Origin of the sequence: Acidithiobacillus sp. 'AMD consortium', from assembly GCF_008926505.1 — a bacterium.
GTDB classification, from domain to species: domain Bacteria; phylum Pseudomonadota; class Gammaproteobacteria; order Acidithiobacillales; family Acidithiobacillaceae; genus Acidithiobacillus; species Acidithiobacillus ferridurans.
Genome location: NZ_CP044411.1, coordinates 2011533 through 2121663 on the forward strand (window position 1 = coordinate 2011533; position 110131 = coordinate 2121663).

Annotated in this window: 118 protein-coding genes and 15 pseudogenes (2 of these 133 only partly in view); 65 read left to right on the forward strand and 68 right to left on the reverse strand. The window is 56.3% G+C overall.

Translation table 11 applies throughout. The annotated features are described in order from the left end of the window. The 3 genes and pseudogenes from F6A13_RS10280 to ltrA form a co-directional block, all read left to right on the forward strand. Window positions 1-904, forward strand: a pseudogene (locus F6A13_RS10280) (transposase); its annotated part reaches 43 nt to the left of the window's first position; the annotation flags it as partial. A 662-nt stretch (window positions 905-1566) separates the two neighbouring features. Then, window positions 1567-1848, forward strand: a complete 282-nt coding sequence (locus tag F6A13_RS15635; protein WP_009565786.1) for an RNA-directed DNA polymerase — start codon at window positions 1567-1569, stop codon at window positions 1846-1848. 155 nt (window positions 1849-2003) lie between these two features. After that, a pseudogene (gene ltrA / locus F6A13_RS10290) lies at window positions 2004-3026 on the forward strand (group II intron reverse transcriptase/maturase); the annotation flags it as partial. A 104-nt stretch (window positions 3027-3130) separates the two neighbouring features. On the opposite strand, the pseudogene F6A13_RS10295 reads toward ltrA, so the two are convergent. Further along, window positions 3131-3301: pseudogene (locus F6A13_RS10295) on the reverse strand (IS481 family transposase); the annotation flags it as partial. 165 nt (window positions 3302-3466) lie between these two features. Between F6A13_RS10295 and F6A13_RS10300 the strand changes: the two are divergent. The 3 genes from F6A13_RS10300 to F6A13_RS10310 are packed head-to-tail and all read left to right on the forward strand — an operon-like array spanning window position 3467 to window position 6640. Next, entirely contained in the window at window positions 3467-4711 is a 1245-nt protein-coding gene (locus tag F6A13_RS10300) for a tyrosine-type recombinase/integrase (RefSeq protein ID WP_012535982.1), read from the forward strand. Then, complete coding sequence (locus F6A13_RS10305; protein WP_012535983.1) at window positions 4708-5649, forward strand: tyrosine-type recombinase/integrase; 942 nt, start codon at window positions 4708-4710, stop codon at window positions 5647-5649. The genes F6A13_RS10300 and F6A13_RS10305 overlap by 4 nt, the downstream gene beginning before the upstream one ends. Further along, entirely contained in the window at window positions 5642-6640 is a 999-nt protein-coding gene (locus tag F6A13_RS10310) for a tyrosine-type recombinase/integrase (RefSeq protein ID WP_009561339.1), read from the forward strand. The genes F6A13_RS10305 and F6A13_RS10310 overlap by 8 nt, the downstream gene beginning before the upstream one ends. A gap of 92 nt (window positions 6641-6732) precedes the next feature. Here F6A13_RS10310 and F6A13_RS10315 read toward each other — a convergent pair. From F6A13_RS10315 to F6A13_RS10330, 3 genes and pseudogenes are all read right to left on the reverse strand, one after another. Then, window positions 6733-7575, reverse strand: a pseudogene (locus tag F6A13_RS10315) (DDE-type integrase/transposase/recombinase); the annotation flags it as partial. A gap of 133 nt (window positions 7576-7708) precedes the next feature. Then, entirely contained in the window at window positions 7709-8095 is a 387-nt protein-coding gene (locus F6A13_RS10325; protein WP_225487178.1) for a hypothetical protein, read from the reverse strand. Window positions 8096-8379: 284 nt separating this feature from the next. Continuing rightward, the gene (locus F6A13_RS10330; protein WP_041646443.1) at window positions 8380-9354 is read right to left on the reverse strand and encodes a hypothetical protein; all 975 of its coding nucleotides are present in this window, start codon (window positions 9352-9354) and stop codon (window positions 8380-8382) included. Between the two features lie 871 nt (window positions 9355-10225). Between F6A13_RS10330 and F6A13_RS15640 the strand changes: the two genes are divergently transcribed. Together F6A13_RS15640 and F6A13_RS15645 are read left to right on the forward strand one after the other, a co-directional pair. Next, complete coding sequence (locus F6A13_RS15640) at window positions 10226-10609, forward strand: hypothetical protein (RefSeq protein WP_225981800.1); 384 nt, start codon at window positions 10226-10228, stop codon at window positions 10607-10609. Then, on the forward strand, window positions 10540-11022 hold the full coding sequence (locus F6A13_RS15645; protein ID WP_225487687.1) for a hypothetical protein: 483 nt from the start codon (window positions 10540-10542) through the stop codon (window positions 11020-11022). The genes F6A13_RS15640 and F6A13_RS15645 overlap by 70 nt, the downstream gene beginning before the upstream one ends. Window positions 11023-11048: 26 nt before the next feature. On the opposite strand, the pseudogene F6A13_RS16010 reads toward F6A13_RS15645, so the two are convergent. Beyond that, window positions 11049-11276: pseudogene (locus F6A13_RS16010) on the reverse strand (helix-turn-helix domain-containing protein); the annotation flags it as partial. Between the two features lie 216 nt (window positions 11277-11492). Here F6A13_RS16010 and F6A13_RS10345 point away from each other — a divergent pair. The 3 genes from F6A13_RS10345 (at window position 11493) to F6A13_RS10355 (ending at window position 16012) form a co-directional block, all read left to right on the forward strand. Beyond that, window positions 11493-11684, forward strand: a complete 192-nt coding sequence (locus F6A13_RS10345) for a hypothetical protein (protein ID WP_012537173.1) — start codon at window positions 11493-11495, stop codon at window positions 11682-11684. Window positions 11685-12190: 506 nt separating this feature from the next. Further along, window positions 12191-13573, forward strand: coding sequence for a DUF6880 family protein (locus F6A13_RS10350; RefSeq protein ID WP_041647442.1), 1383 nt, complete (start codon window positions 12191-12193; stop codon window positions 13571-13573). 9 nt (window positions 13574-13582) lie between these two features. After that, window positions 13583-16012, forward strand: coding sequence for a TOTE conflict system archaeo-eukaryotic primase domain-containing protein (locus F6A13_RS10355; RefSeq protein WP_012537175.1), 2430 nt, complete (start codon window positions 13583-13585; stop codon window positions 16010-16012). Window positions 16013-16548: 536 nt separating this feature from the next. Here F6A13_RS10355 and F6A13_RS10365 read toward each other — a convergent pair. From F6A13_RS10365 to istB, 4 genes are all read right to left on the reverse strand, one after another. Further along, a complete protein-coding gene (locus tag F6A13_RS10365; protein ID WP_196491152.1) occupies window positions 16549-17010 on the reverse strand; it encodes a GNAT family N-acetyltransferase in 462 nt (153 codons plus the stop codon). A gap of 257 nt (window positions 17011-17267) precedes the next feature. Beyond that, entirely contained in the window at window positions 17268-17744 is a 477-nt protein-coding gene (locus tag F6A13_RS10370) for a NuoB/complex I 20 kDa subunit family protein (RefSeq protein WP_009561179.1), read from the reverse strand. 76 nt (window positions 17745-17820) lie between these two features. After that, window positions 17821-19998 carry a PEP/pyruvate-binding domain-containing protein gene (locus tag F6A13_RS10375; protein ID WP_012537178.1) on the reverse strand — a complete coding sequence of 726 codons (2178 nt, stop codon included), beginning with the start codon at window positions 19996-19998 and terminating at the stop codon, window positions 17821-17823. 88 nt (window positions 19999-20086) lie between these two features. Continuing rightward, window positions 20087-20836 (reverse strand): IS21-like element helper ATPase IstB, encoded by a 750-nt coding sequence (gene istB, locus F6A13_RS10380; RefSeq protein ID WP_049756721.1) that lies wholly within the window; start codon window positions 20834-20836, stop codon window positions 20087-20089. A gap of 191 nt (window positions 20837-21027) precedes the next feature. Here istB and F6A13_RS10390 point away from each other — a divergent pair, with 191 nt between their 5' ends. The 4 genes from F6A13_RS10390 (at window position 21028) to F6A13_RS10405 (ending at window position 23402) form a co-directional block, all read left to right on the forward strand. Next, a complete protein-coding gene (locus tag F6A13_RS10390; RefSeq protein ID WP_012537180.1) occupies window positions 21028-21309 on the forward strand; it encodes a BrnT family toxin in 282 nt (93 codons plus the stop codon). Continuing rightward, the gene (locus F6A13_RS10395; RefSeq protein WP_009567395.1) at window positions 21306-21548 is read left to right on the forward strand and encodes a BrnA antitoxin family protein; all 243 of its coding nucleotides are present in this window, start codon (window positions 21306-21308) and stop codon (window positions 21546-21548) included. The genes F6A13_RS10390 and F6A13_RS10395 overlap by 4 nt, the downstream gene beginning before the upstream one ends. 207 nt (window positions 21549-21755) lie before the next feature. Beyond that, window positions 21756-22514 (forward strand): helix-turn-helix domain-containing protein, encoded by a 759-nt coding sequence (locus F6A13_RS10400; protein ID WP_012537181.1) that lies wholly within the window; start codon window positions 21756-21758, stop codon window positions 22512-22514. 90 nt (window positions 22515-22604) lie between these two features. Beyond that, window positions 22605-23402 carry a DUF6615 family protein gene (locus tag F6A13_RS10405; RefSeq protein ID WP_009567396.1) on the forward strand — a complete coding sequence of 266 codons (798 nt, stop codon included), beginning with the start codon at window positions 22605-22607 and terminating at the stop codon, window positions 23400-23402. Window positions 23403-24073: 671 nt separating this feature from the next. Here the strand turns inward: F6A13_RS10405 and F6A13_RS10410 are convergent. Beyond that, window positions 24074-25549, reverse strand: coding sequence for a plasmid recombination protein (locus F6A13_RS10410; protein WP_012607413.1), 1476 nt, complete (start codon window positions 25547-25549; stop codon window positions 24074-24076). A 682-nt stretch (window positions 25550-26231) separates the two neighbouring features. Beyond that, window positions 26232-27110 carry an RNA polymerase sigma factor RpoD/SigA gene (locus F6A13_RS10415; protein ID WP_225487181.1) on the reverse strand — a complete coding sequence of 293 codons (879 nt, stop codon included), beginning with the start codon at window positions 27108-27110 and terminating at the stop codon, window positions 26232-26234. A 606-nt stretch (window positions 27111-27716) separates the two neighbouring features. On the opposite strand from F6A13_RS10415, the gene F6A13_RS10420 reads away from it, so the two are divergent. Continuing rightward, window positions 27717-28190 carry a MarR family winged helix-turn-helix transcriptional regulator gene (locus F6A13_RS10420; RefSeq protein ID WP_070807700.1) on the forward strand — a complete coding sequence of 158 codons (474 nt, stop codon included), beginning with the start codon at window positions 27717-27719 and terminating at the stop codon, window positions 28188-28190. Further along, window positions 28190-28636: a hypothetical protein gene (locus tag F6A13_RS10425; protein ID WP_054608622.1), complete on the forward strand. Its 447-nt coding sequence runs from the start codon at window positions 28190-28192 to the stop codon at window positions 28634-28636. The genes F6A13_RS10420 and F6A13_RS10425 overlap by 1 nt, the downstream gene beginning before the upstream one ends. Before the next feature lie 127 nt (window positions 28637-28763). Here the strand turns inward: F6A13_RS10425 and F6A13_RS10430 are convergent, their stop codons facing one another. Then, a complete protein-coding gene (locus tag F6A13_RS10430; RefSeq protein ID WP_074874199.1) occupies window positions 28764-29306 on the reverse strand; it encodes an RBBP9/YdeN family alpha/beta hydrolase in 543 nt (180 codons plus the stop codon). A gap of 300 nt (window positions 29307-29606) precedes the next feature. On the opposite strand from F6A13_RS10430, the gene F6A13_RS10435 reads away from it, so the two are divergent. Next, window positions 29607-30221, forward strand: a complete 615-nt coding sequence (locus tag F6A13_RS10435; RefSeq protein ID WP_151528199.1) for a TetR/AcrR family transcriptional regulator — start codon at window positions 29607-29609, stop codon at window positions 30219-30221. 14 nt (window positions 30222-30235) lie between these two features. Beyond that, window positions 30236-31357, forward strand: a complete 1122-nt coding sequence (locus F6A13_RS10440) for a methyltransferase (protein ID WP_151528200.1) — start codon at window positions 30236-30238, stop codon at window positions 31355-31357. Window positions 31358-31511: 154 nt separating this feature from the next. On the opposite strand, the pseudogene F6A13_RS10445 reads toward F6A13_RS10440, so the two are convergent. Together F6A13_RS10445 and F6A13_RS10450 are read right to left on the reverse strand one after the other, a co-directional pair. Then, window positions 31512-32273: pseudogene (locus F6A13_RS10445) on the reverse strand (beta-ketoacyl-ACP synthase II); the annotation flags it as partial. Between the two features lie 35 nt (window positions 32274-32308). Beyond that, window positions 32309-32602: pseudogene (locus F6A13_RS10450) on the reverse strand (isochorismate lyase); the annotation flags it as partial. Between the two features lie 144 nt (window positions 32603-32746). On the opposite strand from F6A13_RS10450, the pseudogene F6A13_RS10455 reads away from it, so the two are divergent. Next, window positions 32747-32932, forward strand: a pseudogene (locus F6A13_RS10455) (ATP-binding protein); the annotation flags it as partial. Between the two features lie 315 nt (window positions 32933-33247). On the opposite strand, the gene F6A13_RS10460 reads toward F6A13_RS10455, so the two are convergent. From F6A13_RS10460 to F6A13_RS10480, 5 genes are all read right to left on the reverse strand, one after another. Next, window positions 33248-35449, reverse strand: a complete 2202-nt coding sequence (locus F6A13_RS10460) for an EAL domain-containing protein (RefSeq protein ID WP_151528203.1) — start codon at window positions 35447-35449, stop codon at window positions 33248-33250. Window positions 35450-35466: 17 nt separating this feature from the next. After that, entirely contained in the window at window positions 35467-38046 is a 2580-nt protein-coding gene (locus F6A13_RS15655) for a putative bifunctional diguanylate cyclase/phosphodiesterase (protein ID WP_225487183.1), read from the reverse strand. 58 nt (window positions 38047-38104) lie between these two features. After that, complete coding sequence (locus tag F6A13_RS10470; protein ID WP_151528204.1) at window positions 38105-38308, reverse strand: hypothetical protein; 204 nt, start codon at window positions 38306-38308, stop codon at window positions 38105-38107. 124 nt (window positions 38309-38432) lie between these two features. Continuing rightward, window positions 38433-38873: a PaaI family thioesterase gene (locus F6A13_RS16015; protein WP_368360318.1), complete on the reverse strand. Its 441-nt coding sequence runs from the start codon at window positions 38871-38873 to the stop codon at window positions 38433-38435. Window positions 38874-39041: 168 nt separating this feature from the next. Further along, the gene (locus F6A13_RS10480) at window positions 39042-39449 is read right to left on the reverse strand and encodes a GNAT family N-acetyltransferase (protein WP_203602227.1); all 408 of its coding nucleotides are present in this window, start codon (window positions 39447-39449) and stop codon (window positions 39042-39044) included. 371 nt (window positions 39450-39820) lie between these two features. On the opposite strand from F6A13_RS10480, the gene F6A13_RS10485 reads away from it, so the two are divergent. The 5 genes from F6A13_RS10485 (at window position 39821) to F6A13_RS10505 (ending at window position 42766) form a co-directional block, all read left to right on the forward strand. After that, complete coding sequence (locus F6A13_RS10485) at window positions 39821-40312, forward strand: MarR family winged helix-turn-helix transcriptional regulator (RefSeq protein ID WP_151528206.1); 492 nt, start codon at window positions 39821-39823, stop codon at window positions 40310-40312. Between the two features lie 127 nt (window positions 40313-40439). Then, entirely contained in the window at window positions 40440-40646 is a 207-nt protein-coding gene (locus F6A13_RS10490) for a CDGSH iron-sulfur domain-containing protein (RefSeq protein ID WP_225487665.1), read from the forward strand. Window positions 40647-40679: 33 nt separating this feature from the next. After that, window positions 40680-41324, forward strand: a complete 645-nt coding sequence (locus F6A13_RS10495) for a YceI family protein (protein WP_151528207.1) — start codon at window positions 40680-40682, stop codon at window positions 41322-41324. A 62-nt stretch (window positions 41325-41386) separates the two neighbouring features. Further along, window positions 41387-42265, forward strand: a complete 879-nt coding sequence (locus F6A13_RS10500; protein ID WP_151528208.1) for a hypothetical protein — start codon at window positions 41387-41389, stop codon at window positions 42263-42265. Between the two features lie 30 nt (window positions 42266-42295). Further along, on the forward strand, window positions 42296-42766 hold the full coding sequence (locus F6A13_RS10505; protein WP_151528209.1) for a VOC family protein: 471 nt from the start codon (window positions 42296-42298) through the stop codon (window positions 42764-42766). A gap of 80 nt (window positions 42767-42846) precedes the next feature. Here the strand turns inward: F6A13_RS10505 and F6A13_RS10510 are convergent, their stop codons facing one another. Continuing rightward, window positions 42847-43527 carry an ArsR/SmtB family transcription factor gene (locus F6A13_RS10510; protein WP_151528210.1) on the reverse strand — a complete coding sequence of 227 codons (681 nt, stop codon included), beginning with the start codon at window positions 43525-43527 and terminating at the stop codon, window positions 42847-42849. A gap of 108 nt (window positions 43528-43635) precedes the next feature. On the opposite strand from F6A13_RS10510, the gene F6A13_RS10515 reads away from it, so the two are divergent. The 17 genes from F6A13_RS10515 to F6A13_RS10595 all read left to right on the forward strand — a co-directional run bounded on the left by F6A13_RS10515 (window position 43636) and on the right by F6A13_RS10595 (window position 56085). Continuing rightward, window positions 43636-44094 carry a cupin domain-containing protein gene (locus tag F6A13_RS10515; protein ID WP_151528211.1) on the forward strand — a complete coding sequence of 153 codons (459 nt, stop codon included), beginning with the start codon at window positions 43636-43638 and terminating at the stop codon, window positions 44092-44094. Window positions 44095-44349: 255 nt separating this feature from the next. Continuing rightward, complete coding sequence (locus F6A13_RS10520) at window positions 44350-45024, forward strand: hypothetical protein (RefSeq protein ID WP_151528212.1); 675 nt, start codon at window positions 44350-44352, stop codon at window positions 45022-45024. Beyond that, window positions 45021-45344, forward strand: coding sequence for an integration host factor subunit alpha (locus F6A13_RS10525; protein WP_151528213.1), 324 nt, complete (start codon window positions 45021-45023; stop codon window positions 45342-45344). Before F6A13_RS10520 ends, F6A13_RS10525 begins: the two co-directional genes overlap by 4 nt. Window positions 45345-45410: 66 nt before the next feature. Then, on the forward strand, window positions 45411-45686 hold the full coding sequence (locus F6A13_RS10530; protein WP_012536624.1) for an HU family DNA-binding protein: 276 nt from the start codon (window positions 45411-45413) through the stop codon (window positions 45684-45686). 11 nt (window positions 45687-45697) lie between these two features. Beyond that, entirely contained in the window at window positions 45698-46051 is a 354-nt protein-coding gene (locus F6A13_RS10535) for a hypothetical protein (protein ID WP_151528214.1), read from the forward strand. A gap of 8 nt (window positions 46052-46059) precedes the next feature. Next, window positions 46060-46362 carry an integration host factor subunit alpha gene (locus F6A13_RS10540; RefSeq protein WP_151528215.1) on the forward strand — a complete coding sequence of 101 codons (303 nt, stop codon included), beginning with the start codon at window positions 46060-46062 and terminating at the stop codon, window positions 46360-46362. 75 nt (window positions 46363-46437) lie between these two features. Then, window positions 46438-46533 carry a YbjQ family protein gene (locus F6A13_RS10545; protein WP_257245769.1) on the forward strand — a complete coding sequence of 32 codons (96 nt, stop codon included), beginning with the start codon at window positions 46438-46440 and terminating at the stop codon, window positions 46531-46533. Window positions 46534-46961: 428 nt separating this feature from the next. Continuing rightward, window positions 46962-48419, forward strand: coding sequence for an MFS transporter (locus F6A13_RS10550; RefSeq protein WP_151528216.1), 1458 nt, complete (start codon window positions 46962-46964; stop codon window positions 48417-48419). A gap of 26 nt (window positions 48420-48445) precedes the next feature. Further along, window positions 48446-49294 carry a response regulator transcription factor gene (locus tag F6A13_RS10555; protein WP_151528217.1) on the forward strand — a complete coding sequence of 283 codons (849 nt, stop codon included), beginning with the start codon at window positions 48446-48448 and terminating at the stop codon, window positions 49292-49294. Window positions 49295-49402: 108 nt separating this feature from the next. Beyond that, a complete protein-coding gene (locus tag F6A13_RS10560) occupies window positions 49403-50197 on the forward strand; it encodes a response regulator transcription factor (protein WP_151528218.1) in 795 nt (264 codons plus the stop codon). Between the two features lie 20 nt (window positions 50198-50217). Beyond that, the gene (locus tag F6A13_RS10565; RefSeq protein WP_151528219.1) at window positions 50218-50907 is read left to right on the forward strand and encodes a MotA/TolQ/ExbB proton channel family protein; all 690 of its coding nucleotides are present in this window, start codon (window positions 50218-50220) and stop codon (window positions 50905-50907) included. After that, window positions 50907-51305, forward strand: coding sequence for an ExbD/TolR family protein (locus F6A13_RS10570; RefSeq protein ID WP_151528220.1), 399 nt, complete (start codon window positions 50907-50909; stop codon window positions 51303-51305). Before F6A13_RS10565 ends, F6A13_RS10570 begins: the two co-directional genes overlap by 1 nt. An 18-nt stretch (window positions 51306-51323) precedes the next feature. Continuing rightward, window positions 51324-53723, forward strand: coding sequence for a TonB-dependent receptor (locus F6A13_RS10575; protein ID WP_151528221.1), 2400 nt, complete (start codon window positions 51324-51326; stop codon window positions 53721-53723). 58 nt (window positions 53724-53781) lie between these two features. Then, window positions 53782-53982 (forward strand): hypothetical protein, encoded by a 201-nt coding sequence (locus F6A13_RS10580; RefSeq protein ID WP_151528222.1) that lies wholly within the window; start codon window positions 53782-53784, stop codon window positions 53980-53982. 70 nt (window positions 53983-54052) lie between these two features. Further along, window positions 54053-54775: an energy transducer TonB gene (locus F6A13_RS10585; RefSeq protein ID WP_151528223.1), complete on the forward strand. Its 723-nt coding sequence runs from the start codon at window positions 54053-54055 to the stop codon at window positions 54773-54775. Window positions 54776-54911: 136 nt separating this feature from the next. Continuing rightward, the gene (locus tag F6A13_RS10590; RefSeq protein ID WP_151528224.1) at window positions 54912-55490 is read left to right on the forward strand and encodes a cytochrome b/b6 domain-containing protein; all 579 of its coding nucleotides are present in this window, start codon (window positions 54912-54914) and stop codon (window positions 55488-55490) included. A 58-nt stretch (window positions 55491-55548) separates the two neighbouring features. Beyond that, entirely contained in the window at window positions 55549-56085 is a 537-nt protein-coding gene (locus tag F6A13_RS10595; protein WP_151528225.1) for an OmpA family protein, read from the forward strand. 336 nt (window positions 56086-56421) lie between these two features. On the opposite strand, the gene F6A13_RS15660 is transcribed toward F6A13_RS10595, so the two are convergent. Further along, entirely contained in the window at window positions 56422-56637 is a 216-nt protein-coding gene (locus F6A13_RS15660; protein WP_225487688.1) for a hypothetical protein, read from the reverse strand. Between F6A13_RS15660 and F6A13_RS16020 the strand changes: the two genes are divergently transcribed. After that, on the forward strand, window positions 56611-56811 hold the full coding sequence (locus F6A13_RS16020) for a hypothetical protein (protein WP_413227729.1): 201 nt from the start codon (window positions 56611-56613) through the stop codon (window positions 56809-56811). The genes F6A13_RS15660 and F6A13_RS16020 overlap by 27 nt on opposite strands. Window positions 56812-56988: 177 nt before the next feature. On the opposite strand, the gene F6A13_RS10610 is transcribed toward F6A13_RS16020, so the two are convergent. The 18 genes and pseudogenes from F6A13_RS10610 to F6A13_RS10690 form a co-directional block, all read right to left on the reverse strand. Then, window positions 56989-57378, reverse strand: coding sequence for a hypothetical protein (locus tag F6A13_RS10610; protein ID WP_225487185.1), 390 nt, complete (start codon window positions 57376-57378; stop codon window positions 56989-56991). Window positions 57379-57429: 51 nt separating this feature from the next. After that, window positions 57430-57807 carry a DsrE family protein gene (locus F6A13_RS10615; RefSeq protein ID WP_151528228.1) on the reverse strand — a complete coding sequence of 126 codons (378 nt, stop codon included), beginning with the start codon at window positions 57805-57807 and terminating at the stop codon, window positions 57430-57432. 280 nt (window positions 57808-58087) lie between these two features. Then, entirely contained in the window at window positions 58088-59854 is a 1767-nt protein-coding gene (gene arsA, locus F6A13_RS10620) for an arsenical pump-driving ATPase (protein WP_151528431.1), read from the reverse strand. Between the two features lie 40 nt (window positions 59855-59894). Next, window positions 59895-60257, reverse strand: a complete 363-nt coding sequence (gene arsD / locus F6A13_RS10625; RefSeq protein ID WP_113527509.1) for an arsenite efflux transporter metallochaperone ArsD — start codon at window positions 60255-60257, stop codon at window positions 59895-59897. 38 nt (window positions 60258-60295) lie between these two features. Then, entirely contained in the window at window positions 60296-60781 is a 486-nt protein-coding gene (locus F6A13_RS10630; RefSeq protein WP_151528229.1) for an arsenate reductase ArsC, read from the reverse strand. After that, on the reverse strand, window positions 60778-60942 hold the full coding sequence (locus F6A13_RS10635) for a hypothetical protein (protein ID WP_192796460.1): 165 nt from the start codon (window positions 60940-60942) through the stop codon (window positions 60778-60780). Before F6A13_RS10635 ends, F6A13_RS10630 begins: the two co-directional genes overlap by 4 nt. A 5-nt stretch (window positions 60943-60947) precedes the next feature. Continuing rightward, window positions 60948-62642 carry an FAD-dependent oxidoreductase gene (locus F6A13_RS10640; protein WP_151528230.1) on the reverse strand — a complete coding sequence of 565 codons (1695 nt, stop codon included), beginning with the start codon at window positions 62640-62642 and terminating at the stop codon, window positions 60948-60950. A 10-nt stretch (window positions 62643-62652) separates the two neighbouring features. Next, a complete protein-coding gene (locus tag F6A13_RS10645; protein WP_203602324.1) occupies window positions 62653-63636 on the reverse strand; it encodes a thiamine pyrophosphate-dependent enzyme in 984 nt (327 codons plus the stop codon). Window positions 63637-63656: 20 nt separating this feature from the next. Then, the gene (locus F6A13_RS10650) at window positions 63657-64820 is read right to left on the reverse strand and encodes a pyruvate ferredoxin oxidoreductase (RefSeq protein WP_151528231.1); all 1164 of its coding nucleotides are present in this window, start codon (window positions 64818-64820) and stop codon (window positions 63657-63659) included. Further along, on the reverse strand, window positions 64804-65406 hold the full coding sequence (locus F6A13_RS10655) for a 2-oxoacid:acceptor oxidoreductase family protein (RefSeq protein ID WP_225487186.1): 603 nt from the start codon (window positions 65404-65406) through the stop codon (window positions 64804-64806). Before F6A13_RS10655 ends, F6A13_RS10650 begins: the two co-directional genes overlap by 17 nt. Window positions 65407-65485: 79 nt before the next feature. Then, window positions 65486-65792, reverse strand: a pseudogene (locus tag F6A13_RS10660) (transposase); the annotation flags it as partial. Window positions 65793-65847: 55 nt separating this feature from the next. Further along, complete coding sequence (locus F6A13_RS10665; protein ID WP_151528232.1) at window positions 65848-68292, reverse strand: phosphoketolase; 2445 nt, start codon at window positions 68290-68292, stop codon at window positions 65848-65850. Between the two features lie 65 nt (window positions 68293-68357). Beyond that, window positions 68358-68498: a hypothetical protein gene (locus F6A13_RS15425; protein WP_163059220.1), complete on the reverse strand. Its 141-nt coding sequence runs from the start codon at window positions 68496-68498 to the stop codon at window positions 68358-68360. Window positions 68499-68553: 55 nt separating this feature from the next. Next, window positions 68554-68802 (reverse strand): hypothetical protein, encoded by a 249-nt coding sequence (locus tag F6A13_RS10670; protein WP_151528233.1) that lies wholly within the window; start codon window positions 68800-68802, stop codon window positions 68554-68556. 298 nt (window positions 68803-69100) lie between these two features. Beyond that, a complete protein-coding gene (locus tag F6A13_RS10675) occupies window positions 69101-69478 on the reverse strand; it encodes a hypothetical protein (protein ID WP_151528234.1) in 378 nt (125 codons plus the stop codon). 153 nt (window positions 69479-69631) lie between these two features. Continuing rightward, window positions 69632-70189 carry a plasmid pRiA4b ORF-3 family protein gene (locus F6A13_RS10680; protein ID WP_163059222.1) on the reverse strand — a complete coding sequence of 186 codons (558 nt, stop codon included), beginning with the start codon at window positions 70187-70189 and terminating at the stop codon, window positions 69632-69634. A 146-nt stretch (window positions 70190-70335) separates the two neighbouring features. Further along, entirely contained in the window at window positions 70336-70716 is a 381-nt protein-coding gene (locus F6A13_RS10685) for a hypothetical protein (protein ID WP_225487187.1), read from the reverse strand. Between the two features lie 174 nt (window positions 70717-70890). Next, window positions 70891-71091, reverse strand: a complete 201-nt coding sequence (locus tag F6A13_RS10690) for a superinfection immunity protein (RefSeq protein ID WP_225487188.1) — start codon at window positions 71089-71091, stop codon at window positions 70891-70893. A 121-nt stretch (window positions 71092-71212) separates the two neighbouring features. On the opposite strand from F6A13_RS10690, the gene F6A13_RS10695 reads away from it, so the two are divergent. Next, a complete protein-coding gene (locus tag F6A13_RS10695; RefSeq protein WP_151528236.1) occupies window positions 71213-71884 on the forward strand; it encodes a Bax inhibitor-1 family protein in 672 nt (223 codons plus the stop codon). Between the two features lie 118 nt (window positions 71885-72002). Here the strand turns inward: F6A13_RS10695 and F6A13_RS10700 are convergent, their stop codons facing one another. Beyond that, window positions 72003-72377 (reverse strand): winged helix-turn-helix transcriptional regulator, encoded by a 375-nt coding sequence (locus F6A13_RS10700; RefSeq protein ID WP_151528237.1) that lies wholly within the window; start codon window positions 72375-72377, stop codon window positions 72003-72005. Window positions 72378-72605: 228 nt separating this feature from the next. Here F6A13_RS10700 and gstA point away from each other — a divergent pair, with 228 nt between their 5' ends. The 4 genes and pseudogenes from gstA (at window position 72606) to F6A13_RS10725 (ending at window position 75475) form a co-directional block, all read left to right on the forward strand. After that, window positions 72606-73220, forward strand: a complete 615-nt coding sequence (gstA, locus tag F6A13_RS10705; protein WP_151528238.1) for a glutathione transferase GstA — start codon at window positions 72606-72608, stop codon at window positions 73218-73220. Window positions 73221-73610: 390 nt separating this feature from the next. Beyond that, window positions 73611-74150, forward strand: a complete 540-nt coding sequence (locus tag F6A13_RS10715) for a carboxymuconolactone decarboxylase family protein (protein ID WP_151528240.1) — start codon at window positions 73611-73613, stop codon at window positions 74148-74150. Between the two features lie 82 nt (window positions 74151-74232). Next, window positions 74233-74550, forward strand: a pseudogene (locus F6A13_RS10720) (glutathione-disulfide reductase); the annotation flags it as partial. Between the two features lie 55 nt (window positions 74551-74605). Next, window positions 74606-75475: a DMT family transporter gene (locus F6A13_RS10725; protein WP_151528242.1), complete on the forward strand. Its 870-nt coding sequence runs from the start codon at window positions 74606-74608 to the stop codon at window positions 75473-75475. 7 nt (window positions 75476-75482) lie between these two features. On the opposite strand, the gene F6A13_RS10730 is transcribed toward F6A13_RS10725, so the two are convergent. Then, window positions 75483-76001 (reverse strand): IS630 family transposase, encoded by a 519-nt coding sequence (locus F6A13_RS10730; protein WP_151528243.1) that lies wholly within the window; start codon window positions 75999-76001, stop codon window positions 75483-75485. After that, on the reverse strand, window positions 76001-76447 hold the full coding sequence (locus F6A13_RS10735) for a winged helix-turn-helix domain-containing protein (protein WP_225981801.1): 447 nt from the start codon (window positions 76445-76447) through the stop codon (window positions 76001-76003). The genes F6A13_RS10730 and F6A13_RS10735 overlap by 1 nt, the downstream gene beginning before the upstream one ends. Window positions 76448-76546: 99 nt before the next feature. On the opposite strand from F6A13_RS10735, the gene F6A13_RS10740 reads away from it, so the two are divergent. Next, a complete protein-coding gene (locus F6A13_RS10740; RefSeq protein ID WP_151528245.1) occupies window positions 76547-76810 on the forward strand; it encodes a hypothetical protein in 264 nt (87 codons plus the stop codon). Here the strand turns inward: F6A13_RS10740 and F6A13_RS10745 are convergent. Continuing rightward, on the reverse strand, window positions 76791-77030 hold the full coding sequence (locus F6A13_RS10745; RefSeq protein ID WP_371744308.1) for an ATP-binding protein: 240 nt from the start codon (window positions 77028-77030) through the stop codon (window positions 76791-76793). The two genes, F6A13_RS10740 and F6A13_RS10745, sit on opposite strands and share 20 nt — an antisense overlap. A gap of 27 nt (window positions 77031-77057) precedes the next feature. Between F6A13_RS10745 and F6A13_RS10750 the strand changes: the two genes are divergently transcribed. Continuing rightward, window positions 77058-77423 carry an ATP-binding protein gene (locus F6A13_RS10750; protein WP_275402910.1) on the forward strand — a complete coding sequence of 122 codons (366 nt, stop codon included), beginning with the start codon at window positions 77058-77060 and terminating at the stop codon, window positions 77421-77423. 263 nt (window positions 77424-77686) lie between these two features. On the opposite strand, the gene F6A13_RS15840 is transcribed toward F6A13_RS10750, so the two are convergent. Then, a complete protein-coding gene (locus F6A13_RS15840) occupies window positions 77687-77809 on the reverse strand; it encodes a hypothetical protein (RefSeq protein ID WP_257246328.1) in 123 nt (40 codons plus the stop codon). A 330-nt stretch (window positions 77810-78139) separates the two neighbouring features. Between F6A13_RS15840 and F6A13_RS10755 the strand changes: the two genes are divergently transcribed. From F6A13_RS10755 to F6A13_RS16025, 3 genes and pseudogenes are all read left to right on the forward strand, one after another. Beyond that, window positions 78140-78328: a hypothetical protein gene (locus F6A13_RS10755; protein WP_012537223.1), complete on the forward strand. Its 189-nt coding sequence runs from the start codon at window positions 78140-78142 to the stop codon at window positions 78326-78328. Further along, window positions 78328-78654 (forward strand): hypothetical protein, encoded by a 327-nt coding sequence (locus F6A13_RS10760; protein ID WP_012537222.1) that lies wholly within the window; start codon window positions 78328-78330, stop codon window positions 78652-78654. The genes F6A13_RS10755 and F6A13_RS10760 overlap by 1 nt, the downstream gene beginning before the upstream one ends. Window positions 78655-78996: 342 nt before the next feature. Beyond that, window positions 78997-79116, forward strand: a pseudogene (locus tag F6A13_RS16025) (IS200/IS605 family transposase); the annotation flags it as partial. Between the two features lie 656 nt (window positions 79117-79772). On the opposite strand, the gene F6A13_RS10775 reads toward F6A13_RS16025, so the two are convergent. Continuing rightward, a complete protein-coding gene (locus tag F6A13_RS10775) occupies window positions 79773-81248 on the reverse strand; it encodes a plasmid recombination protein (protein WP_012537182.1) in 1476 nt (491 codons plus the stop codon). A 231-nt stretch (window positions 81249-81479) separates the two neighbouring features. Next, on the reverse strand, window positions 81480-82481 hold the full coding sequence (locus F6A13_RS10780; RefSeq protein WP_012537183.1) for a cation diffusion facilitator family transporter: 1002 nt from the start codon (window positions 82479-82481) through the stop codon (window positions 81480-81482). A gap of 99 nt (window positions 82482-82580) precedes the next feature. Here F6A13_RS10780 and cadR point away from each other — a divergent pair, with 99 nt between their 5' ends. Next, the gene (gene cadR, locus F6A13_RS10785; RefSeq protein ID WP_012537184.1) at window positions 82581-83057 is read left to right on the forward strand and encodes a Cd(II)/Pb(II)-responsive transcriptional regulator; all 477 of its coding nucleotides are present in this window, start codon (window positions 82581-82583) and stop codon (window positions 83055-83057) included. 12 nt (window positions 83058-83069) lie between these two features. On the opposite strand, the gene F6A13_RS10790 is transcribed toward cadR, so the two are convergent. The 3 genes from F6A13_RS10790 to F6A13_RS10800 form a co-directional block, all read right to left on the reverse strand. Further along, complete coding sequence (locus F6A13_RS10790) at window positions 83070-83720, reverse strand: class I SAM-dependent methyltransferase (protein ID WP_012537185.1); 651 nt, start codon at window positions 83718-83720, stop codon at window positions 83070-83072. 16 nt (window positions 83721-83736) lie between these two features. Continuing rightward, complete coding sequence (atpC, locus tag F6A13_RS10795; protein ID WP_012537186.1) at window positions 83737-84228, reverse strand: ATP synthase F1 subunit epsilon; 492 nt, start codon at window positions 84226-84228, stop codon at window positions 83737-83739. A gap of 124 nt (window positions 84229-84352) precedes the next feature. Continuing rightward, a complete protein-coding gene (locus F6A13_RS10800) occupies window positions 84353-84937 on the reverse strand; it encodes a cation transporter (protein WP_225981802.1) in 585 nt (194 codons plus the stop codon). Between the two features lie 217 nt (window positions 84938-85154). On the opposite strand from F6A13_RS10800, the gene F6A13_RS10805 reads away from it, so the two are divergent. Next, a complete protein-coding gene (locus F6A13_RS10805; RefSeq protein ID WP_012537188.1) occupies window positions 85155-85367 on the forward strand; it encodes a hypothetical protein in 213 nt (70 codons plus the stop codon). A 148-nt stretch (window positions 85368-85515) separates the two neighbouring features. On the opposite strand, the gene F6A13_RS10810 is transcribed toward F6A13_RS10805, so the two are convergent. From F6A13_RS10810 to F6A13_RS10845, 8 genes are all read right to left on the reverse strand, one after another. Continuing rightward, a complete protein-coding gene (locus F6A13_RS10810) occupies window positions 85516-85824 on the reverse strand; it encodes a hypothetical protein (RefSeq protein ID WP_012537189.1) in 309 nt (102 codons plus the stop codon). A 115-nt stretch (window positions 85825-85939) separates the two neighbouring features. Then, window positions 85940-86302 (reverse strand): copper-binding protein, encoded by a 363-nt coding sequence (locus F6A13_RS10815; RefSeq protein WP_012537190.1) that lies wholly within the window; start codon window positions 86300-86302, stop codon window positions 85940-85942. A gap of 128 nt (window positions 86303-86430) precedes the next feature. Beyond that, window positions 86431-87186, reverse strand: a complete 756-nt coding sequence (locus F6A13_RS10820; protein ID WP_012607418.1) for a cytochrome b/b6 domain-containing protein — start codon at window positions 87184-87186, stop codon at window positions 86431-86433. Window positions 87187-87244: 58 nt separating this feature from the next. After that, window positions 87245-87934 carry an AIM24 family protein gene (locus F6A13_RS10825; protein ID WP_012537192.1) on the reverse strand — a complete coding sequence of 230 codons (690 nt, stop codon included), beginning with the start codon at window positions 87932-87934 and terminating at the stop codon, window positions 87245-87247. A gap of 67 nt (window positions 87935-88001) precedes the next feature. Beyond that, a complete protein-coding gene (locus F6A13_RS10830) occupies window positions 88002-91112 on the reverse strand; it encodes an efflux RND transporter permease subunit (RefSeq protein ID WP_012537193.1) in 3111 nt (1036 codons plus the stop codon). Further along, window positions 91105-92553, reverse strand: a complete 1449-nt coding sequence (locus F6A13_RS10835) for an efflux RND transporter periplasmic adaptor subunit (RefSeq protein ID WP_012537194.1) — start codon at window positions 92551-92553, stop codon at window positions 91105-91107. The genes F6A13_RS10830 and F6A13_RS10835 overlap by 8 nt, the downstream gene beginning before the upstream one ends. Then, window positions 92550-93860, reverse strand: coding sequence for a TolC family protein (locus F6A13_RS10840; RefSeq protein WP_012537195.1), 1311 nt, complete (start codon window positions 93858-93860; stop codon window positions 92550-92552). Before F6A13_RS10840 ends, F6A13_RS10835 begins: the two co-directional genes overlap by 4 nt. A 92-nt stretch (window positions 93861-93952) precedes the next feature. Beyond that, window positions 93953-94303 carry a hypothetical protein gene (locus tag F6A13_RS10845; RefSeq protein WP_012607422.1) on the reverse strand — a complete coding sequence of 117 codons (351 nt, stop codon included), beginning with the start codon at window positions 94301-94303 and terminating at the stop codon, window positions 93953-93955. A gap of 212 nt (window positions 94304-94515) precedes the next feature. Between F6A13_RS10845 and F6A13_RS10850 the strand changes: the two are divergent. The 3 genes and pseudogenes from F6A13_RS10850 to F6A13_RS10860 all read left to right on the forward strand — a co-directional run. Next, window positions 94516-94806, forward strand: a pseudogene (locus F6A13_RS10850) (class I SAM-dependent methyltransferase); the annotation flags it as partial. Window positions 94807-95005: 199 nt separating this feature from the next. Further along, complete coding sequence (locus F6A13_RS10855; protein ID WP_126605158.1) at window positions 95006-95269, forward strand: SHOCT domain-containing protein; 264 nt, start codon at window positions 95006-95008, stop codon at window positions 95267-95269. Between the two features lie 168 nt (window positions 95270-95437). Next, complete coding sequence (locus tag F6A13_RS10860; RefSeq protein WP_225981803.1) at window positions 95438-97432, forward strand: copper-translocating P-type ATPase; 1995 nt, start codon at window positions 95438-95440, stop codon at window positions 97430-97432. 123 nt (window positions 97433-97555) lie between these two features. Here F6A13_RS10860 and F6A13_RS10865 read toward each other — a convergent pair. From F6A13_RS10865 to F6A13_RS15430, 3 genes and pseudogenes are all read right to left on the reverse strand, one after another. Further along, window positions 97556-97734: pseudogene (locus tag F6A13_RS10865) on the reverse strand (mercuric reductase); the annotation flags it as partial. A gap of 304 nt (window positions 97735-98038) precedes the next feature. Then, window positions 98039-98350 (reverse strand): snapin/pallidin family protein, encoded by a 312-nt coding sequence (locus F6A13_RS10870; protein WP_009569249.1) that lies wholly within the window; start codon window positions 98348-98350, stop codon window positions 98039-98041. Between the two features lie 311 nt (window positions 98351-98661). After that, window positions 98662-98835 carry a hypothetical protein gene (locus tag F6A13_RS15430; protein WP_158303828.1) on the reverse strand — a complete coding sequence of 58 codons (174 nt, stop codon included), beginning with the start codon at window positions 98833-98835 and terminating at the stop codon, window positions 98662-98664. A gap of 84 nt (window positions 98836-98919) precedes the next feature. Here F6A13_RS15430 and F6A13_RS10875 point away from each other — a divergent pair. From F6A13_RS10875 to F6A13_RS10905, 7 genes and pseudogenes are all read left to right on the forward strand, one after another. Continuing rightward, a pseudogene (locus F6A13_RS10875) lies at window positions 98920-99284 on the forward strand (IS1634 family transposase); the annotation flags it as partial. Between the two features lie 428 nt (window positions 99285-99712). Further along, entirely contained in the window at window positions 99713-99979 is a 267-nt protein-coding gene (locus F6A13_RS10880; protein WP_009569252.1) for a hypothetical protein, read from the forward strand. A gap of 62 nt (window positions 99980-100041) precedes the next feature. After that, window positions 100042-101133, forward strand: a complete 1092-nt coding sequence (locus F6A13_RS10885; RefSeq protein WP_225487670.1) for a heavy metal translocating P-type ATPase — start codon at window positions 100042-100044, stop codon at window positions 101131-101133. Window positions 101134-101160: 27 nt separating this feature from the next. Next, window positions 101161-101556, forward strand: a complete 396-nt coding sequence (locus F6A13_RS10890) for a DUF302 domain-containing protein (RefSeq protein WP_012537200.1) — start codon at window positions 101161-101163, stop codon at window positions 101554-101556. Between the two features lie 61 nt (window positions 101557-101617). Continuing rightward, on the forward strand, window positions 101618-101824 hold the full coding sequence (locus F6A13_RS10895; RefSeq protein ID WP_009560961.1) for a CopZ family metallochaperone: 207 nt from the start codon (window positions 101618-101620) through the stop codon (window positions 101822-101824). A 4-nt stretch (window positions 101825-101828) separates the two neighbouring features. Then, entirely contained in the window at window positions 101829-102068 is a 240-nt protein-coding gene (locus F6A13_RS10900; RefSeq protein WP_009560960.1) for a glutaredoxin family protein, read from the forward strand. A gap of 24 nt (window positions 102069-102092) precedes the next feature. Then, a complete protein-coding gene (locus F6A13_RS10905) occupies window positions 102093-102515 on the forward strand; it encodes a c-type cytochrome (protein ID WP_012537201.1) in 423 nt (140 codons plus the stop codon). Window positions 102516-102913: 398 nt separating this feature from the next. Here the strand turns inward: F6A13_RS10905 and F6A13_RS10910 are convergent. The 8 genes and pseudogenes from F6A13_RS10910 to F6A13_RS10950 form a co-directional block, all read right to left on the reverse strand. Further along, window positions 102914-103778 (reverse strand): annotated as a pseudogene (locus tag F6A13_RS10910) (IS1595 family transposase). Between the two features lie 58 nt (window positions 103779-103836). Beyond that, entirely contained in the window at window positions 103837-105441 is a 1605-nt protein-coding gene (locus F6A13_RS10915) for a cation:proton antiporter (RefSeq protein WP_225981804.1), read from the reverse strand. A gap of 1142 nt (window positions 105442-106583) precedes the next feature. Then, the gene (locus tag F6A13_RS10925) at window positions 106584-108203 is read right to left on the reverse strand and encodes an APC family permease (protein ID WP_012537204.1); all 1620 of its coding nucleotides are present in this window, start codon (window positions 108201-108203) and stop codon (window positions 106584-106586) included. 24 nt (window positions 108204-108227) lie between these two features. Further along, window positions 108228-108710 (reverse strand): hypothetical protein, encoded by a 483-nt coding sequence (locus F6A13_RS10930; protein WP_012537205.1) that lies wholly within the window; start codon window positions 108708-108710, stop codon window positions 108228-108230. A gap of 2 nt (window positions 108711-108712) precedes the next feature. Next, window positions 108713-109060, reverse strand: a complete 348-nt coding sequence (locus F6A13_RS10935) for a hypothetical protein (RefSeq protein WP_223306780.1) — start codon at window positions 109058-109060, stop codon at window positions 108713-108715. A gap of 70 nt (window positions 109061-109130) precedes the next feature. Next, complete coding sequence (locus F6A13_RS10940; RefSeq protein WP_012537207.1) at window positions 109131-109430, reverse strand: hypothetical protein; 300 nt, start codon at window positions 109428-109430, stop codon at window positions 109131-109133. Next, window positions 109427-109798 carry a P-II family nitrogen regulator gene (locus F6A13_RS10945; RefSeq protein ID WP_009561063.1) on the reverse strand — a complete coding sequence of 124 codons (372 nt, stop codon included), beginning with the start codon at window positions 109796-109798 and terminating at the stop codon, window positions 109427-109429. Before F6A13_RS10945 ends, F6A13_RS10940 begins: the two co-directional genes overlap by 4 nt. A gap of 57 nt (window positions 109799-109855) precedes the next feature. Further along, window positions 109856-110131: the final stretch of a porin gene (locus F6A13_RS10950; protein WP_012537208.1), read on the reverse strand. The gene runs 915 nt beyond the window's last position; 276 of the gene's 1191 nt are visible here — the last part of the coding sequence; the start codon falls outside the window, past its right edge; its stop codon occupies window positions 109856-109858.

Below are 110131 nucleotides of genomic sequence, written 5' to 3' on the forward strand. Positions count from 1 at the left end.
AGATGTTGCCGCCCACCAGTTTGTCCGTGGCGGAACTGGCCAAACAGGAAGGGATTTCTGATGTTACGCTGTACCATTGGCGCAAGCAGGCCATAGCGAGTGGGGCGATGAGTGCAGTGACCAAGAAGACAGCAGAGGGTTGGTCTGCCGAGTCCAAGTTGGCAGCGGTGGTGGAAACGGCCCTGCTGTCCGAGGTGGAGTTGAGCCAGTATTGCCGGGAGAAAGGGCTGTATCCAGACCAGGTAAAAGCGTGGAAACAGGCATGTATCGTTGGACAGCAGACCGCCACCCAACAGAAACAGACAGCGGGTGCGCAAGCCCGTGCAGACCAGAAACGGATTCGTGAGCTGGAGCGGGAACTGCGTCGCAAAGACAAGGCCTTAGCCGAGGCGGCTGCGCTGTTGATCTTGCGAAAAAAATTGAACGCCCTCTGGGGGGACGACGCCGGGGAAGATTAACCCCGGTCCCGGAGCGGCAACAATTGGTCGCCTGGATACAGGAAGCTGCTGACGGCGGCGCCCGCCGGTCGCGGGCCTGCGCAGAAGCGGGCTTATCATTACGTACCGTCCAGCGATGGACAGAGGAGCAGGGAATGGTGAAGGCGGATGCCCGCACGACGGTCGAACGACCGGCACCCAGCAACAAGCTGAGTGAAGCCGAGGTGCAGGAGGTGCTGGACGCCTGTCATCGTCCGGATACCGCACACCTGCCACCGACCCAGATTGTGCCACGGCTGGCGGATGAGGGGGTTTATCTGGCATCGGAGTCCACCTTCTACCGGATCCTCAAGGCCGAAGGTATGGACGCACGACGGGGTCGTGCACACCCGCCCCGCAAGGAGAAGTTACCCACCACCCATACGGCCACCGCAGTCAACACCGTCTGGTCTTGGGACATCACGTACTGTACGCCCAGCCAGCGTAGCCCGCCCTTTTGGGGGTAAAGCTGCTTGAGCATGTTTGGAATGCAGAACTCAGTATGTTTTCTTTTGTAACTGGGCCTGCCCTTTCTCTGCTGCGAGAGGAAGTGAGCCGAAGCGGCGGTGACTTGCCGACACTGGCAAGGTGACGAAGTCCGTGGGAAACGGGGCTTGCGGCGAAGCGGTTACGCCAAGATGAGCTTCTAGGCTGAGCATGGGACGGTTGAGGAACACGAACCTGTTTACACGCATCTGAGGGTTGAAATGTCACCACTGCCTACACCGCTTATGAGGCAGGGCGTGGGCTGTCGCTGGGCACAAGTATGGCTCAGCGATGCGAATGCTGGCTGGACATGTAAGCCGGACAGCACGGAACCACGGGGAGCGCGCAGCTAGACCGTGGTGCCCGCGACGACTTGCGGCAAGCAAGGATAAAGACTGCGACAGGCAACCTCGCCCATGCGTTGAGTCCGGCATGTGAACTGGGGAAGGTCTGTACAGATGCCAAGGGAGTAGGTCCCCGATGCTGTGCAGATTGGCGGAGCCCCTGTAGTAGTCCGAGATCGGGAAAGCCGGTCACATGGCGAAGGGGGGCAGTTGAAGTGGTTTGCTGGGTGGATTAACTGATCATAGTGAGGTGAAGACCTTTGATAATCAGTGAAATGCAAAGCAAACTGGCGACATGGTCGACGGAGAACAAAGAGCGCAAGTTCAATCGACTCCTGAGACTGATTGCTGGCCAGGATTGGCTGAGTGAAGCGGCTCGCATTACGCTGGCCTCCAGCGGAGCCCGCACGCCGGGTGTGGATGGGGTCGATAAGCGCATGATGGAGCGGAATCTGTTAACGAACAATAGAGTTTCATCCCGGATAAAGTATCATCCTGGAGTGCGGCAAAAATGGGGCAGTAAGCATGCAACAAACGAATAATCAACGGCGTGAGTTATTATCAGGGTGGCACTTTATTGTTCTGCGCCCCGTCAGTGGCGCGTTTAGCGGGCAACTCAGGATGATACTTGCCCCGCTAGGCCGCCAAAGCGGCGAAGCATAATCAATAAGTTGCGTGCGAATCAGGATGATACTTTATTGTCCGTGAACAGAATCTCCAGCAGGAGCTGACGGCGATACGCGAAGAGCTGATGATGGGCACCTATAGCCCGCTACCGGCACGGCGCGTATATATCCCCAAAGCAAACGGCAAGCTCAGACCGCTCGGCATCCCGAGTCTCAGGGATCGCATCGTGCAACGGGCCATGCTGATGGCGATGGAGCCGATCTGGGAGAGCGACTTCCACCCGGCGTCATATGGCTTCAGACCAGCCCGAAGCGTACACCACGCGATCCGTACGGTGAAGCTGCAATTACAGGACGGTGATGAACAGAGTACCGCCGGACGGTGGGTCATTGAAGGTGACCTCTCCAGCTACTTCGACACAGTTCACCACCGTTTGCTAATGAGTGGAATCCGCAAACGGATTGCCGATCAGCGCTTCCTTGCCCTGCTCTGGAAGTTCATCAAAGCAGGTTGCGTTGATCGCGGTTTATTTCGTGCTGCCAGTGAAGGTGTTCCGCAAGGCGGTGTCATCTCACCGCTATTATCCAACATCATGCTGCATGAATTCGATGCGTGGATGGAAGCGAACTATCTGAACAAGAAGGTGCGGAAGGACCGGTGGGCGTGGAACTTCGGCATTCTCAAGCAACGGCCCATCGCTGCGAGAGAGAACCGGCAGTGGAAACCAGCAGTCTCCTACTGTCGGTATGCAGATGACTTTGTCATCGTGGTCAAGGGAACTCGAGCACATGCCGAAACCATACGTGAGGCATGCCGGGAATTCCTCGAAGGCGGATTGAAGCTCACGCTGAATATGGAAAAGACCCATATAACGCATGTGAACGATGGTTTCGTCTTTCTTGGCCACCGAATTATCCGCAAGCGCGGACCACGCGGCCGCATGCGGCCTGTGACGACCATTCCGTGGGAGAAGTATCGGGGTTTTGCCGCGCGGTTAACCAAACAACTGTCGGGCAATTACAGCATGAACCGGATGGATCTAGTGGAAAGCCTGAATCGGCAACTTGTCGGTTGGGCTGCCTTTTACCAATATACCGTAAACGTTTAGCCAACCCACCCTTGCAGCTTGTCTCAGATCAAGCTAATGCGGTTTTTTTCCAGTTCCACGGCAAGAGTTCGTGGAGTTTTTTGTTGGGCCAGCGGGGTGGTGCCGATCTCGCTGTGCCTACTACGATGATATTCCCGCTCCACCCAGGCCTGCGTCGCCCGGTTCAGGGCACCCAGAGTAAGCCCTTCCTCTCCCTCCAGCATCGGCAGCAGGCGGCCTTCGATCTGGCCCCAGAAGCACTCCTGCTTCCCATTCTGGTATTTATGTGGCCGACCACATAAATACCATTATGTGGCGCTTTAAAATATGTGGCGACCAATGAAAGTCCCCATATAGGTCAAGGCCTCATGTCAAATCTACGCCACATAATTTTGTCGACTTCATGGGATGATGACCGTCCATTTTGTTGAAAAAGGCGGTCGATCATGATGGAAGTACTTATCAAGCGCCCCACTACGTTGGCGCGTTATCTGGGGGCTCCGCTCGCAGAAGAGAGGGATAATTTTCTCAAACACTGTGCGCAGGTAGGTTACTCGCCCTCCATGCTCAAGAAGATTTCTTGGGTGATCTGGGCTGTCGCAGAGTACATTGGCATTGATCATGGCAAGGTGACTATGCAAGACATTAGGATTGCTGTAGATCACCGGACGCGCTTTAAACGCCAATCAACCCAGACCAAGGAATCGAAGAGCACTCGCCAGATGTTTATCCATTTCGCGACGGAATGGGCGCGACATATGGGTTGTCTTGGACAAGCTGCGAAACCTCAGGATAGTTTCGCGGTACAAATAGGGATTTTTGCTCGCCACATGCGCGAAGAACGGGGACTATCTCCCGTGACTATTGCAACCCGTTGTGAACGGCTTGGCTGGTTTTTCGCCGGATTAAATCCGCCACGAGGCACGCTGGATGCAATCACCATTTGCGATCTCGATGCCTTCGTCGAACTGAAGGGCCAACAAGGCTGGACGCGCGCCTCACTGGGCTCATTGGCCAGCTCCTTACGCAGCTTTTTTGCTTTTGCTGAAGCTCGCGGCTGGTGTGCCAAAGGGTTAACGGCGACCATTGAATCGCCGCGACTATATACCCGCGAGGGAATCCCGGAGGGCCCGGGTTGGGAAGATGTACAGCGTCTCTTGGTCAGTACTGCTGGCGATCATCCTGTAGATATTCGCGATCGCGCCATTTTGATGTTGCTGGCATTGTACGGATTGCGCCGTGGCGAGGTCGCAGCACTTCAACTCGAGCATTTGGATTGGGACGGGGATAAAATTTGCGTGGTACGACCTAAACAGCGCATCGCTCAGCGTTATCCCTTACTGCCCAGTGTGGGCGAAGCCATTGTGCGCTATCTGCGCGATGTACGTCCTCAGTGTGAACATCGGGCGTTATTCCTCACGATCGGTGCCCCCATGCGCCCACTTTCGGCGGAGAGTATCTCGCATGTCGCCCGCGCACGCTTAAACCAGCTTGGTCTCACGCTCTCTCCTCGCGGGGCGCACTGCCTGCGTCACGCCTGTGCCAGTCATCTCCTCTCTTCGGGTTTTTCACTAAAGCAAATTGGTGATCACCTTGGTCATCGCAACGCCAATTCGGCGCTGAGCTATACCAAGGTTGATCTGACGGGGTTGCGACAGGTCGCCGAATTCGACTTGGGGGGTTTACTGTGAACCTCTCAGAACTGATTTCTCTCTACATCGCCCATAAACGTGCGCTCGGATATCGGTTTCTAACAGAGGACCACTTGTTGAGATCTTTTTGCCGGGCAGTCGGTGATAGGCCAATAGAAACTATCGGTGCAGACGCCGTATCTATTTTTTTAAATGGCAAGGGGTCCGTTACGGCCTACTGGTACAAGAAATATCATGTGTTAACCGGATGTTACCGATTCGCATTGGCACGCGGGATGGTCACTGCAATCCCGCTGCCTCGCAGTGTACCAAAGCAGGACGGGCCCATATTTGTGCCTTATATTTATTCCCACGCAGAGTTGAAAAGACTGATTGATGTCCTTCCCGCTCTTTGCGCCGGACGCTCCAGAATCGACGATTACGTCTTCAAAGCCCTTCTGTTACTGATGTATGGTGCAGGACTTAGAATCAGTGAAGCGCTATCGCTCCATATCCATGACGTCGACCTGCAACAGACCATTCTATATGTTCGCGAGACGAAGTTTTACAAGACCCGCATAGTCCCATTAGGCAAGGATTTAACCCAAATTCTGAATGAATATATCGCCAAACGGAATAACCGCTACTCAGCAGCTACAGATGCGCCGTTCTTCTGCTTCCGTGACGGCACACCACTGAGTAGATCCGCCGCCCATGGTCTGTTTCGGCGCGTACGCGCTAAAGCTGACGTCCTCAAAGAGGGTGGCCCGAGGCATCAGCCACGCCTTCACGATCTTCGCCACTCAGCCGCTGTGCATCGCCTTATTGCCTGGTATCGCTGCGGTGCAGATTTGCGCGATTTGTTGCCCAAGTTGGCAACCTATCTTGGGCACGTCGATCTTTCGGCAACACAACGTTATTTGACCATGACACCAGAGTTACTTCACGAGGCGAGCCTGCGCTTCGCACACTATGCATTGGAGAAAGACCATGACTGACGTGACCCTGCTTGGCCCCTGGATACGGCGATTTCTACTGGAGTATCTGGTACGAGAGCGCAATCTTTCGATAAATACCCAGCGCAGCTATCGAGATATGCTGTCCCTTTTTCTGCCCCACGTGAGTAAACAACTCAACAAATCCGTGGACCGATTAACGGTATCTGATCTGTCGGCAGACCTTATCCGTCAATTCCTTAGTGATATTGAGGAAAGCCGCCACTGTCTCGCCGCCACCCGCAATCAGCGCCTCGGCGGCCTGCACGCGTTGGCTCGATTCATTGGTGAAAATAGTCCTGAGCATATCGAGTGGTGTTCACAAATCCGGCTGATTCCTTTTAAAAAAACGGCATATCCAGGCATTACCTATCTCGAAAAGCCAGAAATGGACGCCCTTTTAGAATCTCCAGATCGCCAGACCCCTCAAGGCCAACGTGATTACGCCTTATTACTGTTTCTCTACAACACTGGGGCGCGTGCCAGTGAAGCTGCCGATCTCAGGATCGTTGATGTGGATTGGCATGCTCAATGCGCCCACATTATCGGCAAAGGTAACAAGCGGCGTACCTGTCCATTGTGGCCGACCACTCTGGATCAATTGCGTGCGCTAGCAACGCAACGTGGGTTGGATCAACGAGTTTTTTTAAATCGCAACGGCCAACCCATCACACGCTTTGGTATCCATACGATGGTCGAACGACATGCTGCTAGGGCTTGTGTGCAAGTGCCATCAATGAGTACGAAGCAGGTCAGTCCACATGTGATCCGCCACAGCACGGCAACCCACCTTTTACGTGCTGGCGTGGACATCAATACCGTCCGAGCCTGGCTGGGACACGTTTCGCTCACTACGACCAACATCTACGCTGAGACTGACCTCGAGACTAAAACTCGTGCGTTGGCGACATGTGCTCCGCCCACAGCAGAGGGGATGGCAACGAAACATTGGCGTCAGCAGCCGGACCTGATGGCCTTCCTCCACGGCTTATAGCTGAATACTTATGTGGCGTTAATTTGATCCTCAGGCAGGTGGTATGCGGGTTTTAAATCCAATAGCCACATATTTTAAAGCGCCACATAATGGTATGGACTATAAGGCAGTGTCGTCTGATGCAGCACCCCCAGCAGGGCCAGTCCGTTGGTGGTTTCCTCGGCCACCATGGCGGCGCCATTGTCGGTCATCAGCGCCCGTGGCAGGCCGCGCTTCATAAAGGCCTGGCAGAGGCCGTGGATGAGGCTCTCGGCGGTTTCGTCCAGATACCATTGCAGGTGGCAGAGCAGCCGCGAGTGATCGTCGATGATCCCCAGCAGCATGGGTGTCTCCCAGGCGCCAGCACGGGTCAGCACCTGGCGGGAGCCATGGTGGAAATCCAGATGCCAGAGGGCGGCGGTATGTTCTACCTCATAGCTGCGCACTTCCAGGCGTTCCAGACGATCACGGGCGGCGATAGCGCCGGCGGTGGCGCGTTTCGGTCGCGACTGCCGGAACAGGCCCTGTGCCTGGAGATAGCGGCGGATCGTCGGGTAGGACGGAAGCGTCACATCCTGCCCCTGCAGGGCAGCCTTCAGATTGTCGTAGTGCAACTGGGCTGTCCAGCCCGGATGCTCCCGATATTGGATGGTCAGCGTCTCGATCGCCAGCGGCGTCAGACTCGGGAACTGGCCGACGTTACTGCGTAACCGGTTGCGCAGGGGGAGGACCGGATTCTCTGCCGCGCGTACCCGGTAATACCAGCGCTCCAGGGTGGAGAATCCAAACTGGACCGGTTCCCCGGTGAGCGGATGGCGCCAGATCCGGGCGGCCAGCGCCTCCAGTGCCGGAGCGAGTTCTCCCGGAGCGGGTGGTGCCGCCAGCAAGGGGCCAATGATCGCAAAGCGCAATAGCGCCCAGCGATCCCGTTGGGGGGAGTCGATACGGGTCTTCATCATTCAGTCTCCAGAGGGGGTGCTGCCCAGGGCAACACGGGAGACCCAGCTTACAAACCCTCAGTCAGGGTGACACTTGCCAAGTTCTGCGGGAAATCTGCAACCCTCATTCCGTTTGATGTTTACCCCTGGTTTACCTCTGGCGGATCGTCAGCGGCGTGAGCAGCGCCAAACCGTCCAGCACGGCGGCTATGGGTGGACCCGCAAACCGGGCCAGCAGGCTGAGTGGCAGATCTTCCCGGTGGACCGGCGGCAGATAGCAGGCGACTTCCGCCTTCCAGAGGGAGGTCAGCGGGAAGTCCTGCTTCCACCAGTCTCGCCAGCGTCGCAGGGTGCGGCCGGGCACGTCGAGCAAAGCGCAAACCTCCTGGGCACCCGGTGTTCTGGCGGTCAGCCGTCCGGCCATCAGCAGGATCACCAGGGCCAAATAGACCCGGCGCCCGAGAAACCGCACGGAGGGTGACGTTCTGCGCTTGCGGCAGTGGCTACAGCAGAAGCTGAAGCGCGAGGCGTACGGCATTCTGAAATCCCGTAAACAGCCTCTGGGCTTGCGAGGGTAGTCCGCCCGATGCCACTTCCCACCACAGACACACCGAATGCCCCTGGATTCTTCGGCAAGGGCTTCATCAACGCGGTACAACCACTGAAATATTTTGGGATCATGCAGAAGGTTATGGCACACTGACGGGGTCCTTTTCTTGGTCGGAAAGTGACACTCCCCCAACAGGCGCGTTTGTTCAAGTTCTTCGAGGGGGTTTACCCCCAGCCCCTCACGCTACGTGACCGTCAGCGTATCCAAAGCCATCAATATCTCTGACCGTACTCAATAACCCCGTGCAGCCATAGCCTCGGTTTGCTCTCGATCGGCAGGATGACCGTCTGAATGCCATTGCCCTGCCGCAACTCGCGCAAGTGGTAAGCATCCTCCAGCTTTGCCGCTTCCACCTGCTGAAGAAATGCGATTTCAGGCCAGGCCGGAGGAGGCGTAGGTCGCATCGCCAAAACCTCCTCACGATGTTCCTTCCAGAGCAGTCGGACCCGCGCGTATAGCGGCGACTTTCCCATGGCTTGAAGTTGGTAAACGGCATCCGGTTCGAAGGGGTCCTTGACCTGGGGAAGACGAAACCCGGATCCCGCCAGTTCGCGTTCTATACGTTCCGCGAACTCCTTGCGGCCGACTTGTCGAAGCGACGCTACCACACGGCTTATCCCCAGCCCACTGGTCTCTACCAACACCGCGATGGCCCCGGGATCTGCAAGCGTACCGAGCACAATCTGAATTTCTTTTTGCCAGGTTTGATAAAGCCTGGGTGGGAGCTTGATCAGACAGTAAGGTAGGGACATACATCGCAGGCCATCGATCAGGACAACCTGTTCTTCGGTGGGCATGGATTTTTGTCCGGGATACATCACCAAGCTATGCCCAAAGACCAGATCCTGAATCTGACTTTGGTTGACACCCAGAAGCACTTGGATCTGCCGTGGGATAACATTGCATTGGGAATGCCGTAGCAAGGAGGATTCCGCTGATAAGCAATATTGAGCGCCAAATCGATCTTCCAGGTAGTACGCCAGATATTCCCAGAAGTTTGCGTAAAACAGCGTGCTGTCGCCCTGGTGAGCACCCGGGTCTGAAACGAAGTACCACCCCTTGAGGATTTCCCGCAGAAAGCCCTTCTCTAGGAGTAAAACTCGCGTGGCATTCTTGATCTGTTGGCCGCGAACGACACCTTGGGTTGGCCCGATCTTGGCGTGCAGCTCTTCCAAGGCTAGGGCCAACTTTGTTGCTTCGCTTCGTTTCGGTCGCGCCATTCGATCGTCCCATATGTTTTGGTTAATTTAATATACATGTTTTATTTAATTTAATAAAGAGTTTTTCAGTTGAAACAGGGGTTAACTCCCATATTCTACCTCGTAGTAACCCCTTCCTGAACGGTCCACAGGGCCACCCACCCCCTGGCGAGCCGGGCATGAGCTGTACTGCAGGGGCACACAGCGGGGGGGGGGGGGGGGGGCGCCTCGGATTTATGCTTAATTATCCATCGTTGCGTAATTTATCGGTTTGGCGATAATTGTGCGTAAGGTGGTTCAAGATCGCAGCGAAACCCAATGGTTCCCGCCGAATTGCCCCAGAGTTGGCCTACCGGGCACTGCTCGTGCCAGACGTTGAGGAGGTCAGGGTCACTCATCCTAAATTCGGCAGTTACCTCTGCTGATTTGACAGGATTCCTTTGATAGGATTGGTTTTTCCCTGTAATGGAGGCTCACCCTGTGGGTGATGACGAAAATCGGCCGCAAAAGGCCATTCCTGCGACAGTAAAGGCCATGGTCGTGGACACCCGGAGTGGTCGTATTCAGGTGTATCCTGGGATCAAGAATCGGCAGCCACCCCCTTTGGTCAGCTGGTATTCTTTGCCGAGTTTCAGGAAATCAGCGGTTTGTTTTCTGCTGCTGGATGTGGAAGTCACGGCTGGCAACACCACGGCCTCCAACCATGCCCAACCAGGGCTGAACCGCGTACTGGACTCCCTAAGTGCTGAACAGCGCCCTTATCTGGTACGTGGCGACTGTGGTCTTGGCAATGATGCCGTCATTCGCGAGATGGAGACCCGGCAGCAGCCCTACCTCTTCAAATTGCGTCAAACGCCTATTGCAGCGAGCATTTACCCGCCGCGACTGGATGAACGCCGGACAAAGCTGGGAAGACCGCAAGGACAGCATTCAACTTGCCGGGTGGCAGCAGAGCCATCGGGTGGTTATTCTCCGGCGTTTGCTGAAGCAAAACCTGATTGCCACCCAGGAACAGCAGGGCCAACTGGAATTTGCTTTCGTGGACCGGCGCCAGACCAAAGTCTACGAATACGCCGTGCTGGTGACGGATCTCACAGAAAGTATTCTGGGCATCGCGCAGCTGTACCGGGACCGGGCGGATGCGGAGAACGGTTTTGACGAGCTGAAGAATCAGTGGGGCTGGGCGGGTACAGCACCCGTGATCTGGCGCGTTGCCGACTCTCCGCCCGCGCCGTGGGGCTGATCTACAATTGGTGGAGCTGGTATACCCGACTGGCCTTTCCGGAATCCCGGCGAGAGGCCATCACCAGCCGTCCATTGCTGCTGTCCGCCATAGGCCGAAGCACGAAACACGCTGGACAGGCCCAGCTTTACCTGACGCCCATGCATGCCGCGCAGAAAAAGGTTGAACGCGGAATTGAGAATATCCGCCGAGGCTTACGGGCTGTTCGCCAGACTGCGGAGCGGTTGCTGGGGCACCAGCCATGGGACCTCCTCGTGCGCTACATCGTCGCCCAATTACCCAATCACCGTGGTTACCAGATGGGGCGATTCCTGTTCTGGCCGGGCCGTAACTGCTTTTTTAGGTTCAACAGCCTGCACAGGCCGCGCCGCCGATGCGTCTGCGCCCAATCCCGACCACGGACGGCATCGTAGCTTTGCCTGGTGCCGCCACGACGGCACTCCCTACTCAGAGTGCCGGGACTACGATTCATGATCCTGGACAAGGCTCTCAAGCTCTGCCCAGCATTCAGTCCTCTCTGCAGATGATTCCGCTCATCCACACTCAACTGATGGTACCTTTCGCCCATCTTCCACCTCCGGCCCCATTGGACCATAGGTGTTGCATGTATGAACGTCCCCGGTTTTGCAAGATGCCGTAGATGTAGGTTTGGTTCGACTGCAAACATGTATCCGGCCTGTTGATGGGCTTAGTGTCCTGGCCCCAATGGACTATCCGCGTATCTGGTCCTCATCACTTCACAGGCTTTTTTACTTCATTCTTGAGCGCGCCCCGGATGTTTACAATTATGCCGATATTTGCTACGCTACCTCATATTATCTTTATGATTATATTGATTAACTATAGTTGTTTACACATTTTTCCATACACAAGAGTTCATGTCATGAAAAGCCCGCTCGCTTTATATCGCGCCTTCAGGGCGGCCAATGTCCCTGACGACATCGCCAGGGACGCTGCCTATGCTGTGAGCGCTGATCTAAAAGCCATGATCGGTCAGTTCGTAATCGAGCAGAATCTTGATGTTGCCAATGCCAGGATTGGCCTGGCAGGGAAAAGCCGCTCCGCGGATGCATGAGTTCAAAAACCTTGCAAAAGCGACACATGAGATACGGGCTCCCAGGGTTCAAGGAGGACCGCTAAAAAATACGGAAACGTCACCTATTCTGATAGGCTTTCTGGCCAAACTTGAGGCGGTGGGATTCTGACTACCCTGCCGCAGCAGTCGCGATACCAATTGCGAACGCATGGCAACATCGCTTTTTTTCGCATTGATTGCGGCAATAGCGGAACAGCAGCCAGTCCTGGGGTAAAAAGACCTGCTATTATACCAACCCCCCATTTTCCCCTTTGCAAAGGAGGCCATGTCGGCGCAAAAAGTCCGCCGCCGCCATTGACCCCCGTTTTTCATGTTACTACAATAAGTTCGATAGTGAGACGCATATGTTGGGATGAGCGGAGACGCCAATCCAATCTACTGGCTCAAAAGCCATTCTCCGACGCGGGGCTCCTGATCATGTCATCGGCTGAATACAACTTGAGCATGCCAAGTTCCACGGTGGTCTTGTGACCGTGTTTTCCCCCATGACCGATGCAGACCTCAGGATAACGCCCGAGGACAAGGAGACCCGGCTCATTGGGCTAGGCGCAGAACACTTGGCGAGGTCCCTTGTGCTCATGGCTGCGGAGAACCCTTCGGTCAGCGAGTGGGTGGAATGCCTGATTGCCACCCCCACCGAGGCGTTGCAAAAATACCGGAGTAAGCTCAAGCAGATGAAGGACTTTGACGGCTTCATCCCTTGGTCTGAAGCTTCGGCTTTCGCCCACGAGGTGGGCGCGGTACTGGACCTTCTGCGGCAAGGGGCACCTGATCCCTGTAGTGGCGCTGCTCTGGTGGGCGAATTTTTTGCTTTGGACAAGGTGCTCATCGAGCGATGCGACGATTCGAATGGCTCCCTTGGTGACGTTTTCCGCGAGGATGCCACGCAACTCTTCGTCGAATATGCCCGCGATTGTTCTCATAAGGAGGCTATGGCGGATTTAACCGCGAAAATTCTCAAAGAAGATGACTACGGCGTACGGGGTGAGTTGCTCCAGACGGCCAGCCAGTTCTTGCCCGCTGATCAACTGCGGAAGCTGATCGCGCGGTATCAGGCCCAGGCGGACACAGCAGTTGACGAATACCGTCGCCGCGATCACCTGCGCGGGGTGGAATCCCTGGCGCGCCAGTTGGGTGACGCCCCTTTGTTTGAAAAAACCCGCATCGCCGCCTGGGGGGACCCTTCTCCCGCCGCGTGTCTGGACATCGGCCGGGTGTACTTCAAATGCGATGATCTCGACAATGCCCGTTCGTGGCTGGAGCGGGTCCCTCCAGATGAGTGTAGGGAATCCGTTCAGCGGGATGAACTGCTTCTCACGATCTATCCACGTCAAGGATGCGGAAATCTTGCGATTCCTGTGGCTTGGCGGGTTTTTCGAAGACACCGCAATACCAACACCCTGGATGTGCTGATCGCCCTTCTCGGGGAATCAGAGCGGGGGAATGTTATCGCCGAAGAGACGGCCAAGCTATTGGCAAGTCCCCAGTTCATTCTCGACAATGCGCAATTTTTGCTGCAGGTTGGGAGCCTGGACGACGCGGAGCAGTATGTGCTCACCCACGTCACAGCGATCAACGGTGATCACTACTGGGGGTTGCAGGATCTCGCTGAGGAACTTTTGGCAGCGGATCGTAACCTTGCCGCCTGCGTGATTTACCGTGCTCTGGTGGAATCCATCCTTCACCGCGGCAAACCCAAAACCTACCACCATGGCGTCCACTATTTACAGAAACTGGATCTTTTAGCAGCGCGCGTTTCTCGCTGGGGCGATTGGGAAGATCACACGGCCTATAAGCAACGCCTTTATCAGGAACACCAGAGAAAATACAAGTTTTGGGGGACCTATACCGGTAAATACGGATCATAGGCATCGCCCATGAAATCCTCGACGCCACAAAATCCTCACCTTGACGCTCCAGCCAGTACGATAGGCGAACAGGATTCGTTCGCGGCGTTAGGGGAGGAAAACGCCCGCCTGGTCGCGTTGCTGGAATCGCATGGTATCGCGTGGCGTCTACCGCCTGAGCCAACGCCGCCCGTGCCGGAGTCAGCCCCCTCCCATTTTTCAGCCGAGGCAAAGGTGGCGCTGTTTCGTCGGCTATTTCGTGGGCGAACAGATGTCTATCCCGTCCGCTGGGAGAGCAAGAGTACGGGTAAGTCGGGATACGCGCCGGCCTGCGCCAATGAGTGGCGCCCCGGAGTGTGCGACAAGCCGCGCATCAAGTGCGGGGAATGTGGTAATCGGCGGCTGTCTCCGCTGTCCGATTCGGTCATCTACGGTCATTTGCTCGGCAAGCATACGGTCGGCGTCTATTCCTTGCTGGAAGATGACACGTGCACCTTTCTCGCCGTCGATTTCGATGAGGCCGAGTGGCAGGACGATGCCCGCGCTTTCGTGCATTCTTGCGAAGCACTCAGCGTCCCAGCGGCCCTGGAGATTTCGCGTTCCGGGCAGGGCGCACATGTCTGGGTATTTTTTGCCCACAAGGTGGCCGCACGAGACGCACGTCGCCTGGGTACGGCCATCATCAGCCATACCTGTGCGCGCACTCGGCAACTGAAGCTGAATTCCTATGACCGACTGTTTCCCAATCAGGACACGATGCCCAAGGGTGGTTTTGGTAACCTGATCGCCCTGCCGCTGCAGAAAAAGCCGCGCGAGACGGGCTGTAGCGTATTCGTCGATACCGACCTGCGTCCGTACCCTGATCAATGGGCTTTCCTGGCATCCATCCAGCCGATGGCGCCGCAGGATATCGAGCCCACCATCCTACGCGCCACGGATGGGACCCATCCGTTGGACGTCACCTTTATTGATGAAGAAGACCTGGCGACGCCGTGGACGCGTTCAACGCCAGCAATAACGAAGTTATCCGGGGCAATGCCAAAGACGCTCAGGTTAACATTGGGCAATCTCCTCTACTTCGAGAAAGCCCAATTGCCCCCGCCACTGGCCAACCGCTTGATTCGCCTTGCCGCGTTCCAGAATCCAGAGTTCTACAAGGCGCAGGCGATGCGGATGTCGGTGTGGGACAAACCGCGCGTCATCGGCTGTGCAGAAAACTATCCGCAGCACATCGCCCTGCCGCGCGGCTGCCTCGACGCCGCGCAGGAATTGCTACGCGACAACGGCATCCGCTGCGAACTGCGTGACAAGCGGGTTCCCGGTGAACCCATCGACGTACATTTCGTTGGCACATTGCGCCTTGATCAAGAGGCGGCTATCACCGCGATGCTGAGCCACGACGCGGGCGTATTGTGTGCGCCCACCGCCTTCGGCAAAACCGTCGTGGCGGCCGCAATGATCGCCCGGCATGGCGTAAACACCCTGGTGCTGGTACATCGCACCGAATTGCTCAAGCAGTGGCAGGAGCGGCTGCAGTCGTTCCTCGGCGTGAGCAAGGGCGTGGTTGGCACAATTGGTGGTGGTAAAGCCAAGTCCACCGGCCAGATCGACATTGCCGTCATGCAGTCGCTGTCACGCCATGGTGAGGTAAATCCCATCGTCGAGAACTACGGTCACATCGTTGTGGATGAATGTCACCACGTCGGCGCGGCGTCTTTTGACGCCATCCTGAAGCGGGTCAAAGCGAAATATGTGCTCGGCCTGACCGCCACGCCGATTCGCCGTGATGGTCAGCAGCCCATCATCTTCATGCAGTGCGGACCGATTCGATATACGGCCGCGAAACCAGCCAGTGCCCCACATGATCTCGCGGTGATACCACGATTTTTTCATTCGCGCATCGACCTGCTGCCCGAAGCCGGGATTCAGGAGGTGTTCCGGCACCTTGCCAATGACCAGGCCCGGACGGGTGCCATTGCGACTGCGATCAAAAACGCTATCGTCCAAGGCCGCAAAGTGCTTGTGCTAACTGAGCGCAGTGAACATCTCGACGCCATTCGTGCGGCTTTGGGCGGGAAAGTGTCGCCACTATTCGTTCTGCACGGTCGGATGCCCAAAAAGGAGCGTGCTTTGGTCATCGCGGAGCTTGGCGCGCTGCCACCGCATGCCCCTCGTGTACTGCTCGCCACCGGCAAGTTGGTCGGGGAAGGATTCGACCATCCGCCACTGGATACGCTGGCCCTGGCAATGCCGGTGTCGTGGAAAGGCACGTTGCAGCAGTACGCCGGCCGGCTGCACCGGGAGCATGCCACCAAGACCCATGTGCGCATTCTTGACTTCATTGATACCGGGCACCCGGCACTATTGCGGATGTGGGATAAACGTCAGCGCGGTTACCGGGCGATGGGTTATCGAATAATGGATGAGGGTGCCACTGATTTGTCCATGCCGACACCATGATGAGTGGTCAGTGGAACGTCAGAATGGCAGCGTTATTCTGTCTTCGAAATCAATCGCTTCCATGCTTATACTATTGGTTGACAACGGCAGCTAATAAGCTGATTCGATGCCACTTTCTCGATCGTTTCGGTATTGGGTTCCGGGCAGGTCACGGGCTCAAATAAAGCCTTTTGGCCAGCGCAGGGACTCTAGGTACGAGGCGCAGGCCGCTTCATCTGGAAAGACACGCTGAAATTCTGGTAATGCCGTCGGAAAACCACGTTCATCCATAGGCCACGAATATGCGATCATCGGAGGCTTGTCAACTAATAGTATAAGCATGATTGCTTCACTAGTTTTTTTCGCCGGGTCGTTATGGAGACAGCATGAAATAACGCTATCGAACACTCCCACCATCCCATAAAAATCAGGACCGGAATCGTCCTGATACGTGGTCTTAAGAGCGCATTGGCTTAATTATTATTTTAACCAGTAAATGTGCTACCAATATGAACCGAAATTTTATTTTCACTATCGGCCACGTACTTTTTTCTCACCTAACATTGGTTGCGACCAATGCTCTTGGTCATGCGTACGCAATCGATGGCAAAGCCTCTAGGCGACGGATAGGTGCTAACGGCTTCCCCATTGAATCCGCACTTTCGGTAGAATGGGGCTGCATTAAGCGTGGAATCAAGAAAGATCTCGGTGAGTCCCGTCGAAAGTACTAACCCCTCAAGATGTGCCATCATTCTTCGCCCAATTCCATGGCCCATGTAATCGGGATGGATAAATACACCATCGATTTGTCCAGACTCTATATTTATGGCACCGCTGCCAACTATCGCAACATCATCCATAGCCACATAGAATGAAGATTCAACCCAGGCCATAAACTGATCTGAAATATCGCCCTTAAGGTCATCCGTCCATGCTTCTATAACTTCTCTCTCATAGAATCCATTGCACTGTGCGCGGATTGCCGCAATGCGAACATCCCATATCTTTTTTGTGTCCATCCTATTTGCTTTCCGTATTACCATATTAAGCTCCATATTAATACAAAATGTGTGGGGGTTTAGTGGTTTTTATTATCTACATTTACTGATAATAATAAGGCATTATGTATCATAATATCGCATAGTTTATGCTTACCTATAAAGACTTGTTTTGTGCGCCGCGTAAACTCACCACGCTCCGGATGGGCGCTGCTCAGTGTCCCCCGAGCTCTTGCGCCCGGATGCGTGCGCAAATTGTCGAGTACGTCGGCCATAGATCACCTGGCTATCGTATTAGTGCGACGGATTTTTTTCTGTAGCTGTATCAGGCCAAAAATCAACGCTTCCGCCGTCGGCGGACAGCCCGGCACGTAAATATCAACGGGAACGATGCGGTCACAGCCACGCACTACGCTGTAAGAATAGTGGTAATAACCACCGCCATTGGCACAGGATCCCATGGAAACGACCCAGCGCGGTTCCGGCATCTGATCGTAGACCTTACGCAAAGCCGGAGCCATTTTGTTGACCAAGGTCCCGGCCACAATCATCAGATCAGACTGGCGCGGACTGGGGCGAAAAAGCAAGCCGAAACGATCCAGGTCATAACGCGCAGCACCGGCATGCATCATTTCGACTGCGCAACAGGCGAGCCCAAAAGTCATGGGCCAGAGCGAGCCGGTGCGGCTCCAGTTGACTACTGTATCAATACTGGTGGTAACAAAACCTTTTTCGAGGATGCCTTCTATTCCCATTTCAGCCCCTTATTGACCTGTAAGATTCATATGCGATGCCGTCACTGTCCCCTGCCAAGAACTATATGTGACATTTTTAATGTGTGTCTTCACGTTCTAGGCAAATTACGGTGCCCTTCTGGCCATCCACTTCCAACAAGTCCCCGTCATTAAGCTTTAGAAAGACTCCTGGGAGATTCATTACCGCAGGGATACCAAACTCTCGCGCGACAATGGCACCATGAGACAGATATCCGCCTGTTTCCACTACCAGTCCGCCAGCTTTGAGGAATAGCGGTGTCCACCCGGGGTCCGTGGATGGGGCCACTAGAATTTCACCGGGAAGCAGTTTGTGTCCCTCATTAGGATGACGGAGCAAACGTGCTTTGCCCCTGATGCTTCCAGTACCGGTAGGCACCCCTTGGAAGTGTTCTCCCTTGCGTTCTGTCCCCATAGATTCCGGACCCTGTCCATGCTGAATCTGATGGTGTTTATCCTCGACGATCACCTCGGGCGGCGTTTCCCGTAGCCAAGACTGGAACATCTCGGTACGTGCAAGAACACGCGCACGGAGACCGGCAGATGGTATCTTGCCTGCTAACGCCTGGAATATTTCGGGCATGGTCAACTGAAGAATATCGTCAGGCCTATCCAGACCATCCACCGCAACCAAATGCGCCCCAGCGGCAAGCAGCACTTGCCGAATCGGCTCCAGATAGGCAATTACCGCGCTGCGGGCAGATTCCCGCTGGTTGCACTCTTTGCGGGCTGCACGGGTCAGCGCCGCAATAATAGGTCGCCACCAGAACGGAACGGTTGCAACAATGCGCCGCATGGCTTTGGATTCAGCGGATCGCTGTCTTTCCCGAAGGGCCGATTCATCGATGCTGGCCAACTGATCTAAAGATGCCAAAAGATAGCCGGGCTCCTCCCGCCAGCGGGGGTTACGCAGGTAAGTTTCGTACAAACCACGATGGCCATAACGTTCGATAAATTCGGTAAAAGCCCGACGGAATTCATTATATGGCGGTATGGTAGCGAACCAGTCGTCGCTGGCCGCAGCAGACTCGGGGAACGGCCCAACTTGGGGGTCGGTCCGGGCAAGCCGTGCGAGCGCCATGAGTTCGTAGCCCTGTTGGGCGGTGACACTCGGCACCCCGCCAGCCAGCAGAGCGGTGGCAAGGGCATACCCCTCCCCAGGAAAGTGTTTCTCCAGTTGCTGCACCAGGAAAGTCAGACTGCCGCCGCTGGACCCTTGCAGAAAAAAAATATCCGATGCCCCGCGCACCGTTCGCAACCAGCGGATCAACACATCCTTCAGACCATTGCCATCTTGTGGAAGCGCTTGCTGCCGCCAACGTTTCGCTTGGAGTATGGCGTCGCCAACGGCCTTATCGGCCCGCCGACGGCGACCTGGAGCCAGCGTCAGGTAACGTAGGATGCGGGCCAGTCTGGATAATCGGTCACTGAGTAACGGGGGCGCCAACTCGATTTCGGGCTGATGGCCGCCAACCAGGGTATTCATGGCCTTTGGCGATACCCCTAATGCGTCGTATGCCTCCCATTGAATAAGAGATAGCTCAAGATACAACCGACCATGGAATAATCCTGCGCGCTGAACCCCTTCTAACAGCGGGTAGCCGGCCATCGCATAACCCTGCTCAAGCAGGGCGTTGACCAGCTTGCGGGAATTGCTCCAGTCCACCGGCGAAAGGGGGTCGGGTACCACCTCGCAAGTATTACCCCGAGACCAATAGGTCGGCTGTTCCTGCAGGATCGGGTAGGTAAGACGCGCACGTGCGGTCACCGGTCGTGCCTGCGTCAACCAGAAACTCTGGCCATCCCAAACCCATTCCAAATCGTAGCACGGCATGGTGAAATCGAGGGCTAGGGCAGCATCCCGTAACAGGTTGGCAAGCACCATGGCCTGTGAGGGTGTTAACACAAAAGCTGCGGCTTCGTCGGAACCTGTGGCACGGGTTTCCGTGCCACCCGTTGCCAACGGGACTGTTTTTTGGCTTTTTCTGCCCAGCTTCCGGGCAAGCGGCCATAAATGGTCGTCTAATGGGTCTTCGGCGAATAGGTATTCATCCCCGGCGGCTTGCCCGCTCACCAGAGACTCACCCAGCCCCCATTGCGCATGGATAATCAAGCGATCATCACGGCCATCGATCGGGTCACAGGTGAAGGCAATGCCGGAAGCCGTAGCGGGTAATAGCGGCATGATAAGCACCGCCATGGCGGGCGCATCGCCGGTATGACCTGAGATATCCATATGTTGTCACTGACCGGCAATATGGCGCCACCGATGTGCGGCGTAATGGCGCCATTTCAAAGTGCCTGAAATGGGGTCTCGAACGGTGTTAAGAATGGGTGTTTTTGGCTCCTTTCGCAATGGTGTTTTTCGGGGATTCCGGGAGCGGTCGTGGGGCGCGAAAACTATCGCCTTCCAGGATCAGTCGATAGGCGCCGTGGCGTAGCCGATCCAGGGTGGCCACTCCGAGCATGCGGTTGGCCGGGAAGACGTCCCCCCACTCGGCGAAGTCGAGATTGCTGGTCAGCATGGTGGAGACTCGCTCATAGCGTTCGGCGATGAGATCGTGGAAGTCCTCATCATGGGGCGGGCGCATGGGTTTGAGGCCGAAGTCGTCGATGATCAGTAGCGTCACTTTGGCGAGTTGGCGGAAGCGCCGGTCAAAGCCACCGGTGGCCCGCGCTGCATGCAGGGAGCCCACCAGATCACCTTGGGTGATAAAGAGCACGTCCATCCCCTGGCGAATGGCACAATGCCCCAGCGCCTGGGCGAGATGGCTCTTGCCGGTGCCACAGGGCCCGACGATCAGGACAGGTGCCTGCTCCTGCAGGTAGCGACCCGTAGCCAGATCATGCACCAGAGAGCGGTTCAGGTTCGGTAACCGGTCAAAGGCGAAGTCTTCCAGGGTTTTGTGATTCCGGAAGTGGGCCTGACGCAGGAGGGTGTCGAATTTCCGTTGGTCCCGGCGGGCCACTTCATCCTGCAGGAGCATGGCGAGGAACTCGGTATAGGCCAGTTGGCCATCGACAGCTTGCCGGTTGCGGGCCTCCAGGGAAGCCAGGATGCCGGACAGGCGCAGGGCGCGGAGGTTACTGCTCCATCATTCCGTCCGCCTATCTCCATGTCCAACAATCTGTTATGCAAGCACGTTCCCGGAAATTGTCCGGCATGGCCGACTAAGGATCGTTTGACGGACACCAACCCGAGTGCCAAAGGTGGTGGACGCACACAACGGCTTTTCTTTGGTGTACACTTGTGCAATCATGAGGCATGAGATTCACCTGGAACGACAAAAAGCGGCAAACCAACCTGCGCGATCATCGCGTGGACTTTGCCGATGCCGTCGGGGTCTTTTTTGATGACTGCGCCCTGACCACGGAGGATGTGGATGCCGAAGGTGAGCAGCGTCTGGTGACGATGGGGCGGGACTTCTTGGATCGAGTACTGATCGTGGTGTACACCGAGCGCGGTGGAGATGAAATACGCCTCATATCCGCCCGTAAAGCCAGCCCAGGAGAACGCAAAGCATATGCAGGAGGTGCGAACCCATGAAAGCAGAGTATGATTTCAGCCAGGCCCGGCGGGGTGCCGTCGCCGTAGAGCAGGGAAAGACCCGCGTGACCATCCGCTTGGATAACGACGTGTTGGACTGGTACAGAAAGCAGGCGCAAGAACATGGCGGCAATTATCAGACCGCGATCAACGCCGCCTTACGGGAACAGATGACCGCGCAGGATGGGGCACTAGAACGAGTGCTACGAAGGGTTATCCGTAAAGAAATGCTGGTATGATCGTAATGTCTCAAAATAGCCCTCAACCGGCAGGCGGAGAACCCCGCAAAACAGGGCCATCCGCCCAGCGGGGATCAGCGCCCATCAGACAGAAGGATGCATTCTGTCTCATCTACAACCGACAGGAAAATCATCGCATGATATATGGCATATCTCCTTGTTACATGGCACCGACAGTGCCGTCGAATTTACGTTAGATTTTTCATCATGGCACTCACAAAAAAACAGCACGAAGCATTTGCCAAATTCTTTGAAAGCCCAACACGGAGCGCTCTTAGAGATTTGCTCAAAGGCAACATTGGCGAGACAGACTACCTAGATTTCAAGGAGACATGGCCTGAGCCAGTGAAGCTGGCAAAGCACATATTGGCTATGGCAAATAGCGGTGGGGGAGCAATTGTTGTCGGCGTAAAGCAATCCGAGGATAACGCCGTCGAAGCTATAGGACTTGAGAAATTGGAGGACAAATCAGACATAAGTAAAAAGATTGCCTCCTACCTTCCTAGCGAGATCGCTCTGGAAATCCTCGATTTCACTTACACCGAATCTGAATATGAAAAGATACGAGGAAAGTCATTTCAGGTTATGCTAGTTGAATACAACCCAAAAATTGTTCCTCTGCTACCGAAGAAGGAAGGGGATGGAATAAGACGAAATGCCGTTTATATCAGAAAGGGCACTAACACGGAGGAGGCCAACTATGAAGACTTACAGGAGCTAATTAACAAGCGCCTGGAAACTGGATACTCGACCCAAAAGAGCTTCGAACTTTACAAACACTTGGATCAACTAAAAGTTCTAGATATAAATCAGCCAAGGAACAAGTCAAGGAAAGGCCGATTTTTCGGGGACATGCGAACTTTGGGGGATATATTTGGCCCACACAACAGTTTAGAGTACGACAAGTTTTTAGAGGGGCTGTATGAGAAAAAGAAAAAAATCATCGAGCGCGAAATTGGGTTGTAAATCTAACATGGCGCTCAACTTCGGTCGCTGGGCGCTGCGCGATAAAGCCGCGCAGCGCCAGTTAGCTCTACGTTATATCGGTATCCAATAATGACGCTTTGCAAAATCTCCCAGAAGAAAGCCTCTTGGATTTGGTCCACACTCCGAAATGCACGTCGGTATAACTCAAAGATTGGTGAAGAGTCCATTACGGATTTCTTTGTTCTTGAGTTGAAGAAGGCCTCGAAGGGGGCGTACTTTATCGACTCATTTACCCGCCCAAAGGAAAAGATCACGGGTGCAGATTGGGAGCTTTGGTTCACAGGGCCAACGAAAAAATGGATTGGTCTTCGCGTGCAGGCGAAAGTCATTTCGATCAACGGAAAGCGATATGCCCAATTACACTACAAGAGAAAAGATGGTACTTACCAAATTGATCAATTGGTAGCCGATGCAAAGAAACATAAAGCCATCCCTCTTTACTGCCTGTATTCCTATTGGCGCAGTACGGAAGCCGGCAAGATCAATTGGCCATGTGTGACGATAAAGCGAAATTCGAGACTATTTGGTGCCAGCATTTTATCCATCAGCAGCGTGAAAAAACTGAAGTCCTCGAAAGACGACACGCTCAAAAGTGTGGCAAAAAACATCAATCCGTTGCATTGTCTTTTTTGCTGCCAGGGCTACGCCCAAGGTGATCTTCCAACCCGTGCGTATGCATTCCTAAGAGCAAGAGACTATCTCGACATAGATGCCCAGTTGCTGCTCGACGATCCGCCTGAATATGTAACTAAGATGCTTGATAGCTTATCCGGAGAAAGTCTAATTTGGGCCAAAGACGAAAATCTTTCTAGAGTAACGATCATCCGAGAGGAATTAGAGGGTCCCATTGTCATTTCAAGTAGGTAGGCTGATATCCAGATTGCCACAGATCAGATAAGCCATGTTTTGGTCCCTTCAAACCCCTTTTTTGAAGGGACCAAAACATGTTAATCTGACATAATCAAAAATGGGTACAGAAGCGAGTCGTTTACATGACCAAGTTCGCGTTTAAAACGGATGCCAAATACTGGGCCGCATTTGTCTGGTTTTTGGAGAATGCATCCATCAATGATTTGTGAGATGCAGTAGAATCAGATCTCCCTGGGATTTATCAGGCAACCATCCAAAAAAACCTTCGTGCGCAGTACGAAATCTACGCGAAAGGTGAAAGTTGTCCTTAGAATTAGGCGATATAATGAGACAGATTGGCAATATAAATGAGTTTCATGGTCGGGATTCATCGCGTTAATGGACGAGTTGTCGTGCTAATCTGCGCTTTTTCCAATCGCCTGCTCTGCAACAGCAAACAGTTGTTCCTGTTGCAAGTCTCCTGCCAACGCTACACCTTTTAGTGGTTTTGTGTGAAACGCCTATTTCGTAGACCATCGGATTACTAATCCGGGGGTCTGAAATGACAAAACCAGCAAATACCAGCATTGCAGCGCGGGGTGTGGCGTGGTTTTCGGGGAGTCGCCCAAATATCGCCCAGCCAACCTCAAAAAACGCTATTCCGTTATACGGTAACGGCCTGCACCGCCTTAGTACCCCGGCGTATCGCCGCGTCCCTGCCCCGTCATGATAAGCCGCTGTTCCGCCAACGCCTTCCGAAAACTCGCCATCGAGGAGGCCGATTCAACGGCTCTCAAGGTTTTGCCGCGATTCATAGACGCATTTTCGATACCCAGTATATGGCCCACATGGGTGCCGATGGTTTCCAGTCTCAGCTTGAGCTTTCGGTTTTCATCCAGCACCGAAGCATAGTTATCCAGCCGTTGTTCGCGTGTTTTCAAGGCGGCATCCCATTCCAGTAAACTGCTTTCCTTGTGCTGGACCTGGGCTTCCCGCTCTTTCACGTTCTCCTCACGCCTGGTCACGTTTTCATGGGCTTCCCGGATGGCGTTCCGCCCCATTTGCACCGCTTTGTCCCGAATATATTCGGCTACCTGTGCGTGGTAAGCATCCACGGCCTCCTGGGATAGAATCCTGTTTCTGGTCATCGGGATGATCTTCCCCTCCAGCACGGGCATGGCATCCCGCACCTGTGCCGTGACGGCTTTTTTCTGCTGGCTCTGGGCATCCAGCAGCGCCACCTCCTGCCGTTTTTTCGCAATGCCAGCATCCAGTTTTTCAAGGGCTTCACGATTGGCCGCAATGTCAACATCAAGCTTGTTTTTTTCATCATCAAGCTGACGCTGTTTTTCCTCCGCATCCTCTGCACGTTTTTTGTAAACTTCCAAGCGTTTTTTAACTTTTTCTTCATCGCCTTTCTTTTGCTCAAGATCAATTTGCGCTTGTTCAGCCAAACGGATATTTTTTAAGTACCGATCCAACGCTTCCTCTGCTTCAATTTCAATTTGCTTGCGCCGTTCCTCAACCTTGGCAATGTCGGCAGGAAGCGTTTCATGAAGCTGCTTTACTGATCGATGTATCCAGTTAGCGGGTTCTTCACCGTCTGCGATTCTCTTTTTTTTGCTCTTGCCTCTGGTGATACCCAAGTCGGACACTTCATTCCCGGCCACATCCTGCAACATCCGCAGATCAACGGCAGCCAAATTCATGGGGATTTCATGGCCCGTCTCTTGGTCATGCTTATAGCTTCTCAACATAAAATGAGCATGCGGTGCGGATTCATCACGATGCACAACCAGACTAATCAATTCACGATCGGCCAGCTTTGCAGTGCGTTCTGCGATCTTACGGAAAACTGCATTTTGTTTCTCTGGCGTCATGTCATTAATGATGGATTGCGCTTCTGTTCCAAATGTCACAATGCCAGAAAGCGCCAATCTTCCATCCTTGCGGAACCCACGCTGCTTCGCTTTTTTTCGATGCCGGATGATTTCTTGCTGGAGATGATCCGCAGATGGGCCTGCTATCAAAATGGAATTTTTATCGCTTCTATCTTTGTCCACGTACTTAGGAATGCGCTTTGCGTCGCGCATGTCATGCTGCTGCTGGCCGCCATAGGTCACACTATTCAAATGCTCCAGTCGCACACTAATCGTCATCGTCATGGTTCTATCCTCATGCATCGCGTGGGGGTTTCAAAAGGGGCCGCCCCTTTGCCTACTGCTTAATCGCCAGATTAAGCTTAATAGATTAAGGTTAGTCTCGACCTCTAACCACGCAAAACATGATACGCGCCGATAACCGACATCCGAAACACAGGCTGCAATGGCGCCAAAATGTCACCATCATGTCCCCATGCATGCTCCGACCCGACCCATGGCCACCATGGGGTCAGCTCACGAAACAGAAAAATCGTTTTGCTGGCAGGCGCAATAAGGTCTCCCCGTTTATGGGGGGATCATGGCCGCCGTCTGGATGGGTGGGGCGTCCCTTGTGGGTTTCGGATGGGTACCGTAGGATGGGAAGCAATCAGGCAGAAGCTCTTGCGTGCCTCCAGCCGCGGGAGTTTAACCAAGCCCTTACCCGGAAGGGCACTGCCGATCAGCCCGGACAGGCCCACCTTAACGTGGGCCTTTTTAGTCCATCGCGGCCAGACACATCCACCCACAGTAACCGCCACGCCAAGGCCCCCATTTTGCCCTACAGCGCACGCAAAGGGGGTAGGGGATAGTTCTCTGTACCCCCAAGCGCCAGAAACGCGATTTACGCGCCCGCAATGCCTATTCAGCCGCTACGGCGCCGCACGGACTCCGAAGCAGTGCCCGCTTGCCACGCCTCCTGAGTGGTTTACTGTAACTCCGTAGCCTGACGCAGCAGATTCAAGGCCTCCTCCTGTAGCTGTCTGACCCGTTCGTGGCTTACACCCAACTCTTTGCCGATGGCGGAAAATGCCTCCCCGTCCTGACCGTCCATGCCGAAACGGCGGATCAGGACGGTACGATGTCGCACGTCCAGACGCAGGAGGGCTCGCTGAATCTGTCTCTGGACGTCCTGTTCCTCCAGGGAGGTCTCCAGGCCCGCCTGATCGGCATCCACCAACGTCTGAGCCAAAGATGGGCTGCCCTCCCACCGGGAGGGCGCATCCAGACTGACCACATGGCGGTCCTGCTGGAGACAGTCTTTTACATGGGCAACGGACTTGCCCATGACCTGCACCACTTCCTCTACGCGAGGGTCGCCCTGCATCGTTTGTGCGATCTGCCGGGAACTGCGCAGCACCGCGCTGAGATTTTTGATCACATGGATCGGTAAACGTACTATCCGCGACTGGTTCATGATGCCGCGATCTATATTCTGGCGAATCCACCAGGTGGCATAGGTGGAAAACCGAAATCCCCGCGCCGGATCAAATAATTCCGCAGCACGGAGCAATCCGAGATTCCGCTCTTCGATGAGATCGAGGAGCGGAAGGGCGTGCCGCTGCTGATAACGTCTTGCCATGCGGACGACGAGACGGAGGTTGCATTCCACCAGGCGATTGCGTGCCGAAATATCCCCCTGTTGTATCTTGAGGCCCAGGGAGATCTCCTCCTCCGCCGTGAGCAGGGGATTATGGCCGATTTCCTGCAGATAGAGCCTTATGGCATCAACATGATCGGGAGGCCCGGCTTCCCAGGCAAGGTCGGCTGTTGAGTCGAATTCCGGTGTTTCGGGCCAAGACGCCAAGTAACACTTCCAACCTTTTGCCTCAAACCTCATGCGTACAACCATCTAACTATCATACTCATTGGTTTCAAATAAGATTCTCCGCGGAAGGTTTATATCGATATCACCATTGATCAGGGTATCACACTCGAGAAATAGTTCATTGCGTGTTTATCGGGTTGTCATACCCACTAGATGTGGTAGTAGGTCATCACTTCGCGGCACGGCACGAAGCCCGGCATAGTAATCAACAAGACGATGGCACGATTCATTGATTCGAATGACTGCTTCCAGTCTGGTTACCGCCCACCACTTCTCCGCAATCTACCGCTTTCCTTTGCCCATCGGCAAGCACCTTCATCGCTCCTCGTCCCCACAGGATCAGGTGGCGATACATATTCCAGGTTGTTCAAGCCGTCTTGCCGTTGCCATGGCCATGCCTCCTACTGGCATGAAGTGGTAAGAAAAACATAGTGCAATTCAAGCGGCCAAACCACCGCCCGCTACGCGATCGGCATCGGGATGCCGCTTTGACAGACCGTGCCGCTGCATTGCCGCGTAATTATTGACAACCAGTTTCCTTAAGTGGAAACTAGTTGTCACTGTATGGGCGACCGTAAGATCCTTATGAACATTCAACCAAACCCAAAAGCGGCCATCTTGACCGAGATCATGCTGGCAGTATTTCGCCTGCAGGGCCGTCTGCTGAAGAAGGGCGATGAACTGGTCAAACCCCTCAATCTCACGAGCGCCAAGTGGCAAGTGGTAGGCGCCGTTGCGCTCGCCGGGAAACCACTCTCCGCACCTCAAATTGCCGAGGCTATGGGGATCACCCGCCAAGGGGCGCAGAAACAGCTCAACAAAATGGAAAAGGATGGCTTTTTCGAGCGATACCCGAATCCATACCACCAGAGATCCCCCCTCTATGCTCTGACCGATCTGGGCATCCGTTCCTTTTCTGATGCGATGGCCCTGGAGACGGTCTGGGCTGACGGTCTTGTTACCGACCTTTCCCTGCAACACCTCCATGAGACCCTGCAAACCCTGAATGTCATCCACGAACAGCTTGATTCTCCAGTACCGAAGAAAGGAGACCGCTGATGAAACCCGTCTTTCATGCCCTTGCAGGGACTACAGCGATGCTTATCATCGCCAGTTTCTGGACTTCCACCCTGGTCTCGGAACTTTTTATGGACCATGCCGCCGTCGCCGATGTCAAACTGGGCATTGTTTATGGCCTCTTCCTGCTAGTGCCTTGCCTTGCCGCTACCGGCGGATCCGGCTTTATGCTCGGCAAGTCACGCAAGGAGCGGCTCTTGGAACAGAAAAAGAAACGTATGCTCATCATCGCCGCTAATGGCTTGTTCGTGATGATTCCATCGGCACTCTTTCTTAACTACAGGGCTGCTGCCGGAGAGTTCGACGTATCATTCTACGCTGTGCAATTGGTGGAATTAGTCGTTGGTGCCGTGCAACTCACTCTGATGGGTATGAATTTTCGTGACGGGCTCAGGCTCGCCGCCAAGCAAGACGCATCAACCTCCTGACATTCAAGTTTTAATAACTTATTGAGTTGATAAAAAATTAAATCATGCACCAGAAACCTGCCTTGCAATAATCTTCACGCTCTTGGCTCGGGTTACCACGGCAGGAATTGCAATCCGACTGCCGCTCTCATCGCCCAGCCATCTCCTGAAACAAAGAAAAGCCCTCACTCCACGGACCAAGCCCGCTGTAGGCATTGATGTGACCTGCGGCGCCGATATTGACTAGGCGGCCGCCCCAAGCCGCCGCGCACTGCGTAGCAAATTCAACGCTCCCATAAGGATCGTCGGCACTTGTAACGACTATGCTCGGGAACCTCAGGGGCTGTAACGGAAAAGGTGAGAAACCGGTGGCTTTTTTCGGGAAATTGGGGCCAAACGGATCTGGCGGCGCCACTAATAGTGCACCCTTGATAGATAGCTTGGTACGGGACGCCCATTGCGCCACAAGAAGACAGCCCAAGCTATGTGCTACCAGAACAACTTTGGTACTATGATTACCCGTCTGTCGCACCGCATCTTCTAGAACATTCACCCATTCCTCACAAACCGGCCGTTCCCAGTCGCGCTGCTCTACTCGCAAGAATGATGAGTTGGCCCTTTCCCAAAGGCTCTGCCAATGTTCAGAACTTGAGTTGCCAATTCCAGGAAGAATAAGGGCGCGCGTGCTCATTGAATGTCCATGAAATCCCGATAGCGCAGACGATTTTTATTGCCGTTCATACTATCACCATCACGCATGACTAGATAGTAGTATCAGCAGGTTGGCTTCTGTTCCCTCTGGCAGACTGCCTTCCAGTGCCAACCTGGCGACCATAGGGTTTTTAAATCGCCAACGGCAGCTATAAGGCTGTTACTACCGTTCGCTCCACTATATCGTTCAATCACACCCCCGATCTTGATTAACGAAACTATGCCGGTACTCATCACCTTGAGTGCTAAACTGTTTTCAACGAAATCAGGGAAGCCGATCATGGGCAATCTCGACACGCCAGCGACAGTAAGGGGGCGTCTTGTAAAGGCGGCATTGGATTGTTTTCTTGCTGACGATTACCACCGAGTCACAACCCGGCTGATCGCTGAAAAGGCTGGTGCCAATATCTCAATGATCCGCTACTACTTTGGTAACAAGGAGGGGCTCTACGAGGAAATGATCCGCGAGACCCTGAAACCAATGTTAGATGTGCTCGACGGCCCGATGTTGGCGTCGGTCACAGGATTCACCGATTTCCTGCGTCTGTATTACGACACTATGACCGCCCAGCCAGAGTTTCCAAGACTCATCCTCAAAGTGCTTGCTCTCAACCACGGTCCGGGGCGACATTTTATCCAACAATTACTGGAGCGTGGACGTACGCGAGGTGCCAGCAGGGTGTCTGACCTAAAATCCCAAGGGCAGATCGCTTCCGGCATCGACCCCGACATTCTCCGATTGGCTTTCGTTAGTCTGGCCATGACGCCTATCCTTCTGAAGGACATCTTCGAAGAACAGGTGGGTCACCCGATGGACACCACGTTTCTGGAAAAATTGGCCGATTTTAATGGGCACCTATTCTCGGCGGGATTAAAGCCGGTCACTTCGAAATAGCAGGAGGGCGATCCATGTCGTATCAAATGAACTCAGGCACCGTGCGGCGTTTTGCCAAAATCATGAAGTTTGGTGCATGGCTGCAAGCGATTCCCAACAAGCTGACCCCTCCGCCATTTAGGCTGATGCAGATCGGCTCGGCTTTCTGGCAGTCCCGTGCGCTCTATGTTGCTGCACGGTTAGATATCGCCACCATATTAGGGGACGAGGCGCTCGACGCAGGTGTGATTGCGGTTCGCGTTGCTGCCAATGCGGACGCCACAGGGCGTTTGCTGCGGCTGCTTGCTGCGATAGGGGTCTTCTTGGAGACTGCGCCGCAAGTATTCCGGAACAACAAAATATCCGCCTTCCTGCGCACGGACCATCCGAACAGCGTACGGGCCATGATCCTGATGCACAATTCCGATGCCATGAGCCGACCTTGGTTTGAGTGTCTCGAACAGGGTGTGCGGGGAGGTGTGCCGCCCTTTCAGCTTTCACACGGCGAGGAACTGTTTGCCTACTTGGACCACCATGCCGATTTTGATTCCCTGTTTTCTGCGGCAATGGATAGTGTCGAAGCATTGACCGGTGACAGCTTCGCCACCGATTTCAACTGGGGTAAATTTGAACGGGTCATTGACGTCGGCGGTTCCCGTGGCACGAAATCACTTGCTATTTTGAAACGACACCCTGGCTTAACCGCTCTCGTTGTTGATCGCCCCCAAGTCATCATAGAGGCTGAGATTTACTGGGCAAACCATGACTCAAGCGGCGCGGAACGACTGCAATTCCAAGCCGGAGATCTGTTGGACTCGATTCCATCCGCACGGAGCGAAAAAGATATTTATCTTCTCTCCGCCGTGCTACATGGCTTCGATAACGATAGCTGCATCACCATTCTGCGCAATCTTGCGAATGCCTGTGGTAGGACCGGCGCTCGTATTGCATTATTGGAAATGGTGCTGCCGGAGGTTGGTGCGGATATCGCTGGCGCATCGTTCGATATGCAGATGTTCGTGGGTTCACGAGGGCGCGAACGCACGTTGAAGGAATGGACATCGCTGTTTGAGCTCGCCAACATAACGCTCGAAGAGGTGGTCGGGTTGCAGTCGTTCGGAAATATCCTCGTCTTGCACCCGAAGAGATTAGCCTGAATGGCTGCAAACAGCAAGACGATATGATTGTTTGTATACGAAACTTATCCGCCACTGATGATCGGATATTTGTTATCGTGAACTGTCGGTGGATGAGCGCGAGAAGCACGAATACACCGACCAAAATTCCCGGAAGAAGACTGGTCATCGTTCATCATCCCCATCGTAAACCGCGGAATGTCAGTGTTCCGTTGGTCCCGCCGAAACCGAAGGAATTGGATAGTGCGACGTCGATTTTCATTTCACGCGCACCGCTAGATACATAATCGAGATCGCACTGCGGATCCGGAGTGGTGAGATTGGCCGTGGGCGGCGCGATCTGATGGTGGATGGCAAGTGCGGTATATACAGCCTCAACACCGCCGGATGCACCCAGCAAATGCCCGGTCATCGATTTGGTCGAGCTGATTTTGTATGCGTGCTTACCAAACAAGCTCTTGAAGGCGACTGTTTCTGCGAGATCGCCTAACTGTGTCGATGTGCCGTGTGCATTGACATATTGCACATCATTCGAATTTACCCCAGCGTTACGTAGTGCGTTGCGCATACACCGCATGGCTCCATTGCCGTTCTCTGATGGACTCGTTATATGATAGGCATCGCCACTCATGCCAAAGCCAACCAATTCGGCGTAGATACTGGCACCGCGTCGACGCGCATGTTCAAGTTTCTCCAATACGAGTACGCCAGCGCCTTCACCAAGCACAAAGCCGTCACGATCCATGTCCCACGGACGACTCGCGCTTTCCGGGCTGTCGTTACGCGTAGACAATGCCTTGGCATTGCCAAATCCAGCCATGCTACTTGGTGTAATCGGAGCCTCCGCCCCGCCAGCCACCATAACATCGGCATCACCATACTCTATGATCCGACCTGTTTCGCCGATGGCGTGCGTTGCGGTAGTACATGCAGTAGCAGGAAATTGGGCATGTGTGGAGCCTAACGATTTTGTTAGGTGTCGGACGTTCCACTACACCACATTTCCATTTCTTCTTTAATGAAATGATTAACTAAATCGCTATATAGTTTCTCGATGGCATCGGGGCTTAGCCCCTGTTCATGTGCCCAAATTCTGCGTTGTTGAAGCATGGCTTTGAACCTTTCTGGGGCACGAACAGATGATTCGCTGGCTTTAAATTTGGCCGCTGCTTGGACGTACTGAAAACGTTTTCCTATAAGCATGATGATAGTTTTATCCAAACAGTCGATTTCTGCACGGATGTCTTCCATACCGGAACAATCGACAGGCTCTTTCTTGTTTTAAATAGATGCTCGATTCCGGAAACTCCAAAAGTGCCCACGATCAATCGTAATGAGTGCCCACCATCAATCAGAATCACTGCCCACGATCAAACGGAATGGGTGCCCACGATGCCCCGGAATACGCACCTGGATGACCGTTACCAAAGCGGATCCACCCTGGTCACCAGTCAATTACCCGTCGAGCACTGGCATGACAGCATTGGCGATCCCACCTTGGCGGACGCCATTCTGGATCGCCTGATCCACAACGCCTACAGGCTGACTATCGACGGAGAATCCATGCGGAAGAAACAGCGGTTGACCCCCATCGGCCCAGTCGGCGTGACGTCCTTTTACCCGCGTCGCTACGCTCCGCCTGCCCCGGCCGAATGGCCGTGGACAGGGTGACCGGATCATCGTGAAATCAGTGGCCGGATGCCGATGGATTGAGTGGCCGGATGGCGTGGAATACGCAGACGGTATGCAGCGTAACCGGTCATTCGCATATCTGGTAGAGACGCGCTGGTGTACCTCATAAAAATCTGGACGGACAAATGGACACGGAAACGGTCTCACAGTGGGTCCATGATGTTAAGTTACTCGGGGTCCGGAAAAACATTCGTTTGGCAAACATCATCCACTGCCAACCTATAATGTATTATAAACAGCGGTCTTTAGGTTTTTTTCGCCGATATTCAGTAGGCCGAAAATATCTTCTCCATATCTTTGCATGGCCAATGATGCGATGATGGACTGGCCATATTCATCAAAAGCAGCACTTATCTGCTGTCTGTGTGCATCATTAAGTGGTAAATTTTGTAGATTCTCCTGAAGTTCTTTGTGTATGCCATCGTTGATGGTAAAATCGTTTAGTAGGTTCGGCATGTGTAGAAGAGATGAACGCACGATGCGTGTTATTTGCATCCATTTGGCAAACCAGCCATGGATGGTGTGAGGGTGCGCTGGTTCTTTTCTTTGCTGGTATTCCGAAGCCCAGCCCGCCAATTCCGTAGCCTGCATGGGTTTGGCATAGAGATAACCTTGTAAGGAAAGACCACCAATGCTGGCCAGCATGTCTGCAATGGCGTCATTCTCTACACCCTCCGCCACGCAGGCCATATTCAGGTCGTTGGCAAGATTTGCTAAAATTATGACAAAGTCGATAGTATCAGGATTTTTTTCCAGAGCACATATGAAGGACTGGTCGATCTTTATTTCGTCGATAGAGAGAGCGCGTAAACGATTAAGGGATGACTCACCGCTACCCACATCGTCCAGTGCAATACGGAATCCTGCTTTGCGCAGTAGAAGAATTTGTTCTTGGGCACTAGCCTCATCCAGGGTACCGGTTTCCAGAATCTCCAGCGTGATTTTCAGTGGCCCCGTGCCATCCAGGTGATTATGTTGCAATAAATGGTTGGTTCCCCATCTCGCGATTTTTTGCAGAAAGGCGGGATGGTGAAAGGCCTCGGGCGGCAGGTTGATGGACAAGGAAGGAGGGAAGCTTTTTTCTGCCACCCAATGTTGGGCATCTTTATGGATTTGTTGTAGACCTTTTTCAAAAAGGGAAAGCAACTGCGCACTACCGAATGCGGGCAGGAAGAAATAAGGAGAGATGAGGTGGTCGCCATCACGCAGTCGCGCCAGAGCCTCGGCTTTAACGATGCGATGAGTACCCGGATTCACCACGGGTTGATACCACATTTCCAGACCATCATTTTGCAAGAGTTCTCGGTAACGATGCCGGTCCTGCAAACTGATGGAGGGAGCAGTACGGATAACGGAGCTTTTTTCCAACGTCTCCAGGCGATCGCCAAAGTATTGTTCGAGAGATACCCAAAAGCTCTGTTGCCAAGGCGGATGAAAATACCCGGGCCATGGACTGTATAAGGCCATGAGGATTTGTGGAGCTCCAGTAGCGTTCAGGATAGGATGTATTGCCATAGACCGTAGGCCGATGGCTTGGGCTTTGGTCCGCTCCTCAGGCGATAATTCCTTCTGAATGCTATCGATATGCACGGGCTTTTCGTCCCGCCAAGCCTGCAATAATAAATTATCTGGGTCGTTCGCACACCACTCCATGATTTCTTGGGGCTGACTTTCGTGCAGAGTATTGCCGAAACCCAATTCACAACGCAGGCCGTACTTTTCTCCAATGCTAATGATTTCGACACCGGCGATTCCTGGAATTTTAACAATGCGCTGCAGTGTTTCTCGTATAATGTCTTCACGATTAATGGCTGTAGAAATGATCTGCCTAATATTTTCAAGAGTATTGGCCCGTTCATTTTCGGCCTCGGTATAGGCCATGAGTTGCCATGAGAGATCATTGCTGAGGCGTTCCATGATGATGGACTGCAACGTGACGCTGTTGGGCAATTCAGTATTGATGGTATCTTCCAGAACGGCGCGATAGACCTGAAAGGATTGGGCCAGAATATCTGCGGGCAACCCGATCCAGGTGTGGCGCAAGCCGACCTCTCTGGCCATGGACATATGCTTTTCCCGGCTGATACCCGGTGAGAGAACCTGCGTCAGGTAACGCACCTGGCTGGTCTTGAGATGGGCCATTTCGGCCTCAGAAAGGAGGCTCAGGATGTGCGCCGAAGCCTCGGTACGCATCAGGGTGTCGTAAAAGTTCGCAACCACCGCCTCGCTGTAGCTACACAGTTGATCCTGCACGGCGTTGAGCCAGACATCAACACGATCGTAAGGGTCGATCCTGTTGAGTCGCCTGCGGGTACTTCCCACCACATCGACTTCTGCGGAGATGCTCAGTTCCTCCGCCGCCTTGTTATCGGAAGTGAGTACCGACTCTTGGCCGTCATCTTCACGTTCATGTTGGTCCATTATTCCAGCCTCCTCTTCTATGCCGCCGCATTGTCCCGCATAGCCCTCACCGCCCGCCCCAGCCCTTCCTGAAATCGGTAGCCATGCTCATGCAGTTGCCCGAGTAGCCGGTGCAGTTCCTCGCGCGTTCCGCTTTGCCGTACCTGAAGGATTTCCCGCCCCAGGGCATGCACCACTTCATGCTCGGCCAGCAAGGCCTCTACCCCGGGCAGTTCCGGCGCGTGGGTGTGCAGCCAGGCGGTGATCGGACAGGCAGCCAGATCCACATGCTCGTAATCCCCATGGTTCATCGCGGACCCTTCTGCCGCATGCACCCATCCCAGATGCTGGTACAGAGCCAGCAGCGGCGTGTCCGCATCCCCCGTACCGAGGACAAACGTGTGCACAAAATCAGCAACTGCCTCCGCTTCCAGCGGCCTGGCGATGGCGTATCCCTGGAGATAGTCGACCTCCATCTCGCGCAGCAGGGCGATGTGTTCTTCGGTTTCCACCCCTTCCACCGTGATGATGACATTCATGCCCATCCCCAGGTTGATGAGACTCTCGACAAAGATCAGGTCCTGGGGCTTGTTCAACAGCTCGCGGACGAAACCCTGATCGATTTTGATCTCGTCAATGGGCAGGTTTTTGAGCCGAAGGAGCGAGGCATACGCGCTCCCCACGTCATCCAGCGCAATCTTCACGCCCGCACTGCGCAGGCGTTGCAGATGTCCCAGTGCGACCTCCTGTTCGAGGATTTCCCCGATCTCCAGCACCTCCAGTACCAGGGATTCCGGGAATATATACGGCTGGGCGGCCAGGATGTCGAAGACCGTATCGGCAAATCCGGTACTGTCGAGCTCTTCCGGGGTGACGTTGACGCTGAGAAAGATGTCCAGTCCGATTCTCCGCCATTGCGCGAGTTGCCGCAGTCCCGTCTGCAATACGAAATGCCCCAGCGCCTGACGCTCCCGCACACCCAGGGACGGGAGGAATTGATCGGGGGAAACCTCCCGGTCATTCCGGCGCCAGCGGGCCAGGGCCTCGAGGCCCGCCACGCGGCCTGTCGTCAGGGCCACCAGAGGCTGGTAACGTAGCGTCACCTCTCCGGCGACCAAAGCCTGCAGAAAATCCTGGCGCAACATTTCATCGCCCATGGTGATGGTGCCGAGATCCTGGTGATAGAGCTGCACCCACCCTTCGCGCCCCCGCTCAGGGCGCGCCTTGGCTGCATACATGGCCTGATCGGCGTGCCGCAGGAGGAGATCGGCGTCCGCCGCCCCGTCAAAAGGATAGATAGTCAGTCCCAGACTCGCCTGGAGGCTGATCTCTTTCCCCTGGATCAGGAAAGGTTGCGCCATCGCAGTCTGCAGACGGGCCAGGACCTGATCCAGTTGATCCACACCGCGCAGGCCTTCCAGTAATAGCACAAACTCATCGCCACCCAGGCGCGCCACGGTATCCGTCCGCCGCACCGCGCCTTGCAGGCGGCTGGCCATTTCTTTCAGCAGGTCATCTCCGGCGGCATGGCCATACCGGTCGTTGACCAGCTTGAAGGCATCCAGGTCGAGAAAACCCACCGCCAAGAGGCGCTCCTGACGGTCGGATCGCGCCAACGCCTGATTGAAAATCCGTCGCAGGCCCTCGCGGTTGGGCAGGAGGGTCAGGAAGTCATGGGTGGCCTGTGAGGTCAGAAGTCGTTGCCGGTCGTGCAGACGCATCTCCCTCATCAGCATGAGAACCATGCTCACACCAAACACCAGGATGCCCAGGATGGTACCGATCACCAATGGCAGGAAGGCCTTTTCCTGGCGCCACCATAATTGCTCCACCATGGCTGATGACCAGTGTGCCTCTACCGTCCAGGGATATCCTGGCACCGCCACGGGCACCTGGTTTTCTGCAGAAGTGGCCCGCGCGGGAAGGATTGCACCCTGCGAAGGGGTTGCCCCCTGCCTGAAGAAGGCTATGGGCACATTGTGCGCCCCGAATACGCGCAGGGCAAAGTCGCGGGAAACGGTCAGCGGTTTGAGGCTCGCCAAATCCACCAGACTACTGATCGACAAGGTGGAGCTTCCGGACATCTTGTGCGCCATATAAACCAGAGGCACCACCCAGGTATGCGCTCTATGGTCATAGCGCGGCTGTCCGATCAGCCGATGCGGATGCCCGGGCAGCGGCGTAAAATCCGCTTGCGGTTCCATGGGGCTGGCGGACCCCATGCTTGTAGTCCAGAGAACACGATCTCCGAGGGCGTTCAGAATCTGGATGGCGATGACGCTCGGATTTAACACCCGGATGATTTGTATCTGCTCCAAGGTTGTGCTGGACGGTTGCGCGCCCGCAGGCAGCAGGGCGTTGCTGATATAGTAGAGATCGTTAAAGGGTTTATCCAGGCTGGCGGATACCTGCAGGGCCGCGCTCTGCGCGGCGTTCCTGGCACGCAAATGAACATTCTCTGAGAGAGACTGGTACAGAAGATGAGACCTGTTGACAGCTAGCAGCGCAACAACGCCCGCCAGCAGCACAAACGCCACGCCGACCACCCAGAGTTTGCGACGATCCATAGTGATGGATCGCGGCGAGATCAGGGTGGTGGAGTCATCCGTAGTAGGCATTTAGGGGGGCCTCAGGTTGCGGCCAAGCTCAACATAACGGGTGATTCCGGCTGGCCTCTTACTCATTCCGCGCCCATACCACATCATTCCCCATCAACCGCGCCCACGCCACCGTATTTTCATCCTCGATAGCCGGGATGTCGGTGGAGGCGGCCCACCAGACATTGGACGTGGCAATGATTATATCAGGACACTGCCAGACCGCTTCCAGCCAGACCCATGACAATAACTGGTCATAACAGATCGACGTAAGTACGCGCATTCCGCCGATTTTCTGCACTGGTTAGTACAGCGTGGCACCATAACGGTCTTTTGTCCACGACTCGGCGCCCGCAGTCGGCCGATTACGCAGGAATGTTCCGCAACTGAGCATTAGCGCGCCGTTTTTATGATATTCTCGTTATAAACCACTCAACCGCAGCGGAGACCACTACGACGCTTTTTGAATCAATCACTTCTATCGGTATGGATGCAGATACGCGTCCACGCGCCATGAGTTCTGAAGACCATCGGTCTGCCACCTCGCGGGGGATGGAACATCGCGAAGATATCCGTCCAGACGCCGGCCTGCGAAATTTTGCCTCCAGCCTTCGTACTACAGGGACAAAACCTTGCCACTGACCGAAATGCCGCAGGAGAAAAACCCCGGAGCCCGCTTCCGCCACCGCGAGAAGTGCGCTCCCATGGATCGTTCCCAAGTGATTCTGATAGCGCGGACTCTCGGGAAGGCTAATCAGCAAACCGCTCGCAGTGTCTTCTGGTTCTAATCCAATCAGTTGATTGAACGGTACCTGGCAAACATCCATCAATCGCCCCCGTAAATCCATGCATTTAATGGTGCGCCCTAAGCACACACAACCCACTGATGATGATAGGCATACGAACTGCAATGCCCATGCGGTTCCGGCGTTGTCAGGTTTCGGGGTGGCTGGGAGATCCTGCCTCGCTTTCCGCCCGCGTGAGGCTGATCAACGACCACGAAATATCAATCCCATTCAAATGCGTAAACACATCCGATATACGTTAGAGTCTCTTTTTGAAAAACCTAGCTTCTCATAGAGTTGATTGGCTGCATGACGCTCCGGCCTGGATGTCAAATCGAGCGTTCTTACCCCCTCTGCCTCCGCAATATTAATGGCGGATTGGATAAGCAGGGCGCCAATGCCTTTTCTCCTGACCGATTCACAAACGACGACATCCTCAATCAAACCCCTCAGACCGGTAGGAATTCTGAAAATCATCAATGTCAGCATGCCAACGACCACTTCGGCATGAACCCTTCTGCTGCCCTGCCGCCGTTGAGCCCTGATGGTCGGCGGTGGACTGTAAGCGGCCATCCAGTTTTCGTTGGCGACGGGCGAGGTGATGCTTTCCTTGAGCCAGGCACCAGTCGAAACCGACAACTAGACAATACCATCCGAAAGCATAGTACCATTGGTTTTATCTACCCTTCATCACTGCTGTTACGTCCCGCGATAAATCAGGTGCCCTGTCCCGAGCTATTTGAGGTTGAAACGGCGGGTTCGTCCCACGGTCTTTCCGGAATAACGCGCACCTCGAGAAGCACGGGACAGCCAGAGGGGACTATCTATCCCGTGCGGGAATTGCGAATATCCGGGTAAAGTCAGCCGCATATGGTATGCCGCTCTACGATACTTGACCACTTGCTTCCAATATCAAACCCGGAATTCGGGTCCTACAGGCCCATTTGACGTCCGCCCCAAATAGTTCTATATAGGACTATCTAATTGGAAACATTGTGGTGAGGGTAGGGATGCGTGACGGAACGACCGGGGAACCAACGATGTTGCCTTCTTACCCGGCTACGCCCCGGGCTACAACCAAGGAGCCTTTCCTCGCCGTCCTGCGAGAGCTTGCCCAAGCCTATCATGCCTTTTCCGCCTACTCTGCCGCCCATGTCCGGCAACTGGGTCTCACACCTGCGCAGTTTGACGTCATCGCTACCTTGGGCAACACCCAGGGAATGCCCCTCACCCAGCTTGCCCAAAAAACCTTAATCACCAAGGGAACCCTGACTGGTATCATCGATCGCCTCGATGAAAAAGGCTTGGTTCGTAGGGAGGTCCCGGTGGGTGATCGACGCAGTTTCCGTGCCGTTCTGACCCCCGAAGGCGAAGTCCTTTTTTCCCGAGTATTCCCAGCCCATATCGCCTATCTCAGTCGGGTCTTCGCGAATGTGGATGCGGGTGATTTGGAACAGGTGCGCCGTACCCTACGCGCACTGCGAAGCCGATTTCAGGAGTAAATCCCACATAGTTTGCATACGAACATTTGTTGTGCTATCCATATAGTACGCATTGTAACTATATGGATGCGTACCAGATGAGATGCTTAATTTAATGGAGGTCATGATGAACCCGACACCTTACGTGATGAGCCTGGAACCAGGCAGCCACTATTTCTGCGCCTGCGGGCGCTCCGCAAACTTGCCTTTCTGCGATGGGACGCACCAGGGTAGCGGCGTGGAGCCCTTCGCCGTGGATATCGCCGAGCCGCGAACGGTGGCCATTTGTGCCTGTCACCAATCCGCCAATCGCCCCTTCTGCGACGGTACTCATACAAGCTTAGCGGCTGAGTGACCGTTTCTCCCGAATTGATAGAGGAGCATTGCCATGTTACCGAACAAAGTTTCCATTGCACTGAGGACCGCCATCCTTTCCGTCGCATTGTCCCCATCATTGGTGTCACTCGCTGACGCAGCGACATACCACCAACTGGACGCCAGCCCGGCTGGCTCGTACCGGATTGATCCGGACCACTCTCTGGCGTGGTTCACCATCGGCCATGCCGGGGTGGCAGTGGTGGTGGGCCGTTTCGACAAGCTATCCGGCAGCTATACCTTCAATCCCGCAAGTCCTGCGGGGGACAAAGTGGATATCCGCATTCCCGCAGCCAGCATCAATACCAACTTCGCTCTAAGGGATCACGACTTGCGTGGGCCGGACTTTTTCAATGTCCGGGAGTTTCCGAACATCACATTCGTCAGTACGCGCTATCAACCCACGGGTAAAGAGGGCGGACAACTGTATGGGAAACTGACTATTCATGGCGTGACGCGGCCGGTGACCTTCCAGGTGCGGGAAATCGGTGCCGGGCCGGTGCCGGCGTTGCCCAAACCCTGGGGTGGTTATCTCTCCGGCTATGTGGCCACCACCACCATCCAGCGCAGCGACTTCGGCATGGATGCCTATGCGGGCATGATCGCCAACACAGTGCACCTGCATGTGAACATCGAGGGTGTTCGCACGACCGGCTGAGCGGCCTTTTGGGGTGCCGACCAGCAAGGCCGGCGCCTCCTTCCCGTTGGGAGGCAATCTTTATGTGGAATCTCTGGCAATCCAGTTTCGTTCGGTCCTTGATTTTGGATAGTGCCCTGTTTCCCGCTGCTGTCACCATGCTCATGGTGGTCGCTGCGTATTACAAAATCTGCAAATATCCCGGCTGGCGTTCTACATTTTGGGCGGCGGCCATACTGGCTGGTTTTCTAGTTGGCTATGCACTGACCTATCGCGATTTTTCCTTCCCACCACGTACCGTGTTGTCCTGGTTGCCCTGGCTAGCCCTCGTGGGCGGGACAGTAGCGGCTATTGCCGATCACCGTAGACACCAATGGTGGCGCTATGGGGCGAGGGGGTTGATCGCAGGAGCCGCTGCTTTCATTTTGCTGTGGCCAGTCCTGCGCCAGGAAACCGTGCTCGCCGCCTTCGTTGCTTGGCTGACGGTAGCGGTGCTGTGGTCCGTACTGTGGTTTGCCCTCACCCCTGACCACCGAGATCAAAAACCCGCAGGAATCACGCTGCTTGTCGGGGCTGTCGGGCTAGCGCTCGTCGCGCCATTGTTGGGCAGTATCCTGCTGGCTCAGTTCGGAGCAGCGCTGGCCGTTGTGCTGGCCGTGGCGCTTGTTTTTTCCCTCTTGGTGTATGGTTCGCGTTGGGATTCGCCGAGTGCCGATGTGGGGATCCTGATCCTGGGTGCCCTAATGGTGGATTTGCGTTTCTACGCAGGTGCTTCAATGGTCGTCATGGTATGGCTACTCGTGTCGCTTGCCACTGGAGCGGGTGTTGCCAGAATTCTTCAACACCGAGGCTATTCCGGTCGATGGACAGTGCTCGCGCCCGGATTGGTCGGCTTACCGCCGATGGTCGTAGCCGGATGGATGGCTCTACAGACCTATATGGCGAGTGGCGGCGGTTATTAGTGGATGGTTTTCAGGAAACGAGGTGAAGTAATGTTACATGGCATCAACCATATAGCTTTGCCGGTCCGCAATCTGGAGGTCTCTGACCGCTTTTATCGGGGAATCCTGGGGCTACGCGCCGTCGGCGCGCGGCCCGGCATGAAATTCTACACCGCAGGCTTGCACCACCACGATTTGGCTTTGATAGAAACCGGAGAGATCTTCCCGGTCTCCGGTTTCGCGCATTTTTGCCTCGACGTGGAGGACGAACAAAGTCTGGCCGCGATTTATGCCTGCTGCAGGGCCGCCGGGGCGCGGATATTAGAGCCCGTGGACCATACAATCATGCGGGCTTTTTACCTTGTCGATCCGGATGACCATATTGTGGAACTGGGGGTGGATGTCCCCCAATCCGAGTGGGGACCATGGCCGAATCCCTTTGGACGTGACGTAGCCTATCCAGGGATACTGTCGCTCGCGAATGGGGGTGGACTGTTCGAGCCTGCCCGCGGGCCAAAATGACTGGGGTCAAACAACCACCACGCGCAGGAGGCAGGACATGACCGCGCCTTCTTGGCGGTGCGTCGCCATATCGCGACCACTTATGGTGTCGCATCAATACCAAAGGTCTTCCAAAGCCCTTGCTGGCCGGCGCTCGAAACCCAGATTTTTCGATCTCCGGGGTTTCTCCGTATCCATCCCGACTCCTGGAGCCGCGTCATCAACGCGGCTCCCAGCGCTCCGCCGATATGGGGGCGACGCTCGCTCCAATCGATACAGCGCCGCGCGAAAAGCCGCTGCTGATGACGTAGGGCGGGCAGATCCAACCCGAAGGCCGCGAATCCGTGTTCGCCAACCTCTGTAACCTGATAATCGCGTTCCTGTAGGTTGATCCACCCGTTGCGCTGTAGGGTATCCGCCAAGGCAACCGCGAGATTCCCCGCCAGATGATCGTAACAACTCCGTGCTTGGCGCAAGGGATCCACCGCGGCGCGGTCTGGGCGATTCTTGAGGATCGGCGGGCCGGACAACGCCATCAGACTCTCCAGGATTTCGGCTACCGCCGGACTGGCCAAACGATAGTAGCGGTAGCGTAGACAGCGTTCCACCGCAAGCAGTCCACCATCCACCATCCGGGCCAAATGATGGCTGGCGGTCTGGGGGGTCACCCCTGCTCGGTAGGCCAGTTCACTGGCGGGTAACGCGTCGCCTCCGACCAGGGCCCAGGCCATGGAGGCACGGGCCGGAACCCCTAGCAACGCGACCACTTTGGGCAGTTCCATGTGCGCACTTCCTCCCTATTCCATATTTCGATCGTCATCGAAACCAGCGGTTCATTCCTGGGAGTATAGTGGCTGCTCTTTCGTGAAGCCGCAAAAAAGGAGAATGCCATGTCCCTGCACCCCATCACCGCCACGCCAGAGCGGATGCCATGGATCCCCGGCAGCCAGGCGCTGGGGGAACTGTCCCTCTTCCAAGGCAAGGAAACGGTTCATTTCAAGGTCTTGAGCGACCGCCGGTCCGAAGGCGGCGGCATGGCGCAGATCGTCCGCTTCTCCCCACCGCCAGGAATGCTCATCAAGATCGTGGCGAACGCCCGTTCCGACGAACACATCTACATTCTCGCTGGTGGCCACTGTGACAAGTCGGGCCGGCAACGTCTCTTCCCGGGGGATTACCTCCTGCATCCCAAAGGATTGGCTCATGGCGCTTTTGTCGCCATCGAGACCACCGTGTTTCAGGTCTATAGCGGAGAACCGGATGAACTTCTTGATTTCCAAATGATCGCCGCTAACGGTTCATGTGAAAGAGATGGCGTTAAGGGCACAGAAGACCCTGGCCTGTGTTGACCATTTTACGGGATCTGGAAGCAGCTATGCAGGATCGGGCAGAAATCCGAACTGGATCAGCTTAGGATGACGAAGCCATTCTGATAGATACAGGTGGAAAGCGTCTGGGACACGCAGTTCCCAGATGAACCCTGCGGGAAGCTATGCATTTCTCTCTGCTGCGTATTTCCGTCTGCCCCGGTGAAAGGCCGTACACCCCGCCAAGGGGCTGTCTGTAAGATTTGCCAGTCCCCGCCAACATGCTAAATTGCAGCCATGACTAATGTTCACCCATTTCCCAAAGACCGCAGCGGCAAATCTGCAAAAGCCAATCGCAAGGAACGCGGCCTTGCAGGCGGCTTCCCCGCATTTCATCTGCCGGATATAAATAACGAGCCTGTGGATGTACTCATGGCGGTTATTCAGGCTGGTGGCCTGTATCTTACCCCCACGGCGGAACGCCCTGACGATGACCTGCCAACGACCCACCTGCTGCGCACTATCGACGGCCTCAATGCGCTGACGGACGCGGCCAATGTGCTCATTTATCACGCCATGCATCATCCAGCGGAATTTCCCCAGGAAGATGCGGACAGTCTGGCCCGGCGAGGCGAACAGGCCCACAAAGTGATGCACAAGCTCGATGAGATGCTGCCGTCGGACGATTTTATCATGACCATAGACAGCTACGGTCCTGACCTGATGGCGGAGTACGCCACCAACGCGGCCATCATTGTTGTCAGTGCCTTTGCCCTGGATATCATGGCGCACTACGACGAATCGTTCATCAAGACCGGCAAGGACAAGCGCAAAGCCATGTTCAGAGATTTTCAGGGGGCCTATCAGGAAGCCCAGGATGAATGTTTGTCCCGTTCAGAAGGGCATGAATTTCTGATCAAAGAATTGACATCGGCGCAACGCGCCCTAAAAAAGGTACTGAAGGAACCATGACTATTACCAGGAAAGATCTGGAAGATCATTTGTGGAAAGTGGGCGGTTGGACCCGCCCGCAAGCCGAGCAATTGGTGGATGCCTTCTTTGAACACATGCGTGCCGCTATCATCACAGATTCGGAACTCAAGTTATCGGGATTCGGTAGATTTACCGTGCGGGCTAAATCGCCGCGCCCTGGCCGCAATCCCAAAACCGGACAACCATGCGAAATCAAAGCCCGTCGAGTGGTGACATTCAGCGCAAGTGCCCTGTTGCGTGCGAAAACTAATCCGAATGTGCCGCATTCTCGGCGTCTACGCCATAAAACCCCTCAGTAGCCGCTTGCGGATTGGAATGGCATTCCTTAAAGTAGGGCGCACCCTTTCCTTTTGTTGAGGTCGATCATGAACAAATTAGAATTCGTCGCTGCCCTGGCGCAACATGGGGCAATGTCCAAGGTCGACGCCGAAAAAATGTTTCAGGTCTTCCGGCATACGCTGGAAACAGAGTTGCCGACAGCCGGGAAGATCGTCTTTCCGGGTTTCTGCACTTTTGAGGTTGCAGAAAAGCCAGCCCGTAAGGGTCGTAATCCGGCGACGGGCCAGGAAATCGACATTCCCGCGAAGAAGAGCATCAAGTTCAAGGCGGGGAAAGAATTTGCGGATAAAGTGAATAGCTAAAGGATCTCATCATGGAAGCAACGAAAAAGCGTATTCGTCGTACCGCCGAGCAGCGTCTGGCGGATTTGGAAAAGCAGCAAGCCGAAATTATGGAACGCCAACGTGCCGCGCTCGCCAAGATTGAGGAAGAAAAGAAAAGACTGATGCAATCCCCATCCAGCCGCAAGAAAAATCTGGAACAAGAAAAACGCTTTGCGCGCGCTGCATCGACTCTCGCACCAGATTGGGATTTCCGGCATTACATAGCGGCTATTGAGAAGGTGCTGGCAGATTCCGCTGATGCAGCCGACCTCTCGGTGCGTGGTGAAGCTTTGCTGGCAGAGCACGGCAAGGGTAAGCGTGGACGGCGGCCCAAGAACGGATAGGTCCGACTATGACGGTTACCAGACAGGAATTGATGGATTACTTGGTGGATACCTTCGGTTTCAGCCATAAGGGATGCGCGGAATTGGTCGCCAGTTTTTTCTCAATGCTTAGTGAAACGCTGGCTGCGGGTGAACCGGTAAAACTGTCTGGCTTTGGGAATTTCACGCTGCGCGACAAAAACCCCAGACTTGGGCGCAACCCCAGAACTGGCGAGCCATGTGAAATTACTGCGCGTCGCGTGGTCACTTTCAAGGCCAGCCCCAAATTGCGGCAACGATGTAGCCCACACGTTCAGGATGCGGAAGTATAGGGGTATGGCATGGACCATGGGTCAAAAGTCATCATACCGGCCATCAACGACTGTCCCAGCAGATAGATCGTTCGTGTGATTGGCCCCGTGTATGGCTCGGGTGTCCGATCCCGCAACATCGTCGGCAATTTCCTTGGCGGCGTCCGCGCCATCTTTGGCGGCAAGCAGTAAGTAACTCATGTCACGGGTCGGCAATATGGCGCCATTCCAGAGTCACCATAATGGCGCCACCTGCCGAGTAGCCCTCAGGATCTCGAACTTCTATTGGATCGGTTACCTTCCTCGCTTTTGGAGGGAACCATGAGCAACAGGAGATTCGAGATTTTTACGATTCGTCAGATTTTGGTACGGATGCGCCAAGGCGACACCGACCGTAGTATCGCCCGCGCTGGATCGCTGGCGACTCACTGCGCCCACATACGCCGATCTCTACTCCGCCAAATCACGAATCCCCACATCTAGTCGGTGTGTGTGACAACCCGATAAGCATGGCCTAATCTTCAAATTGTCATGAAAACGTCATAAAATCTTCGCACTAGTGTCACATAAGCAAGTTATCCTTAGCGGAGCCGCAATATCAGCCCCATAAGGAGATCTGCATGAGTCAGTCCACGGGCACGCATGTACCCCAACTCAGTGTCATCGATTCCCTCAACAATGCCCCTATCAGTTTTTTTCACCTGCGCGCCGCATTCACCGCAGGGATGGGATTCTTCACGGACGCCTATGATCTGTTCATTATCGGGTCCGCACTCGTTTTTATTAAACCTGAGTGGCACTTAAGTGATACGCAGATTGCCTTCCTCGGCAGCATTTCACTGGTCGCCGCTTTCCTCGGCGCATTTATCTTTGGACGCCTGGCCGACGTGGTGGGCCGCAAACGGATTTATGGATTGGAAGCGCTGTTGATGGCTATCGGTGCCTTGGCTTGTGCCTTTGCGCCGTCATTCGCCTGGCTCTTGGTGTTCCGCGTCATTCTCGGCATCGGCATCGGCGGAGATTACCCCATGAGTGCCGTCCTCATGTCCGAGTATGCCAATGCCAAAAAACGCGGTGCTCTGACCTCGCTGGTCTTCGGCATGCAGGGGCTCGGACTTGCCTTCGGTCCGGTGGTCGCCCTGACGCTCGAAGCATCGGGTCTGCCGCCGGATTCCCTCTGGCGGATCATGTTCGCGGTGGGCGCCTTGCCGCCTATAGCCGTACTGTACTTACGCCGGACCATGCCGGAGTCCCCCCGCTATAAGGCGTTGGTGCGTGGCGACGTGGACGATGCCGCCAGGGACATGGCGATCTATTCCACCGGCCAACTACAGGCCGAGGTGGAGCGAAAAACCAAGCCCAGTCGCATCAGCCTCGGTCAGATGCTGTCCAACCCAAAGTATTTGTTGCTCATTCTCGGCACCGGCGGCGCTTGGTTTCTGAACGACTATGCGTTCTATGGAAATGCCATTTCCACTCCCGAAATCATCAGAATGCTAGCGCCGTCCTCCTCGGTCATGACCGGGAGTGCCTGGGCGCTGATCATTTTTTCCATATTTGCCATCCCCGGATATCTAGCCTCCATTTTCTTCATGGACGCCATCGGACACCGACGGTTGCAGTGGATCGGCTTTGCCGTGATGGCTGTGGCTTTCGCGATCATGGCGCTGGTGCCTGGGATTACCCATGAAGTGGCGCCTTTCCTTGTCGTCTATGGGATCAGTTTCTTCTTCATCGAATTTGGTCCCAACTGCACCACCTTCGTGATTCCCTCCGAAGTGTTCCCCACCAGTATCCGCACCACCGGTCATGGCATGGCGGCGGGAATCGGCAAGTTTGGCGCCTTTGTAGGGACTTTCGTCTTTCCGTTCATCAGTGCCGAGGGCGGCATCAAAGGCGCGATGCTCTTCTCGGCGGGTGTTGCCGTTCTCGGTGTCATCCTCACCAAGCTCACCCTCCCGGAACCGAGCGGTAAAACACTGGAGGCGCTGGGCGGAGAGGACGGTGCCTCCCCCCACGCTGTCGCAGGATCCGCCAGCCACTCCCGGCATCTGGTGGAGAGCAGCCCGCAGTCCTGATCAGGCGATATGAAGCATCTGACGATATGTTCTGGATATTACTGGATAGTATTGGTGTGCACGTGCATGTGCTGCGGGCGGCGATGTGCGCTCAGATGCGGGCAAAGTTGCCAAACCACGCTCCCTCGCCGCATTACCCACGAGTTCTTCTGCTGGTGAGTGCGCAGACTGACGGCGATAGACCAACCATTGCCGTCAAAGTCGCTCTGGAGCGCGCTGGTGCCCAGGTGCATACGGTCACGGAACGAACCGAAGCCGAACAGTGGATGCGACACTGGGATCCAGAGGTGTTGGTCCTGCTCGGATGGTCCGCCGCGACGGGCGACTGGTTACAGCGACTGCAACTCGTACCGCATCAGGACGATTTACCCTTTCTGGTCGTCGGCAGCAGTGCAGAAGAAGACCACCAGGAACCAAACGCCGTAGCAGCGCTGGAAGTAGGTGCGCAGGCGTATATCCCTGCCAGTCTGGGATTGGAAATCTTGACCGCTCAGATGCGCAACGTGCTCAAAAATTGCGAGCGCACGCGCCCTACCCGGGTGGGTGAAATGGAAACCCTCTGCATCGATCTCGTGTCACTGCGGGTCTGGATACTGGGGCAGGAAATCCATTTGCCGCGACTGCTCTTTTATTTGCTCCACTATTTCGCCCTACACCCAGACGAAGTGGTTTCCAACGATCAGATCGCCGACCTCCTCTCGGAGGGTAAGGGCGCGCACCTCGTCCCCAATACCCAGGTCGTCAAGATTCATCGTTTGCGCAAGATTCTGGAAAGTGCCGGGGCCAAGGGCTGGCTGGAGACCGTGCCCAGCTTTGGGTATCGCTTTTCACCACCTACGCATAGGCAGAATGTCACAAAAAAGTCACCTCAGTGACGCATTGCTGTCACATTGGGCTGCTAACATGGGCGCCATTCCAGGAGGCAAAAGACCTCCACTTTGGATGTCGCCGGGCATATTTCGGCGCACAGATGAGGTAGCCGCATGAACGCCGTAAACCAAAACTCAGCGCACCCGCTGGTGGTGCTCGAGCGGAACAAACTGATTACCCAAGCCTTGCTGGAGCGATTGTCTGCCTATAGCGGATCGATCTTTCGGGTCACTGATCTGCATCGCTACGCCGTCGCCCTGGGCGCACAACGGCCCACCCCGGTTCTGGTCCTTGCGGGCAAACCACCGGAAAGCTGCTGGACCGACTGGCGCGGGCAGGTCCAGTTGGCTACCCATGCCTCCTGTCCCAGGATGGCCGTAGACTTGCCGAAAGCATCTGCTGCGCCTTCTTTTTTAACATTCCAGGGCATTCAGGGCACCGTGGATCTCGGCGATGCCTCCGTGGATGTCCTCCGTCATATCCAGGCGTTGATCGAGCAGGACGCGGTGACCACCCTCGCTTATGGCCCGCTGCATCTGGATCGAACCCAAAAAATACTGAGTGCGGCAGAACGCTCCGTAGCACTGAAAGACGCGCTATTTAATCTGTTGCTGCTGTTTTGGAGCCACCCGCAGCGGATCTTGCCGATGGAACTGCAGAAGGTCCTGGCGTCAGCGGGAACGACGCTCGCCATGGAAGCGTGCAGCGCGGTCCACAAGTTACGCAGTTACCTGCATTATCTGGGCTTCGATGACTGCATCGTCACCCTCCGTGGACGCGGCTATCAGTTCATTCCCCCCAATGTTTCGCTGGCAGACCGCAGGATGGCTGCCCGTTCTACGGGAAGGAATCCCCTGTTCACCCACCATCCATTCTCCGCGCGCCGTTTCGGCGCCGCCTCTTTCTGATATTTCAGGAGTCTTAATTGATGAATACCGCTTACCTCATCCACCTCGCCAATTACTCGGACGGCGTGCTCTATGTGCTTGCCGCACTCTTTGTGGTGGCACTTGGGGTCATTGTCGACCGCTTCTGGTATCTACGCCGCACCATCCTGCGTGGCACTTTTTTTGTGCAGGAACTCGCCCAGCACGGGCGATTGGATCGAGACGCCCTGCAAACCCTCGCGGATGCCGCAGGCGACTTGCCGGAGGCGGCGCTGTTGCAAACGGCAGCGAGCCATTCGGGGTTTGTGCAGGGCGATCCCCTCGCCAGCCGCTTGGAGGAGAGCATTCTGGTCATGGCGCCACAACTGGATCGTCGCCTGTGGGTATTGGACACCATCATCACCCTGGCGCCGCTGCTGGGCCTCTTCGGCACTATCATCGGTATGTTTCACGCTTTCTCCGTATTGGCCGCACCGGGCCACGCACCTACCGCGGTGACGGGCGGGGTGGCGGATGCCCTGGTCGCCACCGCCACCGGTCTGTTCATCGCCATGACCGGCCTGGTGGCTTTCAATGCCTTCAATAATCAGGTGCGGCAGATCCTGCTGCAACTGGATTCGGTGAAAACCATGCTGCTCAACCGCATGGACGGACACCCGATCACCAACGGTGAGGGGAATATCCAGACCGCGATACCGAAGATGGCGGCCGCCGTGACGAGGGCGGGCTGATGGAACGGCGCTATTTCGAGCCGAGGAAAGGCCGGGTCGAGATCATCCCGATGATCGACATCATGCTCTTCCTGCTGGTGTTTTTCATCATGATCACGCTGCAGATGATCCCGGACAAGGGGCTGAACCTCCAACTCCCGGCATCCAGTCAGGCGAAACTGCTGCCGCACCCGCATTACACCATCAACATCGAGAAAGATGGCACGGTGACGGTCAAGGGGCACCACTATGATCTTGCTGGTCTCAGGCAACTGCTCACCCGTGACGGCAACCCCGGCAAGACCCAGATCACCATAGCGGCCGATAAGGCCGTACCGTTTCAAGACTTCGTTCACGTCATGGATGCCTGCCAGAAGGCAGGGGTCAGTGATATCGGTATTGCCGCAAAACCCCGTTGAAATAAAGGAGAGTACGAGATGTACAAGAAACTGCCGTTAAAACCTCTGCTGGTGGCTATTGCTGCCACAGGCGCACTGAACATAACCGCCATGGCCGCGGCTCAAGCCGGGGTCACCGCGCCAACCACCTCTGCTCCTAGTCATCGCACCATCGATGTGGGGCGAGTGTCTGCCGCACTGGCATTGAATACCCTGGATAAAGTGCCCACCAAAAAGGAAGTCTTCGAGTCCACCCAATCCGTCAAGGTGATCGGTAAGAAACAAATGGAGACCGCCGGACCGGCAGGCGGTGCTGGTCAGGCACTGGCGGTCGCTCCCGGTGTGAACACGCAAACCGACTCGCCGGCCGGAGGCTCCAGAACGACGATCAGTATTAACGGCATGAAGACGGGGTGGAGCAATATCGCCGGCAATGCCAACGACGGCACGGTCATGGTCACTTTTGATGGTGTTCCCATGGTCGATCCCGCCTATGGGGTATGGGGTTCTCCAGAAGTGCCACAGATGTCCATGATCAAGGGTATTGCCGTCACTTATGGCCCGGGGTATCCGATAAACCGCTGGTTCAACAATATCGGGGGATCCATCAACTTTATTCCTTTGCAACCTACCGCCAAAGCGGGCGCCAGCATCGGAGGGTTCTACGGCAGCTTTAATACCCGTGGCATTCACTTTAATGTGCGTACCGGCAACATAGATGGCTGGTCGGCTATTCTCGCGGGAGGGTTGACGAGCGCCGGCAACTACCTGACCGGGTATGGTTTCAATAATCCCAGCAATAATTACGCCTATTATGCGAAAGTCATTAAAAGATTCCAGGGCGGTCATTTCAGCTTTGGCGCGTACGCCGCCAGAGGGGTCGCGTATCGACCATTGGCTATTCCTGTTTCTCCCAATTCCAATGTCACGGTTAATGGGTTGGACGCCAACGGAAACTCAATCCCCGGTCCCATTTACAGTCAGCAGACGACCGGATTTTATACTACGGTACCCTATTCCGTATACTGGAAGGAGGCGTTCAATACCAGCTATATTCTGTATTCGAAATTTTATGACCACTTGTCGTGCAACCTAACGCTGCACAATCTGTTATGGTACCGTCACGGGTCACGAGAGCACTTGCACTATAATACCTATAGTCCTGGTGCCTTGAACCAATATTATCTGGCAAAGTCGGACACCTATGGCGACAAGCTGTACTTTACCGACCGCTTGCCATGGAACACGGTTTCTTTTGGTGGCTATTTCCTCAATAACAAATACAACTCGCTTCTAGAGTTTTACAATCCTAGTCCTGCACAGGCACAGTACAACCCTATAGTTGGTGCGCCGGTAAATGGCAGCCTTTCGGTACCCAATGGGGACTCTCATAGCTCCTATCTGTATATGACCGACCTGGCGGCTTTTATTCAGGATGATATACAACCCGTCAGGAATCTGCGCATCACCCCAGGGTTGCGGGTGGTGACGTTCAACACCAACTTTGTCAACAATGAAGCTGCCCAGTTCCCCCTCAATGGGTATAATAATGGGGTTAATGCATATGGTACCAGCGGAGATCGTCAGCCTAATTCCTCCACCAGCTTCACGGACGTGGAACCATCGATCGGCGCCAATTGGCAAATCACCCCGAACGTCGCGGTTTATGCCAACTATTCCACCGCATACAAGGCGCCGGCAGGGGCGACAGGGACCTATGCACACGATCTGGCGTCCTCATTAAAACCGCAATCCTCGTCGCAGTATCAGTTCGGCGTCAAGGCCTATGTACCCCACGATGGCCTCCTCAACCGGGCTTCGTTCGGCGCCAATTATTACCATTTGAATGACACCAACGAGATTATCCCCATTCCCGTGGTCAGCCATCTGTATAGTTTGTTTGCCTCAGGATCATCGACATTTAGCGGGGTGAACCTGTATTTCGAAGATGACCCACTGTATAATATACATATTTTCTCGAATCTCAGCTTTGAAAAGGCCGTGTATTCGAATTATGTGAATCCGCATGGGGTTTCCTATGATGGGCTGCCAGTATCCGATGTCCCTGCCCAGACGGCGAACATCGGTGCTTATTACCAGTGGTATCATGCCGGAGTGGTTTATGAACCAAGAATCTGGTGGCAGTATACTGGCGCCCAGAATATCTACAACAACAATACCGGGGCACCAACCAACCAGAAGCTGCCCGCTTTTGGCATCTGGAACGCGGCCCTGAGAGTTCATATTGGCCACCAGTACCTGTTTGCTGGCCTGCACAAGCTGTCGGTGAACGTGGATGTGTTGAACTTGCTCAACAAGCAATATAACAGCTATCAATACATCTCCAGCGGTGGTTATTATGGCGTGGCTGGCCAGATGTTGGCGGATCCGGGCATGCCCCGAGCGGTTTATGTCAGTCTTGAAGGACATTTTGCGTAGATGTTGCTCTATTATGGCTAGGCATGATTTTCATGCCTGGCCGTGCTTCTGCTGATATTTGTGGAATGCTATCCAATACCTGACGATTTACCCCACTTCCCTGCTCAAGGTCAGCGGTCCGGAGCAGTTGAAGCAGGAGTGGATCGCCAGCAAGGGGGTCAAAAGCTACGACCATTTTATGGCCTACTTACATCACTATGCCCAAGTCCATGGGGCGACCATCGCCAGCTATGAAGCCAATGAGGGGAAACTCCATTGAACAGTACAGCAACGAAAGGCACCAAGATATTTCGTGCCACGCCCGGCCTATGCAAGGACATTGAGAACGTATGAATGCATCCACCCTCTCCTCCCCGGTTCAGTCCCCGAAGTTCAAGAAGGATCACTTCGGACGGGCACTGGTGATCGGCGCTGTTATCGAGGCACTGATGATCGGGGGATTGATTTATTCCCACCTGTCGCAGCCGGTGACGATCAAGCCAAAGCCAAAGATTATAGCGATCCACATGATAAAACCGGCACCACCCAAGCCCAAACCGGTGCCCCCGCCAACGAAGCCCGTGGTGCATCCAAAGCCGATTCCGAAACCAGTGCCCAAACCCATACCGAGGCCGGTTCCGCATCCGGTGGTACATCACCCGCTGCCGCCCAAACCGTCGCTTGCCAAAACGCCCGCACCGCAGGCGCCGGTATACACGCCACCGGTGACCCCGCCCGCGCCACCGCCGCCGCCCGCACCAAGTCCGGCAGCGCGCCAGTCGGCCATGGACACCTACGCGGCCATGCTGCGGGCGCGGGTACAGGCCAACGCCCGCGTGCCGGATTCCGTCCGGATGATGCATGTCGGAGGAACCGCTGTGATTTCCTTTCGCCTGACGCCGTCGGGGCGTCTGCTTTCTGCGCAGCTTGCCCAGAGCAGCGGTATCGGCGCCATCAACCGCGCCGCCCTGAAGACCGTGGAGGACACCCGCTTCCCACCCTTTACCAAGAAGATGCCCAAGCATCCCATGACGTTCGATGTGTCGGTGCATCTTTCCGCCCATGACAGCTAATTATTATGTTTAGGAGGCGCAAGAAATATGCTAAAAAACCTCTGACCAACGCAATGTGCAGCGTCGTTTGTTCACCCCAGTGTGAGTAACAGGTTCTCATTTTTTAATTCACATCCATCCAACTACGGAGTTTTACATGTCTGAAGAGATTCAAGAGTGGCCAAGAAGTACGCGATGGATACATGCGGGATTTGCGTTGGCGGTAACGCTTCTGCTGTTCAGCGAACTTGACATGAAGGCCATATGGAAAAAAGTCGGCGAACTTCCATTTCGGCATTTACTGTTTCATATGCATATGTGGATTGGCATGTTTGCAGCAGTTATTGTTGTCGCATTCTGGGTGCAGGTTTTCTCCAACAAAAACCTGCGCTCACACCTGTTCCCCTACAGCGGACCATACTTGGACAACGTCTGCACCGATATCAGGGGACTGGCAAGCAGAAAGCTGCCGCCAAGCGGGATGCGCGGCGGGGTGCCGGGCATGGTACATGGTTTTGGTTTGGCTGCCGTGACCGGCATGGCCCTCCTGGGATTTATCATGTTTTTCCTGATTCCCAATTATGGAGTGGCTGCGCCCATAGGCTTCTACCAGCTTCCCAAGAAGATGCACGACTTTCTTTCTTCATTTGTCTGGTTGTACTGGTGGGGCCATATCGGCATGGCCACACTTCACGCCAGTAAATCTCCGACCATTCTGCGCATATTCAGGCCATAAAACAGGGAATGAAGGCTGCCCATATCTTTTGAAAGTAGACAACCGAAGGAGAGTCCAGATGATTACAAAGAAACAGGCGCTATTGTCCATATTGGTCTTGGCGGCGGCTGGTTGTGCGGGGGTGCCGTTGCCGGGTTGTCCGGCCAAGACACCAGCTCCCGGTGCCGCACCCGTTGCGGCACCGGCTCCTACACCTGCCCCCATAGCGCCCGTGCAGCAGACGGTCCTACAAAGCAAACCAGTGACCATTACCGGGATCAACTTTAAGTTCAACTCGGCACAACTCTTAGGCCACGATATCCGGGTCCTGGATGAGGTGGCGAACTTCGCGCAGAAGCACCCCAACGCAGTTCTGGATGTGAACGGCTACTGTAGCAAGGTGGGCAGCTATGCTTACAATCAGAAACTGTCGGAACAGCGCGCGGAAAGCGTGGCCCGGTATCTGAAGGTCCACGGAGTACCTGATTCCCGCATGGTGATCAAGGGCCACTCCTACAAGGACCCTATCGCCAGCAATGCAACCTCTCAAGGGCGTTTCCAGAATCAGCGCGTAGAGATCAACTCCACCATCCAAGTGAAAAAAACAGTCGGCTAAATATTTCGGCAGCTGTGGTAATAAGTACGCTGTACCCTCGCAACGCATGGCATGGCATGGCGTCGCTCCACCTCTGCCTTGCCCTGCGGGGCTCTTTTTACGGTGCAGTTTAGGAAGAAACAATTGATACCAAGAGAGACTTGGTGATAAAATGTCTATTTCTAAACAATAGAATTGTCATATCAAAAACCACGCAGGATGTCGTGCTATCGTTGCACCATTATAGTTTCAAATAAAACATGCTGTCAGACATGAAAATGTCATCTCAGGTTCATGAGAACGTAACATTCGTTTGTTATTCTGGGGATGAGTCATTCGTGACTCTCTCCTCCTCCTTTAGCCCACTTCAAGTGGGCTTTTTACATGAAATATAATGTCCGCGTTGAACGCACTGATTCCTTGCATGTCAACGCCAGTGTGCGGGATTTTGAGATCCAGCTTGGTGCCAAGCGGGCCGATCCTACGGCGGGTTTTAACCCAGTTGAAACCCTCCTTTCCTCCATAGGAGCGTGCCTTCTGACCGCCATCAGTTTCGTGGCCGAGGCTTCCCATACTCCTCTGGCAGGGGCGAGGACAGAGCTCGAAGCCACGCGGCAAGATCGTCCTCTGGGCGGTGTTTTCCGACGTTCGCAATTTGCCGTGCGGAAAACTCAATACCGTCAACATGGGATCATATCTGTGAATAAAGGACGTACCACTTTCGCAATGCCACCAAACTCCAAATAGACTCCACAACACCAAATGGCCAAGTGCCTGCAAGGAACCCGTATATCGCTGAACCCAGGCATGAAAACGAAAAGGCCATGGTAAACCAGTATGATCGTGCTTCTAAAGCATAAAATAACATCATTAAAGTCACGACCGACGCGCCATACAAGGTCAGCATATCTCTCTCCTACACCATTAGTTGCGCGAACCGCTTTCCTTCGTTTCCACCCAGACCTGTGCTCCCATTTGCACAGGATCCCACGGATTGCTGAACGGCGGTGAGTAGCTGAGGTCGAGATCATTCAGATCTTCGACGCCCATGCCATGGAACAGCGCCGTTGCGAAGACATCGATGCATTTCGACACCCCCGACTGCCAGTGGCCGAGGATCTGCGCGCCCAGAAGTCGGCGGGTTCGGCGATCGCCAGTCACCCGGACGTGCAGTTTCTGTGCGTTCCGGTAGTAGACCTTGTGGTCCCAGGTTTGTGTTCCGACGGTGACGGGATCAAATCCCGCAGCGCGCGCTTCGGCTTCGCGCAAGCCCCTCCGCGCGATCGCCAAATCGAAGACCTTGACCGTTGTCACCCCGGCAGAGCCGGGGGACGGGCATTGCGGCTTTTCATCGGGATGGGGTGATTACCAGGTCAGGACACGCCCGGCAGCGCCCAAGGAGGGCAACGCCGCGCTGGGAGTGAGGAGCGGAATCGGCTTGTCCACATCATCGGCCGTCATGCCGTTGAGTTCCAGGGATTGGAGGCAACCGATGAAGCGCACGCCGTTATCTTCGGCCAATTTCATGAAGTCGGCCACGCTCTTGCCCCCGGCCATGGGAAAGATGGATTCGGCCTTACCCTTGCGCAACAGTTCCGTAGCAGGACCGGTGAAATACATGATGACACTCTGCTCGGCGGCCGCCGCCGTGGCGGCGAGGAAAAAGGCCGAAGGTAAACGCTTAGGGTTTTCCGGCCCGGTAATGAGGACGACAACGAGATCTGCAGCTTGTGCGTCGGACATTTAACACCTCCTGGCAATGGGAAAGCGGGCGCCACGGCCGGGCCGCTTCCCCTGATCGTAGACAAAATGACCGGGCGATTCCAGGGCCTGGGCCGGTCCTTAGCGCCGTGGTGGGATTCCCTTGCGCCGGCCCAGATCGGCCAAGGCATCGGGATGGGCATATCAGAGCAGTTTTGCGGCAAAATCATCTTCGGGAACACGGGATCGGTATGACTCACGTTCATTTCGTCTACTCCTCTCTGCCCTAGGCTTGTCGCTCCCTTGGGTCCGATCACCACGGTCACGATGCTGGATTCAGCAGCGATCGCAAGTGGTCTATGCCCACCGGCTCCTCTGTCTGCATGGGTACCAGGGCGATGCGTTTGGCGTAGTCGGTGCGAACCGACTGGATCTGGGCCACCTCCAGCGCGGCGCGCTGCTTCAGCAGGGGGGACGCAGTGGGCGCAGCCGCCAGGCTGTTGTTGATGACCCAGGCCCACGGCTCGATGCCCGCGCGACGCAGGTCTTCCTGCAACTGTGCGGCCTCCAGGACCGGCGTGGGTTCCGGCAGGGTCACGATCAACACCTTCGTCCGTTCCGGGTCCTGCAACTGCATCATCGGCGTCGTGTAATGCACCTGCGGATCAACGAGGTGGCGGGCCACTTCGCGATGATAGGCCCCGGTGGCGTCCAGTAGCAGCAGGGTATGCCCGGTCGGTGCGGTGTCCATCACCACGAATTGCTTGCCGGCCTCACGGAGGACGCGCGAGAATGCTTGGAACACCGCGATTTCTTCCGTGCAGGGCGAGCGCAAGTCTTCTTCCAGCAGGGCACGGCCTTCGGCATCCAGGTCTTGGCCTTTGGTGTCCAGCACATGCTGGCGATAACGCTCGGTCTCCACCTCTGGGTCAATGCGGCTGACTTCCAGATTGCCCAGCGAACCGGCCAGCGTGTCGGACAGGTGTGCGGCGGGGTCGGAGGTGGTCAGGTGAACGGGCAGGCCACGTTCGGCCAGTGCCACCGCCACTGCAGCGGCCAGGGTGGTTTTGCCGACTCCGCCCTTGCCCATCATCATGATCAGGCCGTGACCCATTCCAGCGATCTCTTCCACCAGCGTCAACAACCGCGGAAGTCCAACGATTTCAGCGGGTGCATCGCTACCGGCGGGTGCTGCAATCTCGTCTTGATCAGAGAGCAGGCTGCACAGCGCCTCGACGCCGACCATATTGAATGCCTTAAGCGGTAATGGATCGACAGGCAGATCGCGCAGCGCGGCGGGCATGCCCGCTATGGCCGCCTGTTCGCGGTGACGTATGGCAGCGGCCAGCGCGTCGTGAACAACCTCGCCTGCCGGCAGCACACCGTTGATGACCAGGTTCTGCCGGGTCAGGCCGATGGCCGCCAGTTCCTGGTGGGTGCGTGCGACCTCGTCCAGCGTGGTTTTCTGCGCACGCGCGACCAGTATCAGGCGCGTGCGTTGGGGATCGGACAGCGCCTTGACCGCTTCGGCATAACGCTGGCGTTGCTTTTCCAGGCCCGCCAGTGGACCAAGGCACGACGCGCCTTCCGGATTTTTCTGAATAAAGCCGCTCCACGCGCCGGACAATTGCAACAGACGAATGGTATGGCCCGTCGGCGCCGTGTCGAAGATGACGTGATCGTAGTCGGCCGTTAGTGTCGCATCGGTCAGCAAAGCGGTGAATTCGTCGAAGGCCGCGATTTCGGTGGTGCAGGCTCCGGAGAGCTGTTCTTCGATGCCTTTGACCACGGCCTCCGGCAGAGCGCCGCGCACCGGGCCCACGATGCGCTCCCGATATTGTTGTGCCGCCTGTTGCGGATCGATTTCCAGGGCGAATAGCCCGGGTACCGTGGAAATGGCGGTGATGTTGTTGCCGATTTCCTGACTGAATACCTGACCGATGTTGGACGCAGGGTCGGTGCTCACCAGCAAGACCTTCTCGCCCAATCGAACCAGATGGATGGCTGTGGCACAGGACAGCGACGTTTTACCAACGCCACCCTTGCCCGTGAAAAACAGAAAGGCGGGCGGATTTTGTAGGAAAAGCATACCGAAGTCCTCGTTGAAGCCTACGCCAATGATGAACCGTTCAGCAGGTGCCGCTGCCACCGCAACAGCCGCCAGAAGGGCTTTTCATGGCCGGCGCCGCCGCCAACCCGGCCCAGCGGACCAGTTCCTCACGGGTCGGATAACGCCCGGCCAGGGCGATCTCCCCTTCCACCAAGATCAGCGGCAGTGCTTCGGTGCCGGAACGATCCAAAAACTGTTTCACCACCGAATTGTGGACAAAGGCCATGGGTTCCTGGCTGAGGTTGTAGCGTACCAGATCGATTCCCTGGCCTTTTGCCCAGTCCGCGTCAGCAGAAAAGCGTACCAGCGCAGGATCGATGGTCGGACCGCATACGCCCGTACTGCAGCACATGGCGGGATCATACACACGGATTTTGGTCATGATAACGTCTCCTGAAAGAATGAATGCCGTCTGAAAAGTTACTGCGCACCGATGCGCGCCAGTTCGGCTTGAAGGGCCACGTCGCCACTTTCTTCCCCCTGTGTCCAGGGCAGGGCCAGAAAGGCTTCGATCCGACGACGCAGGATCTGGTAGGCGGTGGTGAAGGCCGCCTCGATCTCCGCCTCGCTACCCGTTGCCTTGGCGGGATCGTCCACACCCCAATGGGCGCGGATCGCCGGACCGAAATAGGCGGGGCAGGTTTCGCCAGCGGCACTGGCGCAGACGGTGATGACGATGTCCGGTGTTTTTTTGATGTCGTCCCAGGACTTGCTGTACAGGCCTTCGGTACGGAACCCTTCGCGTTGCAGCAGAGCCAGGGCGCGCGGATGCACATACCCAGTCGGATGGCAGCCGGCACTGCTGGCGTGCATGCCCGGTCCGGCCAGCGCATTGAAGGTGACTTCGGCGAGAATGGAACGGCAGGAGTTGCCGGTGCAGAGAAAAAGGATTTCCGGGGTTTTCATCGCTGGTTTCCTTGGCGGACAGAAGAAGGGATGGTTTCACGGGGTAAAGCGCAATCCTGGTTACCGCGACAGCAGTTTTCGGTGAGATACGCGACCAGCGCGCGCACCACCGGCATGGCTGCCCGGTAGCGCTGATAACGCCGCGCTGCACCGTCACGCATCTCCCTCAGGACGGCTCCGATACCATGGCGATATAGCCCACCGGGCATTCGTGGGCGCACAAGCCGCAGCCCTTGCAATAGTCGTAATCGATACGGTAATGCGAGCCGTCGGCGGCGAATTCGCGGGTTTTGAGCACGGCCTGATCCGGGCAGAGTGTCCAGCAGTTGTCACAGGCCATGCAGTTGCCGCAGGAGAAACAGCGGTTGGCCTCGGCAATGACCTGCTCCGTCGCCAAACCACCAGCGATTTCGGCACTGCCCACGCGGTTTTCCGGCGGCAGCAGGGGTTCTTCCGCGCGCGGAGCCTGTTCGAAATAGTGGAGGTTGAGTTCGGCGATGCCGATCACCTGGAGTTCCCGCTCCGGTTCATCATGGAATTCGCCCAGCAAATGGGCGTGAATGACGGCAGCTGCGCGTCTACCGTCCCCCACAGCGCCGCTCACGGTGCCCCAAGCACCCTCGCGAGCATCGCCGCCGACGAAGAGACCCGCCTGTCCGGCCAAGCGTCCTACCTTATCCACAGGGAAAAAGTGCTGCTCACCAAGCAGATTTTCCATGCCCTCTGGTTCCACTTCCTGGCCGACGGCGGGAATCACCTGATCGACATGGAGCACGGTTTCCGTGCCCTCGAACTGGACGATGTCGAATCGGCCGTTGTCCCGCGCCAGTTTTTTCATACGGACGAGTTCCACCCCTACTACCTTCTCGCCGCGCAGAATCAGGCGGTGCACACCGTGCTCCGTATGCAGGATGACGCCTTCCTCCTGCGCCTGGCGGATGTCGCGCGGAGCGGCTTTCATAGCCGCCTCCCGTGTAACGTCGGGACCCGGCAGCGCGTCGTGGGTGACGAGGTGCACTCGTGCCCCGGCACGTGCGAGTACGCGTGCCATGTCGACGGCACTGTTGCCGCCGCCCACGATCACGGCAGAGCGAATCTCGGGCATGGTGCCGAAGGCTACCCATTCCTGCAACAACGTGAGCGCCGGATGCAGGTCGCTGGGGGTACGTCCGTCCACATCCCACGGACGCGGACGTTGACGGCCTGGGCCAAGAAAGACCGCGTTGTACTCCTGCCTTAGCTCCGCAACAGAGGCCTCCCGCCCCAGTGCCGTGTTTGGCAGAAAATTGATTCCGGCAGCAAGAAGCCGTTCGATTTCCGCGTCCAGCACTTCGCGCGGCAGGCGATAGCCCGGCAGGGCCATGCGCAAAGTGCCACCGGCAACCGGCAGCCGCTCCATGAGAGTGGCCTGCACGCCCAGCCGGCGGAGATGGTAGGCACAGGAAAGTCCCGCAGGACCAGCCCCCACCACTACCGCCTTCGGCGCATCGGGGACGAGCGACGGTAGGGGATAGCCCCACCCTGCCCGGATGGCTTCGTCCCCCAGCAAACGTTCCACGTTGTGAATGGCGATGGCGGCATCAAAACGGCCCCGGTTGCAGGCGCTTTCGCAAGGGTGGTCGCATACCCGCCCCGTGATGGCTGGTAAGGGATTTGTCGCCACCAGGGTTTCCCAGGCGGCCTGGAAATCCTCTTCCGCCACCTGGGCGAGATAGTCGCAGGGATTTTCTCCCGCCGGGCAACCGCTGTGGCAGGGTGCCGGGCGCGGCTGGTAGAGAGGCCGCATAGTACGCCAGCTACCAGTTTTGAATGCCAGAGCGGTGGCGGGGTAAGCGAAGGCACCGGGGGTCATGACGGGCATAACGTTCTCCTTAGGTAGAACGGAGGCCGCCGCGGCGCACCGTATCCGCGCCTTCCGTGTCGAGGGGGTCAGCAGTTTCCGCTTTCAAGGCATAATCCTCTATGTTTTGATCGGCGAGGGCCTGGAGATGGGCGAGTTCTTCTCGGGCCAGGGCGTCGTCGGCGAAGAGGTGCTTGAAGCGTCCCTGGAGCTTGAGGTAGTCCGCCACCGGACGAATCTGCCGGATCGGCATGGCCCCGACCAGTGCGCCCTGCTCCAGTTCGATGAGCGGGAACATCCCGCTCTGCACCGCAAGGCGTGCCACCTCGATGGAAAGTTCACTGCCATGACCCCAGCCGAGGGGGCAAGGGGAATGGATCTGCAGGAAGCTCGGCCCTTCCACCTCAATGCCGCGCCGCACCTTCTTTCGTAAATCGGCAGGATAGGCGACCGATGCGGTCGCTGCATAAGGAATGTGATGGGCGGCTATGATGGAAAGAATATCTTTTTTCAGGTGGCGCTTGCCCATGCGCGCCACGCCTGCAGGGGATGTGGTTGTGGCGGCGGCATGGGGCGTGGAACTGGAACGCTGTACACCCGTGTTCATGTAGGCTTCGTTGTCGTAGCAGATGAAGAGCACATTGTGCCCACGCTCGAGCATGCCGGAAAGCGCCTGGAAACCGATGTCGAAGGTGCCACCGTCACCCGCGAAGGCCAGCACCTTGATGTCGCGGCCCTGCATCTTCAGCGCCGCCTCCATGCCTGCCGCCACGGCGCCGGTGTTTGCGAACAGGGAATGCAGCCAGGGCACCCGCCAAGCAGAATCCGGCCAGGCGGTGGTGAAAACTTCAAGGCAGCCGGTGGCGTTGGCAACCACCACGTCAGGCCCCGATTCTTCCAGGGTGAGCCGCGCCGCCAGGGCCTGCCCGCACCCCTGGCAGGCCCGGTGACCCGCTTCGAGCCCCTGAAAGCGGGGCTGGGCCATGCGAAGATCGTGCAGCGTCTGTGGCGTCAAGGGGCAACCTCCTGGCGAACTTATGAATCGGCTGGCAGCAGTTCGGGCCGGAGGTCGATCGCGCTCATGCGCGGGTGCGGTTTTTTGATCGCCTCAAGCAGACGCGGATAGATTGCCAATGGTACATCCCGACCGCCCAGACCTGCGGCGAAATTGTGGATCCGCGGAGGGCTGTCGGTGTCCGCAAGGGCCGAGCGCATTTCTGCCCCCACGATGCCGTCGGCGCCGGGTGCGATGGCCCGCTCCAGCACGATGAGGTCATGAAGCCCGGCACAGGCGGCCCGCAGGGCCTCCACCGGAAACGGACGGAAGCAACGCAGATGCATGAGTTTCACCGGCAGCCCCGGAAACTGATCACGCGCATCCAGCAGCGTGCCGAATACAGAGCCCAATGTGAGAATGCCGATCTTCGCATCAGCGGGGCCGTCCACCCGCACAAGCGGCGCCTGTTCCCGCCCACATGCGGCTGCCCAATCCCGTGCCGCCGCCACGATCTCCTTTTCAGCGGCGAGCAATGCCGCATGATGCAGGTGGCGCGCCTCGGTGAAATACTCCGGCGCAACGAGTGTTCCCATGGAAAGCGGAGCCAGCGGATCCAGGGCACGGGAGAAGTGGTAGGGCGGCAGGAAGCCGTCGACCAGTTCCTGGTCCGGCAATTCCAGCGGCTCCAGGGTGTGGGTCAGGGTGAACCCATCCACGCACACCATCACCGGCAGTTCGCAGCGCTCGGTGATGCGAAAGGCCTGAATGGTCGCATCCACCGCCTCCTGGTTATCCGCGCAGTAAATCTGGATCCAACCCGCATCGCGCACGGCCATGGAATCTTGCTGATCATTCCAAATGGAAAGCGGTGCGGAAACCGCCCGGTTTGCGCAGGTGAGCACCAGGGGCACACGCAGCCCGGAGATGTTGAAGAGGACTTCGCTCATCAGCAGAATTCCCTGGGAGGCGCTGGCGGTGTAGGCGCGAGAGCCGGCGCAGGCCGCACCCAACACTACCGAGGCGGCGGAAAATTCGCTTTCCACGCTCACGAGTTCGCAATGGAACTTGTCGTCTGCTACGAGTTTGGCGATGTGTTCGACGATGTGGGTCTGCGGCGTAATGGGATAGGCGGCCACCACCTGTGGCCGACACAGAGCCACTGCGCGGGCGATGGCCTGAGAACCTTCAAGCGCTTGCCGCATGCACCAGCTCCTTCCATATGCCGCGTGGCGTCGCATCTGCCACCTGGCAGACCAGTGCAAGATTGTGGGCCAGTACTTCGCCCCTGAAGCGCTGCGCCAGGGCATCCTTGAGTCCGGCGACCGGCAGCAGCTCCGTCAGGGTGAGAAAGGCGGCCAACAGGGCCGTGTTGGGCATGGGACGACCAAGGGCTTCGAGCGAGAGACGGGTGGCGGGCAACGTATAGGTAGCCCGCCCGAAGGTGTCCGACAGGGCCCGCGAATCGCGCTGGGAATTGATCATCACGCCCCCTTCCGACGCGAGGCCGGCGAGAGTGTCCGGCAGCGCGGCCAGAGTTTCGTCCTGGATGATGACGAAGGCAGGTTGAGCCACCTGACAACGACGGCGGATGGGCGTCTCTGCAATGCGTACGAAAGCGGCCACCGGGGCTCCCCGGCGCTCCGCGCCGAAGGCGGGAAACGCCTGTGCAAAAAGCCCTTGACCGATGGCGGCGGTGGCCAGCACATAGGCCGCCACTACATTGCCTTGTCCACCCCGTCCATGGATACGAATTTCGATCATGCCGCCTTCCTTGCCTAACCGAATCATGATGCCAACCCTCCGGTCGAGGCTACGCCAACATTTTTGGCAACGCAAACTGGGAGGAAGGCATTCATATATATGCCTCTTAACCTTTCTCATCCGCCAATCGGATGGGTCTATGGTCCATGCACGCATTGAGCAGGCGCAGGGGGATCTCCGCTTCCCGAAAGCGCCGGTTGAACCGGTAGACGAACTCGTTGAGATATTCCTGCGGATACCGGCCGGAGACCCCGTGGAACGTGCCCAACAGGTAAGCCTTGAGATTGCCGATGGCGATGTGCATCCCAAGGCAACCATTCTCCGGCCTGCTCCGAAGGTCTGAGGCGACCATCATGGTGCTGCGTCGCGGCCAGGACCCGCAGCGCCGCCAGGCCGTCAGTGCGGAGAGGCTGATGGGGAAGTTACGGCCCGCAATGGCTGATCGCACTGTCAATATTTCAGCCATTATCAAAACGGCCACTTCCAATCCGTGATATCTTGGCGATCCACCCCAAATTCGTAGGCATGGTTCTTACAGGCGAACTGTTGATCAAGCAGGGTCTCGCGCACACTGGACCCCGTGTCGCAGAGGCGGGGTATCCGGTCAATGGCGTCAATGGCCAGACTGAAACGATCCGTCTGATTCAGGATCGCGAGTTCCAGGGGCGTGCTGATATTGCCTTTCTCTTTGTAACCGCGCACATGAATATGGTGCTGTCCGGGTCGCCGGTAGGTTAATCGGTGGATGAGCCACGGGTAGGAGTGGAAATTGAAGATCACCGGCTGGCTGGAAGTGAACAGCGCCTCGAACTCACGATCCGTCATCCCGTGTGCGTGTTCGGTATGTGGTACCAATTTGAACAAGTCCACCACATTCACGAATCGAACCTTGATGTCGGGCACGTGCTGACGCAGTAGGGCAGTGGCGGCCAGAGACTCCAGAGTCGGCACGTCACCGCAACTCACCATGACCACATCAGGTTCAACCCCCTGGTCATTGCTCGCCCAGCTCCAGATGCCAGCGCCCCTTGTGCAGTGCGCCACGGCCGCCTCCATGTCCAGGTACTGCAGATTCTTTTGCTTGTCCGCGACGATCACGTTGACGTAATTGACGCTTTTCAGGCAATGATCGGCAACGGAAAGCAGGCAGTTGGCATCCGGCGGAAGATAGATGCGCACCACGCTGGGGCTCTTGTTAGCCACCACATCGAGAAAACCAGGATCCTGATGCGTGAAACCATTGTGGTCCTGTCGCCAGACCAGTCCGGTCATCAGCAGGTTGAGTGACGCCACATCGGCCCGCCAGGGCAGTGCGTTACATTTTTCCAGCCATTTGGCGTGCTGGTTGAACATGGAGTCAATGATGTGGATGAACGGCTCGTAGCTATTGATGAGCCCGTGCCGCCCGCTCAGCAGATAACCTTCCAGCCATCCTTCTATCGTATGCTCGCTGAGCATTTCCATGACCCGTCCCTGCAAGGCCAGTTCGCCGCCGTCGGCATCTTCCGGGAAATATTCCCCGAGCCAGACTTTTTGGGTGACCTCATAAAGGGCTGTGAGTTTGTTGGATTGGGTCTCGTCCGGACCGAAGACGCGGAAGTTCTGCATATTCAGCCGCATGACCTCCCGAAGGAAATTTCCCAGCGTGGGCACGTTGCCAGCCAGGGTTCCTCCGGCTTTTTCGATCTCCACGGAGAACGTGCGGAAGTCAGGCATATCCAGAGGGCGGCGCAGCAGACCCCCATTGGCCACGGGGTTGGCGCTCATGCGCCGCCGCCCCTTGGGCGCCAAAGCTTGCAATTCAGGAATCAGTCGCCCTTGCGCATCAAAGTGCTTTTCCGGTTGGTAACTGCGCATCCAGGATTCCAACAGACTCAGATGGGCCGGGTTGGTGGCCACGTCCGGAAGGGGGATTTGATGGGCTCGCCAGAAACCTTCCAGATAATGCCCGTCCACCTTCCGGGGGGCCGTCCAGCCTTTGGGACTTCGAAGAATGATCATCGGCCAGCGGGGGCGGTAAGCCGCACCACTCTGCCGGGCCTTTTCCTGGAACTTGCGAATCTCCAGAACACAGTGTTCCATGGTGGCGGCCATCGCTTGATGCATGCCCTCTGGATCGCTGCCCTCCACGAAGTAGGGGGTATACCCATAACCGACGAATAGCGCCTCCAACTCCGCATGACTAATACGCGCCAGAATGGTGGGGTTGTTGATTTTATAGCCGTTGAGGTGGAGCACCGGCAGGACCGCCCCATCGGTAATCGGATTGAGGAATTTGTTGCTATGCCAACTCGTGGCCAAGGGTCCGGTCTCCGCCTCGCCATCGCCGACCATGACCAGGGCAATCAGGTCGGGGTTATCGTAGACGGTTCCAAATGCGTGAGAAATACTGTAACCGAGTTCACCGCCCTCATGAATGCTGCCGGGGGTTTCCGGGGTCGCGTGACTACCGATGCCCCCGGGGAAGGAAAACTGCTTGAAGAAGCGCTGCATGCCTACCAGATCTTCACGGATGTCGGGATAAATCTCGGAGTAGGTTCCTTCGAGATATGCCTGGGACAGTACCGCCGGTGCCCCGTGACCGGGGCCGGAGATGTAGATCGCGTTCAGATCGTACTTGATGATCAGCCGGTTAAAGTGAATATAGGTGAAGCACTGGCCAGCGTCCGATCCCCAGTGGCCTAGCAAGCGCGGTTTTATGTGTTCCAGTCGCAGCGGTTCCCGGAGCAATGGATTGCTCCTGAGGTACAACATCCCCAGGCACAGATAGAGACTGGCTCGCCAGTAGGCATCGGTTGTGCGCAACTCTTCCGGGGCGAGCGGAGTTCCTTGGATGGTCGCGCGAGTCGGCCCATAAGCGCTGAGGTTCTCGTCTTCGTAAGCTGTCGTCGCTGTTTTAGCGGAAGTGACCATGGTGGGATGTCCTCCGTTGTCTAAAAACTGTGGGACGAAGATTGAGCATACAGGGGATGGGAAAATCAGTTTTCGCCATCCGCCTGCCGCCCCTCATCGGCGATGAAATAAGCGGCTTCAGCGATCATGCAGTAGCGTTCCTCCGCAGGCATCCGTGGCTCGCCTGCTACCTGATGATGCTGGATTTCCTGACTGTCTTCGGACATCAGTGTATCTCCTCTATGTGGAAAAGTAGAGTTCAATGCTTAGGGTTAACCGCCGTCAGAGGGAATCTTCCGCGGCGTTCGCTATTGTCGTTGCCAGTTCATCCAGAAAATCCTGCAGATGTTCACTGATCACGGCGACATGACTCTCTAAGACATCCAGGTCGACGCACCCCTCCGCTTCCTGGAGCAGGAACAAAAACAACGCGTCGTGGGTAATCCGGGCATCCTCCCTAGTGCCGATACCGGCATATAGGCCCTCCTGATAGACTTTCGCCACGCGGGTTTGCAATGGGTTGAGTTCCACGACCGGTCTCCGAGTCAATTGATGGGGGGCGTGCCCGAATCCGAGAATACCCCCCAAATATGACGCTTTTATGAACGCCAGCGAACTCGACCGGAAAAAAGCACCGCACTACTGTCTTATCCAATGGCCCCGGCCCCAGAACCAACGAGCATTTCAATGCTACCAGCGCCCGACGCCCAGAGGGCGTAGAGACTGGGGTGGACAGGACCGGCGCTCCAGTCCCCATAGCCATCGTCCCCGCTAGGACCAAGCCCGGGCATCCTGATATCATGCCCACTGCCGACGGGGCCATGGGACATCACACCAGGACGGCCATTTTGGTGTAACTCTGAAACAAGTCATCTTGAATGGCCGGGAGACCCGGGCCGGAGAGCCGGATACACCAAGCTGCCCCGTGCTGGTCTTCATAAAGCATGGCGCAGACTTCAGGGTGATGGACAGACAGGATCTTGGCGATACCCATGCTATTGGCCGCCCTGGCGTCGATCCAGTATTTCCAGTATTCGGGCAGTTCCAGGATATGGCCGCGATTCATGGTGAACACCACGACAGTTCCACCCCACCGCCCCAGATGTTGGTGCCTTCGGACAAGAGCACCCACGGACAGGCAGTTTTCTCTCTTGCGAGGGTCCAGTCCCGCCAGCAGCGGGATAATAGGCGAGATTTCCAGCCCCATTCACAGCGCTTCCGCCATAACCCCCTTCCCGTTGCCCTTCACCTCACCCGTGGCCTGCCCTTGCCCGGCATCAAACTCACCGGAATCTAAGCGCATGGACAGCAGAGTGCGGGAATCCATTGTAGACAAAAAACAGCCAAAATTCCGGGGTCGCTACTCTGCATAATACTCCTCCATCGCTGCCTGAGCCTCTTCTAAATCAAACTCATCCGGATTAAATCCCTCAGGCAACATCTCCAGGAAGGACTCCTCCTCACTATTCTTGGCGCCCCTCTGCTGAATTTCTAGCAACTCCAAATATCCCCAGACTCCACCCACATCTTCAGGCGGACAATTTCTGCCACCCTCTATGACAGTGGCCCAAGCCTTCAGAGGTTCATGGACATCTTCGCTTTTTTCTACTTTTATGACATGCCGCCAGTCATCACCAAAGTCATAGACGTAGAGGAACCTGCTCCTGGCGTGCATGACCTCAGAGAGAATCGCCTCAGATTCTTCTTTGATCTCGACACCATAAAATTCGTTTAACTCGTCCGCCTCGTCATCTGTTTGGCCATACCGAACTTTTTTGATGATGAACTCGTGCATGTGACTTCCAGTCCAGCCCATGGCCACTTGAATCACATTATGGAGGCCCCAGAGGTTCTGCGAGGAGGCAATCTGTATCCTGCGCCAGATCGGGGGTTCAATGCCTTCCAGATCAATTTTCATGGTAAACATCTTCATTTCAGTGTGTTACCTCCCTGAAAATATCCCTGTTGCCATGGGGCCGACACGCCGTTACATCGCTCGTGGCCAGCCCCAGTCTCCAACGTCGAATCTGCCGATATCAAAATATCGCGTTGATCAAGTCGTCCTCAATCCCGAAGCCCGCGCCCATCATCAGCGACTGCCCAGAACCGGAGTGTTCCAGGCTGTTCAAAAATCCGCCCTGTTGCGGCTGTGCCTGGGGATAACCCTGTGCCTGTGGCGTTTGCGGGTAGCCCGGTTGCCATGATTGTGGCTGTGCGTAACTGCTGCAGTTCATTTTGCACGGCCTGATGCATCGCCTGCATCAGCATCATGACCTGCTGCTGTTCCTGCTGGACGTTCAGGGCCAGTTCCTTGAGATCCAGCAGCCATTCGCGGGCGTCGGCACTGCCGCCGTCTGCAGCGGTTTTGAGTTTGCCGGCCAGCCCCTGAATGCCCTGAGTTACGCTTTGCCCTTCCTGCTGAAGCCGGTTGTACTGCTGTTCCACGGTGGCGATGTCCGCGTCTCTCTCCTCTCGGTGACAACTACAGTATGGGCGCGATGCCGCAAGCCTCTTTTCGCCCTGATCGATGCTGCCGCCTGCAAGGCTACCGCATCCACGGTTCCCGCCTGGGGCAGGTCCCCATCAAAACTTCCGCCATTGGCAGACAAGATGCCCGTATCAGGCCCGTATCAGGTCGGCAATCCAGCCGATGATGGACCAGTCCAGCAGCAGATCCACCAGAGTGATGGCCATCCGCTGCGGGCTGCCCATGCTCCAGGCCAACAGCACGGGCAGCGCGTATACCGCCATCGCCACGATGCATGCCGCCAGCAGTAAGGCCACGAATCCGCTGCGGCTGTCCGCGATCCAGTGCAGCATGCGCGTGTTCCTTTTTGCCTATACTCTGATCATACGGATGAACGGTTTGAGGTCAACAACGCTTGCAGGGTCGTACCCTTGCAGGGTGCGACCCGGTGTAGACACATTTCAGGAGTAATGCATGTCCCGATTTAACCAGTTCCCCGACAGCATCCGCAGCCCCATGGTTTCCGACGTGGGTACGCTTATGGCGAAGACATACGGACTGCTGGCCCTCACCCTGATGGTCTCGGCAATAGCCTCCATCTATGGAATGCACTCCCCGTTCGCCTATCAGCACCCCTTCATTTTAATGATTGGATCCTTTGCGTTGCTCTTTGCCGTACAGTACACCGGCGCCCACCGCAGCCCCATCGCCGTCCCGTTGGTGTTCCTCTTTGCGGCCGGTATGGGCATGATGATGGGTCCGGCCATAGCAATGTACCTCAATGCGCCAAAGGGCCCGACGATTATCACCGAAGCTCTGGGCACTACGGCCATCATGTTCATCGGATTATCCGTATACGCCCTGACCACCAGACGCAATTTCAGCCACATCGGTGGATTTCTCATAACTGGCCTGGTTATCGCCATTGTGGTATCGCTGGTAAACATCTTTTTCCTGCATCTTCCCACTCTGCAGCTCGCCATTGCCGGCGTCCTGGTGCTGGTGTTCAGCGGCCTGATCCTGTTCGATACCCAACGCATGGTTAACGGCGGCGTCCAAGAGCCGGTGTTGCTGGTGGTCGGCCTTTATCTGGACATCATCAACCTGTTCATGGCCCTTCTCGAGATCTTCGGCAACCGGGATTGATACACCTCCAGGCCGATCATTTTTTCCGCTTTGATGAGGCAGACGCGTTGCTGGAGGACTGGACGCTGCTGTTCCCACCGGATCTGTCCGATAATGCGGAAGCGGGCTCCCGCCTTCCTCAACGCCCGGGAAGACCCGCCGCCTGCGGCCCGCTTTCCCGGGGGCTTGGCGCCGGGTTGCCCGTCGCCGCCAATTGCTCCAGCCCCCACTTGTGCATCGCCATGAGGACGGGCCAAAGGCTCTTCCCCAGGGGGGTAAGGGAATATTCGACCTTGGGTGGTACCTCGGCATATACCAGCCGGTTCACGATGCCGTGCCGCTCCATCTCCCGCAATTGCTGGGCGAGCATCTTCTGGGTGATGCCGTGAACGGCTCTGTGGATTTCTGAGAATCTCCGGGTTCCCGTGAACAAATCCTGAAGAATCAGAACCTTCCATCTTCCACCAATGACGCGGAGGGTGACATCCACCGCGCAGGGCTCCTCTTCTGCCATCTCTCTTCCCTCCGTGAGCAAGGTTGGGAATCCCCCCTTTTATTCATACTTACTAAAAATATACTTACTGTTTTGTACGAATATATATAACAATAAAGTGCATACTTCACAAGACCAGCTGTATGGGGTACTAATATCTCATCGAACGGCCAGCCGCGCTGGTCTGAAGCCATGCACAACAACCCCGGCACTTTTGCCGTCAATCGCTCGGTCAGGAGGTGGATTGCCATGAAATTGTATTACAGCCCCGGTGCGTGTTCCCTGTCTCCCCATATCGTCCTCAACGAAGGCGGATTCCGCTTCGACAAGGAAAGGGTGGACCTCGCCAGCAAAAAAACGGAAACCGGTGCCGACTATACCGCCATCAACCCCGACGGTTACGTGCCCGCCCTCCTGCTCGACGACGGGCAGGTGCTCACCGAGGGGCCAGCCATCATTCAGTACCTTGCCGATCGCGTGCCCGAAAAGAAGCTCGCCCCGCCCCTAGGCACACTGGAGCGCTATCGGCTCATGCAGTGGCTCAATTTCATCTCCACGGAACTGCATAAGGGTTTTTCTCCCTTATTCAATCCGCAGGTGCCCGAGGAATGGAAGGCGGTGGCCGCTGCCCAACTCGGGCGGCGCCTGGGCACGGTCAGCCGGCAACTGGAGGGCAAGGACTGGTTGCTGGGCGAGGGTTTCACGGTGGCCGACGCCTATCTCTTTACGGTATTGGGCTGGGGCCGGCATGTGGGCATTGAACTGGAGCAATGGCCGGTGCTCCAGGCGTATCAGGGGCGGGTATCCATGCGGCCAGCGGTGCAATCGGCCCTGAAAGCGGAAGGGCTTCTCCGGCCTGCGTAATAGTTTTAGTCAAAAGGAGATCATGCATGAATCGAGAAAATACTGTGAGTGATCCATTTTGTACTTCTTGCGTTTACTTTCCGCCCAATCTTCCAGAGGGTAAGTATCCTTCTGAAGACTGGCTAGAGTTACAGAAAAAACAATGCTCATTCGACTTTTCCCCTGGCGCCAGAGAATGTCTGGCCACCCGGAAAACCAGCTGTAGCCTGGTTGATTTACGTAACAAAACGTGAACTGGCTCCGGTGATGGCAGGGCGTGAATAAAAAGTCTGTATTTGCACATAAATGGAGATCTCATGTATGACCAGAGAATCGTAAAGTGTAGTCGTTCGAGATAGCTTCTCCACAATTTTTCTTGTTTTTTGTGTGTAATCAACTAGGAGGCATTATATGGCTTTGTTAAAGACGGTACATCCAGACGAAGCAGAAGGCAAAGTGGCTAACTTTTATCAACAGATCGAGGATGCTGTAGGATATATCCCAGAAGCATTTCACCTGTTCAGTGTAAGCCCCAATTTACTCGATGGGCAGATAGCAACTATGGCTTATATGGCATCCCATCCTACGCTCAGCCCAACATTCATCGCTATGCTTCGTTATTTGGTGTCTGGAAAATACAGAAATACCTTTTGTATCGATTTTAATGAAGCAGCATTGGTCAATGCGGGTATCAACCAGGAAGATCTACGTCAATCTCTGATTCATCCTGAACTGATTCCTCTCCCGGAACATGACAAAACCTTGATGCTTTTTGTTCTCAAGGCAATAGATAAGCCCGCGAACATCAGTGAAAAGGATATTGAGGCGCTTTACCAGGCAGGATGGACGGACCGCGATATCTACGATGCCTTGTATGCAGGTGCACATCATGCGGCTACAGATGTGCTTTTTAATGCGTTTAAAGTTTCTTCGTCCATTAAAACTGACTGATCGCCAACGACTTTATCCAGATAGCCTAATCTGTCTAGTCAGCAATGCGATGGTAAGGACAATTTGAGCTGTTGTTTTCAATCATCCACCCATTGGGGCGATTGGGCTTACTGAAATGGAGATTCGGGATATCCATGGGGATAATGTGGGCACCATCTATTGCACCCGTTTCCGATCTGTGACGTTTGCTTTTTCCGAAAACTCCGTACAAACGGACATGAAACTTGGCGCTGTCGGCGCTGAGGAGAAAGCTGTCGGACGTCATATCATCGGTGTTGGCGCCGAAGAGATGCTTCAAGGCGTTGCCTTTGCTGTAAAGATGGGCGCTTGTAAAGGCCATTTTGATGACACCTTGGCTCTTCATCCAACCAGTGCGGAAGAACTTGTCACTATGCGTTAGAACCGTTATTTAGATAAGTTTTCCTGGGATAAATACGTTCAATGAGGTTCATTATATGTCCCGCGTACGCATAATCTTGCTAACTCTGATAGTACTCCTTGGTATGGCTGGCAATAGTCTGCTGGCAAGAGCAGCCTTGGGCGGACATTTAATTGGGCCGCTTCCATTTACCGCAATTCGGTTAGCAAGCGGCGCGGCGATCTTAATCGTCCTGATGATGGTGACTACGGCTCGACCTAGATTGCATCATATACTGATGCCAGTGATGTTGTTTGTGTATGCGTTGGCATTTGCATATGGCTATGAGCAGCTTGGGGCTGCTACTGGAACTCTATTTTTGTTTTTTGCCATTCAGGCGACCATGCTGGCATGGGAGATTCGTGGTGGCTACCGGTTGTCAAAACTTCAGTGGATTGGGAGCGGGATAACTCTCGTGGGGTTGTGGGTGTTGGTGGGTGGTATCTCGCATCTTCCTAAGCTTTTGGGGATAGGATTGATGATAGGGGCCGGTGTCGCGTGGGCTGGATATTCGATACTGGGCAAAAGTTCCAGGGATGACTTGGCGACCACAACGGCAAATTTTATATATTCTGGGCTGGTCGCTATTATTCTATTAGTGATCTATGCAGCGATACAAAGCTGGCATCATGAAGTCATTCATATAAGCCTTGCGGGAATCTATTATTCTATGCTCATTGGTGCAATAACCTCGGCATTGATTTATGTACTCTGGTATATCTTAATGAAGGAGCTAAGGGGCGTAACGAGTGCTGTCATACAAATGCTGGTTCCCGTGATTGTCGTTATTAGTGCGGCTCCGTTGTTGGGCGAGCAAATAACTACCCGTCTAATTTTGGCCGGCGCAACTATGCTAACAGGGATACTTTTAGTAACAATACCAAAAACTAGGCGCGCTCTAGAATGAAATAATTCTAAATTGCATTAGAATTAGAGTTAATTATGTACTCCCATCCGGCGATGGATTTCACCCGCGCATGGTCCGTCTCAAGGGCACGAAGGCCGGCGACCAACTGGTCTTCCAGCGCCCCCAGACTGTCAAAGGCCCGGTTGTGAAAATACTTCTCCCGCAACTCGTCCCAGAGGTGCTCTTGAGGATTCAGTTCCGGCGAATAGGGTGGCAAAAAGAGCAAGCGTAGATTTTCTGGCAACTTGAGCTCGTTACTTTTGTGCCAACCGGCACCATCGACAATCATGACGATGTTATCGCCGGGATAACGCTGGGCAACCTCGTCGAGGAAAAGCGGCATGCACCTGCCGCTGACTTCTGGCAGCACCAGGGAATCCATACGCCCGTCCTGGGGTGATACGGCCGCATAGGCATAAGTGTATTGGTAGATCAGCATGCCTTTCACTTCGGGGAGCGTCGGCTTCTTGGCCCAGCAGTAACGGGTGTCGCTGATCCGCCCAAAGCGCGCTTCGTCCTGGTACATTACGCGCAAAGGGCGGTAGGTCGGAAAACATCGCCAAGGCTTCGGCTATGGCTTCGGGCAGTTTTTTTCCAGACTTCCCGGCGTTCCGCATCGCCCTGTGGATGGTAGGTATCGGGAGCAAGCTTCCGCCAACCGTGGCGTGCCAACATGCGATAGACCGTCGAAAGCGCCATGGGTTTTCCCACCTTCTCCTCAATCAGCGGCTTGAGTTGAGGAATTACGACGATGCCGCCCTTTTGTGCGTCGGCCAATACTTCGTCGAGAATACTGGCCTCTCGTTCCAGATCAGCCAATGCATGGTTGCGCAATGCGGTCTTCGCCTGGGGCGGCGCCATAACCCCTTCGGCAACCTTGGCAAAACGCGTGCGTATCGCACAAGTGGCGTTCACTGAGCGTCCGATGGCCCGCGCCGTCTGCTCCAGGCTCAATCCCAAATCCAGGGGCAACAGCACTGCCTGTGCCCGCCTCAGTTCTTCATCTGGGCAGTTCGAAAAACTAGCCATTTCCAGTAAAATGTAGGGAGCCGATTGGAAGGAAGAGCAACCATGGCAGGACTGGTAGGGCAAACAGGATTCTTCCCCGGAGACCGCCGATTGCGGGAACTGGATTTGCTGGGCGACGGCCTGCCGCTGCTCAACCGGCTCATTCCCTGGGAGCGCTTCCGCCCGATTCTGGAGAGTGTGCCGAAGGCCAAGTGCGCATTCCGGCGATCGTGGGCAGTGATTCCGCTGATCGTGGGCACTCCCGAAAAGCGTACATTCTGGTCACCGCCATTTTATCCCCAGGTGGTCACGATGCGTCAACTTTAGGGGTGTCGCGTCCATCACTGTGACGACGCAGGGAGTCCCCCTTCAGCTCCAGTCGGTGAGCACTCTGCAGCAGTCGGTCCAGTACCGCATCGGCCACGGTAGGCTCTCCCAGATATTCGTGCCAATGATTCACCGGGAGCTGGCTGGTAATCAGCGTGGCCCTTTGGTTTACCCGGTCATCAATGATTTCCAGTAGGTCCCGAACATCCTCGGCATTCATAGGGGCAAGCCCCCCAATCATCCAGTAATGTTGAGATCAACATTAATCGACGACTTCGGACTCAAACCCATGCGCCCGCCCCATGACGAGGATTTCCACGACCTCATCGCCGAACGCTATGAGCGAGTCTCCACCATGCTGACCAGCAATCTCGACTTCGCCGAGTGGGGGGACGTCTTCCCGGCCAACCGCATGCTCGGAGTGGCCACCCTGGATCGGCTACGCCACGGCGCCTATCGACTGATCCTGGAAGGCGATAGTTTTCGCGCCCCCAGGCCGCTCCCGGAATCCCCAAAAAACACCCTTCTTAACACCGTTCGAGACCCCATTTCAGGCACTTTGAAATGGCGCCATTACGCCGCACATCGGTGGTGCCATATTGCCGGTCAGTGACATCGTCGCTGTTACGGCGCATCACAGCCCCTTTCCATTGCCCGCGGTACTCGTTCACCTGTCGTCAGGTAGGGATCTATTCTTTGCGTGTTAACCAGTTTGGACGTGGCTACCTCATCGGCCAAACCCTTGTGGCGGCGCGTAGGCTGCTGCCGTTGCCGATCATACTCCCACACTGTTGTCCAAAACGGATCAACGGCTTGTTTGACCGATGATCGGTATCGCGGTGTAAGAATGGGCACCCTATCGCCTTATCCTGCAGTTCATGGAATGGAATTGACGAACCACAAAATAACTGCACCAACCAGAACAGAAACCGTGACGGCGCCAGCAGCGCCAACCATTGCAAGGGTGAGCATTCTTGCCACTTCAACTCCGAATGTCATGTCAACCTCCATCCATCGCTGATTGCCTGTAAAATCACCTTTCTCACAGACCCGTTCAGTGCCGATGGCACCAAACGAACGCCCCAGGCTGCGGGGCGGCCGATCTGTAGATTGAATAATAGTATACAGGCATAGATTTGTCTTGTTTATTGCGCTAAGCTATTCAGCGGAGGACGGTTCAGGCCGCATGGGGACTACTATCCCTCGGCCCTACCGAGCCTGGATCGTTTTCCGATCGTGATAGCCCGCTCCACGTTGCCAGGAGGGCGTTCATGCGCTCACCTGGTTTTTTACAGGCGATGGATGCGGAAACGAAAAAGGGGGTGTGTGATGATGGCGAACATAGACAGGGGTTTTGTGGAGTCGTTGAACAGGCGCACGGGGTTGAACCTGACTTGGGAGGAGTTCAAGGCGATTTATCAGGAGCGGAAGGCCGAGCGTGACGCTGACCCGGCCATTCAAAGCCGGAAGGCGCGGCATCGTGTCGAGATGGAGGATATGGATGCCTTTTTCAGGTGATGCGCAGCATAAAACATGCCAATAAAAAGCAGGTGATGCAGTTGCACCCGCCGATCTCCGTGAGTAGCATCATCGCCATGCACGAGACCCACCACAAAGACAAAGAACGTATCCTGCGCTGCCTCCGCAACGGTCCCAGGACCTGCAAGGAAGTCGCAGACGCCCTCAAGCTATCCTGCCTGCGCACCAATCACCTTATAGTGGACCTGGCAAAACAGGGGCTGGTCCACGCACACCACTGCACCATCAATGCATCGGGGTCACCCATCAATGTTTGGGCGTTACCATCCTCGGAAACACCCCCATTACTCGCAGGGACCGCATGAGGTGGACCATTTCCAAGGCTTCACCGAAAAAAGCACCCTGCACAAACCATCAAAAGAACCTCAGAAAACCACCGAAGAACTGGTCCCGATTGTCGTTGCTGCCTTAGCAGGAGCCATGGATTCACGGGAACTCGCCACCGCTACGGGATTTCCGCCTGCGGCGGTTGGCAACGCTTTAAGATTGGCGAGCAATTACGGGTTGGTCAGCAAGGTGCCGCCTTTCGACAAGCGCGTGATGACCTGGGAACGCACCAAAGGAAAGGCGTACACGACCGCGCTACAAGCCGCTACACTTACCGTACGATTTTTTCCGTTTCGTGAGCTGACCCCTACTGGGGCCAGCACTTATGGGGCCGGGGCTATTGGGTGGCGAGTAGCGGGAACGTTACGGATGAGGTTTGGCAGGAGTACCTCAAGAACCAAACTCCGCCGGAACCGGATGATGATTTCCATATTGTGTAGCGACAGCCATCGGCCTTGGTGCCGACCGATCCGGCTTCCAGCCGTAACTTGAAGCCACCGGCTTTAGCCGGTGGAGTGTTCACACAGTTTTTCCCACGCATCCTTGGGTATCTCCGCGTTCTGGCGCCCCGTCGTTTCAACCTCGAATAGCTCGTGACATGGCTCCTACATTATCGCGGGACGTAACACTCGATATCGACACCGAGATGAAGTGCCGTATATGTGACCGCAAGGAGGAGACGATCAATTCGGCCGTCGAGGGCCATCTCGAGGTCTTCAACGATCCCTCGCGCGGCGTATAAATCTTTACCTGTTCAGTTCTCCTGGCAGTCCAGTCCACCCATGAGATCAATCAGGATTTTAAAATTGGTTCTCAATAGATTTCGCTGACAGTCTCGCCGTGCTCGCTATAGATTTTGGGATATCCAAGTCCCCAAAATGACTGCGCTCGGCGACAAGTATGCTCCGGCGGCCCGGACAGGCCTGCATCCGCAGCGGTGCGCTACTGAGCAGCGCACCACAGTCTGAAATGACAAAACCAGCAAATACCAGCATTGCAGCGCGGGGTGTGGCGTGGTTTTCGGGGAGTCGCCCAAATATCGCCCAGCCAACCTCAAAAAACGCTATTCCGTTATACGGTAACGGCCTGCACCGCCTTAGTACCCCGGCGTATCGCCGCGTCCCTGCCCCGTCATGGTAAGCCGCTGTTCCGCCAACGCCTTCCGAAAACTCGCCATCGAGGAGGCCGATTCAACGGCTCTCAAGGTTTTGCCGCGATTCATAGACGCATTTTCGATACCCAGTATATGGCCCACATGGGTGCCGATGGTTTCCAGTCTCAGCTTGAGCTTTCGGTTTTCATCCAGCACCGAAGCATAGTTATCCAGCCGTTGTTCGCGTGTTTTCAAGGCGGCATCCCATTCCAGTAAACTGCTTTCCTTGTGCTGGACCTGGGCTTCCCGCTCTTTCACGTTCTCCTCACGCCTGGTCACGTTTTCATGGGCTTCCCGGATGGCGTTCCGCCCCATTTGCACCGCTTTGTCCCGAATATATTCGGCTACCTGTGCGTGGTAAGCATCCACGGCCTCCTGGGATAGAATCCTGTTTCTGGTCATCGGGATGATCTTCCCCTCCAGCACGGGCATGGCATCCCGCACCTGTGCCGTGACGGCTTTTTTCTGCTGGCTCTGGGCATCCAGCAGCGCCACCTCCTGCCGTTTTTTCGCAATGCCAGCATCCAGTTTTTCAAGGGCTTCACGATTGGCCGCAATGTCAACATCAAGCTTGTTTTTTTCATCATCAAGCTGACGCTGTTTTTCCTCCGCATCCTCTGCACGTTTTTTGTAAACTTCCAAGCGTTTTTTAACTTTTTCTTCATCGCCTTTCTTTTGCTCAAGATCAATTTGCGCTTGTTCAGCCAAACGGATATTTTTTAAGTACCGATCCAACGCTTCCTCTGCTTCAATTTCAATTTGCTTGCGCCGTTCCTCAACCTTGGCAATGTCGGCAGGAAGCGTTTCATGAAGCTGCTTTACTGATCGATGTATCCAGTTAGCGGGTTCTTCACCGTCTGCGATTCTCTTTTTTTTGCTCTTGCCTCTGGTGATACCCAAGTCGGACACTTCATTCCCGGCCACATCCTGCAACATCCGCAGATCAACGGCAGCCAAATTCATGGGGATTTCATGGCCCGTCTCTTGGTCATGCTTATAGCTTCTCAACATAAAATGAGCATGCGGTGCGGATTCATCACGATGCACAACCAGACTAATCAATTCACGATCGGCCAGCTTTGCAGTGCGTTCTGCGATCTTACGGAAAACTGCATTTTGTTTCTCTGGCGTCATGTCATTAATGATGGATTGCGCTTCTGTTCCAAATGTCACAATGCCAGAAAGCGCCAATCTTCCATCCTTGCGGAACCCACGCTGCTTCGCTTTTTTTCGATGCCGGATGATTTCTTGCTGGAGATGATCCGCAGATGGGCCTGCTATCAAAATGGAATTTTTATCGCTTCTATCTTTGTCCACGTACTTAGGAATGCGCTTTGCGTCGCGCATGTCATGCTGCTGCTGGCCGCCATAGGTCACACTATTCAAATGCTCCAGTCGCACACTAATCGTCATCGTCATGGTTCTATCCTCATGCATCGCGTGGGGGTTTCAAAAGGGGCCGCCCCTTTGCCTACTGCTTAATCGCCAGATTAAGCTTAATAGATTAAGGTTAGTCTCGACCTCTAACCACGCAAAACATGATACGCGCCGATAACCGACATCCGAAACACAGGCTGCAATGGCGCCAAAATGTCACCATCATGTCCCCATGCATGCTCCGACCCGACCCATGGCCACCATGGGGTCAGCTCACGAAACAGAAAAATCGTTTTGCTGGCAGGCGCAATAAGGTCTCCCCGGAGCCAGTGCGCATGGATGGGCCGGATCGCCTGTCTCCACCTGCAAGGTGGGATGGTCGATGCGAAAGCGCGCCTGCAATTCATCGCTGATTTGGTTCAGAAGCGCGTCCCCCGGATAGCCGTTCGGCATGACCAGATGCGCGGTCAGCGCCGTTTCCGTGGTGCTCATGGCCCAGATGTGCAGGTCATGCACCGCCGTCACATTCGGCAGAGCGGCGAGATAGGCGCGTACCACCTGGGTTTCGATCCCTTCTGGCACGCCATGCAGGGCCAATTGGGTGGAGTCCCTCAATAACCCCCAGGTGGCGATCACGATCACCGCGCTGATGAGCAGACTCACCGTGGAATCCAGCCAAAACCAGTGCGTAAAAAGCATCACGATTCCCGCGATGACCACGCCAAGCGAGACGACAGCGTCGCTTGCCATGTGCAAAAAGGCTGCCCGGACATTCAGATCGCCCTTGCGCCCCGCTATGAACAGCAGTGCCGTCCCGGTATTGATCAGCGTCCCGAAAGCCGCCACGCCGATCACGATACTGCTGTCTACCGGAGCTGGATGCAGCAGACGCTGAATCGCTTCCCAGGCGATCCCGCCAGTCACCACCAACAGAAATACGGCGTTGGCCAGTGCCGTCAGGATAGACGAACTGCGCAACCCGTAGGTGAAACGGACTGAGGGTGGGCGGCGGGCCAGGGCAGTGGCGCCCCAGGTCATCAACATGGCCAGCACGTCACTGAGGTTATGGCCGGCATCCGCCAGCAAGGCCAAGGAATGTCCCATCACCCCGAACACGGCCTCAACCAGCACGAAACTCAGATTGAGCGCCACCCCGATGGCGAAGGCACGGCCGTAGCCCGCCGGGCCATGGGCATGATTATGCCCATGCGCGTGGCCATGGGTCTGCTGGTGACCAGTGGCATGGTCATGATCATCATGTTGGTCGTATGCCATATATCATCCTTCCCCAAAAAAATCCGAATGAATGGCCATTACAAACCTTGTAGTCACTACATAGTCAAGGATTTATACTGCGCATTTTGGGGGAATAATATGCGAATCGGCGCACTTGGACAGGTGACCGGCGTGGATCCGGAGACCATCCGTTATTATGAGCGAATAGGCCTGTTGCCCGCGCCAACCAGGCGGGCGAATGGTTATCGCGCTTATGGCCCCGCGCATCTGGAGCGACTTGCCTTTATTCGCCATTGCCGGGCGCTGGATATGCCACTCGCGGATGTGCAGCGACTATTGCACTTGCTGGATCACCCACTGGACGATTGCCAAGACGTGGATCGACTGATCGATACGCATCTGGCGCACGTACAGGGAAGACTCCAGTCCCTACAAGCGTTGGCGCGGCAGCTTGAGCAACTGCGCGGACGTTGCCATGGGCAACATGCAACCGCCGAATGCGGTATCCTGCATGAGTTGGTGGCCGCCGCCCAAGGGGAAAACTGTATATGTCATGGCGGTTCGGTCCAGGCCCCCTTGAAGGATGTGCAGCGATCGGTAAGCCAAACAGGCTGACAAGGATTTTCCTTATTCCGTCTCCCCCGAAATGACTACCAGGCCGCCCCAGGGCAGCGTGTGGGGCAGCAGATGTTCCAGCGTTCGCGCCATCCCGTCCCCGGCAGGAAGAAATATGGCGGAATGCACCGCCAGTCGGCGTACCGGCAAACCGGAGAAGAAGTCGAGCAACTCGTTGGGACGATGCCAGTGCGCCCCATGGTAGGCCCCGCTCCCGCCGCCCTGCCCTTTCTGTCGATAAAGCAGGCTTGCCCGGTTGAGCCAGCCGATGACGAAACGCCGGCGCGCCACCCGCACGATCTCGGCCACGGCCCGCCGCTCATCTTCCACAAAACACAGTGCCGCAACCGAAACCACCTGGTCGAAACTGCGGTCGGGAAAAGACAGTGCGCGAGCATCTCCGGCTATCCAGCGGATCTCAGGGGGGCCCTTGGCACGGGCGAAGGCAAGCCAGTCCGGGTTGGGATCCAGGCCAGTGACGAGGAGGCCCTCTTCGGCAAAGCGGCGGGTGAACCAGCCGGTACCACAGCCCACGTCCAGAAGTGTGTTCCCCGGCTGCGTCTGCAGGAGCCTGGAAAGCAGGCGGAACTCCGCCATGCCGATCCAGCGCCCGCGAGGGGTATCATACCAGGCGTCATAGGCGGCGGCGTCCATCGGCCCCATACCCGGCCCGGAGCCGTCAATCCTCCAGTTCCTGCACGTTCACCTTCGGCACATTCTGCAAAGCCGGGCGCTCCCAATGATAATTGCCCGTACCGCCACCCCGTTGCTCCTGTATCTGGTAGCGCTGGTACGCATGCAATTTTGCCACTTCCCGCTGCAATTCCAGTTCGGCGCGGGCAAAATCCATCGCCGGAACCGCACGTTTCGCCAGCGTACTTTGTGCGTCCTTGATGCGTTCCCTGCTTTCGTGAATATCGATATCCGCAATCCGCAGGCTGGCATCGGCGAGGATGGTTACGATATCGGGTTGAATCTCCAGCATTCCACCCTCCAGAAAAAGAATCTGCGTCTGGCCGTCTGGCTGGGTAATGCGTAACTCGCCGGGCCGCAGCCCGGACAGCAGGGGCGCATGCCCCGGCAGAATACCGATCTCACCCAGTTCCGCCGGTACCGCCACAAAACGCGCCATACCGGTGTAGACTTCGCCATGGACATCGACAACATTCAAGCGGAATGTTCTATTGGGGTTTAAGGAGCCACGGAACGTAAAACCCGGTTGCCCCCTTGTCCAAAGCTGTTGCCTGATTTCTTTCGGTCATGGCTTGTCCGTGCAAGCCGAACCGCTGCACGGTTTAACGGGATGAAACGGGCGCACGTAGTGCTTTCAAGGATTGCCGCAGGACGTTAAGCGCGGAGCTGAGAAACACACCGGAGATAAGGGCACCGACGATGATATCCGGCCAGCGCGAGGCAAGCAGGTAAATGCTGCTGGCGGCTAGTAAAACACCGATATTGGCGATCAAATCGTTTCGAGAGCACAGCCAACTGGAACTCATGTTTAGGTTGTGGCCACGGGATCGGTACAGAAGAAAAAAGCACACGAGATTTGCGATGAGTGCCAGCACACCGACGATTCCCATCGTTTCGATACCCGGCATGGCGGGGTGAAACGCCTTGTAGGCTGCCGTCCCCAACACACCAAGCCCAAGGGCGAGCATGACGCCGCCCTTTACCAGGGCAGCAACTGTCTGCCAGCGCGCCGACCGTGCCAGCGCAAAGAGGCTGAGCCCATACACCAAGGCATCGCCCAGCATGTCCAGCGCGTCCGCCAGCAGCGAGATTGAATGGGCGATTAGGCCCGCCGAGCCCTCCACGAAAAACATGGCAGCATTGATGGCGAACACGATCCACAGCACACGTCCGTGACTGTCGCGCATGGCATCTATCTCGCAGCTTTTGTTTTCACAGCAATTAGCCATTTGTGGGATCCCTTGAGTTTTCTGTACCTGACGGTAGCGTAACCTCCGTACCGGCTGTTCAGTGAATATATACCCGAATACCTCACTAATATCTCTAAAATCCGTTATGGTGATGTCGTCTTACGCCAACAAGCGGCAACGCACGGCTGGCTGGATCCACAGGAGCCTTTACCTGATGATGGTGAGCTTGCGGCAGTACCGCAGGCACTCCGTGCCCATCCAGTATGTTTTCACCCCCAAGAACCATGAGGGTGGTCACCCAACTGGTGACCACTTCGCAACGAAAACCCCCGCCCTATCTGATGAACCTCTTGATTTCAGCGAAAGGGAACTGCTGTTTTTAGGATTAACCATGCACTCTTTCCTCGGCTTTCAGCGGTCCAAATGACAGGAGTTTTGCCTTCAGCGCCACGACCAACTTTCGCCCGGCCGCCCTTTCCCCACAAAGGCATCGTCCCGTACATCAAGCCATTCATCCGGTAGATACAGCGTTCCTGCCCGTCATGAAGGTCTGATGGCGCCAGCAGCCACCCACATCAATAAGCGTTTATTGCCTGTATTTGTTTGCCAATCTCGGCAACCTTTTGGGCGTTCTTAACGACTTCCTCCCAGCGACCATCCTTGATCTGTACAATCATGGTGTACGTTAAATATTCTGCTTTATCTTTCAGTATTTTTGTCTCATACCTTGGATTAGTTGGCGCATGATCTTCGCGTGCATAGGCAGATAATGGCGCGGTCATAAGGATCATCATCATAAAACCCCGCAGGGCAGCATGGCGAAGTCTGATCGTCATGATCCGTATTTCTTTGTATATCTCCTGGTGGGATGTTTCTAATGTCATGGCGAATCCTCATGTATTGACTCAGATGAATTTAGTAGCGATCCAGTGGATGATATAACCCGATAATATCCCCGTGGTATTCCCCGATGAGCCGGATTACAGTTACTTCGTATTTTCATTGTCTGACCGGCGTGATCCTGGTGATGACGTACCCCCCGGCGGTATCCTTTGCGAAGACGAAATTCACGATCTCTCCAGTCTTGAGGCCGTTGAGCATAGCCGTGTTCTGGAGCAGGAAATTCATTGACATACTGGGCCAGCCAAGGGCCTTGACGGGACCCATGGCGACATTGGCCGTGTTCGCATCGGGATTGATGCTGTTGATTTTGCCCTGCCCCATGAAGGTCTGGGCCTTGGTCGCTTGGCCTGATACGGTGCCCATATTGTCCATGCCTGGCATGTTGCCCATGGCCGCATAAGCCGGAAGCGTGGCCGCTGCCGAACACGCCAGAATGAGGCTGAAATAAAAACGTTTCATGTTCGTCTCCTTGCTGTTGGTGAACTGTTCGTTTATCAAAGTTTAAGCACTTAGTTATGGCAACAATTTCCGGTGTCCCTCCTTTCCGCCCACGGCGAAATTGCGCGTCCGTTCTGCTCGCCTATCCATCACTCATGCCTGCTTTTCGTGTCATCTCCGTTATTTGAAGTCATGTCGTCCAGCCCTTCCGTCCCGCCGCTCGGTCCGCCTGGGTCCGCCTGGACACTGAACGCAGCGTCCCAATCGGCATGAAGGGCTTGGTATTCCGACTCGGTGAACCCCTTGTGACCGTGGATCATGGCCGATATCAAGCCGTGGCGACCCGCGATCTCGTGCGCCATCACGAGCGCCACATGGACAATGACGAAGGCAAGCAGCAGAAAGAAACCCCATTCATGCATCACCATCAACGGGGAGTGCATCGCTTCGCTATCCGGCATGAGCGAGAGACGGATACCCAAGGCAATCTGCACCACGGCAATCAGGAAAAAGACGAGATAGGCGGGGCCGGCGAAAGCGTTATGCCCCCGATAGGGAGAAATCGGGCGGCGGAAACCGCTCAGATAGCAGGCGAGGGTTTCCCGCCAGATGCGGCGCTGGGCTGACGTCAGGGGCAGGAGGTCGCGCCAGCGCGCCGTCGGCGGGCCGACAAAGAGCCAGATGATGCGCACCACCAGCCCGGCGGCGAAAGCATAGCCGCCGACATAATGGATGATGTCGATCTTTCCCATCAGGGCGTCAGACATGTCGTTACCCAAGGCCAGGAGGGTCGCGCCTGAGGTGAATTGCGCCATCATGGCAAGCGCCATCCACCAATGCAGTGCCCGCAGCAGCGGGTCCCAGACAGGGTGCAGGATATAACGGTTATCCGTTGTTGAGTTCATACTTCCTCCAGGGTCTGCGTATCATTGACCAAGCCCACAAAGATCCGGGAAACAGCCCTCACCATCGCGCAAGGCCGACCCCGCCACTTTGCATCCAGATGGTCCCGGGACCCTGTGCGCGGCATATGCCCCAATTCGCTCCTGCGGCCAGATCCGTAGAAAGCGATCCCAGCCCAATGGATTCCCATTGGATCGAGGAATCACGAGCGATCCATGCCCCCGGATCCAAGTCCAAGGATTCCCCTTTCGCCAGTGTGAGTTCCCAGACGTCCCCGTGACCGTGCAGCCAAACCAGCCCCTCCGCATCCCCTACCACGGAAAAGCGATCAATGCTTGACGCGGTGTCCCCTGTGACCCAAGGTCCGTCGCTCTCGCCGGAGAAGCTCTCGATGTGGACCGCGCCGCTCGCCGCCAGAAAGTGCGGGGTGGGTGCCAACAGAGTATCTCCGTCATGCAGGCTCACCCCGAATATCTTGCCGACGCAATCCCGGCTGAGACTCAATGACCCGGGTCCGGATGCCATCATCAGCCACGACGGACGATCCCAAAAACTTCGAGCGCTTTTCGGCGACGTGGCCGAAATGATGGTTTTCTGGTCTTTCCACAATAAGGTGTGATGCTCAAAGAGCACAAAACTCAAAGGGCCCAAGTCCAGCGTCAATACCGGGGTTAATTCCCCATCCAGACGGAAGCGGATCCCGCCATGCCCCCCCATCTTCGCCGATGTCAATAATTTCGGTTCCATCATCAATCCTCCATGCCTACGCTTCGTTAGTGTTGCCACGAACTTCTCCTTCCCACTTCGCACGGCATCATCACCGCAGGCCCAATCGCCGTTTCTGCCACAGGGCGTAGAGGGCGGGGATCACCAGCAGCGCCAGTAACGCGGCGCTGAACATGCCGCCCACCATGGGGGCGGCAATACGCTTCATCACATCGGCACCGGCGCCATGGCTGAACATGATGGGCAAGAGGCCACCCACCACCAGGGTCAAGGTCATGGCCAGAGGCCGCAGACGCAGCATGGTCCCCTCGATGACGGCAAGCTGAAGATCATGCCAACTCTGCAAGGTGTCGCGGGCCTGCCGCCGGATGAGGGCCTGATCCAGGTAGAGGAGCATCACCACCCCGAATTCTGCCGCCACCCCCGCCAGGGCGATGAAGCCCACGGCCACGGCCACCGAGAGTTTGTAGCCGAGCCAGTAGACGAGCCAGAAACCGCCGACCAGGGACAGGGGCAGGGTGAGCAGGATGATGGTCACCTCCACCCAGTTTTTGAAGTTGAAGTAGAGGAGCAGGGCGATCAGCAGAATGACGGCGGGAATGACCAGCTCCAGGCGCTTGGCGGCCTGCTCCATGACCTGATACTGGCCTACCCAGGAGACGGTATAACCTCCTGGGAGACGGACGGCTTTCGCAATCGCCGCCTTGGCGCGGGGCACATAAGCACCGATGTTGGTGCCGGGCTTCAGGTCAATGTAGATCCAACTGTTCAGCCGACTGTTGTCGCTAGTGAGCATGGCTGGCCCTCCCTCGATGCGGAGGTCGGCCACCTGGGCCAAAGGGATCTGGGCGCCGTCGGGAGCGGCGATGCGGCTTTCCATCAGGGTGGCCAGGGACTGGCGCAGTTCCCGGGGGTAACGGAGATCCACCGGGAAGCGCTCCAGCCCTTGCACCGCAGTGGTCAGGATCTCGCCGCCGATCGCCGTCTCCACCAGACGGTTCACATCCGCCACCGAAAGACCGTAGCGGGCGGCCTTGGCGCGGTCGGTGTGCACGACGATGTAGCGGCCACCGGTGACGCGGGCCGCATAGGCGCTTTGGGTCCCAGGGACCTTGCGCAAAACCGTTTGGAGGTCCTGCCCCAGGCGGTTCAGGGTATCGAGATCCGTTCCGCCGATTTTAATGCCTAATGGCGTCTGGAGACCGGTAGTCAGCATATCCACCCGTCCTTTGAGCGGCTGCGTCCAGATATTCGACAGGCCGGGGACTTGCAAGGCTTTGTTCATCTTGCTTTGCAGCTTGTGCATGGTCATCCCGGCTGGCCACTGGTCGGGATTTTTCAAATTCACCACCGTATCAAACATGGACAGGGGCGATTGATCGGTCGCCGTTTGTGCCCTTCCGGCCTCGCCGAAAACCGTCTCCACCTCGGGGAAGGTCTTCAGGATGCGGTCCGTTTGCTGCAGGAGCGCGGCCGCCTGGCCGATGGAGACTGCCGGATCCTGGGTGACCGGCATGTAGAGCAGCGTCCCCTCGTTCAGGGGTGGCATAAATTCCGACCCCAGGCGATTCCAGGGGTAGTAGAGGGTGGCCGTGAGCAGCAGGGCGAGGACCAAAATGATCCAGGGAGCGCGCAGGACACCGTGGATGACCGGTCGGTAGAGGAAAGCCAGGACCCGATTCAGGGGGTTTTTGCTTTCGGGGAGGATGCGGCCGCGAATGAACCAAGCCATGAGGATGGGCACCAGGGTTACCGAGAGCATGGCGGCGGCGGCCACGGAAAATGTCTTGGTGAAGGCGAGGGGCGCGAAGAGCTTGCCTTCCTCGCCGCCCAGGGCGAAGACCGGCAGGAAGGAAACGGCGATGATGATCAGCGAGAAGAACAGTGCCGGACCGACCTCCTCCGCCGCCGCTATGGCCGCCGCCCAAGGGTCGACGCCGGGGTTGTGTTCTAAATGCTTGTGCATATTCTCGATCATGACCACGGGGGCATCCATCATCACGCCGATGGCGATGGCGATGCCGCCCAGGGACATGATGTTGGCGGGGATCCCCAGAGACCACATGATGAAAAAGGCGGCCAGTATCCCCAGCGGCAGGGCGATGAGCGCCACCAGCGCCGAACGTGCACGCAGCAGAAAGAGCAGGGAGATGAGCGCCACCGCCAGGGATTCTTCCAGCAGCTTACCGGTCAGGGTATGGATACTGCGCTGGATGAGCGGAGCTTGGCTGTAGGTGGTGACAACCTTCACGCCCTTGGGCAGGGAGGGCTGGATTTCCTTCAGCTTGCGCTCGATCTGGTGGATGAGGGCGTAGGCGTTGCCGCCCTGGTTCATCATGACGATCCCGCCCACCACCTGTCCGTGGCCGTTGAGCTCGGCAATCCCGTTGGGCAACTGCGGCCCCAACTGCACACGGGCCACCTCCCGCAGTGTAATGGGCACGCCGTTGCGCACCCCCAGCGAAGCATCCTCCAGGGCTTTCAGGGAATGGATGTAACCCGAGGTACGGACGATATAACTCGCTTCCCCCATATCCACCACCGAGCCGCTGGTCTCCCCGTTCGCGGCGCGGATGGCGGCCTCCACCTCCGGCAGGGTCAGGTTGTAGGCGAGGAGTTTCTGGGGGTTCACCACCACTTGGTACTCTTGCACCATCCCCCCCACCGTCGCCACCTCGGCGACGCCGGAGATGCCCTGCAGTTCGTACTTGAGGAACCAGTTCTGCAAGGTGGTGAGTTGGGCCAGATTCAAAGTTCCGCTGGGATCGGTGAGGGCATACTCGAAGATCCAGTCCACCCCCGAACTGTTGGGGCCAAGGGCCGGCGTGATCCCCGGCGGCAGCTTGGACTGCACCTGGCTCAGGTATTGGAGTACCAGATTACGGGCCTGATAGATGCTGGTGCCACCCTTGAAGAGGACGTAGACATAGGAATCCCCGAACATCGAGTAGCCGCGCACGGCTTGGGCGCCGGGCACCTCCTGCAGGGTGGTCTCCAGGGGATAGGTCACCTGATCCTGAACGATCTGCGGAGCCTGGCCCGGATAGGAGGTCTTGATGATGACCTGGGTGGGCGAGATGTCGGGGATGGCCTCCAGGGGAATATTGATCACCGCCAGCGTACCGGCGACGGTCAACACCAAGACAGCAATCATGACCAGCAAGCGGTTTTCCATACACCAACGCATGATCGCCCTAATCATGGGATTGACCTTCCTGGCCCCTGTTCATTCCGGGCGTGGTACCCGGGCCGGACGAGGTCGGGGGCGTCGGTGGGGCGCCTGCATCCCCGGCGGGAGCGGCCGGCGCCGGGGATTCCCGGCCCTGAGTCAGACCACTGTTCTGCGACCGGGAACGTCCACTGCCCGGCATGGCACTCGTGGTGGGCGCCGTGTTGCCACCCAGCATGCGGGCCTTGACCGACTGGAACTGGGATTCGGAATAGAGCAGGAACTGGGCGCTCTCCACCACCCGGTCGCCCACCTTGAGTCCCTTGTCGATGGCTACCCAGCCGTCGGTTTCCGGCCCTAGGGCGACCTGTACCGGCAGGAAGTGCCCTTGGCCCTCACCCAGCATCACGTAATCCCCCTGAGCGGTACGCAGTACGGCGCTGCTGGGCACCGCCAGGGTCTCCTTGGGGCTGGCTAAAATAGTGGCGGTGGCGTAGGTGCCGGGGCGCAACTCTCCGCCGGGATTGGGAAAGCTCAGCCGGGCCGTCACCGTCCGGTTTTTGGGGTCGAGGGTCGGATAGAGAAAGTTCAGACGTCCTTCCCAGTCCTTGCCGGGATAGGCCGGCAGATGCAGGCGCACGGGGTTGCCGATCCGTATCCAGGGCAATTGGTAGGAGTAGAGCGCTACATTGACCCATACCCGGTCGAGATTGGCGATTGCATAGATATTCGTCTGGGGCGAGACGTAACCACCTTGGCGCACGTCGAGGCTCTCGACCACCCCGGAAGCAGGCGCCAGGAGTGGCACGTCCCGTTGCGCCGTCCCGCGCTGGGCCAGGGCCGCGATCTCGCCTTCCGGCATGCCCAGCAGTCGCAATTTCGCCTTGGCTGCCGCCAGCAGAGCCGAGTCTTCCGTCGTTCCGCCCTGGCGACGGGCAATGAGATATTCCTGTTGGGCGCTATACAGCTCGGGAGAATAAATCTCGGCGAGTACCTGTCCGCGCCGCACGGGGTCACCGACGGCGCGGACATTCAAGCGTGTCACCCAGCCGGAGAAGCGCGGATTGACGGAATAGACGCGGTTCTCGTCCACTGCCACGGTGCCCACGGTGTGGATGGCCTGACCCATCGGACGGCGCTGGACATCCACGAGACGCACTCCCAGGTTTTGGGCTAGGCGCGGATCGATGCTGAGGCCGGACGCCTTGGGCGCGTTCGGACTGGAGGCATAGACCGGGAGATACGCCATCCCCATGCTGTCCTTCATTGGGTGATCCGAATGAATCTTGGGGTTCATGGGGGCGGCCCAGTAGAGGATATGCCGTCCCTTTGGCGTGCCTTCCTGAGAATGGGTTGCGGTGGAGTTGGCACTCGGTGCCGCGGCAGGGACTCGCAGCCACCACACCGCGCCAGCCCCCAGACCTACACCAATGCCCAGCAGGCCCATGCCGATGATCCAGTTGCGTGCCTTCATGGTTGCGTTGCTCCTTGGGTGGTGAGGAAATCCAGCTCTGCGGCGCTGAGGTCCAGGTCGCGGCGGTATTGCAGGCGGGTCAGAGCATAGTCCAGCACTTCTTTCTGGGTGCGCAGCACCGCGCTCAGTTCGGCACGTCCCGCCGCGTAGGCGGCGAGCGTCGCGGAAAAGGCATTCCGGGCGGTGGGAAGCAGTTGCCGATCGGTGCGCTCCAACCGGGCCTTGAGGGCTTCATAACGGGCGAAGGTGGTGCGCGCCTGCTGGGTCAAGGCAAGGTGCTGATCGTCGTAGCGATATTGCGCCTGCAGTGCCTTGGCCCGGGCGGCGGCGACGTCCTGGTCCTGGCGATCTCCCGGAAATATGGGCAGGCTCAGGTTGACCCCCGCTGACAGCCAGTTGGGGCTGCCGGGGTAGAAATCCTGGCCATAATCGACGCTGACCGTGACTTCCGGCCAATAGCCACGCTTGGCCACCTGCACGCCAATTTGCGCGGCGCGCGTTTGCGCCTGGGCGGACCGCAGGAGGGGTTGGCCGGAAAGCCGGGCTTCCGCTTGGGCAAGGGTGGGCGGGGGTGGCAGGTTCGGCCATTGCTTTTCTATGGACGGCGGTTTCCGTAGATCCAGGATCTGCGCGATTTGCGCCAGATCGCTCGCCTGCTCCGCCTGTAATTGATTGATATCATTGGCTAGGCTGTCGCGCGCCAGTTGTGCGCGGAGTACATCGGCCTGTGACCCTTGCGCGGAGCGATAGAGTGCCAGCGCCGCTTGCACGCTCTCTGTCTGCAACTGTTCCTGATGTCGGACCGTTGCTACCGCATCTTCGGCATAGAGGGCTTGCAGCCAGGCGCGGCGCAGCAATAACACCAACTCGGCAGACTGGCCGCGCAGGGTATCGGCCGCCGCCTGGGCTTCCACCCCTGCCTGCTGCCCTTCCAGCCCCAGTTTGCCAAAGGAGGGAAAAGTCTGGCTCAGGCCCACGCTCAGCATGCTCATCTGCTGCTGGTTCATGGAGAAGTTGTTGAGGGGTGCGTTGACCACACCGAGGGCGAGGTGCGGATCGGGGAGTTGGGCTACCGCCACCGCTTGGTGCCGCAATTCCGCGATCTTTTGGGTCAGGGCGCCGAGACCGGGATTTTGCCGCAGGGCGATCGCCTCTGCGCTCTGCAGGCTCAATGAGACGGCACTGGCATAAGGGCTAAACACCATCATCAGCATGACGGGAAGGGAGAGTAGCTCTGCGCCCCTGCGAATAGCCGCAACCCACTTTAGAAAATATTTATTTCCAGAACTTCTTTGCACATCGCTCATAATAGTCTCCACATGCGGCCCGGGTTAGGGCCGAAGACGCGAATTTCCTGTCCGGCGCGACTATGCGCGGGACTACGGATTCAGGCGGGAGGCTAAATGAGAAAACGAACTGCGGAGAGTGGGGGAAGACCAGTGTGGGCCGCAACGTGGAGAAAATGGGGAACGGGCTTAGGAGAAGGGAGAGTAAGCCAGGACGCGACGGAAACGGCGAGAGCCGACATGGCGGGGGTGATGTTGTTGGCACTCTCCGCCACCGGCGTCATCATATCGTGGTGGCAGCAAGCAGTCAGGCAGGTGCCTTGCTGGGCCGGAGCGCCGAGGGTCTGCTCGCAACGCGGTGTTTGTGTGCTGTGTGCGGCTACCCCTGTCATCGACAGGGCGCACGGCGCCGAGGCAGCGTCTACAGGTGCCAACATCCAAGGCAGCAGTAGAAGCAGGGCCATAAAGGCTATCCGGCGAACGAACAGGCGAAAAACGCGCACGGCACTCCCATCTCAAGCTGCTAGTGTGGCCATCACAACACAACGGCCATCAAAAAGTCAACGCTTTCCCGAACCCGCGACTGAGTGCCGCGCTTCCCGCCCTTACTGGCGCGCCCCTTATCCATAGCTTTTTCTATCGCTCCAACCGTCGGTGTTTGTAAGTCTTTTCCGACGGCGAGATCCTCCATCTCTGGCGGGAGGTCCACGAAATGGCCGTCCAGCACTTGGAAGTCCTGGACGTGGAAAACTTCCGCCCCCACTACGCCCAGAACCTCATCCACCGGGTCCGCAGCCTGGAGGAACACAAGGAAGAGGCCATCGCCATGGTCGGCGAGAAACGCTATCGCATCTGGGCAATCTATGTGGGGTGCCGTTACCAATATGTGGACCGAAGTTACCGCGAGGCAGAGGTGAGATGGGAAGAATCCAATGGTCAACAGGGGGACCATTGGCAGCGGAGGTAGAGTGGCCGAGGGACTTGCCTAGGACCATATCCTCAATCGCCAGGACACTGATGGCTGAGGTGGTCCCCATCCATGGGATAGTCTGAAAGAAGATGGAACAAGTGGACACCGCCTACTACACTGAAGTGGCGTTGAATGGTCATCAACGAGCGTTTGTTCTGGGTCCGTGGCGTAGCGAGTGAACGACGAGGAACAGAAAATGTGGCCTTACATGATGGGTGGTTTTGGCAACGGTTATGATTGGACAGGGTCGGTATTCATGGTCCTGTTTTGGGGTTTGCTTTGCCTTTTGCTGATTTTTGCCATCGTTGCTGGCGTCATGTTGCTGATGCAGGCCTTCACGGGTCGCGGGATTCGGGGTGGCAAGAAAAACACCGCGCTGGATGTGCTCCATGAACGCTATGCCCGCGGGGAAATAGGAAGGGATGAATACCTGGAAAGACGTCGCGACCTGGAACAATAACGTGTCTCCATCCACCAAAGCGGGTCCGGATGCGCCACCAACAGGTGGAACTGTGGTAGACATCTGGTCTCGTTGGTTAAGAGCCAATGTCGGCAACCGGCGCTGAGGTTCCTGCTGCGGTAAAATAGAGAGGATTCTATGGACCATTCGGGACATCAGGAACATGGGATGGGTAACGCTCATCCCGGCGCGCACGGCGGTCACAACCATGGTGCCATGATCGCCGATTTCCGGCGACGGTTTTGGGTCTCGCTGGCCCTGACGATCCCTATCCTCCTTTTGTCGCCGCTTATCCAGCGGCTGCTGGGGCTGGAGGCGGCGCTCGCCTTCACAGGGTCATCCTATGTGCTTTTCGCGTTGTCGAGTGGAGTGTATTTCTACGGTGGCTGGCCCTTCCTGAAGGGATTGTTTGCCGAGCTTGAGACCCGCAAGCCAGCCATGATGACGCTGATCGCTCTGGCCATCAGCGTGGCCTATTTTTACTCGAGCGCTGTCGTGTTCGGGGTGCAGGGGGAAGTGTTCTTCTGGGAGCTCGCCACGCTGATCGATGTGATGCTGCTCGGCCACTGGATCGAGATGAAATCAGTCCTGGGGGCTTCTGGCGCACTGGAAAAACTGGTGCAAATGATGCCATCCGAGGCCCATCTCGTAACCCCGGAGGGCATGAAAGACGTGCCGGTCGCCAATCTGCAGCGCGGTGACCGGGTGTTGGTGAAGCCTGGCGAAAAAATCCCTACGGACGGACGTGTCATCGAGGGACAGACCACCATCAACCAGGCCATGCTCACTGGCGAAAGCCAGCCCGTGGAGAAGGGGGACGGCGACGAAGTGATCGGTGGTTCGGTTAACGGGGAGTCGAGTATCACCGTCGAGGTCCACAAGACCGGCAGTGAAACCTATCTTTCACAGGTCATCGAGATGGTGCGCCGGGCGCAGGAGTCCCGCTCCCGGACCCAGGATCTTGCCGACCGCGCGGCCCTGGTGCTGACCCTTACCGCGTTGAGCGTCGGCGGACTTACCCTTGCCATTTGGCTGGTCCTTGGCCAGCACTTCGAGTTTGCCCTGGCCCGCATGGTCACCGTCATGGTGATTGCCTGTCCCCATGCCCTAGGCCTGGCGATTCCACTGGTCGTCGCCGTGTCCACCGCCATGGCGGCGCAGCATGGGCTGCTTATCCGGGACCGGTCTGCTTTTGAGCGGGCGCGCCAACTGCAGGCGGTGGTGTTTGACAAGACCGGGACCTTGACGGAGGGACGGTTCGGCGTCACGGATGTAGTCGTGCTCGGCGGATACGCCGAAGATGAGGTCGTACGGCTCGCCGCGGCCCTCGAAAGCCAGTCGGAGCACCCCATCGCCGCTGGCATCGTGGCATATGCCAAAGCGAAGGGCATCGGCTTCGAGCCTCCCAAGGAATTCAAGGCCATCCCCGGTAAGGGCGCGCAAGCCGTTGTAAATGGGCGCAATGTGAAGGTCGTAAGCCCCGGCTATCTCAAGGAGAGCGGTCTCGATGTCAGCGATAAGCGGATCGCGGCCTTGGCATCCCAGGGCAAAACGGTGATATACCTGCTCGTCGACGAGAAACCGGAGGGGGCTGTCGCGCTGGCCGACATCATTCGAGCGGAGTCGCGGGAAGCCCTCGCGCGGCTGAAGGGGATGGGCGTACAGGTGATGATGTTGACCGGCGACTCCGCAGCGGTGGCCCGTTGGGTGGCCCAGGAAATGGGGCTGGACGACTATTTCGCCGAAGTGCTCCCTGGACAAAAGGCGGAGAAGATCAAGGAGGTAAAGGCGCGGGGATTGCGCGTGGCCATGGTCGGCGACGGTGTCAACGATGCGCCTGCCCTGGTGGAGGCGGATGTCGGGATCGCCATCGGAGCGGGCACGGACGTCGCCATCGAGTCGGCGGACATTGTGCTGGTCCGCTCCGATCCCCGGGATGTGGCGGCTATCCTGGAACTTTCCCGGGCGACCTATCGCAAGATGATCCAGAACCTGTGGTGGGGTGCCGGCTACAACATCGTGGCGATCCCCCTTGCTGCCGGGGTGGCTTACAGCGTTGGCCTGGTGCTTTCCCCGGCGGTGGGGGCGGCCCTGATGTCCATTTCCACCGTGATCGTCGCCATCAACGCCAAGCTCCTCCAGAGGGTTCGGCTCACCGCCTAGCGCATGGATCGACAAGCAGCCAGCATGTCGCTTGTTCAGAGATTCCCCGAACGCAGGATCGCTAATTAACCCATCTGGCAACTGCCGTCGCAAAGTAGGCGTTCATCGAATACCTCCTTTTCCTCACCCGGCGCAGCAGGAAAACTGCTTCACGTCCTTGTTGAGGTCTGCGCCGCGAGCTTCAGCCCTTCGACCATCGTCAGATAGGGGAACAACTGATCGGCCAGTTCCTGCACCGTCATGCGGTTGCGAATCGCCAGCGCGGCCGTCTGAATCAGCTCGCCCGCTTCCGGCGCGACTGTTAACGGACAAAAAAGTATCCTCCCAGAAAATATGTAACTTATTGATTTATCGTTATCCGAATTTAACTGGAAAACAATGTTTCATCCTGAATCGATGTGTCTCTGAGAGAATAGCGCATTTCTAGAACAATAAAGTTTCATCCTGCCGTCTGTTGGCAGGAATCCCTTGTGCTTGCGCTATACCCAATGTCACATGAGCAGTGTAACCAGATTGCCCGGAAATTGATGGTCGATGCTTAATCTGGTTGAATCGACCAGGTGGTAGGTGATGTTTTGTTTTGTGGCTGTCATCTATAGACGTTCTCTAATCGCCAGCAAGACGGTTATGAGAGACAAGCAGCGTGATAATCTGGTCCAGCTTATCGCTTTGGCGTTGGATTTTATCTTCAATCCTTGTCATCCTATTTTCAATACGATCCATTCTGGCATCAAGGCGCGACTCTATCCTCGCCATTGCTTCAGAAGCTTCCCGGCGCTGGGCCAATATCTGCGAGGCCTGCTCACGCAGCCGCTCACTCATTTGGCTTTGAACGCCGCGAACCTCGGCTATTTGCGCTTTATGCGCGTCGAGTTTAGGCACCAGTAACCTCTGCACTTCTTCTGCGACGCTCATCATAAATTCTCCATACCGCACATAGTATAAGGCGGAGGGAAACTCGACAAGTAGAACCAACCTGCTGTCTCTGGTTATATTAGAAAAGCAGTTGCGGCCCAGAAGCTTGGGTAATGGGGGGCACCATTAGGCCCAATAATGTTTAGATGGCAATAATAGGGCATGGGTCGCAAGGCGATTGCAACGGATCGCCCCTATCCCTGATTAGGTATGAACTCATTTGTCTGCGCACCCCGCGTGGGTTACGCTTGCCACGACTGGTAACAGCGCGGCCAGAAGCCATTTTCCGCAACACACTCTGCAACCAGACAGACCTACCCCGAGGGGGGAATAGCGCCGGCTGCGGGAAGACGGCGATGCAGGACGCGCACCGCATGGATGAAGGACAGATCCTGAGCAGCCTGACCGGTTTGCGCTGCAGCTTCGGTCATCAGATGGCGCACCGCCGCATGAACCAACAGGAGGGCATAGAATTCCTGCTCCACCAATTCCGGTCGCTTGCTGCGTAGTACGACCCGGCGCTCGGCCAGATGGGTCTTGAGTTCATCGAAACTGGATTCGATAGACCGGAAACTGAAGAAGTCATCGGCGAGCGCCCCTGGAATGATCTGCGGCTGGTCATCGCCCATGATCCCATGACGGCGGCGGACCAGACCGCCAAGCGGAATGCGCGGATCGAAGCGCTGATTACCCAGGGCGACCAGTGGGCCGGCAAACTGGATGATCAGGATGACGGCAAGAAACACCGGGGCCGCAAGCTCTCCGGCAGCGATGCCAAGGCACGCTTCTACCATGCCGTCTGCGAGGCACATTTATCGCGTATTATCCAGGTGGACATGGCCGCCAGCAGTTTAGCTACGATATCGACGATAGCGCACGGGCGCTGGCGGAACGCATGGATGGCAAGCTCCTGCTCGTGACCGATGGGCAGGAGCTACCGCTCAGCATTTTCTCTCGGACTCCATGCCACCAGCTGGGCCACGGGCTCGCCTTCTCTGAGGATGATGATTTCCTCGCCCTGGACGGCCAGCCCCACTTAGTAGGGCAGTCTTGCCTTGGCGTCGGTGAGATTCACGGTACTCATGGTATGACTCCTCTTGTATCTACATGCGTCGGTGAAGTTACGGAGCGGCCCTCGAAATGTCGGATACTCCACATCCTCCTGGACGGACTATAGCACTGCGGGAATCCCCGCGTTATCCCCCGCGACGACGGTCCAGGACCTCGTCCACCCTGCAATTTGCGTTGCGGTTTTTTGCGAACCTGGATATCCCCCGCGGTATCGTCTACATTGAGTGTGAGGTACTTGCACCGCAAATGTACGGCTATAGTAGGATAACCTATCTACAAGTGAGGTGTAACGTGATGAATACCAATCAGATGCATGATGTTCAGGCCGCTCTCTCATCCTGTTCCTGTACGGCGCGTGTAAAGGGTATCGGTCTTACCTTCGGGAATCTAGTGCTGTACGCCATGCCCATTTTGATATTAGCCGTTGCTGTAAGCCATTGGTTCGCACAGGACTATCTGTTGGAATTGGCTGCGGTTTTTGCGGGTGATGTCATTGGCCTTTTCCTGGTTATCCGCTTGGAGCGTTACCGTATCCGCGCGATCGCACAGCGAGTTTGCTAACGAGCATTTTCTGGGGTGGCACGGTTGCGGGGACGCTGACGATTCCAATTTGACACCCCCGCATTTGGTGGAATGCTACCGCTCCATCCAGTTGCGGGCAGTTCTTTGCGGAATTTCGCAAAGGAGAGGCACTGGAAACGCTATCGCATGTCGACACCCTGCTATTCGACAAGACCGGTACGTTGACCGAAGGCCGTCCTGCCCTTGTTGATCAGGGTGGCCCTGATTCTGCCAAAGCATTACGTCTGGCCGCAGCGTTGGAGTCGGCTTCCGAACACCCACTCGGGCGGGCTATTGTCACCGCGGCTGGCGAGCGCGGTATGCACTTGCCCACGGTCAAAAATTTCCGCTCCATTGCCGGCTATGGGATCGAAGGTGAAGTGGAAGGCCGTATGGTGCGTGTTGGCGCCCGACGTTTTATGGAGCGCGAAAATGTGCTGTTGGGGGATGACGCCGAGACTGCGGCACAAAGAGAAAATGGCGGGCGCACAGTGGTGTTCGTCGCGGTCGACGCAACGCTGATCGGGTGGCTCGCCATTGCCGATCGCATCAAACCGGAGGCGTATGTGGTTGTACAGGCATTACGCGCGCGTGGGCTGCAGGTAGCCATGGTCACTGGCGATGGACGGGCTACCGCTCAGTCTGTTGCCAGGCAATTACATATCGAGCAGGTGCATGCCGAGGTGCTGCCCCAGGATAAGGCGAAAGTCGTCACCCAATTGCAGGAACAGGGCCGCCGGGTCGCCTTCGTCGGCGATGGCATCAATGACGCTCCAGCGCTCGCACAGGCTAATGTCGGCATTGCACTCGCTTCAGGCACGGACATCGCCATCGAAGCAGCAGACGTGACCCTCACGCGTGGGCAACTCGGCGAGGTGGTCACGGCACTGACGGCGGCACGGCGCACCCTGAGCAATATCCGCGGCAATCTGTTCTGGGCCTTTTTCTACAATATTCTACTGATCCCTGTTGTGGCTGGCGTGGCCGTGCCTATCGGCATCCATCTGAATCCGATGGTGGCTGGCGTAGCCATGGGGCTGTCCTCCGTTTTCGTGCTCAGCAACAGTTTGCGCCTTAAACGGCTCAAGGCTTATGTACCAACGGTAACGCCGGGTGCTGTACAGAATACCGCACTCGAACCTGCTCATTCCTGAGCGATCGTTCAAACGAGGAGAATCCTTATGAGTCAGTTCGTTTTCAGCGTACCCGCCAAGGGCGATTTTGAAACCACCGTGGCGCAGGTCACTGCGGCCCTCAAGGTGGAAGGCTTCGGTGTGCTCACCACGATTGACGTGGCCGCGACGCTCAAGGCCAAACTGGGCATTGAGGGACGGCCCTATGTCATTCTCGGGGCTTGCAACCCGCACTATGCTCATCAGGCGTTGGAGGCCGATCCCGACATTGGTGCCTTGCTGCCCTGCAACGTGGTGGTGCGCACCGAGGCCGATGGCAGCGTGAGCGTGGTGTTCATGGATCCCGCCGCCGTGCTCGGCATGGTGGACAGGCCGCAAATTACCGCGCTCGGCATCGAGGTGCGCGACAAACTCCAGCGTGTGGCTGATGCCGTGCGCGGTTGAATGATACCTATACGAGCGTATTGAATATCCCTTTTACTTCATTCCCAACAGGAGAAAACCTATGAGCGATATCAGGCTGAAGATCACCGGTATGACCTGCGGACATTGCGTGCGGGCCGTGACGAAGGCGCTGGAAGGCGTATCTGGCGTTGAAAAGGCCGATGTCACCCTCACGCCAGGAGAAGCTGTAGTGCATGGTCAGGCGAGCGCTGCCGCATTGATCGCAGCGGTCAAGGAAGAAGGCTACGACACGGCTGTGCAGGACTGAAGCCATGGCGAAGGTGCTACTCTACACCAGTCCCGGCTGTCCGGACTGCGCCGCTGTCAAGCGCTACCTCGAAATGCGCGGTGTCGCTTTTGATGAACGCGACGTCACCGCGCCGGGCGTGGCCGAAGAAGCGAAATCCCGCTACGGCGTGCGCGTCGCGCCGATCACCGTGATCGACGGCGGGGCGCTGTACGGTACTTTTGCCGAACAGAAATCGCGGCTCGATGCTGCATTCGGTGGTTAAATGCAGTGTATCAGGAGGCTTGAAATGGACCGGAAAACCATCAGGCGTTTGGGTCTTGCCGCAGCGTGCGCGGCATTTATTGTTTCGCCCGCCTTCGCACAGGGCATGATGGGCGGCCCCGGCATGATGCCACACATGCCGATGATGGCGGTTCAGCATAGTCTTCCACGCCAAGCACCCGCAGCGATTTCCCGCTACGGCTGCATGAGTTGTCATGCGGTGGCACATGGCGTCGTCGGACCTGCCTTCGAATGGGTGGCCTGGAAATATCAAAAGCAGCCCGATGCCCTGGCGCGGGTTTCCTCCTTCATAGAGCACGGAGGAACATCCACATGGGGCGGCATGATGCCTGATCTAAACGTACCCGATGCAACCGCCCGGGATATTGCGCAATGGATCCTTAAACTCAAACCCGTACAGCCGCCGCAGACGCAGGGAGAGCACTGAACTGGGTTGACGTGAAGGTTCGCATGTATTTTTCGGCGCCTTGGGTTGGTGGCCAGCCGTGGTATTCCTGGTTATGCTGGCGGTGCTGCCCGCCGTGACACGCTCGGCCTGGGGATAACGCACCATGCAACCTCCGGGGCGGGCTCAGTAATGGGGCGGTTACAATTCTCGAAAACCATTCTCAAAGACTAACGGTTTACAGCCATAATAACGAATTTCGAGGACATGGTGGCCAAACTGCCGAACGGTCGCTTACGCTGTCCTGCCGCTGTTTGAGCCCAGATGCTCGGCAGCAGTAGAGGGTTGTTTGATGCCTGACCATACTGCTGCTGGTTTTGCAGGGCTTCTTGGGCAGATGCCAAACAACCATCTACTTAAGCGGGCATTCAACTTCATGATTAGCACGATGATTCCGCTGCACGGAGCCATCGCTCTGGTCGGGGTCCGGTGTTGACGGCGGCACGAAGCAAACTCAGGGGCAAGGCCGCCAAGTTGAAACGGCGGTTGAAGCGATAAGTCATGGTGGAGAGATAGCGTTGCGCATATTTGCGAAACTTGAAAGCATGGTAAGCCCCGGAAAGGCCCGTTTTGAGGTTGCCCAGCACGGTGTTGACCCACCGGAACTGGGGCAAATCCAGGGGCTTGCGGCCCCCGGCGACGATCACCGCATGCGAACGCCCCGCATCGGCTATTCCGTTGAAACAAGGGAGGCCATCGGTCAGGACCTGACATTCTGTATTGAGCGTGCTGCGCGCCCAGTCTTCTATGGCGGTACTGGTAAATCCCTGAATCGCGGTAAATCGCGCGTAGACGGGATGTCCCTGCGCATCCACCGAGACAGCGGCAACAAAAGGGACTTTGTTCTCAGACCCTCGTCCGGCCTTGCCACCGGGATTTTCCCCGCCCAGATAGGCATCATCGGCTTGTACCGCGCCCAGCAGAGTGTAGACCTCCTCGCGTTCGACCATGGCCTGCATCAGCTTATGGTGGATGTGCCAGGCCGTGGGGTAGCTGACGCCGAGTTGGCGCTTCAGAGCCAGTGCAGACAATCCCGTTTTGGCTTGGCTAATCAGATAAAGTGCCAGAAACCACGTGGTCAGAGGCAAGTGGGTACATTGAAAGAGGGGCTCCGGCAATCAACGAAGTCTGGTGGCGGCAATGGCTGCATTGAAAAGTTTTGCGCGAGCCACTTTTCAGAAGAGAATGCGGGGTACCGTCACACTGGCGGTAATGAAATCCATCTGGCCAGCATCTTCTCCTCAGTCATATCCTGGGAGACCATTCTGCACATCTGAAAAATTCAGAATACAACGCCGCTCAGTTACTTACCTTGATCCGGCAGAAGCAATCGTTCTATCAGTCCATCAATATTAGTCTCGACTTCCAGCAGTTCGGCATCGATATTCGCTGCCAGCCGCTCAAAATTTTCGTGCCCTATGAGACTCTCTTGACGTGCATCCAGCAAGCGCTGTTTCTGCATGGTCAGCAGTCGCCGATACAGGCGATAAAAGTCAGTGCGGAAACGATCCTCATCGGCAATGTCGAGGTTTGAGAGCCGGTCTTTGGCGTCTTTGCTTTGCTGGATATAGCGCGTGGACAAAGCATCGAGCGCCTGTGGATCCCGCACCCCCTCATGGCGCAATCGATCAATCTCCTGGAGCCCCATTTGCGCCAGGGTCAGACGCATGCGCTGCATCTCGAAATCGGCGGGGAGTTGCCTGCGGCTCAGCACCCCCAAGGCGCGGGCTACCGGAGATATGCTTAGGCCCTGAATCAAAATGGTCAACAAAACCACACCAAAAACGAGATTGATCAACATTTCCCGGAAGGGGAAGTGTTGTGGAAGACTCAAGGCCAGCACCATGGATAAGGCGCCACGAATGCCGCCCCAGATCAGCACAAAATTCCACGACCACGGCATGCGCGCGCGCGACCGGCTCAGCAAAGCCCCCATGCTATAGATGACTACCCCTCGGGCGATGGTGATGGCCACATAGGCCGCTATCACCAAGGGCCATATCCGTAGTAAATCAGGCAAGCGAATGGTGAGGCCCACCAGCAGGAATACCAGGGAATTCAGCGCAAAGCCGATGTACTCCCAAAAAGTGTTCACCACGAGTCTGACCGAGGGAGCCATGCCCCTTTTAGCACCGTAGTTTCCACAGATCAGGCCAGCCACGGCCGTACTGATGACCCCGGAATAACCCAACTGCATGGCAACCAGAAAGCTGCCATACGCGGCGAGTATGGTGAAGGTGATCTCTACCATGCCGTCATTGACGCGTTTGATGACCTCTGAACTCAGCCACCCGACGATGGTCCCGATCAAGACGCCACCACCCACCACGGCCAGAAACTTCACCGCCAAGGCGGAAGCGGTAATGGGTTTCCCCATCGCCATCGCCAGAAACAAGGTGAAGAAGACGATAGCGGTTCCATCATTCAGCAGGCTTTCACTCTCCACCAGAAAGGTGAGCCGTTGTGGTGCCTGCAGTTCGCGAAAAATGGCCAGAACCGAAATCGGATCCGTCGCGGCGACGGTCGCGCCAAATACCAAGGCGACACCGAGCGGCATGGTCACTGCCGCCAAATCGGGTAAATAACGACTGGTCCAGAGGAATACGAATGCCGTCACCACGATGGATATCAGCACACCGGGTACGGCGAGGCCAAAAATAGCCAACCGATCGCGCCATAAGGCACTGGCGGATAGGTGATATGCCGACTCAAAAACCAGTCCTGGCAGAAAAATAGTGAACAAAAGCTCGTGCGTCAGGACCGGCGCGGGAAACAGGTGGAGTGATCCCAATAACAGTCCGCCCAAGACCAGCGCAACCGTATAGGGTATGCGTAATCGGTTGGACGCCATCGCCAGTAATGACGCAGCCACGAAAAGATAGAGAATGGCAGTTTCCGGTATCATCATCGTTCCTACGTGCTATTCATTGAGTGAAAATCTGACGCACAACGCGTCCGGGTGAGGCAGTAGGCTGAATATAACCATCACCATGTGCCCAATCACTCCACCGTCACCTCCCAATGCCTATTTCTCACCGGATTTCCCAACCACCTTTTTGAAGCGTCCAACTCGCCGAGATTCCCAACGGTAGCCGAAGAATGTAGCAATAGACCGTTTTTTCCCAAGGCAGGCGCCGTTAATCAGAATCCGCAGAGGATCAAAATTCACCTTTCTTTTCCGGAGTGCGGCTCTGCGCAGAGTGGTAACGTGACGCTGACCGCCACGCCAGACCCATACGGCCAACATGATAAAAACGAGCCATAGTCCCCCTATCAACATACCCGCTAGCATAACACCCCCATTCCTTGGTCAAACAATGATCAGACCATCATGCAATCTCTGTTCAGAAGTCCGCGAACCGCGCTTAACATTCTCATGCTGGGCTTTCAGCCTGACCGCTAGCGGTAACAAACTGTCTGCTTGGTCCGCAATGACTTGGTTTTGCCATAAGCCGAAACGCTGGAACCTGTTCTTTCAGGAAATATTTTCAGTTGTTCATTGAACTTGGCCCCTTAACCCGGTTTTCGTTTCAACGAGCCTCACAGGCCCACTGCGTGCAGAGTCGCGGTTTTATCAATGCGCCATCACGCTAAAACCCCCTTTTCAAGGGGGGGGGGGTAAAGCGGCGCTTGGCTTTTGAGCCATCAATGGGCGAAAAAAGCCAATGCTTTGCGGTATGGCAGCCCCGTCCTTCCCGCTCTTGAGAGCGGCAGCCGTAGGCTGAGGGCGGGGAGGACGTCCACTGTTCGTCGATCTCTTTAGATTCCTTTTAGTAACTCCGTTTCATCTACGACATCCCAAATGCCGCCTGCAGCGAATCAAGTGCTGAACAGTCCAGCGGTATTTGGCGTTTTCCACTTTCATATGTCACGTCCATCGCAACACCCACCACCCTGTTATCCAATTTGGCGCCGATGCGGAAGATCTCTTAACACTTTGGCCAGTTCGGCGGAATTGGATGCTGTAGATGCCACCCATCTGTCCGCTTAGTGATAAAAGATCTTCCGCATCGTGCTGTTTATCCGCGCGTTTGAATGGTCGTGGAAAGCTCACGGCGCATGCCCAATTCCATGGGCAAATTGTAGCATATAGGCATTTATCTGCTGGTCAGAAACGGCTTGATGAATAGCCATATAGAAAATTGACACGCTCAGCACAGCCACGACACCCATACTGGGGAAAAATGTCAGTGTGCCGATACCCCCCAAACTTTTGGGTCCGATCCAACTGATGAGCCAGAGGCCGCAGAAATAAGGTATGACCCACCACATATACTGCCAGCCCATTTCCGACCAACGACCCTTGCGCCAGATTCCCGTTATCGCATAGATCGCCAGCAAGCCAGAGAGCGTGCTGAAGATGAAATTCAGGGTATGCAGGCCAGACCAAAAGACAATCCAGTTTGAAACCACAAAAGCGAGGGGAGCCAGTGCCGGCGCCCACCACAGCCGAAATGGTCGGTCACCCTCCGGTAGCGCCCGACGCAACTGCAGTAACGCGATAGGGCCGATCACATAGGAAAGTACGGTCATCGAGGCAATATAACCCACCATTTTCTGCCAGGATGGGAAAGGGAAAAAGAACACCGCGCCCACTACATAAAGCAGGATGAGGCTCACCCAGGGAACGCCAAAGCGATTGACCCGCGACACCCATTGCGGTGCGGCTCCCGTCTCCGCCGTCGCCAAGCTGACTCGGGCGGCCGTGGTCGTGTAGATCAACGCGGTGCCCGCCGGAGACACGAAAGCATCCACATACAGAAGCACGGCTAACCAGCCGATTCCGATCGAAATAGCTAGCGCTGCAAACGGACCGTTGATGCCGTGAAAACGCAAGTTCTGCCATCCCCCATGCGCCAGATCCTGCGGGTTGACGGCACCTAGAAAAGCCACCTGCAGACCGATGTAAATGGCTGAGGCAATAAGCACGGAACCGATCACGGCGATGGGGACGTCCCTGCGCGGATTCTTGCTCTCCCCGGCAAGATCGATGGCGTGCCGGAATCCCAGCAGGCTAAAAATGACACCACCACTGGCGACCGCCGCAAACATGCCATGCAGGTCAGTCACCTGGTTGACCGCACGCACCGCAAAATTACCCGGATGCCACGAAATGGAGATCAATAGAATCACCGTCAACAACGGAATGGCCAGTTTCCACCCTGTGGCCGCATTATTGATTTTGAGCACCCAGCGCACCACCAGAAAATTGAGAACAACGAATATCGTCAACAGCAGCAGGGCCGTTCCGAATCCCTGCGCGCTCAACAAACCCGTGTGCGGCTGCAAAAATCCCGGCAGATAGTTATTGGCATACGTCAGCACGGCCGTCACTTCAATCGGCGCTATCGCAGCATATGAGAGAAAAAGCATCCAGCTCCACAGGTGCCCAACGATAGGACCATTACCCACATGCGCCAAATGTACCACCGCCCCGGCACGCGGGATCAGCGGCGCCAATTCGGCAAAAACCAGGGCGAGGAGCAGAATCGCCAGCGCGCCGATGAGCCAGGACCCGATGCTCAGGGGTCCGGCAAACTCTGCGGTATACAGTGGACCGAACAACCATCCTGACCCAATGGAGGCACCGACGCACGCGAACAGCAATCCCGTCAGGCCACCCTCGCGGCGAAGCTTGTTTTTGCGTATTACAGGCTTAAAACGGGGCACAAATTCCTCCTTTTTGAGCTCTGATCATGTGGATACACCATGGGTTTGGGCGGACCCCTTTTCAGTGGATTCCTGTTTCCGCAAATACTGGTTCAGGCTATTGCCATGCAACTGCACAATCCGCCACTGCGGCGCACCTTCCGCATTCAGGGTCCAGAAGCCCAACCAAGCATTTTGCAGGCAGACCCACAACAAATGATGATTGACTTCTTTCAGTAATACCCAGGTGTGCTCATCTTTTACAGGGCCCGCGAACAGTCCACCGAACACAGGATTATCGGCGGCCACTGCAGAACGGACCTGCTGTGCCAGCCACTCGTCGGTGAGCGTGGCCGGTTTTTGAGAGAAAAAGCCACGAGCCCGTTTCCGATGGTAGCGATAGAGGACATAGAATCCGACGAGCAGCGCCACAAAACTCAACAACACGATGCTGATCATGACGGAAGGATACGTCGCGGAACCGATTTCTACGCTCTTTGATGCCAGCACGTCTGTCCACAGCAACATGGCTAAAAGAGCCGGTCAGCCCGGCGCACCAAAATACGGCGCCAGTGTTTTACATCCTGCAAACTGACCCCATACTGACAGGCGATGTCCCCGGCCTGATCGGGTCTCGCGCGATACGCCGCCAAAGCAATCATGGCCTTGACCGACGGGTCGGGCTGCCAGTGTCCTGACTTCGATCTCGCACGGCGGGGATAGAGACGCCAAGCGTTCTCCAACAAGGTACGCCAGCAGGACTTCACCAGACTAGCGTCCACCCGTAATTCCTGTGCCAGGCTTTCAAAAGACCATTGCGGTTTTCTCACCGCGAGCAGCGCCAGAGTAGTGCAAAGCTGGCGTGAAGACGATGTCATGAAAGCCACCATAACTGATTCCTCTTAAAAAAAAGGTGGTGAAAGCACCAGGAAGGCATGTTGTCCCCCACTATCGCGTTCCGATGATTTGCTGTTGATCCTGCCGCGCATCATGATAACCCTCCAGAAAGGCATAGAGCTGCATGCTTGGCAAAGGACAGGCCACTTTTGAATACCTTTCCTGCCCCGCTGAAATCGCCAGTTGAAAAGCACAGCCAGGATGTGTTAGCGCCCAGTCATACCCTGCCTTCCTGGCCCTCTCGCGCCGAAGCTTGCTGGCAATTCCACCGATCCTGTACCACAGCAGGAATATCCCGCCAAGCACAAAAACGCCTTCTGCCAGATCGCCGACCAGTGACGGAGCGCTCATGACGCCGAAAGCTCACCGTAAAAAGGCGGGTTACAGGCCTCGTCCCCCATTTCCCCGGTGCGGATGCGAATGGCTTCCGAGACATTCAACACAAAAATCTTCCCGTCTCCATCCTTGCCGGTGCGTGCTTCCTTAACCACTGCCGCAATGGCATCATCCAGCCTTTCATCACTGATGACCGCTTCGATTTTTATCCTGGCGATAAAATCAGAAACATACGTATGGCCTCGATAAATTTGAGAATGGCCTTTGCGCTGTTCAAAACCCGTGACTTCGGTAACCGTCATCCCCCGTATACCGATAGTGGCCAGTGCATCACAAATGTCATCCAGCTTGAATGGTCTGATAATGGCGGATAACTGTTTCATGGCGACACCTCATACGCAGACTTGAGACTTCACAAAAGGTACCTATCGGTCCTATGGTTAAAACAGAAACCCAGTTTCGAATAGCGCGCGAGCCTGTGTAGGATTATTCCCTTGCGGACCGAAGACATCACCCTGGGTATAGCTGCTTGCCTGCACATAGGAAAACTCAGCGCGGGCGAAGAAATCGTGATCCTGGTAGGTGGGCGTCACGGTGATGGACCACGCCTTACTACCAGGTCCATACATCAGATTAACCGCGCCATCGGTGGCATTGCCGGTGCTCGCAATGTACTCGGCCCGGGCGGCCAGGGTAACGTGGGGGGTGAGGGCATA

What these genes read in the sequence shown, in the direction of transcription:
- F6A13_RS10300 (WP_012535982.1), top strand. Translation starts at nt 3,467, where the DNA reads ATGATGGAAGTACTTATCAAGCGCCCCACTACGTTGGCGCGTTATCTG.
- F6A13_RS10310 (WP_009561339.1), top strand. Translation starts at nt 5,642, where the DNA reads ATGACTGACGTGACCCTGCTTGGCCCCTGGATACGGCGATTTCTACTG.
- F6A13_RS10325 (WP_225487178.1), bottom strand. Translation starts at nt 8,095, where the DNA reads ATGCCGTACGCCTCGCGCTTCAGCTTCTGCTGTAGCCACTGCCGCAAG.
- F6A13_RS10345 (WP_012537173.1), top strand. Translation starts at nt 11,493, where the DNA reads ATGAAAAGCCCGCTCGCTTTATATCGCGCCTTCAGGGCGGCCAATGTC.
- F6A13_RS10350 (WP_041647442.1), top strand. Translation starts at nt 12,191, where the DNA reads ATGACCGATGCAGACCTCAGGATAACGCCCGAGGACAAGGAGACCCGG.
- F6A13_RS10355 (WP_012537175.1), top strand. Translation starts at nt 13,583, where the DNA reads ATGAAATCCTCGACGCCACAAAATCCTCACCTTGACGCTCCAGCCAGT.
- F6A13_RS10365 (WP_196491152.1), bottom strand. Translation starts at nt 17,010, where the DNA reads ATGGACACAAAAAAGATATGGGATGTTCGCATTGCGGCAATCCGCGCA.
- F6A13_RS10370 (WP_009561179.1), bottom strand. Translation starts at nt 17,744, where the DNA reads ATGGGAATAGAAGGCATCCTCGAAAAAGGTTTTGTTACCACCAGTATT.
- F6A13_RS10375 (WP_012537178.1), bottom strand. Translation starts at nt 19,998, where the DNA reads ATGGATATCTCAGGTCATACCGGCGATGCGCCCGCCATGGCGGTGCTT.
- F6A13_RS10390 (WP_012537180.1), top strand. Translation starts at nt 21,028, where the DNA reads ATGAGATTCACCTGGAACGACAAAAAGCGGCAAACCAACCTGCGCGAT.
- F6A13_RS10395 (WP_009567395.1), top strand. Translation starts at nt 21,306, where the DNA reads ATGAAAGCAGAGTATGATTTCAGCCAGGCCCGGCGGGGTGCCGTCGCC.
- F6A13_RS10400 (WP_012537181.1), top strand. Translation starts at nt 21,756, where the DNA reads ATGGCACTCACAAAAAAACAGCACGAAGCATTTGCCAAATTCTTTGAA.
- F6A13_RS10405 (WP_009567396.1), top strand. Translation starts at nt 22,605, where the DNA reads ATGACGCTTTGCAAAATCTCCCAGAAGAAAGCCTCTTGGATTTGGTCC.
- F6A13_RS10410 (WP_012607413.1), bottom strand. Translation starts at nt 25,549, where the DNA reads ATGACGATGACGATTAGTGTGCGACTGGAGCATTTGAATAGTGTGACC.
- F6A13_RS10420 (WP_070807700.1), top strand. Translation starts at nt 27,717, where the DNA reads ATGAACATTCAACCAAACCCAAAAGCGGCCATCTTGACCGAGATCATG.
- F6A13_RS10425 (WP_054608622.1), top strand. Translation starts at nt 28,190, where the DNA reads ATGAAACCCGTCTTTCATGCCCTTGCAGGGACTACAGCGATGCTTATC.
- F6A13_RS10430 (WP_074874199.1), bottom strand. Translation starts at nt 29,306, where the DNA reads ATGAGCACGCGCGCCCTTATTCTTCCTGGAATTGGCAACTCAAGTTCT.
- F6A13_RS10435 (WP_151528199.1), top strand. Translation starts at nt 29,607, where the DNA reads ATGGGCAATCTCGACACGCCAGCGACAGTAAGGGGGCGTCTTGTAAAG.
- F6A13_RS10440 (WP_151528200.1), top strand. Translation starts at nt 30,236, where the DNA reads ATGTCGTATCAAATGAACTCAGGCACCGTGCGGCGTTTTGCCAAAATC.
- F6A13_RS10460 (WP_151528203.1), bottom strand. Translation starts at nt 35,449, where the DNA reads ATGGACCAACATGAACGTGAAGATGACGGCCAAGAGTCGGTACTCACT.
- F6A13_RS15655 (WP_225487183.1), bottom strand. Translation starts at nt 38,046, where the DNA reads ATGCCTACTACGGATGACTCCACCACCCTGATCTCGCCGCGATCCATC.
- F6A13_RS10470 (WP_151528204.1), bottom strand. Translation starts at nt 38,308, where the DNA reads ATGCGCGTACTTACGTCGATCTGTTATGACCAGTTATTGTCATGGGTC.
- F6A13_RS16015 (WP_368360318.1), bottom strand. Translation starts at nt 38,873, where the DNA reads ATGGATTTACGGGGGCGATTGATGGATGTTTGCCAGGTACCGTTCAAT.
- F6A13_RS10485 (WP_151528206.1), top strand. Translation starts at nt 39,821, where the DNA reads ATGCGTGACGGAACGACCGGGGAACCAACGATGTTGCCTTCTTACCCG.
- F6A13_RS10490 (WP_225487665.1), top strand. Translation starts at nt 40,440, where the DNA reads ATGAGCCTGGAACCAGGCAGCCACTATTTCTGCGCCTGCGGGCGCTCC.
- F6A13_RS10495 (WP_151528207.1), top strand. Translation starts at nt 40,680, where the DNA reads ATGTTACCGAACAAAGTTTCCATTGCACTGAGGACCGCCATCCTTTCC.
- F6A13_RS10500 (WP_151528208.1), top strand. Translation starts at nt 41,387, where the DNA reads ATGTGGAATCTCTGGCAATCCAGTTTCGTTCGGTCCTTGATTTTGGAT.
- F6A13_RS10505 (WP_151528209.1), top strand. Translation starts at nt 42,296, where the DNA reads ATGTTACATGGCATCAACCATATAGCTTTGCCGGTCCGCAATCTGGAG.
- F6A13_RS10510 (WP_151528210.1), bottom strand. Translation starts at nt 43,527, where the DNA reads ATGGAACTGCCCAAAGTGGTCGCGTTGCTAGGGGTTCCGGCCCGTGCC.
- F6A13_RS10515 (WP_151528211.1), top strand. Translation starts at nt 43,636, where the DNA reads ATGTCCCTGCACCCCATCACCGCCACGCCAGAGCGGATGCCATGGATC.
- F6A13_RS10520 (WP_151528212.1), top strand. Translation starts at nt 44,350, where the DNA reads ATGACTAATGTTCACCCATTTCCCAAAGACCGCAGCGGCAAATCTGCA.
- F6A13_RS10525 (WP_151528213.1), top strand. Translation starts at nt 45,021, where the DNA reads ATGACTATTACCAGGAAAGATCTGGAAGATCATTTGTGGAAAGTGGGC.
- F6A13_RS10530 (WP_012536624.1), top strand. Translation starts at nt 45,411, where the DNA reads ATGAACAAATTAGAATTCGTCGCTGCCCTGGCGCAACATGGGGCAATG.
- F6A13_RS10535 (WP_151528214.1), top strand. Translation starts at nt 45,698, where the DNA reads ATGGAAGCAACGAAAAAGCGTATTCGTCGTACCGCCGAGCAGCGTCTG.
- F6A13_RS10540 (WP_151528215.1), top strand. Translation starts at nt 46,060, where the DNA reads ATGACGGTTACCAGACAGGAATTGATGGATTACTTGGTGGATACCTTC.
- F6A13_RS10550 (WP_151528216.1), top strand. Translation starts at nt 46,962, where the DNA reads ATGAGTCAGTCCACGGGCACGCATGTACCCCAACTCAGTGTCATCGAT.
- F6A13_RS10555 (WP_151528217.1), top strand. Translation starts at nt 48,446, where the DNA reads ATGTTCTGGATATTACTGGATAGTATTGGTGTGCACGTGCATGTGCTG.
- F6A13_RS10560 (WP_151528218.1), top strand. Translation starts at nt 49,403, where the DNA reads ATGAACGCCGTAAACCAAAACTCAGCGCACCCGCTGGTGGTGCTCGAG.
- F6A13_RS10565 (WP_151528219.1), top strand. Translation starts at nt 50,218, where the DNA reads ATGAATACCGCTTACCTCATCCACCTCGCCAATTACTCGGACGGCGTG.
- F6A13_RS10570 (WP_151528220.1), top strand. Translation starts at nt 50,907, where the DNA reads ATGGAACGGCGCTATTTCGAGCCGAGGAAAGGCCGGGTCGAGATCATC.
- F6A13_RS10575 (WP_151528221.1), top strand. Translation starts at nt 51,324, where the DNA reads ATGTACAAGAAACTGCCGTTAAAACCTCTGCTGGTGGCTATTGCTGCC.
- F6A13_RS10585 (WP_151528223.1), top strand. Translation starts at nt 54,053, where the DNA reads ATGAATGCATCCACCCTCTCCTCCCCGGTTCAGTCCCCGAAGTTCAAG.
- F6A13_RS10590 (WP_151528224.1), top strand. Translation starts at nt 54,912, where the DNA reads ATGTCTGAAGAGATTCAAGAGTGGCCAAGAAGTACGCGATGGATACAT.
- F6A13_RS10595 (WP_151528225.1), top strand. Translation starts at nt 55,549, where the DNA reads ATGATTACAAAGAAACAGGCGCTATTGTCCATATTGGTCTTGGCGGCG.
- F6A13_RS15660 (WP_225487688.1), bottom strand. Translation starts at nt 56,637, where the DNA reads ATGGGAAGCCTCGGCCACGAAACTGATGGCGGTCAGAAGGCACGCTCC.
- F6A13_RS10615 (WP_151528228.1), bottom strand. Translation starts at nt 57,807, where the DNA reads ATGTCCGACGCACAAGCTGCAGATCTCGTTGTCGTCCTCATTACCGGG.
- arsA (WP_151528431.1), bottom strand. Translation starts at nt 59,854, where the DNA reads ATGCTTTTCCTACAAAATCCGCCCGCCTTTCTGTTTTTCACGGGCAAG.
- arsD (WP_113527509.1), bottom strand. Translation starts at nt 60,257, where the DNA reads ATGACCAAAATCCGTGTGTATGATCCCGCCATGTGCTGCAGTACGGGC.
- F6A13_RS10630 (WP_151528229.1), bottom strand. Translation starts at nt 60,781, where the DNA reads ATGAAAACCCCGGAAATCCTTTTTCTCTGCACCGGCAACTCCTGCCGT.
- F6A13_RS10635 (WP_192796460.1), bottom strand. Translation starts at nt 60,942, where the DNA reads ATGCGTGACGGTGCAGCGCGGCGTTATCAGCGCTACCGGGCAGCCATG.
- F6A13_RS10640 (WP_151528230.1), bottom strand. Translation starts at nt 62,642, where the DNA reads ATGCCCGTCATGACCCCCGGTGCCTTCGCTTACCCCGCCACCGCTCTG.
- F6A13_RS10650 (WP_151528231.1), bottom strand. Translation starts at nt 64,820, where the DNA reads ATGCGGCAAGCGCTTGAAGGTTCTCAGGCCATCGCCCGCGCAGTGGCT.
- F6A13_RS10655 (WP_225487186.1), bottom strand. Translation starts at nt 65,406, where the DNA reads ATGATTCGGTTAGGCAAGGAAGGCGGCATGATCGAAATTCGTATCCAT.
- F6A13_RS10665 (WP_151528232.1), bottom strand. Translation starts at nt 68,292, where the DNA reads ATGGTCACTTCCGCTAAAACAGCGACGACAGCTTACGAAGACGAGAAC.
- F6A13_RS15425 (WP_163059220.1), bottom strand. Translation starts at nt 68,498, where the DNA reads ATGTCCGAAGACAGTCAGGAAATCCAGCATCATCAGGTAGCAGGCGAG.
- F6A13_RS10675 (WP_151528234.1), bottom strand. Translation starts at nt 69,478, where the DNA reads ATGGGGCTGGAAATCTCGCCTATTATCCCGCTGCTGGCGGGACTGGAC.
- F6A13_RS10680 (WP_163059222.1), bottom strand. Translation starts at nt 70,189, where the DNA reads ATGAAAATTGATCTGGAAGGCATTGAACCCCCGATCTGGCGCAGGATA.
- F6A13_RS10690 (WP_225487188.1), bottom strand. Translation starts at nt 71,091, where the DNA reads ATGCTGCACTGGATCGCGGACAGCCGCAGCGGATTCGTGGCCTTACTG.
- F6A13_RS10695 (WP_151528236.1), top strand. Translation starts at nt 71,213, where the DNA reads ATGTCCCGATTTAACCAGTTCCCCGACAGCATCCGCAGCCCCATGGTT.
- F6A13_RS10700 (WP_151528237.1), bottom strand. Translation starts at nt 72,377, where the DNA reads ATGGCAGAAGAGGAGCCCTGCGCGGTGGATGTCACCCTCCGCGTCATT.
- gstA (WP_151528238.1), top strand. Translation starts at nt 72,606, where the DNA reads ATGAAATTGTATTACAGCCCCGGTGCGTGTTCCCTGTCTCCCCATATC.
- F6A13_RS10715 (WP_151528240.1), top strand. Translation starts at nt 73,611, where the DNA reads ATGGCTTTGTTAAAGACGGTACATCCAGACGAAGCAGAAGGCAAAGTG.
- F6A13_RS10725 (WP_151528242.1), top strand. Translation starts at nt 74,606, where the DNA reads ATGTCCCGCGTACGCATAATCTTGCTAACTCTGATAGTACTCCTTGGT.
- F6A13_RS10730 (WP_151528243.1), bottom strand. Translation starts at nt 76,001, where the DNA reads ATGTACCAGGACGAAGCGCGCTTTGGGCGGATCAGCGACACCCGTTAC.
- F6A13_RS10740 (WP_151528245.1), top strand. Translation starts at nt 76,547, where the DNA reads ATGGCAGGACTGGTAGGGCAAACAGGATTCTTCCCCGGAGACCGCCGA.
- F6A13_RS10745 (WP_371744308.1), bottom strand. Translation starts at nt 77,030, where the DNA reads ATGAATGCCGAGGATGTTCGGGACCTACTGGAAATCATTGATGACCGG.
- F6A13_RS10750 (WP_275402910.1), top strand. Translation starts at nt 77,058, where the DNA reads ATGTTGAGATCAACATTAATCGACGACTTCGGACTCAAACCCATGCGC.
- F6A13_RS15840 (WP_257246328.1), bottom strand. Translation starts at nt 77,809, where the DNA reads ATGACATTCGGAGTTGAAGTGGCAAGAATGCTCACCCTTGCAATGGTT.
- F6A13_RS10755 (WP_012537223.1), top strand. Translation starts at nt 78,140, where the DNA reads ATGATGGCGAACATAGACAGGGGTTTTGTGGAGTCGTTGAACAGGCGC.
- F6A13_RS10760 (WP_012537222.1), top strand. Translation starts at nt 78,328, where the DNA reads ATGCGCAGCATAAAACATGCCAATAAAAAGCAGGTGATGCAGTTGCAC.
- F6A13_RS10775 (WP_012537182.1), bottom strand. Translation starts at nt 81,248, where the DNA reads ATGACGATGACGATTAGTGTGCGACTGGAGCATTTGAATAGTGTGACC.
- F6A13_RS10780 (WP_012537183.1), bottom strand. Translation starts at nt 82,481, where the DNA reads ATGGCATACGACCAACATGATGATCATGACCATGCCACTGGTCACCAG.
- cadR (WP_012537184.1), top strand. Translation starts at nt 82,581, where the DNA reads ATGCGAATCGGCGCACTTGGACAGGTGACCGGCGTGGATCCGGAGACC.
- F6A13_RS10790 (WP_012537185.1), bottom strand. Translation starts at nt 83,720, where the DNA reads ATGGGGCCGATGGACGCCGCCGCCTATGACGCCTGGTATGATACCCCT.
- F6A13_RS10800 (WP_225981802.1), bottom strand. Translation starts at nt 84,937, where the DNA reads ATGCGCGACAGTCACGGACGTGTGCTGTGGATCGTGTTCGCCATCAAT.
- F6A13_RS10805 (WP_012537188.1), top strand. Translation starts at nt 85,155, where the DNA reads ATGATGGTGAGCTTGCGGCAGTACCGCAGGCACTCCGTGCCCATCCAG.
- F6A13_RS10810 (WP_012537189.1), bottom strand. Translation starts at nt 85,824, where the DNA reads ATGACATTAGAAACATCCCACCAGGAGATATACAAAGAAATACGGATC.
- F6A13_RS10815 (WP_012537190.1), bottom strand. Translation starts at nt 86,302, where the DNA reads ATGAAACGTTTTTATTTCAGCCTCATTCTGGCGTGTTCGGCAGCGGCC.
- F6A13_RS10820 (WP_012607418.1), bottom strand. Translation starts at nt 87,186, where the DNA reads ATGAACTCAACAACGGATAACCGTTATATCCTGCACCCTGTCTGGGAC.
- F6A13_RS10825 (WP_012537192.1), bottom strand. Translation starts at nt 87,934, where the DNA reads ATGATGGAACCGAAATTATTGACATCGGCGAAGATGGGGGGGCATGGC.
- F6A13_RS10830 (WP_012537193.1), bottom strand. Translation starts at nt 91,112, where the DNA reads ATGATTAGGGCGATCATGCGTTGGTGTATGGAAAACCGCTTGCTGGTC.
- F6A13_RS10835 (WP_012537194.1), bottom strand. Translation starts at nt 92,553, where the DNA reads ATGAAGGCACGCAACTGGATCATCGGCATGGGCCTGCTGGGCATTGGT.
- F6A13_RS10840 (WP_012537195.1), bottom strand. Translation starts at nt 93,860, where the DNA reads ATGAGCGATGTGCAAAGAAGTTCTGGAAATAAATATTTTCTAAAGTGG.
- F6A13_RS10845 (WP_012607422.1), bottom strand. Translation starts at nt 94,303, where the DNA reads ATGGCCCTGCTTCTACTGCTGCCTTGGATGTTGGCACCTGTAGACGCT.
- F6A13_RS10855 (WP_126605158.1), top strand. Translation starts at nt 95,006, where the DNA reads ATGTGGCCTTACATGATGGGTGGTTTTGGCAACGGTTATGATTGGACA.
- F6A13_RS10860 (WP_225981803.1), top strand. Translation starts at nt 95,438, where the DNA reads ATGGGTAACGCTCATCCCGGCGCGCACGGCGGTCACAACCATGGTGCC.
- F6A13_RS10870 (WP_009569249.1), bottom strand. Translation starts at nt 98,350, where the DNA reads ATGATGAGCGTCGCAGAAGAAGTGCAGAGGTTACTGGTGCCTAAACTC.
- F6A13_RS10880 (WP_009569252.1), top strand. Translation starts at nt 99,713, where the DNA reads ATGAATACCAATCAGATGCATGATGTTCAGGCCGCTCTCTCATCCTGT.
- F6A13_RS10890 (WP_012537200.1), top strand. Translation starts at nt 101,161, where the DNA reads ATGAGTCAGTTCGTTTTCAGCGTACCCGCCAAGGGCGATTTTGAAACC.
- F6A13_RS10895 (WP_009560961.1), top strand. Translation starts at nt 101,618, where the DNA reads ATGAGCGATATCAGGCTGAAGATCACCGGTATGACCTGCGGACATTGC.
- F6A13_RS10900 (WP_009560960.1), top strand. Translation starts at nt 101,829, where the DNA reads ATGGCGAAGGTGCTACTCTACACCAGTCCCGGCTGTCCGGACTGCGCC.
- F6A13_RS10905 (WP_012537201.1), top strand. Translation starts at nt 102,093, where the DNA reads ATGGACCGGAAAACCATCAGGCGTTTGGGTCTTGCCGCAGCGTGCGCG.
- F6A13_RS10915 (WP_225981804.1), bottom strand. Translation starts at nt 105,441, where the DNA reads ATGATGATACCGGAAACTGCCATTCTCTATCTTTTCGTGGCTGCGTCA.
- F6A13_RS10930 (WP_012537205.1), bottom strand. Translation starts at nt 108,710, where the DNA reads ATGTTGCTGTGGACAGACGTGCTGGCATCAAAGAGCGTAGAAATCGGT.
- F6A13_RS10935 (WP_223306780.1), bottom strand. Translation starts at nt 109,060, where the DNA reads ATGACATCGTCTTCACGCCAGCTTTGCACTACTCTGGCGCTGCTCGCG.
- F6A13_RS10940 (WP_012537207.1), bottom strand. Translation starts at nt 109,430, where the DNA reads ATGAGCGCTCCGTCACTGGTCGGCGATCTGGCAGAAGGCGTTTTTGTG.
- F6A13_RS10945 (WP_009561063.1), bottom strand. Translation starts at nt 109,798, where the DNA reads ATGAAACAGTTATCCGCCATTATCAGACCATTCAAGCTGGATGACATT.